This window comes from Paenibacillus sp. Paensp38, from assembly GCF_059491915.1.
The window spans coordinates 3,915,001-4,030,343 of record NZ_CP168516.1; the positions used below are offsets into that span (position 1 = coordinate 3,915,001).

Consider the following 115,343-nt stretch of genomic DNA (forward strand, 5'->3'; position numbering starts at 1 on the left):
TTGCCTCAAGAATATCTTCACCATATTCGATTCTCCCTGACGGGAAGTTCCATGTATTCTTAACAGATGCTTTGTTTTCTCTGATCATAAGCAGCTTATCTTCATGTAGTATCGAGACACTCACAACCAACACAATCCCGTTTTGCGTCACGCTAAAAACCCTACACAGTTAGAAAATTAACACCACTATCATTAGAACATATTTTCCATTTGTTGTAAATGACTAAAACAGCGCTCGTTAAACTAAACTACCCGTTAGCTTAATGAGCCATCAGTAAGTCTGATACTTTATTTTCAAATATTTTTCCGTTCTCTACCGTCTGTAAAGGTATACCTTTAAAAACATCTTCTAGTGGATCAAACCGCCAGGAGTGTCCACAAGGCGCGAACGCTATCCTGTCTGAGGTGCGGTTCATGACATCGTTCCTAAAAGTATACTTTATAGGAACGATAATGAAGTATAAATTTTCACATTATTTGGGTATCGCCAGCAAAATGCGGATTTACAACGTTAAGGAGCCTTATATTAAATTTCGTGAATCCGCCTCTAATAATGGATACTAACCCACATCATTTAAGGCAGATTTATTGAACTAATATATCTAGTAACGTTTTAGTGCGCATTTTAAAATTATTTAAAGCATTCGAATAAAGGGTTATCCATAGCTTTTTCATCAACCAAACGCTGAATCAATTGGATGTTCGTACATACTCAAAAGGCCTTTTCGCTCTTAAATAATTATTCTAAGGTATCTGCTCCATCATAAACACTTTTTCGTAATACATCCGCGTTGACGACCCGATTGTGTTAGTAAGCCAATAAACCATGATATGTAATGAGTTCATCTTCGCTAAATCTTTGACGGAGGTCACCTCCACAATCACTCCAAGCTGAGTTTTCCAATTGATCCGGCCAGCGGTCTTCTCTTTAAATCAGCAAGGACTTCATCTACTATGTGAATATGAAAACGTTCAGCGGACATTATATTTCTCCTCCTTTTTTGTGTACATCTTAATCAATTCAAATTTTGCCCCCACCAGACTTACCCTGGCTTATCACTAAGGGAGGCCTGTTTTGGGTTAATGAATGGACAATTCGGAAATAATCCACTCATACCGTCTAAAGGAGGGAACAAATTCATGAATTCTAATGATAATCTATCAGAGCAGAACGCATATCTAAAAGAGCTGAATGCCTTATTTATCCCATTGGACGGAATGGAGAATCTGGACAGCATGGTTAAGGCCATCGGAGATGCAGATATTGTGCTGCTTGGCGAGGCGAGCCATGGGACGTCTGATTTTTACCAAGTTCGGGCCGAACTTTCGAAGAAGCTAATTACAAGCAAGGGATTTAACATTATCGGCGTGGAAGGAGACTGGCCCTCTGCTTATCGGTTAAACCGGTATGTTAAAGGGATGGAGGGGTCCGATTCTTCGGCAGCCGATGCACTGGGTGATTTTACCCGCTGGCCGACCTGGATGTGGGCGAATACGGATATTCGTGATTTCGCGGAGTGGCTGAAGGAGTACAATGAGATGAATCAAGGGGGCGGAAGTGATTGTCCCAAGGTTGGATTTTATGGCATCGATATGTACTCGTTATGGGAATCGATGGAGGCAATCATCGCTTATTTGGAGGAGACCAAGTCTCCCCACCTGGAACAGGCCCGCAGGACATATGCTTGTTTTGATCCATATAGCAGGGACCATCAAAATTATGGCATTGCGGCAGGATTGCTCTCGGAGAGCTGTGAGAAAGAAGTGGTTGAGCTACTAAAGCAGATTCAGAGCAGGCGCATGGCGTATCCGGGAAGTGAGGAAGAACTGAATGCGGAGGTGAACATGCTCGTCACTTCCAGTTCGGAGGCCTATTATCGTACGATGGTCCGGGGCGGTCCGCAGTCCTGGAATATACGGGACAGACATATGGTTGAATCGCTGAAGCGAATCATGTCCTATTACGGCGCCTCGGCAAAAGCCATTGTCTGGGAGCATAATACGCATATCGGTGATGCGCGGGCAACGGATATGATGGCTGACGGCATGGTCAATGTGGGTCAGCTACTGCGGGAAGATCCGGAACATCGTGTGTTTGCCGTTGGCTTCGGAACCTATCAGGGCGAGGTACTGGCGGGAAGAGCTTGGGGAGCTCCGGTTGAGAAAATGACCGTGCCGCCCGGACAGCTAGGAAGCTGGGAGTATTGCATGCACCGGGCGGGAGACGGCCGGAATGGCATGGTAATGCTCTCCGATGCATCTTCCATACTGCATACGGTCATTGGCCACCGAGCCATCGGTGTGGTATATGAGCCTGCTCATGAAAGATTCGGCAATTACGTGCCTTCCAGCATGGCGGATCGTTATGATGCGTTTGTTCATCTCGACCGGACCACCGCCCTTCAGCCACTGCCTATCCTTCAACCGGTTGCAACGGATGCTTTATTTTCAGAATAACAGCTCGTAAGAATCGTCTGTGGAATGCAGGGTAGCTGGTATAGTTTACCGTCAGGGCTCCGGATTATAATTATAAAACTGGCTCCAATATAAAGCAGCGGCAGGGTCGGACTTTGTTTTTATCAGTCTATTGAGCCTGCCGCTGTTTTATTGAGCTAACGTATCCCGTTAGTTCAATAAACACTTTCTGATTTTTGGTGGAAAGCGTTAATCTTCTTTTGATGGGCGGTACGTCAATTCAACTGCTCCGAATGTAAGGTCTTGGTATAGACATGCTTAAGAGACATCGTGTTGACGTTATCTGTAAACAAACGCTTTCCACTCACCCATCGCTTCCAAGCACCAAGATGTTTCTTCCGGGTTGCTCTTTAAGTTTCAAAACTTCTTATCACCCATTATAATAATTGAATCAAGAGATACCCAATCTATTCACGTATGGTTCTCACCTGTGACAAAACTGTCGGATGCTATTAGCTAGTTCCTCCGCATGAGTAAGGACAAGCATATGATCGGCCCCTTTGATTTCGGCAAACCTAATTGCAGGTACACGCTTGAAGTGCTCTGCGATATTGTACATATCCGGCCATTCTATGGTTCCTTGTATAAATAACGTACTCGCTGCAATTTTTTCTAAACGTTCAATCGAAGGTGGCTCTGGCCAAAGGACCTCAAAGCTTCTCCACTCGGTGAATACCCTTGTCATGTAGTGATTATGCATTTCAGTCAAAAAACTCCGATGGGGGCTAGCCATCGTAGCCCGATAGATCGGTGCGGCTAAGGACAACTCTACAAGTTTTGAAATATCGGGAGCGGCCGCATTCACCGATGCCATATAATTGGTAAATTCTTGCGAATATGCAAATCCCGTTAATGAAGGGGCAATCACCACTAGTCGCTCAACCATAGAAGGATATGATAACGCAAAATCAGTCGCGACTTGCCCACCGATGGAATGACCAACAAGTGTGACAAGATCCAGTCCGAGATGTTCGAGAAGTTTGCGCAAATCCTCCACAAGTGAAGTCGGCTCTTGCATAGCAGGCGAGCGGCCGGTTCCTCGACCATCGAAGGTAATGATCTTGAATGATTTTGCCAGTTCAGGCACCATATATCTCCATACCCTTGAGTCAACACCTCCCGAGTGAATCATGACTATAGGGGCTCCATTCCCTTCGATTTCGTAAAAAAGTTCCACCTTGTCACCCTCCCCAATGTGGTAATATTTTCTTGATTACCATTTTAGTCATGACTGAATATACAGTCTATATTAAAAAAGATATCTACTATGAAGTCACTTTGAATAACTGCCCGTCAGCTTAATTAATGCCTCATCATCTTGTGTATAGAGAACGAGAGTTGCTGAACGTCCTACCAACTCACCATTTCTACCGGCAAATTGTCGCCAATGAATACCGAGGGATTACTTCCCATGACTTCAACCCACTCTTTTTGAACTACTTCATATTTGTTGATATAAAAGTTCGATAGGGCCACGCTTTTTCCAGAGTTGTTGTACTTGTTGTTCTGAAAAGTCCCACCTTCCACGAATACAAGGTTATCCCTTTTCTCAGGCTTATCTTGCGAACAAGCGCTGATCACAACCATTGGTGCTATTAAAAGGAAAATTAATAGCTTTCTCATTGATATATCCCCTTTAAGCTGATAGGGAAAATGATAGGCCATGACGGCCCGCAATTCGCCTCCAGCAGCGTCGAAGGCCGTTCGTCTAGCAGGTAACGGCCTGCAACGCATCCGCACTGACGGATAGACTGGAGGAGAACGGCCATCGGCCTGTCTACAATGCTTAGAGATCAGTGTTTCCTCCATGGACCAATTCGTGTAAATCCTATCAGACAGCTTTCGGAACCCGTTTATCCCGTGAGACAGCCCCAACCGCGCCTGTTCGTTGAACAGCTTGCAGTTAAGTGGTTACCACACCGTTACGTTAGAGCTCCCGCTACTCTGATACCCCTCTGTCGCCAACACCTGGTAAGACCAGTTACTTCCCAGATTCATTCCTTTGCTCGCCCATGCTTTCACGTGGTTGCTGAAAGTGATCGTGGAGTTGCCCCCGGTCGGTCTCTTCGACTGTCGAACACTCCAGTACTGAATAAACGTCGTTTTTTGGCCTTCAATGGAAGGTGCGTCGTATCGCATTGTTGTGTAGATGTCATATGTGCCCCCATCACTGGTCACCGTACCTTTATACGTTCCGGTAGGTCGATAAGTCCCCCAGCTATCAACGACGTAATATTCAATGAGTGAGTTTCTCGTCCACCCGTAGAGAGCCAAATATCCATTACCGGACGGCGCCCAGACACCGGCATTGTAGTTAATCGTTCTGTTTGGCGATCCAGTAGTCCAGCCTTTGCCGACAACAAAATTCCCGGTATCCTTCCATGTTACGCTGTAATTACCGCCTGATCCATTTACAGCATTGACCGTCCCGCCGCCATCGGTCCAATTTTGCCAATAGTCTGTCGCTGCACTTGAGGTTGTTGCAAACAACCCAAAACTCATGGAAGCTGCAAGAACTACCGTCATCATTTTCTTACTAAACTTAAACATACTCTACCTCCTAAAATTTTGTGTTTGTCCCATACACTTGCTTGTTGGTTGATTCTCTTTGCAGTATATCACCTATCCGTGCCATATTCCGTATTTTTTTACTTTAACCTCCTTTCTGAGTGAAATTATAGAATAATAGCGTTTGCATATAAACCTAGCAAATTAAAGCTTTAACTCTATTATGTTTAGAATACTTTGAAATTTTAGAACCCGTCGAGGGCAACAATAGATACCGAGTCCCGTAACGTTGAAAGAAGGGCTTGGCTGCTTTTAATTAATTCGAGCAATATGCGAATCCATTTTTTATGTTTTCCTTTTTAGCTATTCACCTAATCAGCAACGATACCAAGTTCTTGTCCCTTTCGGCAATGGAATCAAGTCTTGTACTCCGACACCTTTGTAGTCTTTTGTTGTTGAGGATTTTCCATTGGTTCAAAATCGGGTCAGTCCCATCACCGCGGGAGCTTTATTTCTGGAATTATTCATTTTACCTTTAAAGTTTAGGATTACCTGTCTGAACAAGAATAAATTCAATGCTCACCTTATATGTAGCTTCCACATGTAGTGAACTTTGGCTTGGGTGATGGATTTACGTGAGGATAAAGACTTAGCAAAACAGAATTTATAGAGAGGCATGATGAACATGGTTTTGGAGGATATGCATTATAGGAAATGGCGTCCCAGTGAACGAATAAAGTCAACCGACCCTGAGTCTCAAAAAGTGAATTAAAAATTTAGTGATCTTATGGAGATGCTAAAAAAATAAACTACCAGCAGTCGATTTTGAACAAATTGAAGTCATGCTTGATTTACTAAGCGAATCAACTTCCCTACACTCGGCAGCAGCGTTCAACCACGGCTATCGAACGGGGCATTAACGATGATTGAAGTGTTTAGCGGGAACACGAGTTTATACCAAAACGAGTGTGAAGGAACCAGTAATAGATAGGAAGATTTAACGAATGAGTTCAGAAAAGAGCAGCGAGGTTAGACCACCTGCTCTTTCAAAATAAAAGCGGGCAAACCACTCCGATCTAGTATTTATAGTACCTGAGTTATAATTCGTGAATACTCCGCTAAATTGACGGGAAGCTTGGCATTTTCGTAATAAAGAGAGTTTCCTTTTAATATAATATCTTTTTTCATCACATCATTATAGAGGACTGTTTGACAAGTCTTGCAGCTCTTATTGCATAATGATGACGTTTTCCACTCAGACATAGATGACTTGCTATACAGGATGCTGGAAAAACATCTTCGGGCAGTTGTAATGTGTACGTAAGGGTATACTAATTCCCTGCTAAAAGGGAGCACATCAGTATCAGTATCAGCATCATCAATATCATTATTATTTACCAGATCATGATTGTCTTTGATATCCAGCTTATTACCTTGTATTCTATTATCATATTGAATAGCAGAAATTTTATATTTACGCATGAACCTAATATTGGGGACAAACCCTCCCGCAGTATTCTGTAAGGCACTTTTCGAATCATCATCAAGCTTGGGAAAATAGTTTGCAATAGAAGGACTTTTTTTAGCTTTATTCAGTAGTCTACCTAAAATAAGTTTAAAGCGGCCGGGATAATGATTTTCAATAAAATACAACATTCCGAAATCATTAACCACCAACTCATCAAAAATAGATGCTTCACTTACTTCCTTTAAGATGTTCACAATCGTGTTCATACTTTCATCCGTCATATAAGGAGTAATCAAGGTTAGCTTCATGTCGTGCTGCTCACAAAAGCTGATAACTGATTTTAGCTCCCTTACTGTTAAGAAAGTACGCGGGCAAAACTCCTGTCCATAATACAGACGCTGATACTGGTTCTCCACATTCGTTAATTTACGCAGGTCGTCAACCATCATCGCTTTTTCCATATTATACACTCCCCTGAACATTATGAATGCCATTTACATGGTCCAGAATTTCCGGGTAGTAGCAATGTGTAATCAATTGATCGTTTTTCCAGCTATTCTGACATATTTGCGAAGAAATCATGTGATGGTACTCTTCGAAGTTTGCCACCTCGCCGCATAAATCTATCGCTGATTTTATCATCCTGATATCACTTAAAACCTGACTTCTGTCTGAAGCTCTCCCGACCAATTTCAAGCTATCAACCGATAATTGGTTCAGATAATATAAGCTGCAAACACCACAGTCACCCTTATTGTCTAAAATCCAGTTTAGCTTTTTCTCCAGCAGTGGTACATCATACGGTATGGGCGTAATACTCTCAATAACCTGATATCTCAAAACACATGGAGGATTAAAAATGACCCCATCATTGTTATTCATAAATCGAGTCCCATGCACAAAATTACAAAAGCCATCTATATAAGTACAGCCTTCATTTTTGATAAAAACCTCAAACTCTGTATTTGGTGAGCTTTCAATTATGATTTTCATTTCTGCCATGGACAAGGAACGGGGCAAAATAAGCCGATCCGCATGAAATTCTTTGGTGTACATTTCTGCTGTGTAACAGTTAAAAATCGTGCCGCCTGTACTGATATGCACATCCACATTCGTTTTCTTATCCGCAAAATAACCGGCCAAGCCCAAATCAGCAAAAATAATAGCATCCACTTCACAACGAACAGCTTGCTCCAAATAGTAATCCAGGATACCAAGCTGCTGGTTGTTATAGCAGTGTTCGTTCATCGTAAAAAATACCTGGCACCCATGAGCATGCGCTATATTCACGACCTCCGCAAGTTCAGCAAAACTGGAAAAGTTCGCATCAGGCCAAGGTCTGCGATTCAAGGCAACGATATAGTTATACCGATCCAACCATTGTTCATCAATGACGCCACAATAAAATTCTTCGGCTCCGGCCTGAATAAAAGGCACTAAATCATCAATGGTCACTAATCCTGTACAAATTCGCATATGTCTACTCCTTTACCAGAATTCCAGCCGATTTTTCAGCCAGATGATGACTAATGATCGCTTTCAACAAAACAATTGTAAACTCCCGAAACAGGACACATGCATTGCTCTGAAGCTGATTAATCAATAAATTGCAACGTCCTCCGCACATATATCTTGAAAAACAACTTTTACAAGGTGCCAAATCGTCCACAGAATCGATACATCCTATCTCGTCGCTTGATTTCTCCAAGCCCGCCTTAGCATATCTATTGCAGCGAAAAAGCGCTCCATCACCATTTACTTGAAAAGAATGTACCCCAGCTTCGCAGGGAAACAATTGGGTTTGATTCGAGTCCAACATACTCAGCATTTTTGCAATATACTCATACTCATTTAATTCACCATAAGAAGGATGGGTATGACGCAAGTTTTTAATGTGGTTTTCTCCCTCTTGCAATTCCTCCTCCGAATACAAGGGACTACAGCCCCTGTGCCATTTTTGTAGAAAAAAATCCAGGTAAGCTGTTGGGCTACTAGGTCTGTAGTCTGCAACGAATTCAGGACGTTCCAGCGGTCCTTCAATTACACTGAAATCAGTCAGATGTAACCTGCGCGCAAGCTGGGCAATTTCGGCCTGAGCCTTGTCCGTGTTTTCCAGTTGATAAACACGCTCTATTTTCACAAAATTAGAAAGGTCATTTGCTCTTTTATGATGTTTAAATTCCGAGCTATAACTGTAATCCGTGACTTCTGAGTAGGGGTTCTCCCTATGAAAATGACCATTTTCGATATCATAGCTAAAAACAGCTTTTGGGGAAACGCGAATTAAGATGACCTCGGTATTCATCCACTACATCTCCTTCGAATCCATCATTAAAGTGCTTTTGGAGGGTACCTCTGTGTTGTTGTAGCTTCTACGGAAAATGAAGACATACAAGCAAAATAAAAGGCTAAACAAGGAATAGATAATCAGGAGTACAGCAATACTGTAGCTTTCAATAAGATGCCCACTGATGATAAGCATCATAGATAGGAGAAGATTATGTACACTGTACACAGTAGATACGGTTGTCGCCCTGCTAGTTTCGCTCGTGATGCTGGTATCAATGTGACTTTGTATTTTTGGAATAATGATCCCCCAGTTAAACCGAAACAAACAAATCAATACGATCCCAAGCCAAATGGACTTGGTTAACGCCATCCCTAAAAAAACAACAGCAAGGATCAAAGGATTAAGTATATATATATACTTCCCTTTGATTAAATGTGATAACTGAGCAGAGATGAGTGGAATAATGCCGAAAAGAGCATAAATAACTCCAAAAAAAGTCGGTGAAATTTTTAAATGCTGTAGATAGGGTTGATATTGAAAGAATACTGAGGTTAGAATGATAGCTGTGAATATATAGTAAATAGAAAATAATAGTAGTTGCCTGTTGACTCTGATTTCCTGAAAGGATTCCTTCATTATTTGTAGAGGACGAACTCGTTGAAACGCTTTTTTACCTGTTTTGTCTTCATAAACTCTCTCCTCATGAACCAGACACACAAAAAACACCGCTAAAAAATTAGAGAATGCCGAAATGTAAAAAGTAACCGAATAGCTATATTGAATAACTACTGAGCTTAGAAGAGCAGCAGCAATCGTAGACAAAATACTTGCTGAAAAAATTTTTCCGTAGCTACGGTTCAAGACATCAAGCTTGTCATGCTTTTCATGAAGCTTATAAATCAAGCCTTGTTCCGAACCTGATATGAAGGATGAGCCCAATGCAAAAATGATATGAGCTATAATAAGTAGCATATAAGTTTGTAATGATCCCATAAGAAAGATACCAATACATTGAAAAACCGCTCCGATAAGGATAGCCTTTTTCTTCCCAATCAGGTCTCCGATCATTCCCGTGGGTATGTCAAATAGTATGGATGCCGTATAGTAACTGGCCATTACAATCCCAATTTGGGTATAGTTAAGCTTAATCATATTACTAAAATAGAAAACCAAAATGGAATTATATACATAGAATGTGTTCAGAAACCTCAATAAACCAAATAATCTGACCTGACTTTCAAACTTTTTAACCACCTACGCTTCCCCTTCCTCATCAAACAGGCTTACTTCCATTTCAAGTTCCCATAAATGCTCAATCTCATTACGAATAAGCTCATTTTCCTCAAAAGAATCAACTGACCAAGTCACAACTCCAGCCACATCACCGGAACTGCCGCTAAAAGACAAGCAGTCACCCACTTGTGGTAAAATATCAGCCCGCTTCACACCTTGTATCTGAAGAAAGTCAGAGCTTGGGGTGACGTGTTTAACCCTTCCTTTCTTCTTATAGAGCAGCAGATACCCGCCATTCGTCTGTGGATAATATTGATTGAAAAGCGGCTGTTCGCCGACAAAAGCGCGAGCCCCCTCCAGTAGCGGGTTTACTCCACATGTATCCTCTATACCAAAAATAATTCCTCCGCCTGCAATTCGTGCCGCTGTTTCGCAAAATAAGATCTCCTGCTGCTTAGTGACTAATAGTTCAGTATGAGCTACTCCACTTGTGATCGGCATTGCACTCAATACTTTGTTATTTGCCGCGATAAGCTGTTGGACCAAGGGCATCTCATGGTCAGGGTAAAAATACCCGCACAGTGGCTTCCCCTCCCTGCATTCCAAAGTGCTATGCGTATAGCAGGCAACTGAAGTGAATGCAACTTGGTTATTATATACAATGCTATCCATATGGAACATTTTTCCATCAATATATTGTTCAATCTCAAATTTTCCGGCATGGTCGTTAAGCAATTGTTCATATTCGTGGATGTTATCCAAATGAACCCGAAACGTATGAAGGGACCCCGCTCCGTCAATTGGTTTAATAATGGCCTCGGGAGCATGTTTAGATAAAAAGTCGATTGCATCAGCAAAGTGGTGAACGGTTCGATATTCAGGAATAAGAATAACTTTCTCTTGAGCAAGATGATTTTTCATTTTTACCTTATCTCTAAAAAAATCACCATCTCTCCCGATGACTCCACACGTAAGACCCAATCGCTCTCTAAGCAAAGCGGTAAACTGCACCAAATCCTCACTCTCGGAAAAAATACCGTTCACGGGCTTTTCATCATGCAGTGTTAGTATAAACTCAACAACTTGAGGTGATGTTAAATCTTCGACACACAAGAAATGGTGATAATGATCACTACAACGCTCAATCAAACGTTGATTATTAGTAATCAACGTTTTTTCATACCTTAAAGAGCTCAAGCCTTCATTCACAATACGAGAAAAGTTTTCGAATTTCGCGAAAATTACATAATGTTTATCCATCCCTAATCCTTTCGTTTTATTGATAGAGAGACCTGGCATTTACAAGATTCATACAAAAAGAAAGTCCCCATTTTTTCAAATATAAAAGCAAATGTTCTTCTGACAGAAAAAAAGCATAAGTTTGTTTAATTTCCTGTTCAAACTCAGCAGCCTGTATATCTGCTTGCACCTGTGTCATCCCACTTTCCCTGCTAAACTCACTATAAAATCGTAAATGCTGGCGATTGTTAAAAGGTATTTTTTGAATGGAATACATAGCAGGATCGGCAGCAATAGGAGAATTTTCAAATAGAATAAAACGGTTATATCGGATATCTATACAATAGGGAAACAGTTCCCGTAGCCGTGCTTGATTAGCAAGAGCTTCTTCACTGGTTTCACCTGGAAACCCGATCATCGCTGTTAATTTCACCGCAATCCCAGCCTCATAGCAACTCTTAATCAGCACAGGCGCATATTCAAGATCTATTCCTTTGTTCATCAGTCTGGATACCCTTGTTTCAAAGGTCTCTACTCCAAAAGAGATCATGATGCATCCTGCACGGTTTAACAGTTCAAACAATCGGGAATTAAAACCCTTTTCCAGTCTGGCACGACAGGCCCAGGATAATATAAGCTTCCTTTCTACAATTTGAGTTGCTATTTTCTCTAAATCTGTGGGTGAAATACAGCAGTCTCTGAATCGTAATACCGAAAATGTCTGTTGTTTTGAAAAATTCTCCATTAATTGCAGGATACTCTCAATACTCTCTTTCTGATAAGTACCATGCTCTTTAATAGAGCAATAAGTACATCCCTTCCAGTAACAACTTACAGACGCAGCTACATTTAAAACCTCTTCCGGCATTAGAGCACTTGCAGGAAGAGAAGATAAAACGGGTAATGTTATTTTATTGGTGTAATAGTGTTTATTAGTTTCTTCAATATAAGGTTGAAGTTCTTTTTGAGTAAGTAACCAAGATAGTTCTTCCAACTTAGATGAATCCTCAACAGCTCTAACCAGTTCGCTCAATCGATAATGCTCATTTCCCAAGCCAAACGAATCCACATGAGAAAACAACAAATGATACTCCTTATCTGGAAGATTTCGCACTAATATTTTTGTATTAATCTGATCCTCCAGATTGCCGAACAGATGAATGTGTAGATTAGAGTTATATTCTTTTAACAATGAAGTCAACGAAAATAAGGGAATAACCTGATCTGGATGAAAAATTGAAATAGCAACCACCTTGACGCCTTCAGGGACAAGATCCGGTAAAATTTCTTTGAAAAAATCAAAATATGGATTGTGTTCCTTCTGTTCGGCAATCCTTAGTACCTCATCAATATTACGTAGATCCACTCCCGGATCATATAAATTCCATCGCAGCACCGCGGGTGAAATCTGTTCACTAATACGATCATAAATCTCAGCGATTTTTTGGCAGGTTTCTTCTAAATGTTCAAAATTATAAAACAGTTCAGTGTCCGTAAGATGAGTGATGATGTCCGAACGTCCCCGAAAAAAGTAATGAAATGATTCCAAATTTAAATCACGGATTTTGGTACCCACTCCTTGGTGATGTAATAAAGCAGCCGCAGCCGTAATATCGGGTGGCACAGACTGGTAGTACCATAAGGGTGGATTAATCAGCAAAATTTCGAATTGATTTTCATCCTTTTTGCTTTTCATAAGTAGTCTCTCTTTCCATCACAAATTGGATCGTATCTTCAACTTGGTGGCTCACTTTCTCTAATTCATCATAAGTATCAGCTTTAAGAACAAAAAAACCATATCTGTCCATACTGCTAGTCATCTCATCCGGTACTGTATCTCCCTCCTTCTTTTCTATAACAATCTCTATGACACCCGGCAAACGTCTGGCTTCTTCCACCCCTGATATTTGTTTGATTTTTCCACTCTTTTGATGGAAATAACGGATTCTTGAAATATCGTTTCGGGTTTCATGCAGGTACTCATCCGGTCTTTCTCCCAAAGCGCACAAAATCGAAGCCTTATGCAGATTTACTCCGTAACTCAAGCTATACAAATCAGTTATACGGTCCCCTGCAAGACGAGTAGAATATTCGATAATATAAATATGTCCCCCGGACAGCACAAATTCCAAATGACAGGGTCCTTCTGTAATTCCAAGCTCAGCCATAAGATTTATGAAGCTGTTTAATAATTGAGTGTATTTTGAAGATTCCATAGATGCTGGAAGGGTATGCTGTAGCTCAACAAAATAAGGAAGGGGAGTTTTCATTTTTTCAGTAATATGGGCAAATTTACAAGCACCTTTAAACATAAAAGCCTCGAAGCTATATTCCTGGCCTCTGATATATTCTTCTACTAGAAATGAAAGATTCGATGGATAACCGAAGTTATCCTCATTCTGAATAATCTTTTCGGCCTGCCTAATTAATTGTTCAGATGTTTGCACACATTTGACTAACATACTACTTGTCATATCAACGGGTTTAACAATAGCGGGGAATTGGATCTGGTCCAACTGCTCCTTTAGTTCGGATACGCTGTGATACAAATGGTAATCTGGATTGGATACATACTGAGAACCTTTTAGCCCGTTTCTCATACACTCTTTGCTGCGGGCATTATGGGCTACATCTGGGCGAATGGAATTCCAGCCAAACTTTTGGGAGATAATCGCGGCGACCGGTACTGCATAGTCGTGACCAGGTACAATACCCGAGTTGCGGGATATATCCGGATGCTGACTGAAAAAATACTCCATTTTCAAGTAAGTAGACTCGGCATCTGTAATGTCACTGATGATTTCAAAATGTACCAGATGCGCCTTCTCCACCTTGGGGCCGCCTTCTCTTCGAATGACAATTACAATCAACTCAAGTTCAGCGGCAAATTCAATATATTTTTCTCCAAAAAAACAAGGCTCCAGTAAAAATATAGCCCTTGAACTATTAGCAGACATACCAAAGTCCTCCTTACGATCCCTCATTGACAGGAATACAATTTTGCGACACTATTCGCTTTATTTCTTGCGTTCCAAGAAGTGTATTTTTCGAGTTCCCCCTGATATTGTTTATTAGTGATAAGGCTGGAGGGCCTACTCTAAGTCGCTTGCTTAGTACCTCCTCCACAAGTGTTGCAGTTGAAGAAGATTTTCTTTTCCAATAATCACAAATACGCTCGCCAGCTCTATTTATTAATTCCGTGGCCGCATACTCAGTGATTCTTTTACCGTCGGATGTAAAATAGTAAAGCTCACAGTCAATTCCGTAGCATGAAGCCCTCCTGAAGTTTTCCTTCACAAAAGTAACGGGAAGAAGTCTTTCTCCGCCTTTGCTTAAGCTTAAATCCAAAAGCGCATAGACTCCGAGATGCAGTGCAATATCTTCCCGAAGTGTTGGCTGGATCGGTATAAATCGCGTTTCAAGCAAGCATGCTGTGGGCTTACCGCTGCCACCTACCAGTTTTAATCTCGCAATTTTCCAATTCATTTTTTGATTGAGGCTAAATGCATACCGTGGATCGGATTTCATATGTTTTTGTTGATACAAAGTAGCCCAATAATTATGGAAATTCGCATAATATTGATGAGGAAATGAAACGCGAGTAGACAGAGCTGCCAAAAATTCAGAATAGGTCCGCAAATCATAACCAATCTCCCAAATCAGGTTACGAGTTTCGAGCAATCCGGTTAATCGCCTGTCCAAAATCGGAGAATTGGCCCCAATGGCAATAAAGAGAGGTGAGATCTCAATCGTCTTGTTCAAAAGATCAATAGCAGCCTGATTATAGTTAACCTGTACATTCATTTGTGTCGACTGACACCCGCTAATTAGCTCATGAACACGACTTGATAGATCAACTTCTCCCAAATGAAGCTCAAGGTGATGTTTTCTTGAACTTTTAAACTGGTCGAGTATCATTTGATAATTTTCCCGGTCATCTGTAATTTCCAAGTCAGTAAATGAACCAGGATAGGTACCAAGACGCGCCAGTCTATTATTTTGGGCATGTGCTATGGCTGCCGCCTCTTGCTCCATTTCCTGCATTTCATTTATAAGATTTTCAAGTCCCTCTGCAAGTGTGAAAGGACGGGATACCAATTCAATTTGGCTGGCACCTATTTCCCGTTTTATAAATGTTGCATTTTCAATTACACGATTCCGGACCTTTTCATCTACCAAATTAAACTCAAAATCAAAAAGAAGGTATTCGGTTTCAAAACCCATAATTCCGGATAAATTATTTTTAGTAACCAAAATATTTTTTTCAAGCTGTCTAAGTTGTCGTAAAAAAGCCCTGTTCATTAACGCCGTTGGATTCAATGAAACGGTTTTGGACATACCCTTATTCTCCCATTTGCTCTATTGATTGAGTTGCAATAGGTAATAGTAAGAATCGTTTCCCCGTTTAAGTTTCTGTTGTTTAACTTGCACTATTTTTAGTCCAGCAGCCTTTGCCATCTCCTCTATTTCATGTTTCAATAACATCCGACATCGACAGGTACAACGGCTGGTTTCATTTTCATTTTTATAAACTGTGAAATACATCATTAAGATCTGATTAAAAACATCGATTTTGACTTCTCCATATACTTCAAATGCTTCCCCGTCGATAGTCAGTGATTTAATCACTTTAGGTGCCCCGCCATATTCCATGATTTGATGTTCCGTCACTGGCGTAACATTAACCATTCCAACCCCTTCGGCTGATAAACTTGAAGCAATTACTCTAAAAATATCAAATTGGTTTTTATACGCAGGGAACATTTGGATAGAATTATCCCCAATGTGTACGATGTCAAATTTTTGAGGGCAAGACCAATCATTTAAGTCAGAGCATACCGTATTAATCATATTTCCATGATCGTTATGCTTGTTGAGCAACAATTGCAACGATTCCGGCGAACGATCAACTACAGTTACAGATTCAATAGACTTGTTTATAAAACCAAATAAGTGTTCACCACTCCCTGAAGCCAGGTCCAAAACCCTTGCATGTATCTTCTCAGGCCAGACATCACCAATAAACTTTTGCATTTCAATCGTATCCGGACCTAGAAAATCAAAAATCAGTTCGTCTGTCTCCATGAGTCACATGCCTATCCGGTCCGTCTGCTTCCAATCTACAGGAGAGTATTGATGATCTTCCTCGCCCATAAATCTTACTGCATGGGGTGTGACTTGAAACAATACAAACTGATTTCTTTTCTCATTGCTAAAGGTTTCTTTTATCATAGGGTTGTTTTCCAAAAATAGATCTTCTTCCTTCTTTTCACTCACCCGTTTGGCCTTACCTGCCATTCTGAGCTGAGCCCCGTCTCCAAAATAAGTAAGCTCCACATTCTCACACGTCCGGATTTGTTCAACCTTATCTGTATTGCTGAAGGTAGAGAAATATATATATCCGTTGTGAACAGTCCCCGCATCTACAGGTCTTACATGAGGTTGATTATTGAATGAATCATACGTTGCCAGATAGGCAATAGAAACGTTTTTAATCCATTTTGAATATTCTTCTTGATTCATTGTATTCACCTTCACTTTACTCTTAGTTTTTAATTTCATCCGGGGCAGTCATGAGCTTGTATCCCCAGCCATCCCTTATATAATGCATTAGTACAATCGCGCGATTTAGACTTTCTGGTTTTAATATGTAAGCCGAGTCTTGTTGTTCCACCAGATTTTCTTGAATTAAAACGGACAAAAGAATATTAACATCTTTCTCCATTTCCATTACTTTTTCAAAATTAACTCCTAGATACTGCTCTAACGTTCGTTCCTCGATTTTTCCATAGGCATTCAAATGCCCCCATACAATCGTAAACGCATAATTATCGACTGTAATTTCTTCTTCGACTGAATGTGGAAGTTCTATATAATTTTTAATATAAGGAGGTGTGAAGCGTACACGATTATTATCCCAATATCCCGCAGATCCGGGTCCAAAAGCCAACACCGGCTCTGTTTCACTTATAGCATCTTTTTCATAAGGAAATATATAATCTGGTAAAGAAAAAACAGTATTATCTACTCTTATATATCCGTTTTGTTGTAAAAATCCGCACACTTCTTCATAAACTGAGATTTTATCGGACAATGCTAAAATATGTTTTCCTCTTTTCTCGCATCGCTCGACAAATTCCTTTCCCCCTGGATAAGAGGAGTAGAAAAGACTAACCGAAATATGTTCCGGTCGTATATTCACTGTATCCCTTATGCTTTCCATGACCGTGCTCTGCGTCTGCCCCGGGATTCCGATTAGCAGATCAATATTTAACATGTCGTAATCAATTTCTCGGATCAGGCTTGCAGCCTTTATAATTTTTTCTCGTGAATAGGGCCGTCCCAGCAATTTGAGCTCTTCATTATTAAAAGACTGGGCACCGATACTTACACGATTAAATCCTTTTCTCCTGAAAATAGACAAGGTTTCTTTGGATGCGGTATCTGGGGAAACTTCATACGCCATAAATTTCATGTGGGTAAATTGTTCTGGGGTAATCCTATTTCGAATGGAATTTATAATAGTGTCTAGCTGACTTTCATTTAGGAGGGATGGGGTTCCTCCACCAAAAACTATCGAGGTGATTGCTGATTTTGGAAATTCAGTGCATTCAATGTCCACTTTCAAGGCTTTAACATACTCATCCATTACATCGAGGTTAATCATCTCCTCTTCCGAAAATTTGGCTGTAAAGTAGCAGTATGGACAGCGCTTCTTGCAAAACGGAATGTGACAATAAATGTGAAAACGATCAATCATTCAAATCCCAACCTTCCACTTTTAAATTGTGGAGCTAGTAACAGAATTTGTTTAAATCGTGGTAGCATGTTTTACATGTTAAACCCCATTTCTTACACAATCATATGAAATAGATCACATTTACTGGAATAAGAACCATTTCAAAAAAAAAAAAAAGCATTCTTCGTTCGCTTAAAAGAGCTCAAATAGCCTGCTTCAGCTTACATCAGAATACTTCTTTAAAGTCGCTTTTGGGAGATATAAAACACATATACACAAGTATGCAAAGATGATATGCATCTTGGGCTAAGCTTCCACCCGATTCAAAAACACCTTCGTCCGCTCCAACTGCGGATTGCCGAATATCTGCTCTGGTGTACCGGATTCCGCAATTTCTCCATTATCCATAAAAATGACACGATCTGCCACATCTCTCGCAAAGTTCATCTCGTGGGTCACAATGACCATCGTCATATGTTCCTCAGCCAGCTTTTTGATAACTCGCAGCACCTCACCCGTCAGCTCGGGATCAAGGGCCGAGGTCGGCTCGTCAAACAGTAAAATATCAGGGTTCATCATCATTGCCCGGGCAATCGCCACACGCTGCTTCTGTCCCCCCGACAGTCGGGATGGATACGCATCTGCTTTATCTGCCAATCCGACTTTAGCCAGCAACTCAGCACTTTGGCGACGTAGCTCAGCCTTGCTCACCTTCTTCACCAGCTTCGGAGCCAGTTCCAGATTATCCTGCACCGTCAAGTGAGGGAACAGATTAAAATGCTGGAACACCATGCCCATCCCGGTGGTAATGCCCTTAATGTCACCTGCCGGAGCGTACTGACCGTTCTCCACCAGTGCTTTGTCATGAATGCGGATCGTCCCGCCCGTCACATCTTCCAGATGTACCAAACTACGGAGCATGGTACTTTTCCCTGAACCTGAAGGGCCGATGACAGCTACAACCTCGCCCGCTTTAACGTTAAAGCTCACTCTTTTCAGAACGTCGAGCTTGCCGAACGATTTTTTCAAATCGGTTACTTCTATTGCGTTAGTATTCATATCTCGACATTCCTTTTACTCGAATTTAAAACGTTTTTCCAGCGCCCTGAAGAATAGCGTCAGCACCAAAGCTAACAACAAATAAATAACCGCCGCTACAACATAAGGTACAATCGAGAAATCACGGTTTACAGCCGTATTGGCAAAATGCAGCAGTTCCGGTACCGCTACTGCATACAGTAGTGCCGTATCTTTTACCAGTGTTGTCGCCTCATTGGTTACCGCAGGCAAAGCAATCCGTACCATTTGCGGCACAATGACTCTAATCAGCGTCTGCGACTTGCTCAAGCCCAGCACTTGCGAAGCCTCGTATTGTCCTTTATCAATCGACAACATCCCGCCTCTGAAAATTTCTGCGAAATAAGCCGCATAATTCAGTACAAATGCCAGTACCGCAGCCGTTGTCCGGTCCAATACCAAATACTCCCCAATGACAGGCAACATCGGCAGACCAAAACAAAAGAACAATAATTGCAGCAAAAGCGGCGTGCCGCGTATAACATAAATGTACGTGTGCATCAGCCAAGCGATTGGCTTAATCCGGCTTTTGGCCAGCAACGTAACGATAAACCCCAATGGAATAGACAAGATGAGCGTGATGAAAAATAAAATAACCGTCATCTGTGCCCCTTCAAGCATAGGCTTCATAATTCGTAAAATATATTCCATACTCATGACCTTCGACTCCTAAACCCTTAGTTCAATACACTACTTTTTAATTTAATACTTTATCTTCACCAAACCACTTTTTCGAAATTTCAGCAGCTTTTCCGTTCTTATGCAGCTCATCCAAAGCGGATTGCAGTTGCGTCAACAGCTCTTCATTTCCTTTTTTCACACCGATGCCGTATTCTTCAGGGGCCAGTGATTCATCAAGCAGCTTATATGCCCCTTGTTCCTTCGACATATAATACTTGGCAACCACTTCATCAATGACAACCGCATCCAGACGACCGGTTTTCAAGTCCGTTAAAGCGAGAACATTATCCGGGAACTCGGAAACCTGCTTCAATTTGCTTTTGATCGGATTTGCATCCAATGCATCGGCTGCTGAAGACAGCGTCTGGAGTCCGACCGTTTTGCCCGCCAGATCAGCGAGCTTGGAAAGACTGGAATTAGCCGGAATGACAATCACCTGACTGTTCTTCAGATATGGCTTCGTGAACAGCACCTTTTCCTTACGCTCATCCGTAATGGTGTATCCATTCCAAATGAGATCAATACGTCCGCTGTTCAGCTCGGATTCTTTGGCAGACCAGTCAATCGGCTGAAATTCCACCTGTTTACCCATTTGTTCCCCGGCTGCTTTTGCATAATCAATATCAAAGCCGGTCAGCTCGTTATTTTCATCTCTAAAGCCCATCGGGGCGAATTTATCATCAATTCCAATAATCAATTTACTGTCATCCTTACCACCGGAGCATCCGGCCAACACGATCATCATCAATCCAATTAACATCGTAAACATGGCTGCTTTTCTCATCTTATTCCCCTCCAACAATGGTGACCCCCGTATCCAAAAACAGGTGGCAAACGCTTTAGTTCGTTAACACGTTATCAGAGTATCATCATAACATACCGCAGGATACTCGTCGAGAGGAATGAGCGGAATCTTAGCCTTATATAAATGGAAAACCTGTGACAAAAATTTGACCTGTGTTCTATAATGTAAAACCTTACCTTGACATGTCACCTAAACCGTCTTATTATTTCCTAGTATTCTTATATACTTTTACTTATATTAAATTTTTAGCAGCAATAGTATGTAAATCAGCTTGATAGACAGGAGAAATTAAGCCCCATGTACATTTTAAAGCGTCTTTTTACGATGTTCATTACACTGTGGATTATCGTCACTTTAACGTTTATCATCATGCACATCATTCCGGGTGACCCATTCTCGAACGATTCCAAAACCATTCCGGAAGCGGTATTGCAAAACATGCGTGCCAGGTACAATCTGGACAAGCCGCTCGCTGTGCAGTATGTGCTGTATCTCAAAAATCTGCTAGTGCTGGATATGGGCCCGTCTATTCAATCGAAAACGACGGACGTCAATATGCTCATCGCCCGAGGTTTTCCACCTTCTGCATTGCTCGGTATTCAATCCATCGTGGTCGCGATTATTGCCGGAATTTCGCTTGGAACACTGGCTGCTCTACACCATAATCGACCACTGGATTATATCTCGATGTTTATCGCCATTGTTGGTATTTCCGTACCCAGCTTCATATTGGCACCGTTGCTAATCAAGTATGTTGCCGTTCAATGGCACCTTCTTCCGGTCGCCTCATGGGGAACCTGGCAGCATACGGTGCTCCCATCGCTGGCTCTCGCTGTTTCACCTCTTGCCGTTATCGCCCGCTTTATGCGGACGAGTATGCTGGAAGTCATGCATGAGGAGTACATACGCACTGCCAAAGCGAAAGGGTTGTCTTCTTGGGCAGTAGTTCTGCGTCACGGATTACGCAACGCGTTGGTTCCGGTGCTTTCTTTTATCGGACCGCTATTCGCTTCCGTCATTACAGGTACCTTTGTCGTTGAAAAAATATTCGCCATTCCCGGCATCGGTAAATACTTCGTAGATAGTATCTTTAACCGGGATTATCCAGTGATTATGGGGACGACCATTTTCTACAGTTCCATTCTAGTCGTTACTTTATTTTTAATTGATATTTCCTATCGCCTTGTCGATCCACGAATCAAATTAGTCAGTAAAGGAGATTAACATGAAAGCAGCACCTACTGTCGAAAAGGACAGTCTGTTCAGTCTTGTAGACCGCAGCCAGATCCCCACCGCCACGTTGACCAGACCCAAAGAATCACTCTGGCGGGATCGGCTACGCAGACTTTTCAACAACAAGCTTGCTCTTTTGGGGCTTTCCCTACTAATCATGATTATTGTGCTGGCGATTGTTGGACCTTCCATGGTTTCTTATGCACCGAGTGATCAATCTCTTTTGAAGACGAATCTCTCTCCTTCCAAAGAGCATTGGTTTGGCACGGATGATCTGGGGAGGGACGTATGGGCACGGACATGGGCCGGGGCTAGAATTTCACTCATGATCGGCTTTGCCGCTGCCGCCATTGATTTGGTACTTGGCATTCTCGTCGGCTGTGTTGCTGGCTATTGTGCTGGGCAGGGTAAAACGGGCGACCGGATCGACAGCATTCTCATGCGTATTATTGAAATTTTGTATAGTATTCCTTATCTGCTAGTCATCATTCTGCTGCTCGTCATTATGAAGCCCGGTCTGCTCACGATGATTATTGCATTATCTATTACTGGCTGGGTCGGTATGGCACGTGTAGTACGTGGGCAAATCTTACAGCTGAAGCAGCAGGAATATGTGTTGGCAGCCCGTAGCTTGGGGACATCTCATTCGCGTATTATCTTCAGACATTTGCTACCAAACGCAGCGGCAATCATTATCGTGAATTTAACGTTCACTATTCCGTCGGCTATTTTTGCCGAATCGTTCCTGAGCTTTCTCGGTTTGGGGATTCAGTCTCCTTCGGCCAGCTGGGGGACGATGGCTAACGATTCACTTGGCGTTATTTTAAGCGGTCAATGGTGGCGCCTATTTTTCCCCGGGCTGATGATATCGCTCACCATGCTAGCGTTCAATACGCTTGGAGATGGGCTTCAGGATGCACTTGACCCGCGTTCACAACATTAACAACAGAGAGATCCCAATTGGACAAGGAGGGGTGTCACCATGATCCGCAGCTTCTCGCCTAACCGCAGGAAGAACGGCAGTTCCTTTATCGAAGTGCGCACACGCGGCATACCTGCAGGAAAGGAAGATGAGTAACTCCCGGTAAGGTGTACCTTATTTTTGGCATAACTAATTACAGTAATGGAGGAAAACCACAATGAAAAAAATGCATTGGATGACGATCATCTTACTTTTGGCCGTAACGGCTTTGGCAGGATGCTCTGGTAATACGGACAAAACAGCAAGCAACGACCCGTCCGCTGCTCCTCAAGCAGATGTCCCGCAAGAAATTACTGCCAATCTGGCAGGTGGAGAACCTTATACGCTAGACCCTGCTTTCGCATCAGATACAACGTCCTATTTTGTAATTGATAACTTGTATGAAGGGCTGTATACATACGATAAGGCTGGTAAAATCGTAGAAGGTGCTGCCAGCAAAGTAGACGTATCTCCTGACGGCAAAACCTACACTTTTACTATCCGTGACGGTGCAAAATGGTCGAATGGTGACCCACTGACAGCTAAGGATTTTGAATACTCCTGGAAACGGGTACTAAATCCAAAAACAGCTGCCTACGATCCTTCTGCCCTCTACTACATCAAAGGTGCCGAAGCGTACAACACAGGCAAAGGTAAAATTGAAAACGTGGGTGTTACAGCCAAAGATGATAAAACTCTTGTTGTTGAGCTGAAATCACCGCTAAGCTTCTTCCCCACGATCGCCGTGGGTCATGCTTATCTGCCAGTAAACCAATCGGTTGTTGAGAAAAATGACAAATGGGCAGCAGAAGCAGGCACAATTGTCGGCAACGGTGCGTATGTAGCCAAGGAATGGAAACATAACGAACAAATTACGCTGACGAAAAACGATCAATTCTGGAACAAAGATGCCATTACGATGGCAACGATTAATTTTAAAATGGTGCAAGACTCCACAACGTATTATCAAATGTACAAAACGGGCGATCTGGATCTGATTTTGAGCCTTCCCGTGGATACACTGGATCAGGAAAAGAGCAACAAGGAATTCCTGTCGCATCCGTCTTTTAGTGTGTACACCTATTCTTTTAACGTAAAACAAAAGCCGTTTGACAATAAAAAAATCAGACAGGCCATTGCCTACGCGATTAACCGCGAAGCACTGGCTACCAGCGTAACCAAAGGTGGCGAAACTCCGGCTTACGGTTATGTTCCATACGGAACAACAACGCCATCCGGCAAGGACTTCCGTGATGAAGCACCGAAAAAATACTATGAGTTTGACGCTGCAAAAGCGAAACAATTGCTGGCCGAAGGTCTGAAAGAAGAAGGTTTGACCAAGCTGCCACCAGTCACCTTCAAATACAACACTTCGGACAAGCATAAAAAAGTAGCTGAAGCGATTCAGGAAATGCTGAAAACAAACCTGGGTGTTGAAGTGACGCTGGAGAATCAGGAATGGAAAACGTACATTGATACCTTTAAACAGAAGAACTTCCAGATCGCCCGTATGGGCTGGGAAGGAAACTTCCTGGATCCGCTCGGCGTATTGGGGCATTATACTTCCAAAAACTCGAACAACTTTACCAACTGGAGCAACCCGGAGTATGACAAACTGATTGAATCCTCAACCTTTGAGCTTGATCCGGCAAAACGCTTTGAACAGCTCCATCAGGCAGAAGACGTATTGATGGAAGATCTGCCGATTATTCCGATCCAGTTCTCTGCGGACACTGCATTAATCAGCCCTAAGATTCAAGGTATCGTATTTGATGCTCGTTCGAACCCAGACCTGCGCTTTGCGAAACGGGTCGAAAAATAATGATTTTACGTTTTGGGATCATCGCCCTGATTGTCAGTACCTTAGGGTTTCTGTACGCCACCCCCCATCTCTTGAATGGTCGTGAACACATGGCTACTGCAAATCTGTTATTCCTGTTGGGGTTGCTGGGCTTGGTGATCGGTGCAATCTTCCACGTTCTGCAAAGCGGTTTTCTAACCCTCTTCCTGCGGGGATTTGCCGACATCGGACAGTTATTCATTCGTCAATCCAAGGCATTACGAGAGGAAAATGAGCGTTTGCGTTCCGATGAATCTTTGTCAGCCTGGAAAACATCCATGTTCCACCACCTCAAGGTATATACTTCGGGGTGCGGAGCAGGGCTTATCCTTTGCTCGATGATATTAATGGGGATGAGTTAGGTTAAAACGATTAGAAGCCTTTGGTCGGTTGGTGGGCGCTGCGCGTGCAGATTGTTCTTCCGATCGCTGTTATCCCCGGATTTCTATTGAATAGAACCTGTAAGGGTAAAATCCGGGGATAAAGGCGAACGCTTCGCTTCTTCAGAACAATTCTGCCCGCTCCGCTGGCAACCGCCGTAGAGCTTCTATACGTTTTAGAGGTGTGTAAAGAAAGAGAGAGTTTCGCATTGCTAGCGGAACTCTCTCTTTTTGTATTTTTTATATGAAGCTTTGTAGGATCGCATATTACAACACTTAGTATCCTTAATAAATATGCTTTTCTTTCGCTTCTTGCAACCATGACGGGAACTCGTTAAGCAATAGTTCGTACAATTCATTATCTTCCATAGATTCGATATCTTGTATTTGAAAAAAATTAGCGTTATCTACCACACGGCCTTGTATGTTGTCGAGCTTCTTTAATACACCAAAATCGGACTCACCCACACCTATAAATTGCCAGAAAATCGGCTCTCCTGACGAATCAATGACCGCGTTGTCGATGTTGTCTCCTTTTCCACGCTTCACACCGCCATCATTAATAAAAATAACAAAGGCCGGATCAGAAGAGAGTTCTTCCTTGGTGTATTTGGCGATGACATCGCGCATCACAGGCGGCTCATCATTACGACCGAACTTGGGCAAATAATCATTGGACAGAATATGTCTTTCAACATAGTTGTCAACATCATTTTCGGTAACGGAAGGCAACCGTGAAAAACGGTGATCATACACCCATACGTCCAGTACACCATCATCATCCAAAGCACTCGCTACTGCAACAATTCGTTCCAACACCTTTTGAACGGTACCATTTTTGTACAAACTTCTCATAGATCCTGAAATATCGAGCACCAATCCAACTCTCGCAGTCACATTCGTTAGATTCTTTTTAGTCAGTACCAGTTGCGCATTCTTTTTAAGTAAAGAAATACTGCTCATGTTCCCCACGCTCCTCTATGATGTTTGCGTTTGTACGTCTAGTACGTCTACTCTACCATCTGCGTCGTTCGTCGCCTCTCAGGGGAAAGTCGCTTAATTCTCCGAGTTGGTCATGTGCAGCCTTATAGATTCGAAGAATAGCTTGTACCTTGTTAAAATCATTGTCTTCGGGGCCGAATCCTTCCATATACATTTTTTGAATGATGTTTTGGAAAAAGTCCATACGTTCGCGGACGGAATCCTGCTCGATTTGCAGTACCTCTTCAAAGCTGTGTGTCTCGGCAAAATCAGACAGTTCATCAAATTCCTGTTCCTGATATCGATCTCCCCGAGTTTCGGGATTGAGATCAATAGAGGTACGCAGGGTTGATAATAAAATATTTTCGCGTGCCAGCATGACATGAAAATCTTTGTTCTTAAACAGATCCGTAACGATCAGACGGCACATTTCCTTGTTCTGCAGTAGAATCCCGTCAAAAGGATGCAGCGTCCACACACCGTAGTTAAAAAATAAATTAAAATTGAAGCTGCTGCTTCCATACTGATATACAATGTTAATTTTCGATTCGTCGATGATTTCAAATGAAAATTCCAGCATGCATTCTCCTTTTGGATTCCAATATTTAACTCTATCCTATCAGAAAATGCATGATTTTCAATAAAAAATTTTATTTCACAGAATCATTTAACTCCACAATTGAATCTGCTTTTTCGCTACTGGCAGCCACAAGTAAATAGACAATGACACAGCCCAAAATAAAAGACATCATACGCTCGCTCTCTCCTTTTGTCATTCGCTTTTTAAGAGTTTATGCACGAGAATGCTATGTATGTTCATCATGTCCTTTATTAGCTGCTGGCAAACCAAAAAAAGACGCCCTTCGGAGTCATCCCGGCGTCTTTTTCATAGATTGGTCTATTATTCTACATTGTCATCAGTTCAAAAACGAGCTAAGACCCTCAGAAGAATTACTATCCTTCAGCGGTTTGGAAGGTTCTTTCCCTTCGATCCCCAAACGTTGGCTAAGGTTGGCATTGATTGCTGTCATTTTACTTGTATAATCATGGCAGCTTTCAATAATCCGACGGTTTGATTTTTCAGACAGATCCAAAGCAGATACCAAATCACCAATCGCCTGATTCACAGCCTCCAGTGACATAGAAGGCTTGCTAAGCAGATCTGTCGTTCTCTCGGTCGTCGTTTTGAGAAGCTTCGCATTTTCCTTGAATTGATCTTCAATGGTACGGTTGGTCGCATCGACGGCTGAAATGATTTTGTCCTGATCCGCCAGCGCCATCGCGATCATAGCCGATACAGTGATCAGATTCGATGTTTTATCAATCGCATTATTTACAGAATCAATCAGTTTATCATTGTTATCATTAATAATATCCGTTGCCGCAATCGCCTGATTGTATAACAAAATCATTTCGGTCATAGACTGCGTACGAGTAACCACCTTGCGCAATCCCCGCTCCAGATGAGGCTTGCGGTTTTCATTTTCCGGCTTGGCAATCTCGGTCTCAAACAGTTCTTTCAGGCGATTACCAAAGGCGATCTTCGTCTGTAAATTGTAGATTTCTTCAATGGAGGCTTTCTTCAACTGTCTCATGCTGACGATGTTTTCTTCCAGATTATCCTTACCATCTCTCAAGGCAGTAATGATTTTCTCGATGTTCGTCTTCACCGACTGATACTTGTAAATGTAGTTTTTTAACGGGCTTTTACGCAGAAGCTTGCCAAAAAAACTCACATTTTTGCTCTGCTGGAGCGTTTCACATTCATCACGCAGCTTTAAGATCATATTGGATACCTCAGCCCGATCACCGGACATGAGGTCGTTTACCGGACGATCCAGCATTTTAAGGGTCTGCCCCGCACGTTCCTGCGTTTTAACCCCCAACTTACCGATATCATCCATTAAGGTATCCAAGCTCATGACATCGCTTTGTGATACCTTCTGAATCAGCTGTGAAGCCTCCTCAGTCACCTTCTGTTCATCTTCTTTTTTCAACTCAGCCCATGGGGTCGCCATACGCTACCTCCTATTCTAAAAAACAACTGTTCCCAAGTATAATCGTTGTTTTTCAGAGCAGCTAATTTGCTACTTTTTTATTTTCTTACAAATCGCCTACAATTCGGAACTGCTATAACGCTGGTGAATAAGCTCCGCTTTGCTCTGTAATTCCATCAGATCCTTATGCTCCACCGTGGATACAATTACTGATATTTTACTATCCACATCCCGTAATCCGTTTAACAACGTCCTCCGGTTGGTACGCTTCGCATCGCCGCTGAGCCGAAGAAACGGATTAATTAGCCCATTCAAATCCTTCAAAATCAATCTCCGAACCGTATGATTCACTTCGCTGTTGTTCAGTTCATGCAAAAGCGGAATGACCCGCTGCAAACGTGCAAATAGAGCCAGCGCCTTCTCGACAATCTCGTTATCAAGCGCATCCTTCTGTCCCTCGGAGATCACCATATCCTCCAGTACCTCCAAATACTCCATCACCTGAGCAAATTCACTGCTCACCTGATCTGGTTGACGTACTTGTCCTGTCATAGACTGCGGTCGAACGGCAGCTTCCTTTTCATGCTGCTGTGTCTCACCGACCTGCTCCTGCACCACCGGAATCACGGAACCGGTCAGATTGGGGCGAGGATGGCGAACAGCCATGATGGCGCTGTATCCTCCCAAACCAAGGATCGGAATCGCCAAACACACAAACAGTGGCAACCAAAAACTTAGTAAAAGCGCAATCAGGTAGCTAACCACAGCAATCGTGGCACCCCACATTTTTGACGTCATAGCTTGTACCTCCTGACGTAAACCCTTACCATATTGTAGAAAACAATATTTGTGTGTGTCAATGTACGGATTTACGTATGGTGATTGGCTGCTCGATATGACTGGCTAAAATGTCGTATTGCGGATGAAGTGAACCGATCTCATGACCCAAAGCCGATTTCACCGCTAGATAAGGAAAGTTGATACCTGACAAACATGATACATGAAGTCCTCCGGACATCCGCGGATTGATCTCTAGCAGCTTGGCATGCTCGCCGTTATATTTTACCTGAATGTTATAATTGTACGGAATATGATACGCCTCAGCGACCTTCTGTGCCACCTCCAACAGCTCGGGATGCTGCTCCAGCAGCCGTAATCGTCCTCCTGCCTTCCTACGCGGAACTGCTGCTAGCAGCTTTCCGTTCCGGTCAGCCAGGCAGTCAATACTGTATTCGTATCCCTCCAGCAACTCCATCACCATCAGATTGGGAAATGATTCTGTGGATGACAATACGCGGTGTGCTTCCTCGAATGAAATATGATTCAGCGCATGGCCGAACAGTTCCTCCAGCGGATTACGTTCATTGTCGATGATACGAAAGCCCATTCCGCCTTCCGCATTACATGGCTTGAAGCATACCTTATGCCCAAGTGCTATTAACGACTCATAAGCCTGTTTAAACTGCTCAGCATTGCTGGCAATGGCATAATCGGGAATCGTGACAATGTCCTTTTGACGGATGGATTCATAATACAGATCCTTTTCCATCAGTTGCTCCAGCAGTTCGGTATCTTGGCATACCATCACTTTTGTCCCAATATCATCGAACAAATAAAGATGCTTGCTAATATCGAGCATATTCCACCGTGGGATAAAGACATCAATTCCGTGCCGCCTGCAAAAATCAGCGCAAAACCGTGCGTACTCCACACCACTGGTGCGAGGCTCTACTTCAGCTACATCACTGGCCTGTAACGCCATATGCTGCGGATCAGAGTGCGTCGCATAGATCTCGAACGGAATACCGTCCTCATTGTTACGAATAGCATTCATATAATGATACGCCACTGAAAACCAGCGGTTAAAATACACTTTAACCTTCTTCACAGAGCCACGTCCCCTATCTATTCTGAAAATGAAGTTTGAGCTGCGAACACACTCCGGTGTATTTCATGAACATACGCCATGATTTCGTTCGCTGCATAAACCCCCGACTCTTCTGTAAAACGATAATTGACCTCCAGCTTATCCCGCAGTTGTTCCCGATACAATTCACCATGACGCGGAGCAATCGCATAATCGGCATAGTCCAGCAGACAACGGTCTAGCAAAGAGTCACCGGACGCAACCACGGTCCCTCCATTCGTGAGGTTACGGATATGCTCCACGGCTGCCTGTTTATTCACGGCTGCAGGTACCAAATACACCTTACGACCTTGAATGGATACCTCCCAGCCCATTTCACGCATGATTCGCGCCTTCTCCAGCACCTGTTCCAGCGGCATACGATCCCGTTCAATCATGAAAGCATAGAATAACTCGTCGCAAAAGCGTTCGTTTACCACCCAATCTTCATGCAGCACCTGCCCGAACACCTGACGTGCTTCTTCCGCGTGAGCACCATCACGGCGCACTTGTTCATGAATACGTCGATTCCACTCTCGATCCACCTCGCCTCCAACGATGATGTTTCCACCATTACTCGTCACGGCATATGCGGGAACCAACTCCGTCTGAAACACGGTGATTCGTCGATACTGTTCCATCGTCCGAGTCGTCACGGGCATAAACATCACATCTTCAGGCAGTGTCTTTAGCCATTGCAGGGCTTGTTCAGAAATAAAAGCCGATGTCGCCCCGTTTATCTGTTCCGCAGGCAACAGACCAGGGGACTCCAGCGGTACGCCAAGCGAACGTTTGGAGTAAATCAGTGTCTGATCCAGATCACTTGCGTAGATCATTCTTGTCCCCCCTTGAGCGGCTTGATAATTCCGCAGCAGGAATAAGTCAATCCTTCAAATACCTCTACGGGCACTCCACGATCCTTTGCCAGCAGCATAATATGCTGGAGATTCGGATTATCTTCGCGATCAATCAGAATTTTCCACGGCACTCTGCGCAGCAGTACACGAGTCGTCTCCCCCACTCCGGGCTTGACCAGATTGATATCCCGAATGCCAAATGCCTGCTGAATCGCCTCAATATCCCGTAAGCCCTGCCATGTCACCGCAGGCGGATTCAATGTCATTAGTTCAGCATATGCAACGGCCGCTTCAGCCACGTCTTGAAAATACCCGGATACCGTATCCACAAACGTATTGGACTGATCCACTGACCGCCAGGATTCATAAAATTTGGCCCCATGGAAATCGTCAGGGCCTATGAGATCGTCGCGTAATACCGTCCGACTCATTAAACCTGATACAGTCGAATTCAGACAAGCACTTGGAATCAAATAATCTTCTCGTGTACCAAAGGTTTCTGAACATCTGCCCGGATCGGCCAGCACCGCCAGATCATCATTTAGGCGCAACCCGTAATCCGCATTCATCTCACGGCAGGCCTCAATCAATACCTGGCGAATTGCCCCTTTCCCCGTCCAGCCATCGACAAACTGAAGTTCAATCCCCAGCCCATGCTGCTGTAAAATGTATAATATCGCATTCCGGTCAATGCCTTTGCCACGAATAATAGAAATGCTGTAATGCGGCAAGGATACGCTATACTTCCAGTCAATATAACGCTTGATCAGGATACCAATGGGCGTCCCTGCTCTAGCCAGAGAAACAATCGCCGTATTTAAGCCTCTTTTTCTCACAATCATCTCAGCCACAGAAGCTGCCGCTAATGCAACCTTTTGGGCAGATTGGGCAAGCGTTTCGTGAAACAATGCAATATACTCTGCGGTGGGCTCGTATTCCACTGGCAGCATTTCTGAATAATGGACGCCCGACTGAATCGCCTCTTCACGATCCTCCGTCCCTTTTTCCAACGTAACCCTACTCAAATCCTTCAATAAAAATGTGACATCCGAGGCAGGATAACTGCCTAGAGGTTTGGGCGGATGAATGTTCTTCTGTTGTATTTGCTCCATGAGTGCTTGCTTCATATCCGCGCTCCTTTACTCTCCTGTCTAGTTAAACCGTTAAAATAAACGACATGCACTTTATCGCAGCCCAGACGGTTCAAAGCCTCCAGCATGGGGTTCATCCGCTCTAGGTCCGACTCCCTTTCCATCAAAACGAATATTTCGTCATACTGACCAGGGTCTACATTATAAATAAAATTGCGTATCGTACTGTCCTCAGGCGATGGATATGTCACACCACAAGCGACTCCATACCCTTCTTCTCGGTGGGGATATACCGGGCTGCGTGTCGTCGATTGAAAATACACATCCGGGCCTAACTCTGCTGCAATCCGCATTGGAATGTACATGAATTCTCCCGTGCCCATAACCAGCGTGCGTTGCCCAGAACGAAGTTGCTTCAGTCGTTCGGCTGTACGCGTGATTTCTGCATCCAACGCTGAATTGTCAATGGATTGTAGACCAAAACGGCCTGTATATTTTAGATAAGGAGCTGTATTGGTGTACCCGTCCGTTGACATGGAGCTGTGTACTACCCGCTCAAAACCGGAAGCCTCCTGTTCAAAACGGTGGTCAATTATTCCAGAAGCATCTTTATTAACCTCTGCCATGCTAGTGGCTGCATGTTCTGGGTTCCCAGCCTGTCCAGCATATTCTGCGTGATCCAGTATTGGTACTCCCTGTACCTCAATCTTTCCTTTGAGCAAGCTTAAAGGCGTAATCGTAATGCCTAGCTCTACCTCCAGATCAGCGAAAGCCTGCTCGTCGCTGTCTGTCCGCCAATCCAATAACGAAGCAATCACATACTGTTTACGCGGAAAATGCTCCTGAATATCCCGTATGATATTAAGCGTTGTTTTCCCCGTCGTAATTTCATCATCTACCAGCACAATCGGGCCATCACCCGCAAAAGCACCTTCATCCAGTGCATAGCAACGATGATCAACAGCGTGCGAATGCTCTTCTTCAAACCGAATAATAGGCCGAAGGCCCGGGATATCCTCGCGCGTCGTATGAATATACGAGGCCCCGTCGTCAAACAACCGATACATACTGTGTCCCAGTGCTGTAGCCGTCTCGGCAAAACCAACAAACTTGATCGGCTCCGTAAAAGCAAAAGCTAAACGCTCATCCATCAGCTTTCGATAGGCCTCTTTCGCATAGTCTGGGTTAAGTAGTCCTCTCACGGCCTCTCCAATCAGTTCATCCATCTGTTGTCCCGCTTGTGGGACAAGCTCCTTATATAGCAGGATCGCCAGCGCCGCACCACTGAGCAGAGAGGTGTATGGGTTTACCGGAATATGCTTGCCCAGCACCTTGCTGACAAATAAAAACGAACGCTTTTTATTGACCCGTGCCGCCATCGCAAACAGCTTGTCCACAGGAAGACGGAATGGATTATGAGTCTCCGTAATTTTAACGCTGAACTGCTCCAGGATTGGCAGCAGATGTGTTTTCGTGGTTGGGTAAGAGACTGACAAAATGTTGTTGTTCATGTAACACCCCGTATACTTTTGATCTATTGATAATTCGATGAGCCCAATTCAAATGCGGCTTAATTTCATTCATTTTGTTGGCATAGGTACTTTTGAATACCCCCAGACTACCATCGTTACGCTCAACAATTTCAAGTGCATCCATATACTCTTCATGTGTCACCGCATACATGGCCTGTACCGGCTTAATATGGGAGGGATGAATAATCGTTTTGCCGATAATCCCATTCTCTTTGTCCATCATGACTTCTCGGATCAGTCCGTCTACGGCATCTGAGATGAAGTCCATCCGCAAGTGTCGGCCCGGCTTCCCAAGTGCATCTTCGAAAGGAGATACTCTTAATTGAGGTTTAAAGACACGTTCTCGGTGAGAGAAATATTCCCATACAGGACCGGAAATGACGTAATTTGAGCCCACGCGTCCAAACAAGTTAATAATATCTGCGATGCAATCCCGAATGACGGCAATTTCATAAATCGTAATATCCGGGCTGCGTCTCAAGCCATATAGACTGGAAAAATCGGTTGCTCCAATGCGTACATTCAACACATATTCCTGGTACTCGTCTAAGATTTCTTTAATCGACAACAGCTCTTTCCAGCGGGATTCCCGATAAATGATTTTGGAGCTTTCAAGAATCGGTAGCCCGTACAGCACAGGCATGTTGTTTTCGTTTCCTGCCCCTGTATGCATACTCCGGTTATATTCTGCAATGAGTGCAAAATACGCTCGTCCATTATCAGAAGAGAACTTGGGTAAGACAAAGCCCGTGAGCAGCGACAAAGATTCACCCAAACCGTTCAGTAGTCGTTCCAACTGCTCCACAGAGCGCACACGCACAAATAACAAAGGTAATTGCTGTTCACTCATCATCCCCGTCCGTACATAAGACAATAGTTGAAACAGCTGCTGCGCCAGCGATTGTTCCGCCTGCCCGACCTGCTGATCCCCTATCGCATCCTCCAAATCCAAAATGACCGTTGTTAACCCTTCATGTTTTCCATTTTTGATCTCTTCCGCTACTTCCGAGCGGGTCGCTGGCATGTACAAAGCCGCTCCTATCGCATAAGCCAATATACTTTTGGGAGAACGGTTATGAAACTCCAACGGTGGAGTATAAAAGATCGCTTCTACTTCCTCAGAGGTTAAATCATTAAAATATTTCAGGGCTCTTCCCCTCCTCTTGCTCTTTCTTGCCTGACTGAAGCCCTGTGCTCCGGGTATAAAAGAAATCCCCCCTTAGTTTCAGGAGGGATTTCGCTATACTTTGTACATTAAGCCTCTTTGTCGGCCTTTTTCTTTCTTTTCGCCGAGCTGATAACCATTGTGCCTACAAAGACAGCAATCAAAATGCCGAAGAATAAAATCTGCGACATATGAAAGCCAAAAGCAGCAGCCAGCATTTTACCCCCGATAATGGCGATCATAATAAAGGCTGTCTGTTCCAGTTCTGGAAATTTATCAATGAGCTTGAGGAACACTTGAGCAACGCCACGCATCATCAGAACGCCGAGAATACCACCCAGGAACAGAACCCATACTTTCTCGCTCACACCGAAAGCTGCAATGACGCTGTCAATACTGAAGGCAATATCCATCAGTTCGACCATTAATACCGTTTTCCAAAAAGAAGTAGGTTTGTTTTTCACTTCTCCATCACCTTCGGACTTGAATAAGCCCTTATAAGCGATATAGAGCAGATAAGCTGCACCCAGTACCTTAATCAGGGTGAACTTAATCAGGAATGTACCCAAGCCGATAGCCAGGAACCTGAATATATACGCACCCAAAATCCCGTAAAATAAGGCTCTCTTCTGTTGTTCCTTAGGTAAGTGTTTAACCATAACTGCGAGAACCAAGGCGTTATCCGCCGATAAAAGTCCTTCCAGCAAAATGAGAGTTCCTATAATCCCCCAACTCACTGGATCAGTAAGCGTACCTACAACATCACTCCATGAAAAGAAATGGCCGTAGTTTTCGCTGATATTTTTAAACAAATCATTCAACATGAAAAGAGTGCCTCCGATAATTCAATTTATTTGCTACCCTGCGACCAGCGCATGCCCCAGTTATAGGCCCGATCCAACTCACGATGACCGCCATAGAACTGCACGAGTCTTTCAATGCTAAACGTTTCATCGTTTACATTTTGGATCATGGCAATTGCACACATCCCTTTGCGATTGTCATGTTCATTCATGTGAACGATAATGTCCGGCCCATCCTTCTGGTACAGCGTGACTACCCCGTCCGCTTGTGACCAGTTCGTGACTCCTTCATAGATGAAGGTAAACACCAAAATTCGCTTAATTTCAGAAATTTTAGCACCGTTGATGCGAAGATTTTCCCCTGTTTTCACAGAGCCTGTTCGGTCGTCGCCATCCAGAGCAATGTACGGAAAGCGATTTAGAGAACCGAAAACTTCCCCGAGCGCCTGTACAACGCCTTTATCTCCATTCTTCATCTCATATAAGCAGCCCAGATCCAGATCGACACCCTTGGAGCCGCGATTGAAAAATCCCTTGCTTTGCTGCACCTGATTCCAGTTCAGATTGATCAGGATTTCACCCAATCCGCCTGAGCCCTTTTTCAGATTAATGGTGTCGCCCTTCTTCTTCAGCTCAATTTTCCGCAGATTCAGATTCACCGGTGTTGCAGATGGCTCTGGCTTCGGAGCAGGTGGTACTGGTGGCGGCGTTGGTGCTGGTCGAGGCGCTGGTGCTGGTCGAGGCGCTGGAGACGGAGGTGTAGGCACTGGCGTGGGAGGAGCCGGATTATTTTCCACTTCAATCCCAAAATTAACGCACAACGCATCCAATCCACCGGAAAAACCTGCGCCAATCGCGTTGAATTTCCATTCCCCGTTATGACGATACAGTTCACCAATGACAATCGCCGTTTCCACTGTAAATCCACTGTCCAAATTAAACCGCAAAACCTCTCCGCTAACCGGATGAGCAAAACGAATGAACCCACCTTGAACCTGTCCAAAATTTTGCCGTTTCTGATCCGCATCATAAATCGTCAGCGTAAACGCAATCTTCTCGATGTTTGCAGGAATTCGCGTCAGATCAAGGGCAAATTGCTTTTTGTCACCGGACTGTTGTCCGTCTGAATAGGTGATAAAGGGCGTGGTCGGATTGTTATAAAAAATTAAATCCTCATCACCCGATACTTTTCCTCCAGGACCTAGCAAAAATGCCGAAGTATCCAGCTCCAGAGACGCTGGGGACTCCCAGCCAATCCCTACGTTGACATGGGTCAGGCCCGGATTTGTTTTCGTCAAATCCGCCTTCTGTCCCTTTACTACGATAACAGCCATGATTGTGTCACCTTTCTGTCGGTTTGTCATGTGTCAGCGTACGCTAATGTAGCATTTTGGATCATTCGATTCCCAACGCACATAAGAACAATATATAGACAAACTAAAGCGTTTCGATCTATATATTGCTGATTTGAAAATGCTCTTGGGATTTATGCAAAATGCTCAATGTAATAGCTTAAAAAGAAAGGGTAGCGCCCTATGGACACCACCCCAAGTGGATATTATTGAGCGTCCAAGCCATAGTTTTTAGCAAGCGCACCCAATCCACCAGCAAAGCCACTACCGATAGCCTGGAATTTCCAGTCTGCATTCTGACGGTAAAATTCACAGAATACGACGGCCGTTTCGGTGGAAAAATCTTCTCCCAAATCGTAGCGCAGCACTTCACGATCCGTTGCTGCATCTACCACACGCACAAAAGCATTGGACACTTGACCAAAGTTTTGCGCGCGTGCCTCGTAATCATAAATGGTAACCGTGATCCCGATACGGTGGATGTTCGCAGGAATCTTCGAGAAATCAACGATGATTTGCTCGTCATCCCCATCGCCCTCACCTGTACGGTTATCGCCTGTATGGGTAATCGATCCTGCTCCACCTGTCGGGTTGTTGTAAAATACAAAATCATCCGCAGCTTTGGCTTTGCCGTCTTCATAAAGTAGGAAAGCTGAAGCATCCAGGTCAAAGTCCGCGCCACCACTGTATTTATTCGTATCCCATCCAAGACCTACAACGACACGAGTCAAGCCAGGATTCGTTTTGGTCAGATCAATACGTTGTCCTTTGGAAAGGCTAATGGTCATTCCGCATACCTGCTTTCTTTGTATAGATTTTTTATGCCAAACCGTAATCGCGCGTCAATCCTGCAAGACCATCTTGATAGCCGCTACCAATGGCATTGAACTTCCATTCACCGCTATGACGATACAGTTCGCCTACAACAACGCCTGTTTCGATTGAGAAATCTTCTCCCAGATCAAAGCGGACCAATTCTTCATTGTTTGCTTCGTTTACGATACGAGCGTAAGCACGGGACACTTGTCCAAAGTTTTGGCTGCGTTCTTGTGCTTCATAGATTGTAATCGTAAAAGCGATCTTTTCAACGTTAGCTGGCACGCTACCCAGATCAATTTTAATTTGCTCGTCATCTCCGTCGCCATCACCTGTGCGGTTATCCCCTGTATGAACGACAGAGCCGTTCTCATTTTGTGGGTTATTAAAAAAGACAAAGTTCTTATCGGATTCTACTTTACCTTCCGCATTAGCCAAAAATACGGATACGTCCAGATCAAAATCTTTACCGCCATCGTATTTATTTGTGTCCCAACCGAGACCCACTGTGATTTTGGACAAACCTGGATTTGTTTTCGTCAAATCGATTTTTTGACCTTTGGATAAGTTAATTGCCATGAGTAAGAACCCCTTTTCACATTAAGTTTTGTATGAGCAACCTAAAATTACATATAACGCTGAGCCAGCACATCAATATGTACGGCATGGGTTCCTTCACCGATTGCAGCAAACTTCCATTCGTTGTTATGACGATAGAGTTCTCCACAGACCAGTGCGGTCAGCCCTTCATAATTATCAGATAAATTAAACGTCACCAGTTCCTTGGAATTAGCACCGTCCAGAATGCGGATATACGCTTTCTCGATCATGCCGAAGTCCTGTTTCCGGTTAACGCAATCATATATATTCACAACAACAAGCACTTTGTCGACATTGGCAGGAATACGTGCCAGGTCAATTTCAATTTGTTCATCATCGCCGTCACCTTGTCCGGTCAGGTTATCACCGGAATGCACGACAGAGCCACATGGACTTTTTTTATTGTGGAAACACACTACGTTATCTGACTGAGTCAGTTTTCCGTTGGCATCCAGCAAAATGGCAGAAGCGTCACAATCAATATTGGGTTGCTTCTTGAAGCCAAAAAATCCTTTGGACTGTACAGGGTCCCATCCCAATCCTGCTATAACCTTGGTCAGTCCTGTGTTTCCCTTGGTCAAATCAATTTTCTGGCCCTTGACCAGATTAATTACAGCCACTGATTAACACACCTCCCTTCCGTAAAATTTACAGACTAAATTCAGACGGATTCAAACCAAGCGCGCCGCAAATCTCAGCCACAATTCGCTGCTCATTGGCATCAAAGTCACCATCAGCTGCGCCAATAGCGCTACATACGCCAACGACGAGTCGGCCTACTTCTGGCTTACCTTTCAATTTACCAATCGCCTTCAGTGCTTCCTGTTTACCGATTTCAGGTGAAAACTCAAAGTTCGCTACATAGTGATTGAAACGGTTGATGACCTCACCCATATCAAACACTTTCAATTCTTCACTGATATTTATGTATCCGGCCATTTTTGTTTTCTCTTCCGGACTAATCGTACCGTCAGCAAATGCTACTAATGCACAGCCTGCAACAACAGCTTCCATAAAATCTTTATTCTTAAACTTCTTAACTTGGTCTCCAAGTCCTTTTTTAGTTGTATTCAACCAATTTTTAAATGTACTCATGTTTCCCTCCACAATTACGTATTTGGGTAAAGGTATCCTAGTTAATTTCTTCCTTTACTATAACCTGAATTACGATCTTTTTCTACAATAATATACAAAAATACGGTAAATCCGATCTATTTATTATTAGTATCCTCTCTATCTTTAGCCCTATTTTCTACATAAAAGGCCCTCTTCTATCATCCATCATTTGCTACCCCAATTGCAAGTCTGTGAAATGTCAAAATTGATAGAAAGGCACAGCCTTCCAATTCAACAGAAGCACTGTGCCTTTTACCATAATCCACGGTTCACCACCACTTTTTTTAAATTTGTATAGAACGCTTCAAGATCCGTGTTCTCAGGCAGTCCCGAAACTTGCCCATCTCCCAATTCTATAATAATCCATTGTCCTGCTTGTGTACGAGCAATATCCATTGTGAAAAATGGACTTTGGATTTGACGTGCAATCTGAATAAATTCATCCAGATCTGTAGGAACGGTCTCATATGCAGCCTCATCCCAGTAATTAACTGTAAAAACAGGCTCTCCGAACATGAAGAATAGACGATATTCTTTAGACAAGGGCATGCCACTTTTGGGGTGAAGGGTAAGAAATTCTAAAGGTACGAACTCCCTTAACACAACTCCTCCATTCAATTCTGTCCCCTGAAGTTCAACAAAACGACGAATCACCCGTTCCACATGCACCTGATCTGACGCATCCGGGATATAACAGGCGTCCAGCCAATCATGTTTCCGTGATTTAACGAAGTCCTTGACCATTATTGCTGTCGTTCCAAAAGGTATGACCGCCTCTAGAATATGCTCCGCATCCAATTGGTCCCGCTCCAGCCATACACTCCGAGGCGTAAAATTTTGAATTAACGAGTATGAATCGGGAAAATAGTGACAGTTCCTATAACTCTTAGCACTTGTCAGCATCCTGATTTGATCGGCCTCCAAGGCTGCAGTCCAAGCACCATATACTTTGGGCCTTAACATCCATCCACGGTATAGCGCGTTCACGTACTCGCTTCCCTGTTTAGCAACATACTCTCGCATATTCTTAGAAACAATATATGGGTTAGACTCTGATCCTTCCCGTTCATCCTCGATCAGATTATCAAAATTGACCAACCCTATATCAAAACCAAGACTCTGTGCAACCTCGCACTCTTCACGGTAATCCATATCTACACTTTTAGAATTTAGAGGATCACTACAAAATAGAAGATACATATGAGTTCCTCCTTTTAACAAATGTATTAGCCTTTAATTTTATTTACCATAAATATAATTATTTTCTATTTAATTTGCTCATTTTGTCTATAAATTTATAATCCCATCTCTCTGATCCGATCTGGGTTATCAACAGTTCTTTGAATTGTCGGCGCTCCAGCCTACTAGAAAAAATCCGCTTGGGGACCAATATAAATTTATGATTAGGCAGCAATATATAAAAGGCAGTCAGCGTATTAATGACCCCCTTTACTTCATCCCAGTTGTAACCCGCAGAGTACGTAAAATGAAGACCCTCCTTTGAAAACTCATAATCTTTTTCAATAGGCCATTGTGGGTGATTTAGGTAGTTAGCTTTCACTTCTTTAATAGTAAAGAAAGGAATAATTACAAAAACTAAGAATGGAAAGAAGAACATCGCTATCGTATTAGGATCTACTTCATTATCTACTATAAGCTTGTATGTAGCCATAATGACCAACAGAAACTGGATTGATGCCATCAACTTAAGCCCAGTAGACTTCTGATACTTCAAACAAAAATTAAATAACATGATATCTTTCAATGTTAGCCTGTACGTGTACAGTAATGTCTCTGATTGTTGCATATCGTAACTCCTCTCCCTACCCTCTCAAAACAACACAACTACTAATACTAATGGATGGTTTTTTCATTTACTATTTCTCCCTCTAAAACTAGTACTTTAATCTTTTTCGAATATTCAATTAAATTACCTTGGATATGTATTCTATCTATTTAATATATCGGAATTCAGAAAAAAATGGTAAACAAAAAAATCCACAGACCTCTCCAGCTAGTGAGTTTACAGTTTCCACCTGCCGCTCACCTGTTCTAGAAAAAAAGACTGTAGATTTTATGGGTACTCCTAAACACGTTATTATCGTTCACTGCTCAAGATCTAGTTATAATCCTCCCAATAGCGATACTCCATTTCATTCTCACCTTTGGTGACGATGATCATGTTCTCAATATGTCCGGTTTCTTTATTCGTTCGGTAGATCATGGTACGGGTTTCGCCCTCATCGGGTACAGAGAAAAGTACTTTGTCACTGAGCATGCCGCCACCAATGCCGACGACGTGTTCCCCCCAGCCGGAGGCTGCGCCAGTACCGATGCCCGAACCTCCCCCACTAACACCAGCCCCGCGCGACAAAATAAGACCTATTCCATATCCGGTGACGGTCTGGGCCGTTTTACCTAGAGCATGCTCTCCGGCTGATTGGGTATGCTTTTGGACCCAGTAATCGTATTTATCCGTATTTTGCTCATAACTCACAACATTCCCTTTTTTATCTATAGATATATCCGTTTTGCTTCCGTCTTTACCTGTCAGTTCAGTGACGGCGACAAGGGAATCGGATGTGATCTTGGAGGTCTCTCCTGTATTGTAATCTGTACGGGTAACGGAGTCCTCATATTGCAGCTGCAGGACATTCATCTGGTCGTGAATTTTCTGCATAACCTGCTTGTCGCCGATGGCCTCGGCGTTTTTCAGTAGTTCCTCATATTGATGATATTTAACCGCGTCTGCCTGCTCCCATTCGTCTATGTTTTTGGGGTGCTTCGCAATTTCACCACCATGATCTCCAGCCTCTCCACTGCCTGCCAGCGCTGCGCTAGCGCTCATTGCCGCTGCTAGGGCTGTCCAGAAGCCACGTGTGCTTTCACCATCCGCATTTCTAAATTTCGAAGCGATGCTTTTCAGCTCAATTTCAATGGATTGAACCTTATTTAATATAGAAGATAGTGTATATTTAGCCGTTCGATAGTCATTATAAAAACGATTCCTCTCCATACCATCCCACTGGCTGTGAAGGTGGTTCATTGTGCTATCCAGGCCATTTAACTGGTTATACAGTGTGCCGTGGGCATTGGCAAATTGGGAGGCCACGCTGTCCAGCTGCTCCGGTGTGACTTGGATTTTTGTCATGGTGATCACATCCCATCTATGAAAATAGGAGATAGAAATTATATTTTACAGTAAGCCTTATTTCATATTGTAAGCTATAGAGGTCGGACATTCATGAGGATTTATACGTATTTGTGTATTCAGAAGCAGTTCCTTTGATATAATGAATCCATATGAGTTCATTTCGACAAATACATTATTGAAAGTCAGGTGTAAGGACATGTCAGACAAAAAAATTATCTTTTTCGATATCGACGGTACATTGCTGGACGATGACAAGAAAATGCCGTTAACGGCAGAAAAGGCCGTCTTTGCTTTGAAAGAGCTGGGACATGAGGTGGCCATTGCAACAGGCCGTGCACCTTTTATGTTCAAAGATATCCGCGAGCAGTTGGAAATTGACTCCTACGTCAGCTTTAATGGGCAATATGTCGTGCTCCGCGGGGAAGTGGTCGCTACCAATCCGTTGAACAGAGAAGCCTTGCAAACGATGACCGATCTGGCCCTCACACATAATCATGCCCTTGTATATATGGATCATATGGACATGAAGGCCAATATTCCTAACGATGAGCTTGTAGAGAAATCGGTCCAAACGCTTAAGGCCAAGATTTCAGTTGGATACGATCCGCTCTATTTCCAAGGAAGAGATATTTATCAGACGCTGTTGATGTGTACAGCAGAAGAAGAGCCTTTCTATGAAACGGTATTCAAGGCGTTTGACTTTGTGCGCTGGCATCCGAGTTCTGTGGACGTTGTTCCTCATGCTGGCTCCAAAGCGAAGGGTATTCGCGAAATTACGTCCAGACTGGGCATTGCCGCTGAAAATCAATACGCCTTTGGCGATGGCTTAAATGATGTGGAGATGCTGACAGCTATACATAACAGCGTCGCGATGGGCAACGGCTGTGATGAAGCCAAAGCCGCAGCTAAAATGGTCACAAAACGCGCAGATGAAGACGGTATTTTGTACGGACTGCAAAAGCTTGGTTTGTTAAGCTAACAGAATTGCTGATAGACTGGACATGTTTCGGGAAAAATAAAGTCTGTTTAAAGACTTACATATGAGAAAATAGGAGGTTGTCCTTAAATATGGAGACGGAAGGCTTACGCAATGTCGAACAGCTAGCCATGAAGAAGTACAAAATTTACAAGCAGAGCCTACTCCGGTATTTGGCACGTTCCATGCTGGCGAGTATGTTCATCGGGTTCGGCGTTATTGTAGCCTTCAAGACGGGCAACTTTTTTTACATGGAGCATTCTCCATTCACTTATCCCATGGCGGCGCTCACATTCGGAGCGGCTATCATTCTGATCGCTTACGGCGGCGGGGATTTGTTTACAGGTAACACCTTCTATTACACTTATGCTGCGCTCCGTAAAAAGCTACGCTGGGGGCAGGTGCTTCGATTATGGGCTACCAGCTATGGCGGTAATTTGCTGGGTGCGGGGGTATTTGCACTCCTTATTTACTTGACCGGTCTGTTTGACTCCTCCAGCGTGAACAGCTTTCTACTGAGCGTGGTTGAGCATAAAATGGAAGCGCCTGCAATGCAGCTATTCTTCCGAGCTATTTTGTGTAATTGGCTGGTCTGTCTTGCCTTTTTTGTTCCCATGTTTATGAAGGAAAATGGTGCAAAGATGTTTGCCATGATGCTGTTTGTGTTCTGCTTTTTCATTTCGGGATATGAACATAGTGTGGCTAATATGTGTACTTTCGCCATTGCGCTCGTGCTGGACCATCCGGGTACAGTTTCTGTCGCTGGCGTGATCCATAATCTCATTCCGGTTACGCTCGGAAATCTGGTTGGCGGCGTGCTACTTATGGGGGTTATGTACTATTCGGTGAATCTCCCGTTTTTGGATGAGAAAGAACACTAAAAAAAGAAGCCGTGGGACTTAGGTTCCACGGCTTCTTTGCGTTATTTTAGTAATAGATCATCCAGTGTTTACAAGTGCCTGCTTGCCTTTTATCCTTCTTGAGCAGGAAAATGGATAAACTCCTCCAACTCCTTGAACAGCTTCTTGGGATTAACATTGTCAGGTACAACCAGAGTTAGCGGCTCATCCAGCTTCAACACGTACATGCCTAAAATGGATTTGGCATCTGCCATGCCGCTTTTGCCATGAATCCAGATGTCATACGTATAATTGGATACGATTTGATTGATTTTTTCAATATCCTTAACGTCTTTTACCTTGATGGGTGTCATCATTGCACAGCACTCCCCTGCATTGAATTGAGGCTTACGAAACAAGCCTTAACATCACTTTACCCCATATGAAGCCTGTTGCAAAATCTTAATTTAGAAAATGACATGCGGCGCAGAGCTGATTTTCCAGTAGCTGCCGACCTTTTCAAAATTCACGGTGATTTTCTCATTCGCCTGCTTGGTTTCTGCCGGATAAGGCACGGTCAGCAGGTAGCTGCGCTTCACCGGAGTCATGGTTACCATTTTCGCCGTAGCCCGGTTGAACTCTAACAAATTGCCACCATCTGCGTTCAACTGAGCTAATCTGCCATTAACTTCGACGAAAAATTTACCGACAAATTGCTCACTCGCCTGCTTTGTGTAGGCCTGCGTCAGATAGCTGATCAATTTGGTCTTTGTACCGATGTCCTCGGACAGATAGCGGTAGCTTTTACCGTTCAACTGGAACGACTTACCCACCGGGCTGCCACCACTGATTGCATATTGATAACGAGACTGCGCCTCCAGCACAAGCGGAACCGCACTCTCGTGGTTCAGCTTGTCCAGTTGCGTCGGTTTCACGTTGGTAGCCGCTGCTGCTGGCGCTGAAGTGGACGGCTGTTGCGGCTTAGACGGCTTCACAGTCGAAGGTACGATCGGAGCAGCCGCGGGTGCTACCGATGTAGATGGACGCTGTGCTGGTGCAGACGGAGCTACTGGTGTAGCGGCTTTGGCAGAACCTGCGGCTGCAGCCGGGGGCGAGCTTGCTGGAGCCGACGGCGCTTGCGCCGGGGCTGGAGTCGTAGCCGGTGCAGACGCTGCTGGTGCTGGCACCTGAGCCGGGGCGGATGCGGCCGGACTGGCAACGCTCGGTTGCGTCGCTTCCGCTGGAGCGGTCACAGCGGGCGCGGCAGCGGCGGCCTGTGCCACGCTCATAAGTGTGGCCGCAATGCATAGTGCTGATAGCTTCGTATTTAATTTCATACTTATATACACCTCCATAATCATATGTCTGCATAAACTGCAGACATTTCTATTATAAGAATTTCGCTTCTCGATTGGGTTGCTAAATTGTTTCTATTTGCCTTTTTTTGTTCATTCTGCACGAAGTTTGTCCGTATTTGCCGGGGACGGTTGTTCTGACTGTTTCACTTGCTTTGCCTCCATCTCTTCCAAAGATAGCGATAATTGCTTAACAGATCGGTCCAGCTCTTCTAATCTGCGACTCAAAGTGACGAGGATGTATTTTAACAGAATCAGACTTAATGCAGCAGGGAATCCAACATTAGTTACGAGCTCAATTATGCCTTCAGTCGTTAAAGAACTCACAGATTCCGCCTCCTTTTTCATACATATATTCCACCAATAAGAACTAATGTTCCCGTTTTTATAGAAAGCATACGTTATCTCTTGGGCTCTCATGACAAAAAGAGCTCCAATTCGCTTGGAGCCCTCTCTGTTTTTGTTCATTCTATTTGCTTTCAAACCACTGTCTAACGACATATCAAGGAGTATATATATTCGGCTGCTGGAGCTTGGGCATCCCTTCTCCCAGATAAAACCCGGTGTGCGGCGGCTGATTATAAGCTACGTTCTGCCAGGCAACACTCAAGCGATACACTGGATCATGCATAAGCGTGTAAAATCGATGTTCTGACTCGTATGGTGTTGTGTAGATACGCAGCGCTGAATTATCACTTTTACGCCAAATGACTTCCTCACGCCAGTCACCGAACAGATCGGCCTGCAAGGACGGCGTTCCTTTGGTTCCGTTATTGGAACTCGTTCCTGTTGCCGTAAGCAAGTTGGAAGTAGTCGAGTTCGTGTAGTTCCACTTGTCTATCTTTCCAGCGCTTGATGAGGTATGATCCAGCAGTTCACGGAGGAGATCCCCATCCCACCAGATGCCAAAATTAATGGAAGACGGTAGCGTGTTGGTGATGAGCTGTCCCTTGGCTGAACGCAACCCAATACCCGGTGCCCACTGCTCGTTCCCTTTGGTCCGCGGGTCAATGTCTGCTGACATGCCTCTTCCGGTATCCTTGCCTGTATTTACGCCCCATAAAATATTTCCATTACGCGGATCGTACATGGCAGCTCCGTAGGTGGCATTTTTGTCCTCGTTCACCTTGAACACTTCATAGCCCGAACGGTCGGGGTCCAGATCGCCAACATGAAGTGCATCTCCATGTCCCATCCCCGTGTTAGCCAGCTTCGCTCCATTATCGTCTACAACCAGCGAGCCATACACGATCTCATCCTTATCATCTCCATCCACATCTGCCACGCTCAAACTGTGGTTCCCCTGTCCAGCAGTTCCAGCATTGGTGGAGCTGTTGCTGTCAAAGGTCCAGCGTCGGCTCAGGTTACCATTCCGCCAATCATATGCGACCAGAACGGTGCGAGTGTAATACCCACGTGCCATCACTATGCTGGGTCTCACGCCATCCAGATAAGCAACCCCGGCGAGAAAACGATCTACACGGTTACCATAATTATCTCCCCAGCTCGATACCGTTCCGCGTGGTGGCACATAGTCAATGGTACTAAGAGCCTTGCCTGTATTTCCTGAGAACACGGTCAGAAACTCGGGTCCGTTCAAAATATATCCACTCGTGTTTCGATGATCAGCCGAAGCGTCCCCAATCTTTACACCTGTACCATCTACCGTGCCGTCTGCTGTTTTACATACGATCTCTGCTTTGCCGTCTCCGTCAAAATCATAGACGAGAAATTGCGTATAGTGGGCTCCAGCCCGTATGTTCCGTCCCAGGTCGATCCGCCATTTGCGCGTTCCATCCAGTTCGTAGCCATCCAAAAATACATTTCCCGTATAACCGGATTGCGAATTATCCTTGGCATTGGAAGGGTCCCATTTTAACACAATCTCATACTCGCCATCCCCATCGAGATCCCCTACGCTGGCATCATTGGCATGGTACGTGTAGCTCACATTATCCGGAGTTGTGCCTCCCGCGGGCTGCTGGATCGGAACATCCAGATAGTTGTTGTTCCATACCTTCACCGCAGGAGAAGCGGCCTGCTCTGCTCCATTGACCACGGCACGAACGGTATACGAAGATGAGGTCGAACCTGCCTTGTCCAAAAAGTTGGTTCTCGATGGTATCGGCGCATCATTCACCTTGCTTGTCCCTCTGTACAAATTAAAGCCGACCGAATCCGCTTCCGTGCCCAGCAAGCGCCAGCTCACCAGTACACCCTCAGGCACCTTAACAGCGACGGCTCCCCGGTTCAGCTTTTCCATTTGTCTCGTAGAGGCAGCAGAGACCTGGCTATCCATCGGGGTAACCACTCCACACAACATGACACCGAGACAGAGCAACGCAGTATACCGAAACCTTTTGTTCATCTGAATCATTAGCTCCTTTCATAGTTTGTATTTTCAATAAATTTATTTTATGTGACTGATAAGTTATTGTTGTTTAAATTCTATGACAGCGCTTACATCAATGTAAAGGGACGAATACGTCCTTTTTGTTCAAAAATCCGGGCTAATGCTTTAAAAATCAGAGGTCCATGAATAATCGTTCTTCATCCGCAATGCTCTGGATATCCTCCGAGCTGATGCTACTATACTGATAGCCCTCTGCCTGTTGTTTTTTCAATGCAAGTTCCTTCATAAAACGTGGGCTGCCCTCTCCGGCATCCTCATCGTAAACAAGCAATAAACCGTCTGTTTTGCGGAAAAGAAGTTCATCCCGTGCCCTAAGTTGCCATATCCCCTGATAAGGCTGGCGGCTGACTACTCCTACATAGTCAACTTCGGCACAAATCTGCTGAAAATATTCCTTTTTGTCCTCCTTCCATTTTTCGTCCATATTTTGATAAGCCATCATAATAGAGCATTTGAGGTGGGGATATTGCTGTTTTAGTGCAGTAACGACCTCACAGGCCCACAAGTCCACCCCATATTGGCCTGGGGTAATCACCCATTCCAGCCCTTCTTCAATCAGGGGAATAAGCCTGCCTGCAATCGCCTTTTTAATATATGGAATGCCTTCGTGCTTCTGACTGAAAATATTCAGCTCATGGGCACGATAGCCCGAAACGAGCAAGTTTTTCATCTTCTCAACGTCCTTCTCCGATTATCATAAAGGTTATTGTACCACTTCAGAGCAGGCCACTAAACACTTCATTTTTTGGAGGAACGAATGGAATATAACACAAAAAAAACGAACCTCTGCCATATAGGCTAAACAAGGTTCGTCTTTTGGAAACTTGGTGTAAATCAGAATTGCTTTTTTGGTGCTTAATGAATTCCTATTACCTCCGCACATCACTCCTCGGACGAGTTCGCGCGCCGATCTTGAATTCTAACATTGCTACTAAATATACCGGCATCACTACTTAGCTTGAACGACGGGTAACTAGGGTCTGCCTCAAGCCGCATTCTGCTATCGAACTGCTGTTCCTGCTGCTGATCTACCCAAAAAGAATAAGGCTCAGACTGTACTGCTTTATCAGTTGCATTGGGCGCGGTGACAACCAAAATGACGAGTACGCCATTGCATCCACAATCCTCGGTGTCATAAAACAGCTTGAACATTCCCGGTCGTCCTGAAAGGGCCATTTCTAGCCTTTCAACGGATAAGGAATCCAATTCCAAATGTATGCTCATGAGATGAATCCTCTCCTTTGTGAGTAAAGTGTGTGGAACCGTCAGCCCCAAAAAGACTAAATTTAAACTATATGTACATTATAGTCATGTTTTTGTATATGTCTATGTGACTGCACTCACTGCTATAAATGATCTCTTTTATCATTACCTCTTTGTACATAAAAAGGTGTAACCCTCCATAGTTGATGGGTTACACCTTTTTAAGAATTCATGACCTGTCTTCAAAAAACAGGCGATCGCAGACAAACATACCGTTTATGGTGTATGAATGCCGACAAATTGAAAGGTCCCTTTCGGGAACGCATTCCACTCATCTGGCTGATTATAGGCAGACGATCCATAGGATATTCCTGACTTGCGGACGAACGTTCCTCCTTGTGGAGTAAACTGTTCATGTGAATTTGGATTTCCTAATACATCCACCACTTGTCCTTGGTATTTTAAAACGTATGCAACAGTGTTAAATTCGTTCGGGTTGTAGAAATCGCCCTCATCATTGAAATACCAAGCATTCGTAATATCCATGAAATCATAGAAAATAGTGTCGATGATTATATAGGGCATGGCAGGATAAACCGGATTAATCGGTAGAGTGGTAACTTTCATTTGGTTTGTTTTCTTCATCCATTGATGAAACTCCAGTGAGTAACCGTCTGCCCGATGGGAAGGATCTCCATTCCCGTTATAATACAATTGCAAAACAATTCTTCCATCCCCGCCATCCACATATTGCGAGAAATATACAGCAGGCGCTTGCTGTGGTTCCTGTTGGACCTGAAATACGACAGCTCTTCCATCCGCTCCTACCACCCATACCAGTAAAGGTTCGGGGGAAAGGGGAATGGAGGTGCCCATGAGTTCTACAGGACCGATGAATGTCGATGATGGCGTTCCTCTATATACCAGGAATTTAGATTGTCCTGGGAAATAACTGGACAGATCCACGGTTCTGTGCGGCAAGCCGTATTTAACCCCTATCGGAGTGATCCCGCCGGAAACCAGTTCGGCATTGCGTGTATTCAACGTGTATTGCACAGAACCTCCCCGACCATCCGTGGCTGTAACGGTAACAGCGGCAAGACCGCTACCTGTTCCAGAAGCCACCGTTAAGATACTGCCATTAATTGATGCACTCACCAATGTCGGATCACTGGAGCTGACCGTAAACTGAAGCACATCTCCATCCTCATCGCTGAACAGCTGTTGCAAATCATAATCTCTTTGCTGTGTAACTCCGGGAGTCAATACCTGCTCGTTTATAGCCGCTACGACTTGAGGAGCTTGATTTAGCTGAGGCATGCTGACGGTAACCGGGAACGTCGCTCCCTCTGCACGTCCGTACTGATCATACACACTGAGTGTTACACTCGTGGTCCCTACACTTACTGGGTTTAACTGTAGTTTCTGACCATTCATATGGGCCGTAGCAATTCCTGGATCATACGTGTCTGCTGTCACTGACAGGGATGCTAGATCCCAGTTCAATAAGAACGGTGAGAGATCCAGTTCTGATGCAGCATCTCCCAATTGAAGCAACTGCTCAGGGATCGCTGTAATAACCGCATTTTCCAATAGATGAACCTGTAGGTCTGCGCTAATCTCTCCGCCTCTATCGTCTTTAGCCGTGATGGTAATCACGGTATTGCCGCTAGTCAACCCATGAATAACAAGCTGATCATTTTGAACTGTAGCATCTGCCACGGCTGGATCAGACGCACTGATCTCATAACGAATCGGGTCATGGTCCGGGTCAGCAAAGATGGTGGACAGATCCACAGTTCCGTCAGCCTTGCCTAAAATCAGATGTACAGCGTCTGGTGCACGGGTTACTACCGGGCTACTGTTAGGTATGGGCAAAACCGTTACAATCAAGGTAACTGTATCTGTTCCACCCTTGCTGTCGTCTGCCGTCAAGGTAATACTTACACTCCCCGCTTGCAGCGACTGCAAAGAAAGCTGAGCTCTCATTATGGTAGTCTGCACGATGGAAGCATCCGAACTGATCGCTGTGAACACCAGTGGGTCGCCATCTGCATCCGTAAATATTGTTGAAAGATCCAGTGTCATATCCGGCTGGCCCAATGTGACGGTTAACGGCTGAGGGGCTTGTCCATGTGGAGCATGGTTAGGAGCGCCCTGAACCGTTAGCTTGAAATCAATCTGCTTTTGGCCTGTGCTGCCATCCTCTCCTTGCTGTCCGTCATTGGCAGTGACATGAACGCTCGTACTGCCCGCTCGAAGCGGACTCAGACGCAATTCATCCTCCGCAAGCACCACCGACGCTACAGCAGGATCATCAACTGTAACCTGATACGTTAAGCTTGCATTTTCCGGGTCCTGAACATAATCATTCAAATGCAGTACCGAGTCCGATTGTCCCACAGTAAGCGCCTGATCTGGTATACCTGCAGATACTGGCTGGCCATTCACGGTGATTTTGAAGGTAGACGACACCCTTTTTCCCCGTCCATCATTAGCTGATACACTGATGGATGCTTTTCCGACACTGACTGGCGTAAACTTTAATATATTGCCCGATACGGACGCCCGTACGATGCCGGATTGAAGAGAAGCTGCCGAAAAGGTCAAGGTATCCCCATCAGGATCGGTAAAGAATTGGCGTAAATCGTACAACTGTTCACCAGCGCCTTCTGTGATTACACGCTCTACTGAAGCATTTACGACTTCCGGTGAACGGTTAGCGCTGCTGGATGAACCAGATGAGCTTCCAGAAGATGAGGACGTACCTGTTACACTTGCCGCAGCTAGACCCGTAACAGCGTTGGAAGCTACTCCGGTACCCAGTGTGACCGCAGAAACCTGTACATTTCCACTCACATTTACCTTAGCTGCCGGGTTGCTGACTTGAATATTTTCAATACTGCCTGTCGTTTTCAATTCCAAAGCCCCCGTCCCTGTGACGGTCAGCTGTTGGATTGTACTATTACCTGTCATCTCGACGGACTGGCTGCCATTTACCTGAACGGTCTGAACCGTTCCCTGAAGATTGACTTTGTTCGCCCCTTCATTAACATTCAGCTGCGGCAAGGAAGCATTCGCGCTAACCTCAATGCTTGCGCTGGATTGGACGTTCATGATCGTCGCGCTTGCGGTACCACTAAGTACAACGTGAACTTCTGGCTTTGTGACATCCATTTGCGTCAACGTTGAGCTATCAAATACAACTGTATTGTTATCTCCGCCATTAATATGGGTCTGTCCCTGCACCTGTACATCCTGTGCATAAAAATCCTGCTGTACCCGGGCATCCACCGTTAACTGCTGTTCCACATTCAAGTGCAGTACGGATGTAAAATCACCAGCGATCACCAAATCTCCGTTTAGCGTGGAGCCGTGTCCGTTCAGCACAATGTTGCCACTGAACTCCGCTTCGCCGTCACGAGCCGAAGTCCCGCTGCTGCGAAGCTCCAACCAAGTCACCTTGTCCACCGTCCGGCCTGTGGCATGGAAACGAATGCCCGCGTTGCGCAGCGCGGTCTGATTATCCGCGTGAAAAATGCCGCGCAGCGGCTCTGCCACGTCATACGCGATGCCATTGATCCGTATCTGCTTGCCGTCCATTTCCTCGAGCTGCGAAGCACGCTCCTGTGGAAACAAAGCGGATACGAGTAGGCTGGCCGCATCTACGCGGCTTACCGAGTCTTTGGCGTGTAGATTTCCGCCAAATTCACTCATCAGCCCGTTATTCAGCGCCGCCCGAATCATCGGGGCCGCCCACGGGCTGGCGTCCTTCCACGCCGTCGGCAGCGTCTGTGCCGACGGCGAGTCGGTTGTGCTAGCGGGCGTGCCCGCAGACGTCCCCGTCCCAGCGGACCTGACCAACAGCGCGACCAGTTCCTGGGCGCTGATCAGGTCATTCGGACGGAAGCGTCCGTTGGCGTCGCCCTGCATCAGCCCGGCCTTACGGGCTGCCTCTATAGCCGGGCGCCCCCAACTATCGGCGGGCACGTCCGTGAAGGAGGCAGCGCCGTCCAGGGTGCCCGTCGGAAGCTGCAATGCTTTGACCAGCAGTGCGGCTAGCTCCTGACGTGTGAGCTTCTGCCCAGGTCGGAGCGTTCCGGCGGGGTCGCCTTGGATAATCCCGAGTTCACGGGCTTTTTGCAGTTGTTCCAATTGCTGTGTTGTAAGCTGCTGTACGTCCGTCCAGGTGGCAGTATTGTTCCCTGTCGGCCCATTGGCTACGGAAGCCGCATCTATCACGGTAGCTTGCTCTGCTCCGGCAGGAAGCGAGGGGCTCAGCAGCAGCAATGCAGCTGCCAGCTGAGCGGTTAACTTCTTATTTTTCATGGTGTCATTCTCTCCCTACCGATAAAGTCACCTAAATTAACAGGGGAGTTCGTCCCCTCAACATTCCATTCGCCAGCTTGATATGGATCTGTATTACCAATGACCGTACCACTGTTCCGTCCCAAGGCCTGCCCTTGACCAATAACTGTCATATCAATGAGCACGTTGTTGTAGTACAGCTTAAGCGTAACGGGTTCCGAATTGTTATGTTGTAACTGCAAGAAGGTATAATACCAATCTTCCGATCCGAACGAACTCAAATCATTCGCAATTACAAAGGTTTGCCCAGGCATAATGACATCTCCGTCATTGGCATTTATGATAATCGGGTCTGGTTGGTCGGATCGCTCAATCCAGATTTTATTTTTCTCCAACGGTCTGTTGGTCGGATTGTACAATTCAATCGCCTGGTCCAGATAATCCGGTTCGCCTTGCCACACGACTTCGGAAATGAACAAATCTCTTTTCTCAACAATCACTGGAATCGTAAAAGATGTCGTTTCACCACGATTATCATTTGCTGTCATCGTAAGGAACGTCACACCATTACGCAACGGTTGTATGAAAAGTGTATTCCCTTCTACCTGCCCCCCTGCCACCAATGGATCAGAAGACACCACAGTATAGGTCAACGTGTCGCCATCCTCATCAGAGAACATATCATTCAGCTGCAATATTTGCTGACCATCTCCCGGGTCCAAATATTGAGGTTCAGGCACACGGGTCACTACCGGACGATGATTTACGGGTTGAGGAGCTTCAACTTGGAGCATAAATGAAGTGAAAGAAACGCCCCCACGGCCATCATTCGCCGAAATCTCAATCATCGTAATACCAGCGTTATGCAGTGCTACAAATGAATCTTCTCCATTCTCCACCACACTGCCTACTTGGGGATTGGAGGAAGTGAGGGTATACGTCAAGGTGTCGCCATCCTGGTCCATAAATAACGAACCTGGATACAGCATCAGCTTGTCCTGTAACACATTAGTAACTACGATAGGTAAATGAGGCAAAGCCACAGGTATGTGATTCTCAGGCTGCGGATCAGGCAAAGGCGCATTCACCATAGCAGCTAACTGAAGCGAGGCTGTGCCTCCCTTGCCGTCATGGGCTGTTATCGTCATTAGACTAGTGCCGGCTTGAAGCGGCGTAAGTATAAGCTGATCGCCTGTAACTTCTCCTGTGGCCACTTCTGGCGAAGCCGATTCCACCGTGTAGGTCAGTGCATCGCCATCCTCGTCATTAAACAAGTCAGACAGACTAATCTGCTTGCCACCTTCATTTAAGAGCAAAGGAATGTCATTTAGGCTGTTGCTCGCGACAGGACTGTGATTAATGTCCTCCTCATAAGTAGAGCTGGTCACTGTATAGTTGAAAAACACGCTCGCTTTGCCGCCTTTTCCATCCTCTGCCGTAACAAATACCTGTGTGCTTCCTACTGATTTAGGTTTTAAAGTAAGCTGTTTATTTGCCACTTCTGCTTCTGCTACATATACATCCGAAGTGACCGCATGATACGACAACTCATCCTGATCGGCATCGTAAAACACATTTTTCAAATCCACTAGCGTATCTCCGGAACCCATAATGGCATATTGATCGGAAGGAACTATAGCTGAGACAGGTACATGATTAGGTGTTGGTATTGGTGTTGGCGTTGGATTCGTTGTAGAACTGCCACCGCCACCACCGGATGAACTTTTTTTAGTGCTTGTTGAGGATGTATCCGAAGATGCATCCAACGTGGTATCACGTATAATTTGAGTCTCTGTTCCCCGCTCCGCAAGACGGGTCTGTACAGTCTGTATCCCATTGGCGAGACGTACCTGTGTATCGGCAAAATTCAGTTTAAGCTGCTGCCATACACCACTTCCCTGGATCTGAATAGGCTCATGCGTATCTACGATCATTTCGTTTACGTCTGCATGAATCTCTACATTTTTGGCGCCCTGCATCAAGGTTACCTGAGGTAACGTAGCTCCTTGAATTCGCACAAAATCCGCTGCAATAGCTAACTTGCCTTTAAATTCTGACCCTTTGCTATATAAAGTCACCGGATGTTGGGCCGTACCACTTTGCACAATTTGAAGCGCCGACAGATCAGCTACGCTTCGGTTCGATGCCTGATAGGTCAGGGTAGCCCCTTGAAGCGCCGGCACATTGTCCGCTCCGAACAGTTGCTTCAATTGCTGGCCGATCAAATAGGGCTTTCCATCCATATAAGCGATATCCCCGTCGATACGAGAAAGGATTCCCGTCCGTTCACCCGATTGGAACACATTCACCAGAAAGGCTGCGATATCTTGACGTTTTACCTGTACTTTAGAGTCAAACCGATTATCCGGCGTATCCATTAACCCCAGTTTGAGAGCTGCTTCTACGTTGTTTTTGGCCCATGAACTCACCTGATCCCCATCAGAAATGTCTTGAACATCTCCGCCTTGAACATGGGTTCCTCCAATCGCTCTCACCAGAATTGCTGCCAATTCCTCACGGCTCACCGCAGCATTCGGGCGGAAAGCACCTGATTCATCTCCGGTCATTAGACCTGCCGCACGCACAGCTTCTATATAAGAAGCGGCCCAACTCCCCTGCGTATCCTTAAAAGTTACTGCTTGCTCCGTAGCGTCAAGCTTAAGTGCATTAGCCAGCAAAGCTGCCATTTCCTTGCGCGTTAACGGTTGATCTGGGCGGAAGGAACCATCTGGATAACCCGTGATTAGTCCTTGCTTCACAGCCTCCTGCACCGCCTGTAATGCCTGGGATGACATAGTGGATTGATCTGTAAAAGAGACTGTACTGGTTTTAGTCACAATCGCAGACGTCTCCCCTTTCGTTTCCGCATGAACAAGCTGGGGCCCCCATGCCATACCTGCCAGCAACGTCACCATCAGCACTTTTTGCCATTCTTTATTTGTTTCTTGATTCATCAGACTCTCCCCCGTAAACGGTTCATTCTTGTTATTAGTGAAAAGATCTTATCATCCGCCTCTGAACCAATTCTGAACAATATTAAAATTTTATTTTTTTCGCAGTCTGGATTTTGTAGCAAATGAAAAAAGAGCGCTCAGCCAGATGGGCTAAGCGCTCTAAAACTTCTATAAAACGTTGATGTACAGACCGTGTCAGAAAGCCGTAGGATTCCATTGAAAGGTAGCCGCGGACTTGGATGGAAGGGTAGATTTGAAAACCTTATTTCCCTGCCGAACCTTAAATGTCTTTGTGTTCTCTCCTGTATTGGCGGCAATCAGGACAAGCGTACCGTCCGGATTGCAGTAGGCGACCGTTTCGATACTTCCACTATAATGTGTAGAATCAATACGTACCGCACCTGGACGGACAAATTTGCTGGCGTGCCCAATCGCATAGTACTCCACATTTTTCGTAACTGCACCGCTTAACGGGTCGATGGTCACTACACCTCTACAGTTGGTGCACCCCCCATTGGTCGGCCCCCCGGACGGGTCAAGTGCGATATTCCAAAAGAGGACATTTTGCGACCAGTTTCGGGGTGCACCAATGATCAGCTTGGACATATCCCAGCTCAAATCATCTCCAAAGCCCGGACTCCACGCTCCCCCACTACATTCTGTCATATATACAGGCTTATCTGGAAAAGCATGATGCACATCTTTCATCGCCGTAGGTTCTCCTTTGTAGCAATGAAAGGCTGTTCCATGCGTATAGTTTCGAGCTTGTTCATCTCCTAACACGGTCTTGGCATATTCACTCCCTGTATCCCAGTTATGGTCAAAGGCAATAATCTGAGTAGATAAATGGTTTCGATTTAGGGTTGGGCCCAGATATTGTTTAATAAAATTCGCCTGTTCTGCTGCCCCCATACTCATGCTGGGATACTTGGACGTCGTGAATTCTGGCTCATTTTGAATGGAAATCGCCTGAATCGGAATCCCTTCGTTCGCATAAGCCTGTAGGTAACGAACAAAATAGTTAGCATAAGCCTGGTAGATGCGCGGATCGGTATAGTCCAAATACCAGCCGTTATAAATCTGCTCCCCATATTTCATCCAGGGTGGAGCTGTCCACGGGGTCCCCATAATCTTTAAATCCTGGTTTCTTCTCAAGATTTGCTTCAGCACGTCGATTACATCCCGATCCTTAGCGATGGAGAAATGATTCAGCTCATAGTCCTTGCCTGTTGCCACATCGTCATAGGTATAGCTGCCAGGCTGCCCCTGTTCATCTACGGAATAATCCGATGCTCCAATGGTATGGCGAATATAACTGAGTTGAATGCCACTGGCTGTAAACAAATCATTTAGCAGCTGATCACGCTGATTGGCAGACATGCCATGATTCATCAGGTAAGCGGACGAACCGGACACCGCTGCGCCAAACCCTTCCATCGTCTGGTAACGAATATCTGGCTTAATCTCAATCGTCAGTGTATCCGCATTCGCAGCCTTTTCTTTACTGCTATCCTTATCATTCTTATCCCAACGGATCGGGGCTTGTTGGGTTAGACGATTCGCCGGATCGGGTGTTGTTAGCCACATGTTGACATTATTTTCTGCTTTCGGCCCCGAAACATTCCGTATAGCCATACTGGCCAGGACCGCACAGATCAAAATGGCTACTACAGCTATAAGCAGCCAGATGTCAGTACGTCGTTGCTTTTGGAGTTTCTTCATCTAATATCCTCCTCTCCCCATCACTAGCCTGTCCCCACTCTCTCTACTATTTCAGCTTTCACTTGGGTTTCCCTTTGCATACCTGTTAGACGTTTACATACCGATAGCAAAAAGAGAGCCGGTGCTTGTGCCCGTGCTCTCTTGAATATAACCATTTTAAAACAAATGTAACGGGATTTACTTTTTTGCCTTTGCTGTAGAGGTAGCCGGAATCGTAACACTTCCTGTCAGTCGTAAATCCTGTGAGGAGCTACCCACATACATGGGCACTTCACCCGCCGGCATAACCCATGCTTTGGACTTTTCATCCCAATAAGAGAAAGCTTTCGGGTCGAGCTCAATGCGAACCTTCTTCTCTTGACCCGGCTTTAATTCTACCTTGGACCAGCCTGCCAGTTGACGGGATGGAGTCTCTACGTTTGTCGGAAGCTTACCGCTGTACACCTGTACAACCTCAGCTCCGGCTGTTTTGCCGGTGTTCTTCAATTTGAGCGAAACTTCGACGGAACTCATGCGATCGGATTCTTTTCCACTCGCATGCTGTTTGGTTTTCAGATCGCTATATCCGAATGTTGTATAGGATAAACCGTGTCCAAAGGAGAACGCCGGTTGAATACCCGATTTCTCATACCCACGATAGCCTACAAAAATACCATCTGAATAGTCACCTATACCGTTCACACCCGGAAACTTCTCTGGTGAGGATACAGGTGTAGACTGCTCGTTAACCGGGAAGGTTACCGGCAACTTGCCCGAAGGATTTACATCTCCAAATAAGACGCGCGCTATAGCATTCCCTTGCTCTTGTCCAGCAAACCATGCTTGTACGATGGAAGGGACTTTGTCCTGCCATGTATCCATTTGCACGGCTCTGCCGCTCATTTGTACGACAATGGTTTTCGGATTTACAGCCGCAACCGCACGGATCAGCCGATCCTGATTATTCGGGAGCTCCATATCGGAACGCTCAACATATCCCTCACTCTCATACGTGCGCGTAACAACAATCGCAACATCCGATTTTTTCGCCAATTTCACAGCGTTGTCAATCAGCTTATCTGACGTATCTGCCGGAGGTTCCCAGCCCAGACGAACCATACCACCGGAATCACGACCATTGGTCGGATAATCAGCGCGGTATTCAATACGTATCTTGTGCTTTTCACCCGCTTTAAGGGAGATGTTTTTCTTCGTAGTGCCCAGCTTTTCACCTTGATTGTCCACGAAAAGCTTATCGTCGAGATACAGCTTGCTTGATCCCAAACTGGTTAATGACAATGCATAGTCACCATCCTTGGGAGCTGCAATTGCCCCTGTCCAGCGTGCAGATATCAAGCCGTTCAGTGTCGTTGGTGTATTTGGAACTTTAGGGGACTTCGCATTGAAGCCCTGATAATTATAAAATCCAAGGTTCATATTGACTTGGTCATCATTGCGTACAAGAATCGGATTGCCTTCCATCTTGTTATTCTTCCAGTATTCGCCTCGAAGTCCCTGTTCGCCATCTCCATAAGTCGCATATCCAACACTGATATCCTCTTTCTCATCAGATGTAGTCAACAGTGAAGACGGAACAGCAGATGGCCCTGGCATAATGTCTCCTGCAGAGATCGGGTCTGTGCCCGGTGCATATTGGACGGTAACTCCTTTGCCGACACGATTGCGGATGCCCTCTAACGGACTCACGGTATACGTCGGATTCACCAGCGAACTGCCTCCGCCTGCCACAGTGCCGTTATCTGCATCGGGGCCAATCACAGCAATAGACTTGAGTTTATCTTTAGACAATGGCAATGCATTGTTTTTATTTTGAAGCAGTACCATACTTTCCTCAGCCAATTGACGGGCTGTCTTGCCATGGTCATGGGCATCAATTTGGTTATTTTGAGCCGGGTGATCAAATAAACCTTTGCTGAACATTTGCACCAGAATGCGCCCAGCCTTATCATCAATCGTTTTTTCACTTACCTTACCATTCTTGACAGCAGCCAGCAGCTGATCTCCCCATTTTCCATAAGGAGTCCCCGGTGTTTCCAGATCCAAGCCACTATTTGCCGATTCGACTGTACTCAGGTTCGCGCCGTAATCACTCATCACGAAGCCCTTGAATTGCATTTCCTTTTTCAAGAGATCTGTCATGATGGTCTTGTTCTCACATGCCGATTCGCCATTGACCTTGTTAAAGGAGCACATAGCTCCGCCCAAGTCTGCCTTGGCAATAGCCTCCTGAAACGGACGTATGTAAATTTCATGCAGCGCACGGTCACTGACTTTGACATTTGTTGTGAAACGCTCTGTCTCCTGATTATTCATAAGGTAATGTTTGGCAGTCGCCAGAACAGGATGACTTTGTATACCTTTGACATAAGCGGTCGCCATTTGAGATTGCAGTAGCGGGTCCTCGCCCATAGATTCAAAGTTTCGCGATCCCCATGGAATACGGGCAATATCCATCCCGGGTCCAAGCACCACATTATGAGTTGTATTAAAAGCCTCGTCTCCGAGCAAATCCCCATACTGTTTGGCAGCTTGGGTATCCCACGTTGCAGCCAGCGCAATTGGAGCAGGCAACGCAGTCGATTGCTTGTCCTGCACATCCGGATTAGCGATACGTACACCTGCAGGTCCATCTGCCATCGTCAGCGCCGGAATGCCCAACCGCTCCATCGAATTATTATAGAATCCGTAGTAATTGTTGACCTTGCCAGTCACCAAATCTATTTTTTCTTCCAGCGTCATTTCCTGTAACAGCAACGCTGTCCGTTTCTCAGCCGACAGGGCAGTGTTCATCCAAGGTCGATCTGTCCGACTTCCTGCTGCTCCTGCAATATTCATAGGTCCGATCACAACAGCCGCGATCACTGTCATCATCACCATACGGAACAACCATGTTGATTTCACTTTCACGTTTGTAATTCCTCCTTGATGTTAGGTCATGAGGTGAATGCCTATTCAACGCTCACAGGCTTGCAAAGGCTCTCGATCCTGCGAGCTCCGACAAGAATCCAGAGCCACGGGATAAGCAAGCAAGTCAGCAAAAGCCGCAATGGCTCAAGTGACACGTTAACCACCCTACCGCACATTTTCGGAAATTTCATTGAAAGTTTTTGGAAATTCAATACTAGGACCTTCATTCTTTTTCATAAAAAGAGAGCGTTCACAATTCAGTTAACCGATGAATAAATTACACTTTTGTAACTTTTTGATGACGGTTTTTCAACTAATTTAAATCACAAAAAATGATTCATATGTCCCACTCTTGACTTACTCATATGGCGTTACCTAGCGTGCGACCAAAGTCGCTATTTGGGAATTGGAAAGACTTATGTATACAAAAATAACGCTCACAAACAAAAAAATTCCAGAGAACTTGAAAGGTCCCTGGAATGAATATGATTATTCAAACGGATACCGAAGTCCCCACTGTGAACGAATCTGATCCATCAGTTTCATAATTCCTAATGATTCATCTAAAGAAATAGTAGAACTTTCGAGCAAACCTTCGTTCAAGCAACGCCCGACTTCTTCTGCTTCAAAGGCATAGCCTGTAGAGGATCGGTCATCCTGAAAGTGTTGTGCCTCTTCACCGTCCACAACTAAAGTAGCCGATGTGCTGTTTAGGAATGACGGAATGTGAATATAGCCCTTGGTTCCATGGATGTATGCCTCATTCGTCAATCCGAGACGGACTGCCCCGTTAAGCATAGCCGTGCGTCCTTGCCCATAATCCAGCAAGATCGAAAATGTCTCGTCAACGCCTGTCTCCCCGATATGAGCAGTGCTCCATACATGCTCAGGTTCAGGACCGAAGACCATTGAAGCAAAAGAAACCGGATAAATTCCTGCATCTAACAGAGCACCTCCGCCCAGCTCAAGGTTCAAAAGCCGGCCCTCCGGGTTCCAATCTACCCGAAAACCAAATTCTGCCTTAACCAGCTTTACCTCGCCAATGTGTCCCGCATGTATCCACTCCTGCACTTGGCGAATCGGAGGCAAAAAACGTGTCCACATTGCTTCCATCAGGAATAGCTTACGCTCACGTGCAAAGCCGATTAGTTCCTCCAATTCTTTACTATTGACGGTGAAGGGTTTCTCACACAAGACCGCTTTGCCCGCCCGAAGAGCCGTCAGAACATTTTCTTTATGAAAAGGATGAGGAGTCCCTACGTAAATAGCATCTACCTCGGGATCTTGTGCTAATTCCTCATAGCTCCCGTAAGCTCGTGATATTTGATGCTTAGCTGCAAATTCGGTAGCGCTTTCAATAGTACGTGATCCAACGGCATACCCTTCTCCATTCGTAACATGCGCCAAATCCGCCACAAATTGATCTGAGATCCAGCCTGTGCCGACAATTCCCCATTTAATCTTTTTGCTCATACTTGTGTCCCTCCCAGCAATTTGGTTAACGTTGACTTACAACATACCCTTTTATTCTAGCAAACGCCTGTCCTAAACAAAAGAAATTCCTGCTCAGCGATAGTTTATATTGCGGCTTGGCAGCAAGACGACACGGCGGCCACTAAGTCACACATTTTGAACTGGAATTTCCCTCAGCATTGTTTTGGTTCAGGATCATTTTATTGAATAATGTATCTGTAAAACTTTTTATCCACTTTCATGACTGGAAAACTAATCGGCAATTCTCCTGGATCTACACTAACAAATCCATTCTTCTCATAAAATCGATGAGCTGCTACGAATTGTGGTGTTGTTCCAAGATAGATTTCTTCAATAGACCTTTCCTTAGCCCATCCTATGGCATGATGCAATAATTGATTCGAAACATTGAATGTTTTACCTCTATAGTTTTGTTTTACAAACATCTTTCTAAGTGCTGTCTTACGGTTCCCAATATCTAACAAAGCTATAGTCCCTATTACGGTTCCTTCACGAAGAGCCACCCAGAAGTTGCCGTTGCCACGCTGATAAAAGTTTTCAATATCAAGCAAATCTGGCTGATCTTCTTTGGTTATGGCGATATTATATTCATCTTTTTGAATATGTAAAATTAAATCGACAACTTGTGATTGATACTCGGTTGAGTACTCTTTTAGAAAGATACTTTTAAACATCGTTATGTTCTCCTATGATCGTCAATTGTTATACTGTTAGATTTCCATCAAACCACAGAACCTAAAATATTACCCATATCTCCTTATTCGTGCTTGATAAACGCTCAATATTAAATAACTCAACCTCCGCAACTAAACTAAGTTTCCACCTACACAGTCGAGGATTTGAAACCATTGTCTAGATGCGAACGTTGAGTTCATTATAAATCTATATACATCAGAATTCTATTCTACGCTTGAAGCTGTGTAAGAATTTGCGGGTCCTTGATCTTCTGATCCTCGGCCAACAACACTATTTTAGATAAAATCTCGGCTGTTCTTGGGTCTTCGTCCAGAAACGGCAGGAAGATGCGTCCACGATGCTGCGAATGCACCGGAATAATATGCAGCGCTCCCTTCGCTTGCTTATAGACACCCCCGCTTCCCAAATGCACAGCATATTCGCCAAGAGTCCCATCTACACGTGCATAATCCCCATCCACGCGTACATTGCTAATTTTCAGCAGGCGAAGTGATTCCTGCACAATGACCCTACGCATTTCAATCGTCGTCAGACTGGCCTCTGGATCAACGCCGCCTACATGGGCAACACTGACGACCAGATCCACGTCCCGCATAACTTCGGAGAACAGAACAGGAGGAACTTCGTCCAACGGTACGCTCTTATACGTTGTCCGATCAAAGAACTGCACGGTCTCCAGCGTAGGAGCCTCGGTATCTGCTGGTGAGAACCAGTCCGCCATGGCATACAGGTTGGCAATCAGATTCTCAGCATAGTACACCTTCTGGAGTCCATCCTCATAGCTGACCGTCCATTGGCGACCTTTCAATAGGGATACCGTCTTATTCGGCTGTACCTGGTGTCCCGCATATCGACGGGAAACGGTCGCGTTGGCACGTTCATCAGCATTCAGCAGGTACAGCTCACGGAACACCTGCTTAAATGGCTGGCGTATCTGACGGTCGAATAAGTCCTTCTGGAAGTCGCTCCAACGACCACTTTCGAACAAGTGAAGGGGGTGAGCGATAATCAGCTTATCCTCTTCTCCTATAGAATGCTGTTCAGCAGAAGGATCAGTCAACACCAACGTATCCCCATTAAAATATCCGAGGTGCTCGCCAGCCTTGAAAACCAGTGTCCGCACCAACGGAGCAAGCACAGGATTACCCAGCAATCCTCTCAATTCCTTCACCATAAAGGTCGTGCCAGACTCCATAGAGCGCTCCAATTCCTTCCGAGCTCTGCGATACTGATCCACCAGATCTCCTTTAAGCTCCTTCAATGCCGTAATATACTCATCCTTCTTGAAACGAGCCGGAATGGATTTCAGCGTCTTGCCTTTGCTTACAATTTCAATATCTGCAGCTCCTTCATCATCAATGACGAGCTGCACCGTTGTAGCCTCGTCCAAAGCATGTGGCTCAAAATAAGACCGGAGATCATCCAGCTTGCGAGCCTCCATGTCCCAGACGAGACGGGTTACGTCATCATAACCTGCGTTACGCGCCAAATTCCCGAGCGCAATCCGCGAAACCAGTGCCTCACTGGCCTTACGCTGTGCCCCAAATTTTTTGCTTTGTTCCAGAAACCTTTGGATAAAATCATAACGTTCGCGTACATCTGGTTCAGGTGGCTGAGCAAGTGGAATCAAACTGTAGGTCAGCAAATGGTCTTTGTTTCGCTTGTCTTCCACTGATTTTTCCATTTCACTCCGTTTGAGCTTACCCAGCGTCGCATCCGCAAACAACTGGGATCGACGATGATTGGCTCCAGCCGAAATATACTTGGCACAATCGTACAGCAGATCAAAACGTTCCTCGCCCAACGTCTCATAAGCATCATGAAACCAGTGAATATCGAAGGCACCATCATTAAAATCTTGCGGAGCAATCGGCGAGTAATGAGCTACAATCGTTTCCTTCTCGGCCGAAAAACCTTCATTGATATGCGCATGGAAATACCATGCCGCACTGCGAAGTCCTTCCCATCCGAGATAACCCGCTACAATCTCAATCCACTGCGGGGCATACATTGCCGCCTCCAGCAGACGTTTATCTGTAATTTTAGTGTCCTTTAACTTTTCCTTGAGCAACGTGGCATCCTCGCCATCATTCGGATAACATGCCTTGAGCAAGTGACTGAACGATTCCTTTTTGGTAATACGATCACCGTAACCGTACACATAACCACGCACGAATGTTTCCTTGTCGAGACCCTCCAGAATACGGATAAAATAATCCATGCCTTCAATCCGGTTCAAGCCCATAACCTTTGGCGTAGCCTCGGTAGGCAAATCGCCTCGAACCAATTCAACCTCTAACAGTCGATCAATAACCGTACGGCGTATCTCCAAAAATTCTGGGTTGCTAGAAATCCATGTATTGCGGACATTGGTTAAGGTACTCATATGTCTTCTGCTTTCACTACCGGCCAGCAGTTCCCGATATACTTCCCCTACACCGATCAACCCTTTTTCATAGGCTTTGAAATAATCCTCCAGATCCAGCGGAGAATAAAAACGATTTTCCGCTCCTGGCAGTTCTGCGTAGTTCACAAAAGTATGGAAAAAGCGCTTAAAGGACTCATTATCATGAACCTGCCCCTTCTCCAGCGCCACCCACGGGCCGGACAATAGATGGAGCATTCCCAAATCCTCTGCTGGTCTGTCCTTAGGCACGCACTGCATTAGTGAATTTAAAGCAAGGTCAATTACGTCAAATGTTTGGTCACCGGATGTGTCCATAAAATAAGCATTGATTAATGTGCTTACCTGATCGGAGTAGGTCAGCTCTGCCATCCATCTTTGAACCTCGTTAATCCGATCCACAGGATACATTTGCTCAGCGAAGTCTTTACGCCATCCTTCCAGCAGCTTGTGCTTGCTTAGCTCTGAATAGTCCATTTTAAAAGAAAAGTAGCGATAGTAGCGATCCAGCGTTCGGTCCATAGGCTCCAATCGGTCATAAAAAACAAGCTCCAGCAGTTCACGTGCTTCTATGCCGCTTTCCTGCAAATAACGGTCCCACTCCTCGTAAAGAGGATATAAAGACAGCCTGGAATCTACTTCTTCATCGACCTGAACCAGCCGTAGAGGACGAAGGTTCGTCCCAATAAGCAATGTATCTTTGTAGCCTGAATAATATTCCGCTGTATATTCCACATCACGATGATGATGAACAAGCTCATCCAGTCCAGTCAAAAACTGCTTGAGCTTCTCCAATGGACTAACAAAAACATCGGCCAATCTAAAATCACCCAGATCCACTTTCTCTTCCAACCAAGCTTCCTTGACATTCGGATCGTACAGGCCAAAACCGTTAGCCCCTGTATAAGCATCCTCCTGTCCCAGCTTGGACAACAGTTGCTCCTCTTTGGCGGTAGGTTGCTGAATGATATCCGCCAAAGCCCGCAGGCTTTCATACTGTTCGGCACGATCCGGGTCTGCATATATCTTCGTCAATACCTCAAGTCCACCCAATCGTTGCAGCTCCGCCTTAGCACGCAGCAAGCGTTCCAATGAGCCAGCGAGCGGCTCTTCCGATTGTGAGAGCAACACACCAATGACACTTTGTCGCAATGAGCCCGTCTTGAGCTTTAGTAAGGCTTCCATTTGTTGCATTTCTGGTTCCGACAGCGTCAGCTTACGCGCCTTGGCCACAGCGAACTCACGGATACTCATACTTTTGTCCGACAAACTGGAAAAAATAAAATCACGCTGTACCGTATCCTCAGGATTTTGCACAAAATGGTTCAACAGTTCGCCACGCAGATTAGGGCTAATCTGTTCCTTTAAGGCTATGATTTCCCCAATCCAAGAAGCGTCCATATCATAGCCAGCGAGATATAGCATTTTTTGAATAGGTGCATCTGAGCGGTGATACAGATTTACAAAATCTAGCACCTTGGAGGGCTCGGTGGACTCACCCTTTTTTATATGTACAAACAGGTTATGAAGTCGTTCAAAATCCTTACGCCGCTCCTCTTTGCTCTCCAGCAAAGGAGTGCGCACCACTTTAACGATCCGATCCGCGACGGTCCCGCCTTCTATCCATTCATAAAAATAATTGCTTGTATAGTTCGTCAGAATCCAATATTGAAGCTCCGGATCTGTTTCATCCAGATATTCTCTCGCAATTCCGAGGCGCACATCCTTGTTGTCACTGTTAGACAGTACATACAGTGCTACGATCTTCTGGTAAGTTGCTCCCTGCTCCATGAGTTTCCGAACCTGTCCATACAGATCACGTTCCTCATGTACTGCGGTAGCCCACAAACTCATATACACTTCATTAGCATTTGAGCTGGTCAGCCATTCCTGGCGCAGTTCACTACGAGTCAATGCTTCATATGCCTGCTCGATCAGTTGGCGAACGACCCGTTGATTGGCGGATTCCAAGCCCATTCCCGTCCATACTGCAAGCGCCCGCACTACCGAGCTGTAACGAATGAAGCCTTGGTCGATGATCAACTTTAACAGATATATTAGAGCCTCCGGGGTTCCTTCATCCATTTGTTCCACAATACTTTGGCGCAATCCCTCTTGGAGTTTGGCAGCTGCCAGGAGCTCTCCGATCATGCGATAATTCTCCTCCTGATGACTCAGGAGCATGCCTTTAATCATATTGCGTGTAAGTAACGCCGCCTGATTATCCCCATAAATAATAGCTTTTAGCGCCTCAAGCACCTGTGAATTGCCGTTGTCTAGCTCGTAAGCAATCCAATCACCAATCGTTTCCTGAATCCGGTAATCCCTACCTGATTCATAATCTTTTTTCGTTAAATAATCCATTATAGAGAATCCGATACAGTCCATTCGGATCAACTGCACCATTCTTTTATAAATCCGGGAAGTATGGGCCGTAATATCCGAAGTACGAAACGGCTTTCGCGCATACCCGGTGCTGTATGGATATTCAGTAACATGCTCTGTTAGATGTGTGAATACATCGCCCGCTGTTTGTCCAATTAGAGCACGCAATACCTCTGTCAGTGGCTTAAACAGCGGTTCTCCGCTTTCTGTCGCCCGTTCTTTTAATATTCGCTGACATTCGTTAAATGGCTCCTCGTTCTCCTGTATGTAATGAAGCTTACTCAGTTCCACAACATACTGAGCCAACTCCTGTTGTTGTCCCTCCAGTTGCGCCGCGCGCTCCTTCAGTGTGGTGAAATATTCTTGCTCATTGTTCTCTCGATGCATATTTCATTTCCCCCTCTACCATAGGCCTCCAGCCAGCATTGTGAAGCGTATAAATACAATTTCATTCCCATCCTTAAGTGCCAAAGGAGCATCCAGTTCAATAGTTTCCTCGTCACACACAAAAACTCTGTATAAACCATCTTCAAAAGCCTGCATCGCTGTGTTCACAGCATCCTTAATATCCGGGACACCATCATTATATACGGAACCGAATCCTACTTTGCCTATCTCGCCTTGTGCCTCAACTTCCTCTCCCGTGAGGAATGGAATCAGCGCGACACTCTCCTGCTTATCCCGCAGCTTTTGAACATTCAAAGCAACGGTTGCAGTAATCAAATCTCGCAATGTTTTTGGAGCAGGACTCAGTTCTATTTCCTGTCGTGCGAGTGCGGGCTTGCGTTTTCCCAGACTTTTTACAGTTACAAGCAGCTTCATGTCGTTCCCCTTCCTTTTTATTCACGCTTTTGACCCGTTGTCAGCTGAATTTTTTGACCCATTTAAAACACCGTTAACGAAATCGAAAACGAATGTTTGTTCGTATATTTATTTTAATAGGTTCCTTATCATTACTCCATCACCCTTTATGACCAAAATTCATAATGCTGTAATACACTAAAATCTTAAAAAATAAGACTTTGTACCCTGATTTCGATGAAATTTATCCATATTAAGGATGAAAAAGAAAAAAACCTGCACAAGGGAGACCATCTGCTCTTCACAGACTTCACTCCATTATACAGGTCAAATATCATCATAAATAATGTTTCAATACTTATTTAATTAAAATGCTGGAACAACGCTATCCTTGTAATTGTCCTCAAAAAATTTACGCACTTCCGGTCCGGTCATTCGCTTTGCCAGCTTTTGAATGGCATCGGAATCTGCATTATCCTTACGCGCTACCAGATTAATGGCAAAGTGCGTATCGTCTTTTTCGGTAATCAGCGCGTCCTTCTTCGGTGTCAGACCGAGCGGCTTGGCATATGCGGGATACATGGCAGCCATGTCCACATCATCCAGTGAGCGCGCCAGCATCAACAAATCCACTTCTTTAAACACAAACTTTTTCTTATTCTCAATAATATCAGCCTGTGTAGCATTATAGCCTACGCCTTCTTTAAGCTTGATCAAACCGTTTTGCTCCATCATTACCAAAGAACGTCCTGTATTGGCCGGGTCATTGGCAATGGCAATAGTCGCACCTTCGGGCAGGTCTTTAACGTTCTTGTATTTTTTGGAGTACGCACCATAAATGGCGTTGTAAATTGGTTTTATCGCTACCAAATCAGACTTGTTGCTTTCATTATATTGTTGCATAAAAGGAGCATGCTGAAAGAAGTTAGCATCCACTTCATGGCTTGCCAATGCGTTGTTCGGTTGGATATTGTCTGAAAGCACGACGATTTCCAGATTGACTCCGTCCTGTTTAAGCAGCGGCTTCACGATATCCAGCACATCTGTCATCGGTGGGATGAGCGTCGCTATTTTCAGGGTCACTTCTTTTTGGGAAGTCGCTTCTTTAGACTGTGTTTCTTGTGTAGCCTGCTTTTGACCACCGCATCCGGCAACCAGTAGCATAACGACAGCAAATAGTGTAAGTAATTTCAAGTTCGTTTTCATGTTGTTTTTCCGACTCATTCGATGTGGAACCTCCAAAATTAGTTGTGATCGGGAAGATAAAAATGAGTTACAGCATAGCCGCTTCGCGTGCAGATTGTTCTTCCGATCGCTGACGCTTCTCCAGAACAATTCTGCCCGCTCCGCTTTGGAGGCACTGTAAAGTCATTTTTATTTCCCATAGTGGGCGGTGCAAGTGTTAATGAAGAGATTCATAAACCATTTACCGCTTGTCGATCCGGCGGGATATGGTGCTTCCAGTGAACTGGATCGTTTGTACGAAAATAATCATGACGACGATGGTGAACGCCATCAAGCCTGTTTCAAAACGCTGGTAACCGTAGCGGATGGCAAAATCGCCTACCCCGCCACCGCCCACAATGCCCATCACCGTGGAGTAGGAGATGAAGCTAATGGTGGACGTGGTCAAACCCAGTACAAGCCCAGAACGAGCTTCCACGTACAGAAATTTGAAGATAAGCTGAAGAGTGGATGCCCCCATAGAAGTAGCGGCTTCAATTACACCCTTCGGCACCTCAAGCAATGATTGCTCCACCAGCCTCGAATAATAGGCGATGGCCACCACTGACAAGGGAACCGTAGCAGCCATCGTACCCAGCGCCGTCCCTACGACCAGACGTGTAAATGGAATCATAAACACGACGAGCAGCAAAAACGGGAACGAGCGAATGACATTGACCACACTGTTCAATAGGGTGAACAGCAGTCGATTTTCATATTTTTGCCCTTTGCCGCACAAATACAAAATCGTTCCTGCCGGAAGCCCTAACAGTACAGCTGCTGCGATAGAAATCCCCACCATAATAAACGTCTCTCCGATGGCTTTCCATATCTCAGACTGATATTGCGCAATGATGTTCAGCATTTCATTCATCAGCTTCACCTGCTTTCGCTGTTGAACCTACCGCAGCGTCAGCTACACGTTGCGTGGAAAGCAGCTGTCCATCCCGCATTTCTGATACGTGGGTACAAATGTTGCGTACCACGTCCATATCGTGCGTTACAATTACAATGGTAACTCCCAGTTCACGGTTGATCTCCCGTAACACGCCCAGAATATCCGCGGTCGTCTGCGGATCAAGCGCCGAGGTCGGCTCATCACACAGCAGCACCGCAGGTCGATTCGCCAGCGCTCTGGCTATCGCTACACGTTGCTTTTGGCCTCCGCTCAATTGTGCCGGATACTGTTCTGCTTTATCAGCTAAACCGACGAATTGCAGGCATTCGCGCACACGTTCTGCTCTCTCTTTTTTCGCGACACCTGCCAGCTCCAACGGCATTGCTACATTTCCACTGACCGTCCGATTGTGAACAAGATGATAATGCTGAAAAATCATCCCTATGGATCGCCGCGCTTCACGGAGACGTTTTTCCGGCATGCGAGTCAGATCTTCCCCGTTCACAACCACGTTTCCCTCATCCGGCCTTTCCAATACATTCATCAACCGGAGCAAGGTAGACTTACCGGCACCGCTGGCACCTATAATACCGTGGATTTCCCCCTTCTCCACTTGAAGGGACACGGATTGAACCGCATGAAATTGGCCGCTTGAGGTGGTATAATGCTTGTTTACCTGATGCAGCGTAATCATGAAACCTGGCCTCCTGATGATCCATTTCTCAGGGAAAATGTAATAAGCCCGCCAGCCCAGGCGGGTCTGTACGAGCCGTCAATTCCCATTGCATTAATATACCACAGAGCAGAAAACGGGCAAAGCCTTTTGACAACAATTAACGTACATCCCACACCCCTACATAAGGAAAGCAAATCCCAAGTCCCCAAGCCAGCGTAAGCATGACGACAAAATAGAATATGAATACAATATCTATAGCCGAATAGCCGATCGCATAATAATACGTTCGCTTGGTTTCATTGGTAAAACCCTTGGCTTCCATAGCAATAGCAATGCGCTGGGCACGCCGAATACTTTGAGCGAGTAGCGGAATCGCATACCTGCGAAGCGTGGCATACATATTCCATTTGGACACATGCTGATGTAAACCTCGAATACGGTGGGCTTGTCTCAATGCCTGGAATTCCTCCACCATCATAGGCATCAACCGCATGGCTGCCAAAAAGCTGTATGCATACTTCGGAGGGAGCTTCCATTGCTGCATCAGTGAATAAAAAAGGTCCACTGGACGAGTCGTTAAACCAAACAACAAACCTACCGCAGCCATACTCAGCGCACGAAAGCCCAGATGCATGCCTCGGTAAAAGCTTTCCTGCGTCACATGGATCAAGCCCCATGTCCACCAGGTCGTCACCCCTTTGCCGAACATCATCATGCCCGTTGAAGTTGAAATAAACACCAATATAAAGGGAGACCCGTATAGCAGCAGCCTCTTCCATGGATGGCCTGACCAGACAAGCAGCAACAGCATAGCACACGCAACATTAAACATGACATTCGGATCATGAATGACTATAACGACCACAAACAGGATGGAAAACATCACGAGCTTTAGGCCCGGATTCACGCGATGCAGCCATGTTTTATGATGGGGAAAGGACAGGTTCATACTGTAGTTCCCCTTTCTGAATCCGCCATGTATCGGTACAATATCGACGGACAATTTCCGGGTCATGGGTGACCATCACAATGGCCGTGCCTGCCGCTCTCAGCTGCTCCAACATATCCAGCATGACAAAGGTATTACGCGCATCCTGCCCAAAGGTCGGTTCATCGAGCAGCAGCACTTCCGGCTCACGAATCATAGCCGTAGCAATACTCAACCGCCTTTTTTGGCCTAACGAAAGCTGATACGGATGCCGCTCGTCCAGCCGCTCCAGTCCGAACTGTACGAGCATCCGATCGACCCGTTCCCGGCACTGTTCAACGGTATACAAGCTCTTGGGTAACGAATACTCTAGTTCCTTTCGTACGGTATGCGCTACAAATTGCAGCTCGGGATTTTGAAACGCGAACCCGATACGCTCTGCCAGTTGTTCTGTACTGCCTGCCTCAATTCCGCGCACGCTATAACGTCCCTGTGTGCGAAGTAAGCGCATCATGGAGAGCAGTAGCGAGCTTTTGCCAGCCCCGTTTTCACCAACCACGCCAATCCAGTCGCCAGGCTTCACCTGCGCATGCTCCACATAAATCACTGAACTTAAACCGCGGAGGCCGCTAAAATGTTCCAGCTCCAGCACATCAGTCCCCGCACCATTCTGTTGCGTCACTGCTTCACTCCAACGTGGCGAAGACGCTTCATTCCATACTCCCGGATACCACACGCCGTACTCGGACAATGCCTGCCGGTGCACATGAAATACTTCTTGGGCCCTTCCATCTGCAATGATCTCCCCTTGAGCAGAAAGCACCACAATCCGATCCACATCATGGACAATTTCATTAATTTTATGCTCCACAATCACCAGTGTCTGGTCTACCGAAATGTTGCGAATGGTATCCCACACCTGTGTAGTGCCTTCCTCGTCCAACAAAGCCGTGGGCTCATCCAGAAAAAGCACTTCTGGCTCCATAGCCAGCACAGACGCAATCGCCAGCCGCTGCTTCATTCCCTGTGACATGCTGCCAATGGGCATATGTATATCATCCGTCGATAGACCCACCTGTATCAGCAGCTCGCGAATACGGGATCGCATCTGCTCCCGGGGAACCTGATTATTTTCCAACACAAAAGCCAGTTCCTCATCTGCATATGACATACAGAACTGCGTATCAGGATCTTGAAATACAATACCTGAGACACTTGGGATTACAGCAGCATCGCATTTCATAGGCACTTCTATCGTGCGTGGAATCAGACCGCTTAACACTTGGAGCAGTGTTGATTTACCGCATCCACTCGGTCCCAGTAGCAGCAGCTTTTCCCCCTTGCGGACAGACAAAGACATATTGTGAAAAAGCAGCTCTTGCTCACCGGGGAATTTCAACCGTAGCCGGGTGATCGAAGCCACCACATCTTCGGTTGCCCGGCTCATCAATCCAGCCCCTTATAATCTTGTTCCGTTGCAGGCCTCAAACTTCGCGTGACTCCGGTTACCTCCAATGCCTTAGCCAGATAGAACGCGAATACCCCGGCAATCACAATACTGCCAATCATCCGAAATCCAATATACAATACATAGTTCCAAGTCGATAGCTGATCAATATACCCGTAGCTGAAGTCTAAAATCAGAGAAGTGACAGCCGCCCCAGCCGCAGCTAGCGAAGCAACCCACAGGTTTGCGTTCCGATACAGAAAAGCCGCAAAAAACAGCTCCGCTCCCAAGCCTTGCAGCAGGCCATAGTACAAGGTGGACATACCCCATTCGCTTCCCAAAAAAGCACTGACCGTTGCCGCTGCCACCTCTGCCAAAATCGCAACACCCGGCTTGCGAATGATGAGATAAGCAAACGTACCTGCCATAAACCACATGCCATACATCAGTTGCTCGGCGTGTAGACCCAATGGTTTCATCAAATCATAGGCAGGTCCCCATATTTTGTAGATCAACCCGAACACAACAGCGATCACAATCGTGACCAAAATATCCGTCAGTTTCAACCCTTTGGACGCTCTTACAGCAGTATTCATTATTGCCTGCTCCCCTTTTTCCTTATAGTTGGCCTCTTGGCCATGAAAAAAAGCTTGTCTGGAGCTGAATCTCCAGGCAAGCTTTATGCGCAGTAAAAGGTGAAGCACCATACAAAACATCATTCGTCGATATGCCTTATATAACCAGTAGTCTAAACTACTACACTGATACCCAGCCAAGTCAGGATCAAGGTAAAATGCTAGGACATACATTGAATCTATCGACAACCGCAAAAAAAAGCGGCATTCCTGTATAGTGTTCTTGGTTTCTCTACGCTGGCATTACCCAGATCAGATTTCACGGTCAGTGGCAAGGGCCACCCTCTCAGCCTGACTTTCTCAAGCTCCCGACAATGCTTTTTAATTCACTATAATATATACCACATCTATGGCTTTGACAATCCTATAATCCGAAGAAACGTTTAGCCGTTTCCGTCGTCGCGATTTCGATCTCCATCATGCTTCGACCTGTACATTCGGCTATCGTAGCAGCAATGTGAGCGAGATACATGGGCTCATTACGCCCTTCTTTAGGCTTCACAGGCAAATTACGCGGGGTCAAAAATGGAGCATCCGTTTCAATCATCAGACGGTCCAAGGGAATATCTCTGACCAGTTCACGCAGATGCTTCCCCCGCCGTTCGTCGCAAATCCAGCCGGTGATTCCGATATACAGTCCCATTTCTACATACGTACGCAATTCCTGTTCCGTGCCGGTAAAACAATGCACTACCGCTTTATCGACAAGCCCTTGATACTCCCGAAGCATAGCGACAAAGTCCTCATGTGCATCTCGTTCATGCAGAAATAACGGCATTTTCAGCTCACCCGCCAGTTGGATTTGCTCGACAAACCATCGGCGCTGCACATCACGTGGCGAAAAATCACGGTTATAGTCCAATCCGCATTCCCCTATGGATACGACCTGCGGCTGACCCGCCAACTGGCGGAGCTGCTGAATCGTGTCTGCACTGCAGTCTTTGGCATCATGGGGATGCACGCCAGCTGTCGCATACAGCTTGCCCGGATAACGCGCTGCATACTGAGAAGCTTCCCGACTGCTGCGGACACTGGTCCCGGTAATAATCAGCGGTGAAATCCCTACAGCCGCGGCTCTCTCTACCACCTGTTCCCGATCTGCATGAAACGAACGATGCATCAAGTTCACACCAATATCAATTAACGGTGTACCCCTTTCCATCTCAATCCCTCCCTCGCAAACTACAATCTTGGATCAATCGGCTCTGATTCCAGAGATAGTGCGGCAAGGACGCATTCATGAATACGATCTACCGTATCCTTGCGGACAAAACGTTCCACGCCTTCCATACCAAGCGCTCCTTCCATCAGGGCATGACGCTCCTTTTTGTTCGTTCGACGCTGCTTCAGACGCTTTAAATTCTCAGGGGCAAGATAATCCATACCGTAAATGATGTGCAAATACTTCCGGCCTCTCACCTTGATTGCAGGCTGAATCATCTTGTCCCGATTTTTCATCAAAAAGCGTTCCGGCTTGATCACAATCCCCTCATGACCATCCTCTGTCATCTCGTTCCACCAACGAATGACCTCTTCCTCGCTTGCTTCGTCCGTGATCACGCGATACTCTGTCTCCATAAACAGGGAAGACAGCCCAGCCAGCTCCCGGTTTTGCTCCATATGCCAAATATGAGAATGGTCGAAAAAAGTCTTTCCGCTGTGTGCCAGCGTATGAAACGGTGCGATACGAATCTCATCCAGACCGTCCACATCCCAGCAATATTTTTGAAAAGCCTCTTGAAACGTCACGGCATTCGCGTACTTCTGTTCCATTTCCTCCAACCAGTCTCCAACCTCTCGGCCCGCAACCTTCGCCTGCTTCAGCTTGTCTACCAGCTTACTGCGATCCAGCAGAGCTGCTTCACCCACATGCGCATACTGTGCAGCAATCAATTCCCGAGCCTTGAGATTCCACGGTACAATTTCCGCATCCAGCAACACAAAATCCGTCTGGTTCCGTTCAAAATATCCGGCAGTCCGTAGATCCACATTCAGCTTTTCCAGCACTTGCTTCCCAAGGCTTTGTTCAAAGAAAGCTCTCCCGCTCCGACTGTAGATCGTGCCCAATGTCGGGTAGCCTACATACTCGACAGCGGCCTGTTCGTTTTTGAATAATAGCAAAATAGCCCGGCTACCCATATGTTTTTTCTCGGCCACCATCGTTTGTACCCCTTGCCCGCGATAATAAGCCAGCGCTTCACGCGGATGCTCCAGATAACCTTCCTCTGCAGACACCGCTGGAGCAGGACTCATGGTCGGTGGAATATACACCAGTTCCTCTATCGGTACTGTCACATGTGACACGGCATCTATAGCGGTTTTGACCGATTCTCCTTGAACGCGCACTTCGCCATACGATTCCGTCAGTACACTGTAACCAGCGATGAGCTTGCGTAAATTCGGCGGGGAAAACCGTTTTCTCTGCCACCGGACAAGTGGGCTATCGGGATCATTCGCATAATTCTCATGTGCCGGAACGCTGACAAATTCCTTTTCCGGAAAACGATAAGCGGTTAGCATACCGCCAAATACCACACCCTGATCAATATTCACCGTCTGATTCACAAGGGTAGGCTGCGGTCTAGGATCATGTCCCCATACTACTATTTCTCCCGATTCATGGTCTACGAACCAATCTTTGCGGATTGGTTTTCCGTCTGCATCCTGTCCTTCCGTATCTCCATAACGGCAATAATCAGAAATACGTGCCGACTGTTTGCCGATAAAATGATCCTTAATCCCCGCATGAGCCACGACCACGTGTCGCAATCCATTCCTGCCAAAAATAAGATGTGAGGGTGCATGTAGCAGAAAATCCCTTAACTCGCTTCTAAGCTGTTCCGCCGCTGCCTTGCCCGCTTTTTGTTCATACTGGGCCAGTTCCTCTGCAAATCGTTCATCCCCATGACTGAGAGTCACCTTTCTTCCATCAAGGTAACGGCCGATTTTCCAGCCATGATTGCTGTCAATCATATACGCTAGTCCAGCATCCACGTGCTTTTTCCAGAACTGCACCGCTTGTAACGATTTGGGGCCACGGCTCATCACATCCCCGACAGATACCAGTCTTCTGCCATCTGGATGATGGTATAGTCCTTCCGTATCTTCCGTATATCCTAGCCGCTCTATCACTTCCAGCATCTCACGGTAGCACCCATGGATATCACCAATGATGTCAATACCTGAGCCAATCTCATGAAACAGTGGCTGCGCACGGCGAACAAAATTCATTTCTTCTATATCCTTAAGGATATAGCAAGCGTTAAAGCCTTCCTCACGGATCCCACGCAGGTTCCGCTTTAACAGCTGTGCCTGCTGCTTGACCCGTTGGCGGCTACGCGGATGCTCCCTGCCTAAATCACGTTCCAGCAGCACAGCTTCGGATACATCCAGTACCAAAGCCATTACAGGAACATGCGCCTTGGCTGCCAACTGTACATATTTTTGACGGTCCTCAGCATACAAATGGGTGGCATCCACAACCGTCAGCTTATTCAAGCGACAGCGCATAGCCAGAATCGTATCCATCGCCTCAAACGCCTTGGCTGACATTTGCTGATACTCATAGAACAGTACGTCCGATTCCAGTCTTGGAAGTCCACTCCAGTCTATAAATTCCGTATCTCCGACCAGCTTGCGAAAATGATCCGAGGATACCACTTCTGTCTCCAGCAGAATCCCTTCGCTCACCAGCTTGTCTAATAATGTGGTTTTCCCACTGTTGGAGGCCCCCACCAACACAACCAGTCCAGCATGCGGTAAATGAATCGTACGTTTGGATGAATTGCTCATGCTTCCTTCTGCTCCTTTCTGCGCGTAAATATAGCCATTTGGGTCGGTTGTCCAAAGCCTTCGACCTCTTCTCCGATCCCCTTCAGCGCTACCGAATAAGGAGCTTCCACAATCCACTGCTCACATCGTTCCTGAAACTCGCTTCTACTCCATTCAAAACGGTGATCGCCATGCCGCATCTCTTGCTGATTCATACGATACACTTCATTATATTCACGATTGGGAGTCGTCACGATCAGCACGCCCGGCTGATACTCCGTTACAATCGTCTTCATCACCCGGTTCAGACGATGCTCATCCACATGCTCAATGACCTCACATAGGATCATCACATCTTTTCCCCGCAATTGTTCATCATAATAAAAGAGAGAGCCCATCATGGGTGTAGGACTGATCGCATCGGCATGCCTTTCCAGCTTGTTAAAACGCTCCACGGCTCTCAACTGTGCATACGCAGACGGCTCCACCGCCCAAATCTCTTCAACGCCCGTCATTCGGGCCATCCGAGCCGATAGCTTCCCTTCCCCTGAACCCAAATCTACGATTTTCTGTCTGCGAGGCAGCTTGCGAATTACGTCCATAATAGCTTGATACCGCAGCTCATTTAGCCGTACTGTAGGCTGTTGCTTCCCTTCCTCATGTGGCTGTTCTGGCTGTTGAATCTGTTCGTGCTTATCCTTTTGAGCTTGGACAGTATCCTTTTCAATATGTTTTTTAATACCTATTTCATCACAATCAGATTGCTCAAATTGCTCAATCAGATTGGTAAAACGAAGCGTGCGTCGAATGATAAGCTCGCGTAGCGGATGCGCTGACAGCCAGCCTTCACCGTAACGTCTCAGCTTGTCAAACTCTTCTTCACTGATATAGTAGTGCTTATAGTTATCCAACACCGGAATCAACAGCAATAACTGACGTAGCGCATACTGCACCGTCTGATGGCCACTTAACGTGACATATCTGACAGTGCTTCGATTTTTCAGCTGAAAAGAATAGTCTGCTTCCCCTCGTTCTATGTCCACTTGATAGCCCAGCGGAGCAAATAGTCCCTCCACCACAGAATCCGGTAAATCCGAAGCAACAGGCCCAAACGATAACTCCAGCGCGAAAGGATGCGTCACCCATTCTGCATACTCTTCTTTGGGTTTGCCGTTCAGTGCCGTACCAAGCGAGCCACGAATATAGGTGCAAAATAAGCTGCTGGTTACAAACTCCCGGTCATTAATATATTGTGTAATATCATAGCTATCTGGACTGTTTTTGACCAAATCTATCGAATCTGGCGAAGCCTGAATGACGATTTCTGCCTCTTCCTCGGTAAACACGGTGTACACCATGCGTACACGCGCACCCTTTTCCGTGCGATCATACGTATTGTAAGGATTTTTGGCAAGCAAGTGCGAAATCATCCCAGCATTGTTTCCGGTTGCTTTTAGCGTGATGTGCATACTCTACTTCTCCTTCCCAGCTTATACTTTCCATACTTCATTCACCGCAGCGCGGAACATATCATCCAACTGCTGATCACGTCCACTCTCCATATGCTGAAGCAAGGGCGCCTTTTGTTCAAAATAAGCAATTTGCTGCTGGATAAAATCATTCACCACCGAAAGCTGTGGCTCCACATCCAGCTCCTCGCCCGCTTTTTTACGATCAAGCAAATGTTCGATCACCTGATAAAGTTCGGTATGTGCCGGAATGAGTTCCTCTAGCAATTCTACGAATTCCATTGGAGGCATGCTGTTGTGACGTTCAATCCAGCTACAGGCCAGCAACGGGCGCAGCACGTAAAAATACTTTTTAATCTTCACCTGTTCTCCCTGCAAATAATCCCGATAATTTCCCCGCGCCATATTCAGATAATGGTACATGCAGGACTTCGGAGAGAAGGTTAACGGCGAGATCGCACGAATCTGATCAGCCACTGCATATTGCTCCAGATAGGAAATCGGAGATTGCAGCCATTCCAGCAAAGGCGGATTGGATTTGCGAAACAATTGGAGCGCCTTTTTTAAATCCCAGCCGTTTATATCCAGCAAATCGCTGATTGGCCGTTCAATCACATCCCGCTTATCAAAAATAGATAAATACCATTCTATGGGTCTTACATAGATAAATCGTACATCATAGTCACTGTCCTGTGAAGGAAACCCCCACGCCCGACTACCTGATTCACAGGCGTATACAATGCGCACCTGCTCCGCTTGCTCCAACGCGCGCAGCTCACGCAAAATCGTCTCACGCATTTCCGGTTGAATGAAACCCTGCCCATGCTTCACATCCGTCATGTTGTTCCCTCCCTTATCATTAAAGTATTTCCCGAATCTGTTCTCTAATCGACTCCTCCGTTTCATCTATCGATAAGCGGCGAAGACGCTCTGTCGTTTCCTCTCCCCACATCTCAGAAGGCCATTCCTTGAGTACATGAAGCGCTGCATGACGATTGGAGGTCACCGGACTCCAAAGTCCGGCAGCAACTAGCTCTTGTCCCATTCCTTCGTAAGAAGACAATAGCTGAAGCAAAATACCCAGACATTGATGCGCTTCATACTCCGGTCCAAAGCCCGGCACATCAGCAGGACCAGAAGAAATTTCTTCCAGAGGCAAGTGCTTTTCTGCAAAAGCCACCAGCTTACGAGCCCGCTGTTCATCCTCTGTCTTGATGAGTTCAAAGTATAGATTAGGCTTGACTGGATATTTACTTAATTGATCAAATAGCACGGGCCATACATCTAGTGCTAGCATTCGAGCTACGCGAATGGCGCAGTGGAGATGCGGTGAATCTGCATACTGCAGTTCCTGCTCTACCGGCTTCACCCACTGCGGATCGTCCATCATCTGCTGGCATATTGACGCGTAACGTTTACGTAATTCCGGCGTCCATTCATGCTCATAACGTGCCTCCCATGAATCGTCTTCTTCATCGAGAAAATCCGCAATATCCATGATGATCGTAAAATGCTTCACAGTCGTACACATGGTCTTAGCATGGCGAAGGTAGTTGCCTATGACCATAGTGGCATGCTCATAATCGTCTATACTTTCCGCAGGTCCGCCTGCTGCCAGCAAAGCCGATAGAATATCACCCGCCCCGTCAAACAACTCCTGATCAATGTGCGGTACAGCGATGGCTGTATGCAGTTCGCCTTTATGAGCACACTCATAAGCAAGATACTCATACATGACATTGTTGCGGAATCCTTCCCTTAATAACCAGTCACGTATTTCCTGCCGCGCAGGCTCCAGCCGTTCTACTACGTGAATACGTCCCCAGCCATGTACCTGTGAGGCTAAATTATACAATTGTTCGTTGGCCTGCTCCGAAATATTACGGATAGCTACAGCTGCATATAGCGTGAATTCATCATGCTTGGCTAGTGTTAAAATAAGTTCGTGGTGCTGATCCGTCTCCAGTAATCCAAGCAGCGCAATACCGACCTTCACCACATTGCGATGTGCTCCGTGTTCAGCCAGCCAACGTGCTTCCTCATACAATCGATCCGGCTGAATTGCTGGATGCTCGCGCACCGCATCTAGCAGCGGATCAATCAGGCTGAGCGCATTTTCCTCCATCAAGCGTACATACGTCTCACGTCTCGTCTTCATCCCTGGCTTGCGGCATTGTCTGGACAACAACTGCGCCAGATCCTTAATTTTGTCAGTCTCTCCATCTCCGACAGCGCCATGATGCCCAAATGCTCCATCCAATCCTCCTGCCACCCAACGCATCGTGTGACCTGCCCAATATTCTTCATCATCTGGTAAATGATCATCCGTAAGCCTGCCCTGAGGGTCCAGTCCCTGCTTAATCGTTTCATAAATCGAAAGCTTACCTACCCATGGATATAACACTTCATTTTTGCGTCGTCCAAACATGTTGCATCACCCTTCTGTTATGTATTGCTTCTTATTTCATCGTGCTATCTTATACTCCTATGATGCTTTATTTTGGAAGTCGTGAACATGGTGAAAGTATTACAAAGATGAATAATTTCCCTTTTTCCTGCATCCCTTCCCTGTTAGAATAAAGGGATACTTGCTTTCGGAGAACGGCAACAGAAACGGGGAATGCATCATGGCGAGAGAAAGTTTTGATAAAGAAATTCAATTCCTGCGTATGCTCACATTAACAAGCGGCGCCTATAATCGGCAGCAATTCGCAGATAGACTGGGCATTTCGGTACATACCTTTGATAAAACAATCCGGCGTCTCAAGGAAATTGTCCAATCGGTACAACAGCAGTTGCCTGCGGAACACGGACATGATTTTAATGAGATGCTGCGCTTTAATTATTACGAATCGGCTGATCCATTATTGTTATTTCTGTTTCGGGCCAAATCGCTCAAGGAATCGGAAAGCGTCCGCTTATCCCTTCTGCTGACAGCGCTACAGTCACAGCCTATGACCACCATGGAACTATTGGATGCTTGCTGCAACGGGCTGCCTTCCGACAGTTCACTACCGGATGAGAAAACGATTCGTTCCGATCTGAAATATCTGGTTGAAGTCGGCGTCGTTCGCAAGGAACCCGGCGGCAGACCTTACCGCTATGCTGTCCGCAACGATCTGGTGACAGAACTGACGGACGAGGAGCTGCTGGACTTATATGATTTTGTAGACATTATGGCCAACACCCAGCTCCCCTCTGTACAGGGATATCTGCTGCGAGATCATCTTAAAAAAGCCATGCGCCGTCAGCTCGGAGATCGGGAGATGGCCGAACCTTTTTTATATAAATACCACTATTATTCACGCATTCTGGACGAAGCCCATATTCATCCGCTTCTACACGCCATTCGGCAACGCCGCTGTGTAACTTTTTTATATTTTTCGACGTCCAAACGAAGCATGTACGGGTCACAAAACACAAACCCGCTGTTTGAAAAAGAGACCGACGGCCGTGAACACACCATTCTGCCCCTACAAGTCATCTATGATCATCAATATGGACGTTGGTATATTCTGGGTCATGTAGGCGGTAAAGGAATCATGAAGTTTCGTATGGAGGGCATGACTCAATTGGTGGAGGGCAAGCCTGTACCAGAGCAGTTTCATGCCGATCTGCTAGCGGTGTTGGAAGAAAAAATGCGGTACAGCTGGCTTGTTGATACGGGTCGTCCTGTGAAGGTGCGGGTACGTTTTTTCAATCCTGAGGGCGCGAAGCGCAACTTTATTCGGGAACGTGTGCTGTCACAGGGACAATGGGGTACGATCGCGGAGGAGGAAAGTGAATCCTTTATCTATGAAATCACAGTGAATGGAATCACTGAGATTAAACCGTGGATTCGCAGCTTCGGATCAAGCTGTGAGGTATTGGAGCCTCAGCGGCTACGGAAGGAATTCAGACAGGAATGGAAGGAGCTGCAAGCCTATTATGAGCCTGTTCGAGAAAATATTTAACTACCAGATCGTCTCACGGCTGGATGAATCGGGCGCTTTTGCTACCACATCACAGGAAAGAATTTGGCTCAAATCTATGCTTGCAGACTCGGCAGCGACAGAGGGTTTTACCCCGGCTACACTTGATAAGCTTCGGCAATTACTTGCAGACGACGAGCCGCTGGAGGCCGATGGAAGTTTGCGGGAAAAGGCAGGTATCCCTGCTGTCTCGGTATACCATCCACTCTTGCGTGAATTGCGTTCCATTCTGCGATCCCGTTCTGGCATCTGTGTGACCTACAAACTGCGCAACGGACGCTTGCATGAGCGAATGTCCGGTTTTCCATATAAGCTGGAGTTTTCCATGGTCAAAAAAGAATGGAGCCTGCTGTGGTATAATCGCAGACACCGCGCGCTCATGTCTACCAAGCTATCTAATATCGTGAACATCACGGAAGATGAGCTTCTACCCGAAGAGGCCGATAAATTCACCCAACGTATACTCGGTATACTGGAGTCGCGCAAGGAACAGGGCATCATCGAAATTGTTCCTGTATATAACGGTGAAATGTCTCGTATTTTATATGCTTTTTCCTGCTTTGAAAAAGAGGTCGAATATGTTCAGGAAGCAGATACCTATCGTATTACACTCACTTTCCAGGCAGACGAATGTGAATATGTGTTATCCAAAATCCGTTTCCTGGGCAAACGTGTCAAGGTCGTCCAAGGCTCCCGGCTGATCTCACGAATGAAGGAGACAACAGCCAAGGCCCTTGCACGCTACGAAGAGGAATAGCTACTGAGGCAAATATGAGATACATCCATGTAAATAGCCCCTCCCTCCGTCTGTTAATGAGACGAGGGAAAGGGCTTTTAAACGAGTTATGGCAAGGCTTGTCCGCGCGCACTGACGTACAATTCATACCATTCCTCACGGGTCATCAGCTCGCTCTGGCGTTCCGCATCCTGACATGCTTTGATTCGTTCAGGATTGGCGCTGCCAATGACAGGCTGAATCCGTGCTGGATGCTTCATAAGCCAGCCAAGGACGATCGCTTCACGTGTCGTTTCCTTTTCAGAAGCCAGCTTCTGCACCAGCTCTGCCGTCTTAACGACATGCTCAGGCGCCCCTTCCAAAGAACCTCCGCTAAAACGTCCCTGCGCCAGCGGTCCCCAGGCTTGGAGCTGAATATCCTCGGTTTGGCAATATTCTAGCAACCCTTCACCAAAATGTACATTCGTCCCCGCCTGCTGGTTCACATGTACGGTCTGATCTACAAAATGCAGATGTGCCAGGCTCATCTCCAGTTGATTAGCGATCAGCGGCTCCGTCAGGCTCCGCTCCAGAAAACGAATTTGGCTTACATTCATATTAGAGACGCCAAAATGCCTTACTTTGCCGGATGCCTTGAGCTCACTGAACGCTTTCGCTACTTCTTCCGGCTCTACCAGCGGATCGGGGCGATGCAGCAGCAAGATGTCCAAATATTCCGTACCCAGACGCTTCAGGATCCCATCCACGGACTCCATAATATGAGCATATGAGAAATCAAAACGGCCCGGGAGCGTACCATCTGGCAGAAAAATACCACATTTGGACTGAATTACGATTTGCTCACGCAAGCCCGGCTGTCCCTTTAAAATCTGACCGAAAATCTCTTCCGCTTTCCCCATACGATAAATATCCGCATGATCGAACATCGTAATCCCAATGGATCGTGCAGCTTCTACAGCTCTCTCCGCTTCAACGACATGCTCCTGCGTAAACGGTGCATGGCTCCATTCTCCACCAAAAGGCATACAACCAAGCGCCAGCCGACTATCGGAGATTCCACGTTTCTGTAAAGGCATAATCTTCATGCTGCTCCTCCTTCAACCTTCAAAATATTCCCTGCTTCATCCACATATGAAGAGTCCGTGGGACCGCTATCACACACCTATTTTACCACTTACTTACGGTCGTGTTCGACAATGCTTGTATTGAGTTCAGTCCTTCCACAGCATACTGAAGAAAGAACTGATTCACCTTAATCGTTATGAAATCCGGGACGAGGCCAAGCAAGGTATTTTTGCGTATATTGGCGGACTTTCACCGCCAAGTTATCATTCATACCGATCGCACTATATAAAAAAATAGACGGAAAACATGTCGTTTCCCGTCCAATTTTTTTATTTTAGTTACTTATTAGACAGCCCTTCTTATATGTAATAATCAATAGCCAACTTCAGCAGATAAAGCGCGAGCAAATGCAGCGGATAAAACAAATAGAAAAAGGTTCGTGGGCCTTTTCCCCTCTCTCCATTATATCGGGATAGCAGAGGGAGTGCAAAAATACAGGCCCCGCCGATCGCAAACGGATAAAGATATTCGTTCATTGTGCTGGCGTTGATGCCCATGATGCTGAGCGAATCGGGAACAGCCCATATAATGATGACTCCGAAAATGAACATAAGCGCAATTATTGCAATAATCCATCCGTTGTAAATCTTCTGTTGTTTGCGAGCGACATAGAAAGCTAGAACCAGTAACACTCCAATTACACTCCAGTCTCCCAAAAAAGAGACTACGCAAAGAGCCGAAATCGCCAAGTATTTAAGTACAGGATTGGTCGTGTTGTCATAGAACCATATTGCCAGTAGGCCCATCAACAACGTTAGCATGATGTTTCCCGAAGTATACCAATCTTTAAATACCAATCCGTAAGGCACCACACTGGCTAGCCCGGTTAGAGCAAGGCGTATTGTATATTTTTTGAAGCTTCTGGTATGGATATATCCTTCGGCTACAAAAAAAGCCATGATAGGCAATGTAATTCTGCCTACCACCTGAAAGCCCAAAAAATCGGCAAAAAATAGCCCTCCAATATGATCAATTAGCATTGCTAATACTGCAATTAATTTTAAACTGGTGGCATCAATGCCCTTCACCTCTGCTTGAACGGATAATCTTTGTTCCATATTCCTCCCCTTTTCTTCCCGAAGGACTATGCCCTCCATATCTATTCTATTCGTAAACAGGTCTGTTCAGGAGGCTCCGGTCTCCCATCTTATCTAAGAGGTGCTTCAACAATTGGCGGGAAACGGGAATAATGCGCCTTGCTTCTCCGGAATTCTGATTGGTTTGAAAAATGATCTCCTTCTTGCTCTTATCTATAGATTCCACCTTCATCAGGTTTACGATAAATGCCCGATGACACCGGAACAACCTGGGGTCCTTAGCCTCAATATCTTTCAGATCGCCGTAAAACTCAAGAGTTCTGTTTTCGGAAACCAGACGGATTTTGTGGGGAACACCGGTTGTTTCAAAGTAATAAATGCTGGAGAAGGAAATTTGAAATTTCGTAAATTTATTGTCGAGTATAAACCAATCATCGACATCCAACACAGGCTTTCTTTGATGGGCAACAGCAAGAACGTCTCTTACCTTTTTTTCCATTTCATCCTGAGTAGCATCCTTGATAATGAAATCAAGAGCTGCTACCTTGTATTGGAAGGTAAGCGGAGACAGATGACCGTGGGTAGTTACAAAGACAATATGCCCATACATATCATATTTTCTGATTTCTTGGGCAACTTCCAGTCCCTTCATCTGGCAACCCGAGATTTCAATATCAAGGAAATACAAGTTATTCGCACAAGCTTTAGATTCAAAAAGCAGGAGATCCGGCTTACTGGTGACAATGAGATTGCTGCAGCAGATGCCAAGTTCCTCGCAGCTTTTACGGACCATCTTTTCCATTATGCGCTGCTGGATAAACTGATCTTCCAGGATAAAAATATTCATGATGTCGCTCTCTTTATAATTAATGTTTGCGTGAAAAAATCCGGTTCCTTTTTGGTATCCAAAGTTACATACTTGTTGCTGCGCAGCACCTTTGCTATATTGTACAAGCCAAGACCCCGATTGTCCGCTTTCGTTGAAAAGTTCCGTTTGTAGAGATCATTCACCTTAATCCCGTCAAGTGCAGAATGATTATAAGAGTTTCGTATCGTCACCGTCTGAATATCGTCTTCATGGATCAGTACAATATTTATGGACGGATTGCAGGTCTCTAATGCCGCATCGATTGCATTGTCCAGGAAACAAGAGATTACTCTGCAAAGGTCTATAATATCCATATACATTTCACTGATACCGCTATCAATTTCCAGTTTTACGTCAACTCCACGCTTCTTTGCCACCAGCACCTTGGATGTAATAATACTCTTGAGCTCACTCACGTCCAGATTAATCAGGTTATCCAGACTATAGGAATATCCGTTCAACTGTGAAGCAGTAGGTTGGATAGAACTCTCATATATCCGCTTGATCATCGACAAATCCCCAGTTCTGATCCCCTCGTCCAGCATTAACAGGATATTGGTATAGTCATGTCTGAAGCCGCGGATGTCTTCGTACATTTTTTCAATCTCCATAATATAAGCCTCCAGCTGCAGGTATTGTTCCGTCTTGTTCTTCTCTAGCTCACGTTCACGCAGGAAGCGATACAGCCAATTGATCGTCATCAGGAAGATGGAGGTCAAGCCGATCAGCATCAACACAATCTTTAATCTGCTTGGATACGGATTGTTGCTTTCACACTCCGAATAGATAATGAGTCCGAGTCCGATGATCCCCAAGACTAAGATTAAAGAAGCTCCGACGATAAGCTTAATCCGATATAGCTTCAAAAGCCTGACCGCCGGAGTAGGAAACAAATAAGACACAAGCTTTCGGAGCGCCAAGTAGATCAGCGGAGGTGAACAAGCGGTTAGGAAGGGCGCCGTCCATTTGTTTTTATATTCATAAGGAACCGCATAGCTGATTACCGTTATGAAATAACCCAGCAGTGTCGTAATAAAGATGGTAAGGATGGCGTAGAAGCCTATGACCCACAAGGATTCATATTTGTCGGTCAACCACCCGTATAATGCCAGTAGCACAAATAGAAATAGGTAAACAATCAGTCCGAAGTTATTCAGAGCTGTTATTCCGATAAAATAATACATGACTAAAAACAGCAGCAGCTTATAATTCATACGGAAAACGCTTAGACCATTGCCGCTGACCATATGATATATTACAAGATAGCTGGTGTATTGCAAAAAATAAATGCCGGATGTAATCATTTTTTGTTCAATTTCCAAACTTTTGGGTTGACTGGTTCATAGAACAACCCGAAACAAATCCCTCCTCCTTCACCTCTTTTACTCATATGCTCCAGTAGCTTAGCCTTGAGTCTCTGGGTATGGTTGTTTCTGTGTTCTTTAATATTCTTGATATTGTTCATAATTAGCATAACTCCTTCTCATTATGGAATAGAATACTGGTGTGATGACGACTGCTTCAAGAAACAGCCCGAATATTAACCAAGGATAAAAATCTAGTGCGATGGCCACGAAAACAAACACTATACTTAAAAAGATAGCTTGTAATCTGCATGCTCTTCTTAACTTCGGATCTACCAATGGATTGCACTCCGTATCGGCCGGAGCGTATCTGGCAATCAGAATGATAGAAAGCAGACAGAGCGTCGCCAAAAAAAAGCGGTTCCATTCTACTTCCTTTAAGAGCCAGGGAAGAAACACAAAGGTCAGTAGACTGACCCAGGTGCAATGATGCGACTTGCGAGCATGCCAGCCAAAGGACTTTCGCCGGACCACTGTATAGGAAAGCAGCATCGCAGCCGTTTCGGCTAATACACCGAGCAAACAGGCACTGACCAATACAAGAAGTATTTTTTCTGTGCCAGCCAGTATGTTCTCTAGATAATAAAGCACATAAGCACGCTTCTCCGCTTCCAATTCTTCGTCTTGAAAGTATTTATCAATGATCCACGTTGACAATTGATGATACAACGCCACCGCCCCTCCCTAACTTAATTGTGTAGGAAGCTGGAATTGAACATAATCACGATATTTATCATGCCAACTCATTAATTCGTGATGCGTGCCTACCCCCGTTACTTCTCCTTTATCCAAAAAGATTATCTGGTCCGCTTTGTAGATGGTTGACAAACGATGAGCGATAACAATGGTCATTTTATTCTTGGAGAGAAGCTTGATTACATCATGTACAAGCTGCTCTGACTCGCTATCCAGATTGGCGGTAGCTTCATCAAACAGCAGAATCTCATGGTCTGAAAGCAAGCATCTGGCAATCTGGATTCGCTGCTTCTGTCCCCCCGATAATTTGACTCCCCTTTCTCCAACAAAGGTATCCAAACCATCCGGTAATTGATAAATTACCTCCTTCAAGCCTACTGTATCAAGAGCCGCATAAATCTCATGGTCATCCGCGTCTCTGTTTAGGCCATATACCAGATTGTCTCTCACTGATCCTACCAGTAAGTCACTATCCTGCATAACATAGGATATTTTGCGACGCCATTCTTCCGTCCTAATCTTATCCAAATATACATTATTGTAATAGATTTCTCCATTATATTCTGAGTAAAATTTCTCTATTAAAGAAAATATTGTTGTTTTTCCCGAGCCGGAAGGCCCTACGATCGCTGTAGTGGTACCGCCTCTGAAGGTTAACTCCACGTTGGATAATACCGGTTGGCCCTGGTTGTACGAGAAAGAAACATTGGCAAAATGCAGGATATCCGAATTCTGATCATGACTTTTCATGTCCGGCACACTGCCTAACTTTTCTTGCTTCTCATCCTGCTGGTTATATATAGTATAAATTTCCTTACTTGCTCCCTTGGCCTTCTGATACTGCGAGAAAAAACTGCTGAGCTGGGTCAGAGGCGAAACCATTGTAAACAAATAAAAGATCATGGATACCAAAGTACCTGTAGTGATATGTCCAGCGGCAATGCCGGCGCTTCCATACCAAAACATTCCTACCAAAGCTAGCATGATGATAATTGTTACAATCGGCTCAATGACAGCTGACAATATTCCCTCTTTGATGTTCAAGCGAAAGATACGTCCAAGTATCTCCCGAGTATATTTCATTTCAAGCTTTTCCGACGTCGTCGCTTTAATGAATCTGATGTTATAGAGAATTTTGGATAACTCACCGGAAAAATCTGCGGCTGCATCCTGTGCCTCAATCGCTACTCTATTCATCCTTCTTCCAATGGGATAGATTAGTAGCGCCGTTATAGGAATCAGAGCAACGAGTACACTCATTAATCTCCAATCCAACACAAATAACATGATGATGCAACCAGTGACCATCAGGACATCAGCCAGAATAGAAGGCAGAGTGATAGCCAGAAAATTACTTACAATAGCAAGGTCGTTCGTCATTCTGCTGATGATTTTGCCGTTCTCGTTGTTATCAAAATAATTAACCGGCAAATGGATAATTTTTTCCCAAATTTTCAGTCGCAGTTCCTGAAAAAACTTGCTCCCCACATATCTGAGGAGCAGAGAAGACACGGCGTTTAAAATCCCTCCGGCCAGAAACAGCGAAATAAGCACAGCTGCGGTCTGGATCGTCAGCTCCATAGCTGAGATCTTATCGACAAGCTTGCCTGTAATGATCGGCAATACTAATGAAAAAGCGGCGGAAATCAGTGTAAATACGATGCTCCAAGCAAGCGCAAGCTTGGGCCATCTCGCAATTTTGATTAACTCCAGCAAGGAATGGGCCGTTTGTTTTTCTTCACCAATCTTTTTATATGCCGTGCTCTCCATATTCAATTCCATTATGGCTTAATCACCTATTTCTCTTTGTGATTTTCGTATTCTAGCAAAAACTTCATTGCCATTGTATAGACACCTGCGGCTATCGCTACCATGACAATATAGGAGAGCGACAGCTTGGTTCCTATCCAGTCCGTTTGGTTGCTTAATTGGAACAGTAAGAAGCACACGGCGCTTCCGGCAAGAAACTCCAAAGAGTAGGAGAATTTCCGCCCTCTCTTCAACCTATCTAGTATAATATCCACTATAATTACAGCGGATGTAAGCATAAAAGAAATTTTATACAGCATAATCTTATCTCCAGCAACAATCTGCTGATCCTCAAAACTTGCAAAGTATCTGGCCAAAATTGTACCGATTACTAGGTATAATACGACAACTAGCACATTTATTCCGACACATTCGGCTGTGCTGTAGGTAATAGTCCCTTCGCTTCGTTGAACCAGGGTCGCTGCCAAGCTTGAAATAAACAGGACCAGAAACCAAATATAAAAATATGCATCCAGTTGAAAAGAGAGAAAATCGGTAATCAGTCCCACCATGACTGTAATAATTTCTTTTAATAAAATGAACATTACCGTCTCCTCCTTTTAGCTAAATACCAGCATCTGCTTCCATGTACTCAAGTTCTCATTATCACAGGTCAGCAGTGTCAGCAATACACCTGCACATCCATCGAGCAGCCCTACTTTATCGAGAGATAACGGATCATCAACTCTTCCCTCAAGGTCTGTAAAGGGTACTGCCTCTTGAGTATTCCGGTATGATAACATACGATGCAAAAAATCATTCTTGAACGGTATGGCTGCCGTACGGCTGAAATGGTGCTGAATCAGGAGCAAGCCTGCATAGCCGTGACAGATCGTCGGTGAAATTACCTTTCTTAGCGAATCTGGTCTGGAGTAGACGGTATTGAACAATTGCAGAGCCTGCTGCTGCAGCGCTTTGTCCTCCAGGGCCAATCCCAGCCGGAACATAGCCACAGAAGCTCCCGGTGTGCCGTAACACCATGCATCTCTGTGATAACCTGGATTCCGACTAGTCTCTGCGGATTCATCCGGTGTGAACATATTAGGTATGACAAGGGTGCCGTTCCACTCTCTGATATTTCCGAGTAGAAAAGTCTTGGCAACTTCCAGTACTTCTCTCAATCCTGTTAACGGGTAGCGGCGGAGATGTGCAACAGCCAGCAAATTAATGGCTCCTGTAATTCCGTGCGCCATGCCAAGATTATAGTAAATGGTCTGTTCGGGAAGTTCCCCGAAATGTCTCAGCTTGCCTACAGCATCCGTAATCAGTTGAAGGATCTTAAGGAGCACCGCATCCAGCTTCCCAGCGTATCTGTCTTGGCGTTCCTTAACCTCCATTAATGCAGCTGCAATCCCCGTCCATCCTGAAATCAAATCCAAGTCGCTATCCTCAATCAAGGAGTCTTCCAATTTCCCCCTTGTCTCCTCATAGAATTCCCCATAGCTGCTAAGAAACATATCCAGCGTCTGTGAGAGCACATTCGTATATCTTGTTGAACCTCTTGAACACTCGTTGAACAGATAAATAACACCTGCCAATCCGGTATACAGTGACAATGAATGGAACGGTATATTGCCGATTAAGCGCACAATCTCCTGATTGTACTTGAAAGCAAGCGCATCCCACCCTTCCCCCGGGTAGACTTCATCTAGTTTATCCAGAAGAAGGCTGATCCCGGGATATCCTGAAGCCAATGATATCAGCTCCATTTCAGGGTAATCATGCATGGCGTGCTTCTTGATTAGCAGGGTTACAGTATCTATATCTTTGTAAATTTCTGCGCTTTGCCTGACTATTTCAGATAAATTTCCCGGGACTTGTTTGACCGCCATAAGCTCCTCCTCAATAAGCAACATGGTATTTGCTTACCTGTAAATAATCTTCCAAACTGTAGTAGCACAGGTGTAGGGCAAGCTCTTCCTTTTCCCGGTCCAGGCCGAACACTCTGTTGCAGAACATGTGCATGATGCTGAACATAATATCATCGTAATAATTGGTTCTGTCGTCAGCTTCCCGGATAGCCGTGAAATATGCAGCGTATTGCCGCAACCTGTCGCCTGTATCGCTTGCTGGCAAGGATATGGAACGGGTCTGTTGAATTCTTTGGAATAGCGCTTCTTTGTGTTCCCGATACTCCTGTCTGAATTTCTTTGGATCAATAATCGCAGCCATAGCCTTCAATTGATCTTCTGCCAGCGGATACGCGCAGTTCACAACCTCAAAAAGTCCGGTACAGCAAAATAACATCTGATCGGTTGCATTAATTGACCTCTTGCCTGCATAATAGCCTGAAACTAGATAAGAATCGATAGCAAATAACCTCTCCGCTTGTTCAATGAAGGCTGCGCCGCCATACCGCAAAATTTCAGGCCGGTAAGGAACAACCGAATAGGAACTAACCAATCCGGACGAGGTTACAGTATTCAGGAAATCAAAAACATAGTTCAAGGCCGTGAAACGCTGATGCTCTACGCTTCCCGACATTTTGCACCTTAGCCTGATATGCGGCTCCTTATCTGCATACTGGACAAAAAAAACCTGGTCAATGAAGTACTCGGCGCTATTGTCCATGAATGTCTTAAACGCACTGCCCAGCAAATCGGTTAGCATTTCCTGATTGTAATATACCTGCAGGGATATCCAATCCGAACCTGGATAATAAACGGCATTCACCGAAGAACTCAGCACTTTATTTAAGCTTTTATCGGTAGCCTGTGCAGACAATCTGTCTATCGGCAAGTACTGAAACATCGGGCTTTTGCAAAAAAATACGCACTCCTCCATATATCGGTTAGCGGAAGCGAACAATTCTTTCTCCGTTTCCATAATAACGGCCGCCTTGCCTTCCGGATTCCGGGTATATTCTTTGTGCAAAAGCTTTCGATGATGATGGCGATCCAAATCCAGCAACAGCTTATTGTCCAGCTCCACCAAATATACATATCGCGGAATGTTATACTTTATGATCCAATCCTCCAGAAAGGACAGAAACTGTTCTTCGCTCTGGAGCTGTTTATCCGCATATAATGTCCATTTTTTGGGGCAGATGATGATATTTTTATAGGTTACTCTCGGTGTAAAAGAAGAATCATAGAGATACTCCTCCAGATGGGACCATCCGGTCTGATACTGCAGATTAATATCATTCAGAAACCGGATCAGATAAGGCGCCAGCTCTGTATTGTACATGCTGCTGAGTTTGGGAAATACCAGTTCGCCTGTTTCCCTGTGCTTCAGATAAAAGTATCCCGAATCCTCCACCCCTACCAGCAGCTGGGAAACATCTAATTTCCGATTCTCGGGAAACGTGGCCATATCCATAGATTGGTCTGGTGTCGGGCCTGCCGTCATAATATTAGTTATTTTGGGACTGAATGGGTAAAATGAGATTTCAGCGGCGCTCTCCCCTGCTTTCTGATCCTTCGGGTTCCTGACAAAATTGAAGATTTCATCACGGCTATCCTTGTCAAACATGTAGGCAAATCTTCCGAAGCTCTGACACGCTTCCAATGATCCGGCTCTGTTGTTTAAATAAAACGTAACTTCACCTTGCTCATTCTCCATGCAGGAATAATACAAATCGAACGAGACATGGACATTCTCCAGACTCAATTCAGACAGCTGTTGGATTTTGACCTCGTCAAGCACGATATCCGAATGATTGACAAGCGCTTCGGTCTGCCACTCCGCAATTAGCGCCTTAAGCTGTCGGAACCTGCCTTCATCCTTGTGCCTGTACTTATCTCCGTTCTGGTAGTGGCTCTTGTACTCTTCAGGTTTGCCGAGCCCCAAGGTTTTACTGAACAACTGCAATAAGGGCACTTCTTCATATACTCCGTACTTCTCAGTAAATTGCTGACGATAGTCGGAAAGTGTATCCTCTTTCCTGTACGTAGAAAGCATGCTCAATATTGAAGCTATTTGGGCCAACGATTGCCTATCGCTGTCCGACAATAGAATTTCATTTACCTGATTCAGTCTTACGTCTATTTTGACCAAGTCGCCCTGATAATCGGGAAGGATAAGCTGGACTAGTTTTCGGACAGCCTCAATGCCTTCGCGTTTGACCGCAGCAACTGTAATGTCCTGAATGGCTTGTCCAACTCTCTCCAAAATATCTGAGTAATATGCTGCCTTGGGAGTAGCAAGCAGCTTTAGTGTACGTATCAGATGCGCCAGAGGAGCGCTATCCCGAGGATTGGGAATCATCTCACTTACCAAAAAGCCTTGTTCTATCAATTGCTGCAAAAAATCTGTGCTGATCGTGTCATCCACGCCGAAGGCGTCTTTTATAGCTTGCATAAGCTGCAGAAAAGTCTGCTGCTCTTTATCAAGGATCTTCATGATGAAATCTATGACCGGGGTTTTGAGAATAGATATATTTTCAGTGCTTCGTTCCTCCTGATCTGCTGCAAACAGAGTCTGATAAGAGATGACGAGCCTGTGATGGTCAATGTAAGAGGTGTTATTTACACTCAGTCTCAATTCATTGCGGACATCCGTATCCCCATGGAAAAGCCCTATTAAGCGGTAAATTAGGCTATAATCCGGAGTTGCCCAGACGACATGTTCCCCGGCGCCTCCCGTTTTTCCAAATCGGGAAATGCCTACTCCCGCGAACAGTCCAAACGGTGTTGGTCTACAAATTGCCCGCGAAATGAACTTGCTTAGACTTAGGATAAGATTCCGCTTTTTTTTGGACTTCAATGTTCTGCCTTGTTCCAGGCTTTGCAGTGCAGCGTAGGTCGAGGGGCTGGAGACATAAATGGAATCTATCAACCCCTGCTGCTGAACGAACCGTACAAGTCTGTCAAGGTATTCATCATCATCTAGTTGTTCATGATCAAATATCTGCGTATAATACTCCATGCCAAGCAACGTTTTCCGGTACATGTAATTTTCCGAGATTTCAAAGTTCTCCAACATGCAATCAACCTCTCATCTGTCTTAAAGCACGAATTGAACCGGCAAGGCTTACTTCATAATAATTCCGCTGAACATCAATCAGTCTCGCGCCTTGACGGAGCAGACACTCCATTTCTGTGCGTCCGGCATTCATCCCCTGCGCGATAAGCTCTCCGCTAAGAGAGGCAACAACTCCGCTGAATAAGGCGCTGGCAATACTCGTACCGATACCCACTGTGTATGCTTTGTCAAATCCCAGCACTTCATATAAGTAATCCTCTGTGTCGAAGCTCGATTTGGCAACCATTACCCAATCATTGTTGTAATTGATTTCATACTCATCACCACTCGGCGCAAAAAATTGATCGTTGAGCGTATTGCTGAACCCGGAGATATCCCCGTTCTTATTAGTTGATCCAATTGGGTATACTCCCTTTAAATTCGCAGGTACTCTGTACTCCTGCGTAATATCGCGTCCATCGTTTCCTGCGGAACAGACTACCCATATGCCTTGCGCATTGGCGCAGTCAACCAAAGCCTGAAACCTATTGAACTCGAATAAGTCGACCTCATATTCTGTACGATAGCTGACGTTGATAATTGGATATCCTTTAGCAATACCCTCTTCCAGCGCTCTATACAACCATTCAAGCTTGCTTATTCCTTTTTTGTCCGTAATTTTGTAGACAACAACCCGAGCGAAAGGGCATATCCCCTTCAATATATATTTGCCGGTAACAGAGCTAACCATTTGTGTACCATGCCCGACGTAATCGCTTAGACAAGGCTCATAAGGTACAAATGACTTGCATTCTGCCTCAACTAGATTACCTTGGATCTCTGAGTGGGATTTATCGACGCCTGTATCAATAAACAGGATAGTAAGCGGCTGACCAACAGTTGCACCACAACTAAAATGATCGGTCAGCCGGGCTACATGCCAATTGTATATATTAGGTTTTATCATGCAATCTCCATAATGTAAGTAGGGGTAGCCTATTTCACTACCCCTGACTTACGAATCGCTTATGAATTATTTACAATTGGAACAAGAACCGGTACAGATACAGGTAAGAGTTTTACATACTGCTTTGGATACCTTAATGGTTGTTTTGATGATTGAAGCTTGTGGGCTAAGCTCACTGGCCTCATAGCTCTTTCTTAAATCAAGGTCAAACATTTGATCTACTTTCATTTTCCTCTTCCTCTCTGAATTAGATTATAATAAACATGATTTCAGTGGTACCCCTAAATCACGTTTATTGTGAGTGACCGTATGTCATATCTTGCTGTCGATGAATAAAGAATATATCTAATTCTCCCGTTTTTTATACTTTATTCCTGAAAGGTATTCCAAACCTCCTAAATTGCAGTCATTTTGCTGCCCATGCGGCATGGCATAAAAAAATACCGACACAGAGCGAAACGATTGACGCTTAGAGCATGGCGTATGCTTGCAAGAATCCGATATGTTCTTATACAGGTGTCTCGTATAAATCGGCTGAAGAAGAGATGCTTAGCATGAAGCGCTCGTCCTATGGCTACGATGTGCTGGCTCTTGTGGACGAACTGCGATTCAAACAGGACATGACTGTAAAGGAACTGACTGACGCACTACAGGCATCCCAACAAGTACCCAAAATCTGTTGAGCGATATCAAGCTCTTTTTGCTGCATCTCGATGACCATATTCGTACGATACTGGCCGAAACGACGGAACAAAACGGTGACGTTCTCTTGTCTATGGGTGGAGTCCAGCCGGAAAAAGGCAATGAAAAATTGTACGTCTTGCGCGAAGTCTTTAGTGGAAACGTACTAGCCGCCAAAAATATGAAAAGTGAGGCAGCGAGCGATCGTTTGCTGTTCAGTCCATTTAACCTCTATAGGTGCGTTCGGAAGAGTTGTGGCCTGATGGTGTGCGAGTGGTCACAATCGATACGTGGACAACCGATCAACCCACTTGCGTAGCCGCTGCATATTTTTGATAAATAGCTTGAATTGGGTATAATCGCTGCACGAATATTAGAGAAGCCAAAAAATGTCAGCGTACATTATACTATTTTCCACAACCATTTAAGCAGTCAACTAATAAGTTGACCCGTTTGAGGCAGCTCTTGCTGAAATGGATAATAGGCTCGGTGTTTCCTTCTCTGATTATTTGGGTTTTTCAAGAGGATCCTGAAGAGACAAATAAGATCGAAGAACGGAGCATGAACCGTGAGACTTTTAAAATTCTCACGAATATAAGCTATAATCGACAATTAATAAGCCACAACCTTATGGATTGTGGCTTATTAATTGTCAGGAGTGAAATTAACCTATGAATTATGAAAAGGATGTATTCAATGTCTATGTTCCTCCATTGAAAAAGAATCTACTATATCGCTCCCATCATCCTTTATTCTTTCAAAGATAATATTTCAAGGTCGAGCTATAATAGGCTAGTGAAGAAGTAGGCGCTCCAGGAGTCATCTTGTTATACTTGTGTATTCTTGATTGCCATATCGCCAATTCACTTTTGTTACTTCACTTAATGAGGCTGGATCATACTACATATAAATGAGTCGAATCACTTTGGTCCCAATCCACATCTTTTTATCCGAATATCCCCATGCTCAGATATCGCTCTCCGGTATCCGGGGCAATGCAAAGTACCCGTTTGCCTGCTCCCAAACGCCGAGCTTCCTGAATCGCCGTCCATATCGTAGCTCCGCTAGAGGGGCCCACCAGAATCCCTTCCTGGGCAGCAATCGCCCGTGTCGTAGCAATCGCATCCTCATCCGAAACCTGCACGATTTCGTCATACACTTCCGTATTCAGCACGGTGGGAACAAAGCCTGGACTGGTGCCAACCAGCTTATGTGGACCGGGTTTTCCCCCAGATAGTACTGGCGAGCCCTTCGGCTCAACTACAACAATCCGCAGATCTGGCAAATGCTGACGCAGCACTTCACCCGTTCCCGTAATGGTACCGCCCGTTCCCGAAGAAGCGACGAACACATCCAGTTTCCCTTCCGTCTGTTCCAAAATTTCAAGTGCTGTGGTCGTACGGTGGATATCGGGGTTTGCCTCATTTTCAAATTGATGCGGGATAAAGCTCCCTTCAATTTCAGCCCCCAGTTCAAGTGCCTTGCGAATTGCTCCTGGCATCCGTTCTTCTGCTGGTGTCAGTACGACCTCAGCCCCGTAGGCTTTTAAAATGTTGACCCGTTCCTTCGTCATATTCGAGGGCATCACCAAAATCGCACGGTAACCTCGGGCTGCCGCATTCATCGCAAGGCCAATTCCCGTGTTGCCACTCGTCGGTTCAATAATGGTGCCTCCCGGCTTTAGATGTCCTGCCTTTTCCGCTTCGGCAATCAGGTTGCCCGCCGCCCGGTCTTTAACACTGCCGCTTGGATTAAAATACTCCAGCTTCACATACACTTCCGCATCCTGCGGCCCTGTGAGCCGTTGGAGCCTTACACAAGGTGTATCTCCTATTAAATCTGTAATACTATATACCACTTTAGGTGCCATCGTTGTATCCTCCTTGGATCGTTCCTTACAACGTTATTTACGATCTTCATATCATACTACCAAAATAACACACTTGGCTCCTTCCTACCTGTCGCTTTTGTAAATTACATAAAACTTATCAACTTAGTATGTAAAATTCTTGCAAAATGGGTCGCCAGATATCGCCTGTAGTGATATACTCGCATTACTATTTTTTCAGGAGGATACAAGACACTTATGAGTACTCAAGAAAATATGACAGCAAACCGCTTCCCTCCCTCCTTGCTATGGTTGACCCTTGGTGCCTTCGCCATTGGCATGACCGAATTCGTCATTATGGGACTACTGCCCAATGTAGCCCATGATCTTCATGTTACAATTCCGCAAGCCGGGCAGTTAATTACCAGTTACGCACTTGGTGTGGCTATTGGTGCACCTGTGCTTACCGTATTAACCCATAAGGTACCACAGAAAAAGCTGCTATGTCTGCTAATGATCATATTCATTTTAGGCAATCTTTTTTCCGTCATTGCTCCCAATTACGAGTTTCTGATTGCGGCCCGTATGGCTACTGCACTATCGCACGGAACCTTTTTGGGAGCTGGTTCCCTGATCGCTGCCCGACTGGTTCGTCCTGACAAGCGTGCGGGTGCTATTTCTATGGTGCTGACCGGTTTGACCGTGGCGAACATTATAGGCGTACCCTTTGGTACCTTTATCGGACAACAACTCGGCTGGCGTGCTTCCTTTGGAGCCATTGTGGTCATCGGCTTGATTTCTCTGTTTGGTATCATTCGTTATATTCCGGTGATTCATCAGGACAAGCCTTCCAGTCTCAAACAAGAAGTCCGAAGCCTGTTTAATCCAAAAGTGCTGCTGATGTTGCTCACAGGTGCAGTCGGTTGTGGCAGTCTGTTCACTGTCTTTACGTACATTACGCCTTTGCTTACGGATATTAGTGGCTTTGCCGAGCATAGCATTACCTGGATTCTCGTCCTGTTTGGCCTAGGGGTAACGATCGGCAACATCGTTGGCGGCAAGCTTGCGGATTGGAAACTGCTGCCATCCCTGATCGCAAACTATGCTGTACTGGCTATTATTTTGGCCATTCTGACGTTTACGCTTCAAAACAAGGTACTGGCGGTTATTACTGTCTTTATCTGGGGCATTGCTGCGTTCGGCATCATGCCGGGTATTCAGGTTCGCATCATGAATCTGGCCTATGAGGCTCCTTTGCTTGCCTCTACCTCCAGCCATTCCGCATTGAATCTGGGCAACGCAGGCGGCGCTTTTATCGGGGGAGTTGTTATTAATCAAATGGGGCTAGCCGCTATTCCATGGGTTGCATCGCTAATTACTGTCGGCGGTCTGCTACTCATGGTAGTTAGCTACATTGTGGATCGCAAGACAGCTCATACTGAAGCGATAGCGGAGATACAATCATAGAATCGTTTAGCAAGTTGGACGTAAACGAATGGTTCATTTTTCATAGATTGAGAGATATTGTCCACTCTCTTCCTCCAAATTCCTCATAGTATAACATTGTAATACCAATTTATGAGGAAAGAAGTGTGTATGATGAGCCTTTTTTTTACAAACAACACGAGTAACACGATCTATGCTGCCTATGCTTATCCTGATTCCGACTGTCACCCCACCAATTATTCTAAAATGGGCTGGTATCGGATAGAGCCAGGTAGTACGAGGGAAGTATGGAGCGGTTCTGTAGGGGGAACCACATTCTACTATTATGCTGAAGATCACTCTAATTCGTGGCGTGGTACGTACCGCACACGGCTTCCGAGAAGTACTGACCATGATTTTCATTGGTGTTGGAACGATAGCAGTGGATCATCCAGACGAGTGGGGATGCGCCGACTTGCCATTGATTCATCTGTAGACAATTACACTGTTGAGTTCAGCAGAACCAATCAAAGCTTACTGTCAACAAAGAAAACTCGTAGAGCATTACCTTCCAAATCGGAGGACTCCGGCATTAACAGAATTCCGAGAAGACCGGTTCGCTTTAAAAAAGGAACCCCGGTTCCAGTAAAGTCCAAACGATAAGTCAATGATGAACCGTAACCCACAAGATGGACATTTTGAAAAAAGTGACCCCCTTGCGGGTTATTTTTGTTTTCATATGGACGCGCAGATGCGTGTTACAACCACAGTATTTTGCCTCGCTGCTCAGCTTAACCAATGATCAAAAAAGTCTCGGTATCCCCGCTTCATCACCTGACTTGAAAACTGTTCCATGGCGTATGCCTGATTTTCTGTAGAAACCCGACGGGGTGAGGCGGCAGCCATATTGACCAGCTCAAACCAGTTTTTCTCATTCCCTGAAAAAGAATGCGTAGAGCTGATATGTCCATAGCAAGGATGCTCTGGCTTAACCACGATTTTACCCATAGCGAGCGCTTCGGTCAGCGGCATGGCGAACGTATCAAATTTGGAGCAGCTCCAGTACACCTTCGCCGTGTTCATCAGCGCAAACACCTCATCTTGCGTCAACGCAAATTGAAGTTTAACATTGTCCGGGATATCATATTTCTTCATACTTTCCTTGTAGCGTTCACCGCCAAATACCATATAGACATCCTTGTCAGGATTATGCCTCGCATACTCCAGTACCAAATCCGGACGTCGGTTCTCCTCATCTCTACCAATCCACATCACCCGGTTCTCTACCACTTGCGAGGGATCAAAATGCTTTTCCACCAGCCGCTCATTAAATCCGATCGGGATGACTGTCACATCGGTTACGCCAAACTTCGAAGCCATCTCCTGCTTGAGAAAGGCAGTCTGTACGATAGCCTTGTCCACGATCTGATAAAAAGGCTTCATCATTTCATAGCCTGTCAGTGCCGGATCAGGAAAACTATGCGGAAAAAGCACGCTGTTTTTAAAAAACATGTTCAAATAGGTAAAGCCAGATACCGTATAAATAACGTGCTCAATCTGCTGCTCATGGAGTTGGTCCAGTACGACGTCATAATTGACCAGGTCGCCTTTTTCGTGTTCATAACCCGGAAGCCAGTCATGACTGCTCACATGGCGCTCCGGTGATACAAATACGATGTTCACCCCCAATTCCAACCCGATTTGCTTCAGACGTTCTGCGAAAATACGCGGACCCTGTGCTTCAGCAAATTGTATTTTTCTCATGACCAAACCAACTTTTTTCATGGATATATTCCCTACCTTCTTTGGCTAACTAAATACAGTCTATGTCTTAAGCTACTATCTACATCGCTGGGCTTGTCCCCAATCCATCATCGCAGCACACTGGTTCAAACAGGCTAACGTTTCGTCCAACTGGGACTCTAATTGCTCTTTTGACCATTTGTCGCCGTTTCTATGCAGGTGCGTTCCAATCCTTTGCAAATCACTTGTGATTAACAACAGCATCCAGAGCGAAAATACCACAGCAAACATGCCATATTCCAGCATAAAAGCCGTTCGATCCACTCTTATCCCCAACAGCTCCAGCTGCTCCACGTAGGTGTCCAGTATACGAATACGCAATTCGGACGTCATGCGTCGGGGAAACAACGGATGGGACATGTCGATCAGGTGATATACATCCCACAGCGGTGTGTTCAGATGAGTATGCTCCCAATCCAGCACCATAAGCCGTTCCCCGCTCAGCGCATAGTTCCCCGGATGAAGATCACCATGAGACAGTACAAGCTGCTGTGAAAAAGATACATGCTCCAGCTGTACATACATACGCTGCATCTGTTGCTTAGATAATCCTAGTGAGCTGCAAAGCTGTAACACATCCGGCTTGCGCGTGTATAGCTCGGAAACCATCTCCTGAATGAGTGGCTTTGGTCCCCGCAGCGGTATCCCAGCAAAACGATCCGTCGGCAAAGCATGCCACCATGCAACAAGTCTAACAGCTCGCAATAAAGTTTCGTCTGCGTGTAGATGATGTAACGGACCAAGATCCTCAAAAACCATCCATTCTTCTCCGCCATCCACACCTGCATCAGACCAGGCTAGCAATCGGGGATAGATCGGTGATAACGCAGGAAGCACATGCTCATACACCCATCTCTCCCGCCCCTTCTGATCATCGTTGGTTAGCGGTTTAAATATATAACTTTCAGAGGATGACACGTAAAAACGTTCCACATGCCGGCCATTCGTACCTGTATATAAAACCTCACGATTCCGCACCAGCGTATCATTTAAGGTACCGTCAACATTCACATATTTATGAAAAGGATTCATAGCCACCCAACTTTTTTGTATAAAATGTAATAGCACGATCATATCACAGTCCTCGTTCCGAACGAAGCCCAGATCATTTTGGGGTAACTCGCTGCACCCAAAAAGGGGCTTGCCCAAGCAGATCATACGACCTGTTGGGCAGCCCCTTATCACATCCGTACTCCTATCCTTACTCTCTTCTATACCAATTAATATTGAGTATTGCCGGATTCACTCGTATTACTGGATTTAAAACCTTTGAACAATTGTTTTACATTATGATAACGAGTATTCGTAATTTTAGCTTTGCTGTTAGGACCGTCCGATCTCAGGATCGAGTCCTTTACATTGGAAATATCCGAGTTATCCAAAGTCATATTCACTCTGAATGTAGAGCCCCCAAGTTGGCGAACCAGCTTACCGATATCATCGGCTCTAAAGTTTTTAATGTTAATCGTACCTTCGGCATTAATTTGGAATACTTTATCATATGCGTGGAACGCTCCACCACCCGTAATGTTTACCGTGCCTGGTTCTTTAAGCGTCAAGGCATCTTCACCGACATCCTCCCACGTTACGTTGGAGATTGTGCCGTTGCCATATACATGCACCCCATCCGCAGCAGGGGCAGCGATGATCACATTTTTCAGTGTTGCATTATTTTCAAGCTTGAAAATAGGCTTTTGGGCCTCTTTCTGGCTTCCATCTCCCAAGGTATCGGGATCAGCCACTACAGTCTTGCCTTTACCATCGTAAACTTCTCCAGCTTTAACAAGTATGGTCTTATGAACGACTTCTGGAGCTGCATGTGCAGAATAATTGCCGACAAATAAGGCGACCAACATTCCTGATAAAGCGATACTGATTCCCTTTTTCAATACGTTAGCTGTGTTTGTTTTCATGTCAATTCATCCCTCTCGTAGATATTTTTCATTGTTCCAACTCTTCGTTGACTAGAACGTGTAGACCGTATCACCACCTTCGCACAATGAACCCAATGACCGATACACGTCTATAAAGCATCATTCAACTATTTGCATATGTATACTTGGTTTTTGGTTCAAAGTAATTTTGTCTCATAAATTATATAAAGCACAAATTGTAAATAGAGCGATTACATTTACAATTTGTATAATTCTATTATAATCACACTTCCAGTAATTTCAATATATTTCTCGGCAAAATATGTCCTTTTTTTCAATTTAGTACATAAAATTGCCTCTTTTATACTTTCACAAGTTTGTTTTTCTTCAATTTACACATTAAACAATACTTGAATACCTTGTTTCGTTTGCCTGCTGTTTATCACTTAATTGGTATTCAGAGTCCCTTTTATCGTATACCTCATTGCTGATGTGATCTATACTATTGAATGACACGTTTGATGAACGTATAATGTATTTAGTGCTTTGAAGCGTTACATCTCAACATTACTGGTGAGAAAAGAGTGGTTATCGTGCAAAACAATAGTGAGATTCCATTAAAAGAACAAAATATTGTGCTCATCGGCTTTATGGGTGTAGGTAAAACAACGATCGGTTCCCATCTAGCGCGCAAGCTGTATCGCGATTTCGTGGACATTGACCAGGAGATTGAACAAGAGTACAACATGCCAACAACAGAGATTTTCAAGACTTATGGAGAGAAGCGTTTCCGTGAGATTGAAAAAGAGCATATTTTGAAGCTGTGCAGCAACACACGCCTTAAAATCATTTCCGTTGGCGGTGGTGCATTTTTACAGGAAGAGGTGAAGCAAGCTTGTTTGGCTTCATCGATTGTTTTCTTCTTGGATTTAAATTGGGATTCCTGGAAAGATCGGCTCAAGATGCTGATTGACACCCGTCCTAATCTACAAAACAAGACTTTAGGGGAAATTGAGGATTTATTCCGTTCCAGACAGGACATCTACGCGGTGAATCACTCCAAGATCGATACAGATCAGTTGGATGCGGAAGAAGTCGCAGACTATATTATTCAAACGCTGAATCTAGGTTGGGAGTTATATGAACCTACTCGGGGATTGAATTAAGAGTTACACCAAAAAGGAGGGCTCCAGCATGCTTATCGCATGGGGGCCCTCCTTTTTAATTCATTGTGGATATATTACTAATTACTAACTGGCGAGTATGCCATCCATCTTTTAAGAATGGCTATGCAGCACCGTCAATATCTCTCTCAGTTCAGTGACAGGAATCTGCCCCGGTGCGGAAGCTTTCTTAGCGGCACCAAAGGTCAAAGCCGAACCAAACAGTTCTCCGGTCAGGCGGCTCACGACACCTTTCCCCGCCATCGACATCGTAATAATCGGCCGATCTGCATGCTCTTCTGCCATAGTACGCGTGGCATCCAGCAAAGTGAGCACATCGGCTGTATTGGTCGGCATCACTGCTATCTTAGGCAGATCGCCTCCCAATTCCTGCGCCTTACATAACCGGGAAACAATCTCCTCCTTCGACGGTGTCTTATGAAAGTCATGATTAGATATAATCACATACACGTTATGCTTGTGTGCTGCTTCTACCAGCGTCTTCACATCGCCTTCCTCATTAAAAAGCTCTATATCAATAAGTTCGACTTGCCCCGTTGCGGCTATTGTACGATTCAATTCCACATAACTCGCCGCACTGATTTCCTTTTCTCCGCCTTCCCGAGCGCTACGGAACGTAAATACGAGCGGAACATTGGCTAAAATAGACCGAATTTCATGTAAGGCAGATTTTACCTTTTCCAAATCCTCCACATGCTCGAAAAAATCGACTCTCCACTCCACGATATCCAGGTCGAGCGTACGTAAATAAGTAGCTTCTTCCTTCAACTGCTCCAACGTTTCTCCCACCATGGGCACACAAATTTTTGGCGCTCCTTCACCAATCAGGACATCTTTCACCTTTACGATTTTAGCCATCTCTATCTCACTCCCAAATTACAGTTTCAAGTCGAACATGTACAATAATTCATAGTATAACGCATTCTGAATAAGCATGCAGATGATATGATCCAGTCGTCGTTATTTGGGTTCAAGTGCGATTTTAGGCGACAATTTGCGACTTGCTGGAAAAACTAAACTGTACCGAAAATTAACAAACCCCGCCAGTACGATCCCTAGCACATTCACAATAATAGCTAGCACAAAAACACTGGATATCTGAGAATGTTTCAACAGAAAGCCTGTAAACACAGGAATGATCGTGTATGAAAGCGAGGTTGCTGTATAAACAAACCCGGTAATCTGTCCTTTTCGTTGACTAAAAAATTCACTCATTACGGTTAATGTTAACTGAAGTACACCTGATATTGAAAACCCGATAACACTCGCACAAATAATGGACGCAGCCCCTGACTTGAAAAGGAGAAGCGCTCCAAAAGCCAACAGGGAAATACATGGATAAATAAGAATAATGTGAACTGGTTTAACCCATTTTCTTAACACAATGACCAATACAAACACGGAAACCAGCGAACCCATATTGTAATAAACTAATAATCTGAGAGACTCTGATTCGGTCATACCGATAAACTGTTGTCCAAAAGTAGGCAACCATAACTGCACAATATAAAGCAAGGTAGGTCCCGTAAATCCGAGCAAGATAAGGCATAGCCCTTCCTGCCAAAACCGCGGCTTACTCCGGTCATTTGCCTCCAATTTTCCCGCTAGGCTTGATACAGAATTACCGCCACTTTGCCCCTTGGCGGGCTGCACGCGCATGTCTGGGAACTTCATTTTGAACAAGTACATTGCATTCAAAGCAAATATGAGGGCAGGTAAAAAGAAAGAGAACCCGTAGAAAATATCGTGATTCATAAAAAAGATAATCATTAGCGGTAAAAATGCCGCCCCAACGGATATAAAACCTCTCACCAATACTGTAGCCGAACCAGAGGATTGGGGGAAAGCTTCGATCAGCGCTGGATAAGTACCTGCATCAAGAAAAGAATTCGCTACGCCTGCCAGCACAGCCAGTACGATCGCCATCTCAAAGCTGGAACTCAGCGGTATACCGACCAAGAATACAGCCATCAGTAGCCCGGCTGCCACAATAAACGGTTTGCGACCATAACGGTCGGAGAGCACCCCGGATATGTACAGGGTAAACAACCTGCCAAATCCCATCGCAGAAACCAAGAGACTGATGCCCGCCTGATCTGTATGCAAATGCTCTGTTAAAAAGGACATGTGCGATGCCAGCATAATATTAAACATGCCGAACAAAAGATAGTTTACATAAAGTCCTGTCGCCACTGGAAAAGAAGTACGTTTCATCATGAATTCACCTGCTTTTGTAAGTAAGTCTTGTAGTATCAAAACGTGAATCATTTCACATTGCTTGCGTCGATGATGAAGTATAGAACACAATTTAAAATTTATCAAGTTTAAATATTGCGAGACTCCGGCTTAGACACGCTGATGCGTTTTCAGATAAAACTCCTTGCCATAACTTAGGGCAAAGTTCCGAAACTCTACTACTGCCGGGGATAAATATCTATTTTTAATGCTGGCTAGGTAGATAAAACGCTCGTATTCTGGATTAATAATAGGCAATGTTTTGACGTTAAAATAATCTAACGATGAAATGCGGGGCATAACTCCGATCCCGTAATTGATAGACACCAGTCCTGCCATTGCCGTATCTTCTTCAATCTCGCAAATAATCTGTGGCGTAACGCCCGCCTTGGCAAACAAATTCTCAATAATGGGCCGAACCCCACTCTTTTTGTTGAAGAAGATCACCGGGTAATCTGCTGTATCCTTGAGATCAATTTGGTCCAGAGAAGCCAGCGGATGATCAGGTGAAACAATGACCACCAGTTCCTGCTGAGCCAGCGGAATAAACTCCACATCCGGTTCATTTTCTACGTGAGAGCAGAACGCCACATCATAGTGTTCCTGCTTCAGGCCTTGAATAATATCGTTCGTATTCCCTTGGTGAAACGAAAAGGAAATGTCTTTACGGGCATCCAGAGCTGAAAAGGCTTGGATTATTGCTGGAATGAAGTGTGAACCTAGTGTGTAAATGAACGCCAAATCTATATTACCATGACTTGGACTCACTAATTCCCGTAAGTTATGCTCCCCCTTTTCCAATTCATCCATCGCGTGCTCCACATACTTCAGAAAAAATCGTCCGTATTTGTTTAACCGAATATTTCTCCCCTGCTTCTCAAACAGATGAACGCCCAAATCCTTTTCTAATTCTGAAATCGCATGACTTAAACTGGGTTGAGTGATACATAGCCGCATAGCTGCCTGAGTAAAATGCTCCATCTCCGCAAGTACACGAAAATATTGTAAGTGCTTCAGGTTCATAATTATGTAATTCCCTTCTTTAATTCATATTTTAAATTATAGAACCAAACTATGAAAAACGATAAAAATATGCATTGGATTTATAATAACACCCCTTATATAATTAAGACATAGACATTATGTGAATATTTTCACTTGTTTGTGGGCGTACTTTAATACACCTGGACGATGCCTACCTAGGCCATTGATCTAAAATTTATGTTGGGAGTTACACTTATGAAAAATCCTTATATCAGAATGGCAACAGGGCTTTATATCAACTATTTTCTTCTGGGTATGATTAATGTTATTCTCTCGTCGAATATGAGCTTTCTGACCGTGCAATTGAACACGGATAAAGCAGCCATCGGCTATCTGGTGTCAGCGATTGGAATCGGTAAACTGCTCGCTCTCGGAGTAGCCGGAAAAATGTCAGATAAATACGGAAGGAAACCACTGATTGTTATTGCATCATTTGCTTATTTAATCTTCCTAATCGGTATTCCGCTTGCACCTAACTACACCTTGGCATTCGTGTTTGCCATTATCGCAGGGCTCTGCAACTCGATGATGGATGCGGGGACTTATCCCGCACTCATTGAAGGGTTCGGAAAAAAAGCCGGGTCTGCAACCGTCCTAGTCAAAGCATCCATCTCGATCGGTGCCATTGTTATTCCTTTCATGATTGCATTTTTTATTAATCACGATATGTTCTATGGATATTCCTTCTTTATTCCAGCAGGAATTTATCTGCTGAACGGGATTTTCTTGTCAATGACCGCTTTCCCCAACCACAAAGCCGAGGAACAAAAGGCTCCAGCCGAGACTGGTCAATCAACGGATTCGTTCCACAGCGAGCCTAAGTTTTGGCAAGAAGGTTTGTCTCTGATTATTATCGGTTTTACTTCAACTGTATTGTTCATGATCGTGCAGCTATGGCTTCCTACCTTTGGACAAGAGGCTCTTGGCATGGACAAAGCCAGCGCTATTAAGCTGCTGAGCTACTATAGTATAGGTTCATTAGTTTCCGTTATTTTGTTGGCTATGGTACTTGGTAGATTCATTAAGCCCATTACCGTCATGATTGTGTATCCGCTTATTGCCCTACTTTCTTTGCTGGCTTTAATTGTATGGCACAATCCTGTCGCTACCTTGATCAGTTCATTCTTAATCGGCTTGTCTACCGCAGGCATATTCCAAATTGCCCTTACGGTAATGACGGAATTTTTCCGCAAGAACAAAGGAACTACGACTTCTCTCGTAAACATAGCAGCCAGCCTATCGTTCATCCTGATGCCTTTGGCTACCGGGAGCATGTCCAAAAGTCTGGGAATTACCTCCGTATTCATTCTGGATATTGCGATTGCTGTAGTCAGTATTTTGCTGGCCGTGTTTGTTGCTTATCGATATAAAAAAGTGTTTCATTAAACTACACACGTTACTTGGAGGCTTATATCATGAAAAATGCTGGACGTATTGACGGAAGAACACAATTAATCGGACTGCTAGCTACACCGATCGGACACTCTTTGTCCCCGGCTATGCATAATCTTGCGTTTGAAAAGCTGGGCCTAAATAACGCGTATATGGCCTTTGAAGTAGGCAATGAACAGCTTGAAGAGGTCGTACGAGGGATGCGCGCTCTGAACATACGCGGTTATAACGTGTCCATGCCTAACAAAACAGCTATACTCCAGTATCTTGACGAGCTAGACGACAGCGCTAAATTTACAGGTGCCGTCAACACTGTCGTGAATACGGATGGTAAGCTGAAAGGCTACAGTACAGATGGATCAGGTTATGTTCGTAACTTGCAGGAGAACGGCATTGATCTGAAAGGTAAGAAAATGACACTCATCGGCTCAGGCGGTGCTGCAACGCCGATTGCTATTGAAGCCGCTCGAGCTGGTCTCGCTGAAATTTCAATTTTCGCTCGTAATGACCAGTTCTTTGCCCGGGCGGAAGAAAATGTCCGTATGATTAATGAAGAGATGAAACATGCCCAAGTCAAGGCGAATATCTATGCATTAGAGAATCAGGAGAAGCTGCGTGAAGAGATTCTTACAAGTCATATTTTCGCTAATGGTACAGGTGTGGGTATGAAACCGCTGGAAGGCAAAAGTGTAATTGAGGATGTGTCCATGCTTCGTTCCGATCTGATTGTAACCGATGTAGTATACAGCCCAGCTAAATCCAAGCTGATGGAACAAGCTGAATCCGTAGGTGCAACCGCCATTAACGGTCTGGGCATGATGCTGTGGCAGGGCGCATTAGCCTTCGAACTGTGGACAGGCCAAGAGATGCCAGTCGCTTATATTAAAGAACAGCTTTTTGCTGATCAACTGTAAGATTTAGAGCTGCTCAACAAGCACATCAAGCCATGAGTTCCTTCTATTATATACGCATATATGTACTTTAAATACGATGCTCGGCGAATGAACACTTCTGCCGGGCATCGTCTTTTTTATGGGTACAGCCCCGTTCTTCCTTCTCTTTTCATTAATCCTTATACGGGTCAAACTCATTGGCCCCAGCCATGCATACCCCGATTGGCTTCAGCACATGCATAACTTCCACGGTCTCGGAATGAGCGTCCAGTACCTCGCGCAGTTTGCGGTAGACGAACGGACTTTCGTCTGTACCTGCTCCGCGCAGCTCGACACCGTAGTTCCGAACAGCCTCCTTCATCTGTACATCCGTGATTTGTCCACCACTCCGTGTGCGGGTTTTCCAATTCATTTTACCGGCTGCCTGGGTACGACTCATAATACGACCTGCGCCATGGACTGTACTATAGTAGGAATCCCGATTTTCTACCGAATCTTTCCCACGCACAATCACCGAGATATCGCCCATGCTTCCTCCAATAAAGCCCATTTGGCCAGGGGCCGAGGGGGTTGCGCCTTTGCGGACTACAATGGTGTCGCGTCCATCATGCTGTTCCTTCCACGCGTAATTATGGTGGTTATGCACCGTAAAATCCGCTTCGGTCCCCATAATACCAAGCACTTGTTCTATCACATAGTCACGTCCCGCATACGCATAGCGTCCGGCAAGGCGCATCGCACGGTAGTACATGTCTCCCAGCTCACTGTTCATATCCAGCAGTACAGGCGGCTGATCCATATGTTCTCCCGGCGCCTTTCCGAGAAACTCCCGTCCTGCAGCCAAATTTAGAAACCCGCTTGCTGTTTTGTGCCCAAAGCCTCGGCTGCCAAAATGATTGGCAATCCAGACCTGTCCTGTCGCTTCCTCCACAAATACATCAACAAAGTGATTACCACTCCCTACTGTACCCAGCTGTTCTCTTGCCAAGGACTTCAGTTTGTCATGTTCTTGTTTCCCAATCGCCGCATATACTGCCCAATCTGGGTCATCGAACAGCTCATGGTCTACCTGAATTGCATTCACACGGCCTACGCCAAACGAAATATGACGTGCAATCTCATCCATCACGGCTGAAATACGTGGCATAATATCTGCGGCAAACAGCTTGGATCTTACCGCCTTATTCCCGCAGCCGATATCATACCCTACACCTGAAGGTGAAATTTGTCCGTCATACACCATCACACCGCCAATCGGCTGACTGTAGCCTTTATGATGATCTGCCATCAGTAGCGCCTGAATCACATTACCATTTTCGGCACATGTGCGGGCTTGAGATAGTGCTCCCGGGTCAGGTGATCCCCATACGCGTACTCCATTGATTTCTTGATAAGCCATCGCTTTATCCCTCCATATTTTGCAAGAAAATTTCTATATGTAAAATTGACTACTTTTAAACTTTGGATCTCTTAATAGCATTATGTACGGTTTACCCGCTTCCGAACAGGGCGTAAGTATTACAAGCACAACATCAGACGTCTCTATAAGAAAGTCCCTATAAGAAAATAAAAAAGGATATCCATGCAGCCGACCAGACTGTAGGATATCCTTTTATGATTATTTAGAAACCATTAATCAATTTTACTAATATTTTTTGATGATTCCGAATTGATCCACAATAAAAGGTTTGGCATCATTTTTGTTTTGATCAATTTCGTACGTTACGGCTGTAAGTTTATTTTCGTCTACGGTGATGCCAACAAAATTCTGTACCTGTCCTCGTACAGGTCTACGATTGTCACTCGGATCCGGGCCATATACTGCCGCATGATTCTCTTCAGCTAGCTCAAAGAGATTATAGTACTTATCTCCAAGTTTTTCGCTTGGATTCTTGTAGTAGACTTTGGGGCCAGCGGTTGCTGGGATGACATAGATACTTCCATCTGGATTCACACTATATTCAATCGTCTTATCATTTAATGTATCTTTTAATTTTGTTGGCGTTGTTGCTTTACCCTCTTGGTTGATTGGTTTCGTCCGAGCATAAATATGATCGTGCCCCTGCACGACAAAGTCGATATCAAGTTTGTCCATGAGTGGAGCGATTTGGTTACGAACTCCATTGTTATCCATGATGTCAGAATCTGTTGCATGGTTAGAGGTAGTGTAGGGACCTTTGTGAATGTTAACAATGATCCACTTTGCACCTGCCCTTTTGGCTGCCGCAGCATCTTTCTTTAACCATTCAACTTGATCTTCAGAAAAATTGGCATATTTCTCTGAGTCCTCATTGGAGTTCAGTACGATAAAGTGAGCATTGCTGTAATCAAAGGAGTAGTACGCTCCTGTTTTAGTAGCAGAACCAGCTGGTTGATTAATATTAAAGTGATCATAAAAAGCGTAGTTCTCATCCTCGTGATTACCTGCTGAAGGAACAATGGTTGTATTCAAAAGACTTTTTTGTGAATGTCCCAACAACCAGTCCCACTGCTCTTCTTTGGTACCGGTGTCTACGATATCTCCGTTGTGGACTACAAACTGAGCATTACCTACAGTTTGAAGTGCTTTTTCGAGCGTCTGTGAAGACAATATGGCTTCATCTTCACTTTTTGCTTGTGTATCAGCTAAATCAATGAAGGTAAATTCGCCGCTCTTAGGAGCCGTTTGAAACGTACCTGTTTCGCTCCATATCCCGCGCGCTGCATCACCCACACGATAATAATAAGCTGTGTCCGCTTGAAGACCTGTAGCTACAGCTTTATGGACAAGCTCTTCTGGAGAATTGGTCGATGGAGAAGAAGTCCCTTCAAATGTAAGAGCACTCGTAAAATCAGCTTCAGAAGCCGTTTTCTTGATTACTTGAACAGTGCTCTTCGTGGAAAGTTTTGAAGTATACCAGGTAAATCCTTTGGAACCTTTTGTGTCTCCATAAAATGTAGCTGTAACTTTACTAATACCATGATCTGTATTCCCTGATGACTCAGCATGGACAGGCAAGGCTGACATGCCCGTAATCAAACCTAGTGCAAGAGCAACAGACATAGATGTTGCTGACCATTTTTGAAACTTCTTAAACATGTGTACACTCCTCTGTGTAGTTAATATGTAAAAGTTATAAATATGATCATATCAATCAAATGTTAATACGTTGTTTTAGGAAATATAGTAATTTGTAAAAACGAGGTGTTAAGTGACCTAGCGATTGAGGAGAAGGATAACTGCTTTACCCTTTTAGGGCTACAAAGCCAAATAAGGCTAACCGTATATTTGCAAAGTTTGCAAAATCGGCAGCCCTTTGTGCATTGCAATTTCGATCATTCCACTGACTAATGTGCAGAAGTATTTTTCAAATCTGCTTCATAACGAAGGCCGAATTGTTGTCTTGCCTCCTCCATCACTTCAGCGACTGTAAGTGAACACTCCAAAGAGTTAATGGAACTGTTGCGTTCACCAATCTTGATCAGATCTATAAATTCCTGAATTTCATAATACATGGGCTCACGCGTCTGAGCTTTGGTCAGATCCTCAATCGTGCCGTCCCGATAATGAATTTTCACCTCATAGGGCTGACTGATTTTGTCGATCACCATCGTTCCATTCTCACCCTGAATTTCAGCAGGCAGATAGGAATCTGTAATTTTGGAATACATGACGATAGCATCCATATCAGGATACTTCATCACGATACTGCCCTCGCCATC

96 protein-coding genes, 1 pseudogene and 1 riboswitch (2 of these 98 only partly in view) are annotated in these 115,343 nt (G+C 45.1%); of the genes and pseudogenes, 15 read left to right on the plus strand and 82 right to left on the minus strand.

Annotation, left to right across the window (positions count from 1 at the left end; translation table 11 throughout):
• Positions 1 to 151: the 5' portion of an NUDIX hydrolase gene (locus tag ACEN8J_RS17315; protein ID WP_029517535.1), read on the minus strand. It extends 317 nt beyond the left edge of the window; the window shows 151 of its 468 coding nt (coding positions 1–151); its start codon is at positions 149 to 151; the stop codon falls past the left edge of the window.
• 989 nt (positions 152 to 1,140) lie between these two features.
• On the opposite strand from ACEN8J_RS17315, the gene ACEN8J_RS17320 reads away from it, so the two are divergent.
• Positions 1,141 to 2,457: an erythromycin esterase family protein gene (locus ACEN8J_RS17320; protein ID WP_449292536.1), complete on the plus strand. Its 1,317-nt coding sequence runs from the start codon at positions 1,141 to 1,143 to the stop codon at positions 2,455 to 2,457.
• A gap of 442 nt (positions 2,458 to 2,899) precedes the next feature.
• Here the strand turns inward: ACEN8J_RS17320 and ACEN8J_RS17325 are convergent, their stop codons facing one another.
• The 17 genes and pseudogenes from ACEN8J_RS17325 to ACEN8J_RS17405 all read right to left on the minus strand — a co-directional run bounded on the left by ACEN8J_RS17325 (position 2,900) and on the right by ACEN8J_RS17405 (position 20,494).
• A complete protein-coding gene (locus ACEN8J_RS17325) occupies positions 2,900 to 3,652 on the minus strand; it encodes an alpha/beta fold hydrolase (protein ID WP_449292537.1) in 753 nt (250 codons plus the stop codon).
• A 176-nt stretch (positions 3,653 to 3,828) separates the two neighbouring features.
• Positions 3,829 to 4,098: pseudogene (locus tag ACEN8J_RS17330) on the minus strand (SUMF1/EgtB/PvdO family nonheme iron enzyme); the annotation flags it as partial.
• 288 nt (positions 4,099 to 4,386) lie between these two features.
• Positions 4,387 to 5,025, minus strand: coding sequence for an endo-1,4-beta-xylanase XynA (locus ACEN8J_RS17335; protein WP_025720875.1), 639 nt, complete (start codon positions 5,023 to 5,025; stop codon positions 4,387 to 4,389).
• 1,041 nt (positions 5,026 to 6,066) lie between these two features.
• The gene (locus ACEN8J_RS17340) at positions 6,067 to 6,912 is read right to left on the minus strand and encodes a hypothetical protein (RefSeq protein ID WP_495593781.1); all 846 of its coding nucleotides are present in this window, start codon (positions 6,910 to 6,912) and stop codon (positions 6,067 to 6,069) included.
• Between the two features lies 1 nt (position 6,913).
• On the minus strand, positions 6,914 to 7,927 hold the full coding sequence (locus ACEN8J_RS17345) for a peptidase U32 family protein (protein WP_029517539.1): 1,014 nt from the start codon (positions 7,925 to 7,927) through the stop codon (positions 6,914 to 6,916).
• A 4-nt stretch (positions 7,928 to 7,931) separates the two neighbouring features.
• Complete coding sequence (locus ACEN8J_RS17350; RefSeq protein WP_029517540.1) at positions 7,932 to 8,756, minus strand: hypothetical protein; 825 nt, start codon at positions 8,754 to 8,756, stop codon at positions 7,932 to 7,934.
• 3 nt (positions 8,757 to 8,759) lie between these two features.
• The gene (locus tag ACEN8J_RS17355) at positions 8,760 to 9,995 is read right to left on the minus strand and encodes an MFS transporter (protein WP_495593782.1); all 1,236 of its coding nucleotides are present in this window, start codon (positions 9,993 to 9,995) and stop codon (positions 8,760 to 8,762) included.
• Positions 9,996 to 11,234 carry an ATP-grasp domain-containing protein gene (locus ACEN8J_RS17360; protein ID WP_495593783.1) on the minus strand — a complete coding sequence of 413 codons (1,239 nt, stop codon included), beginning with the start codon at positions 11,232 to 11,234 and terminating at the stop codon, positions 9,996 to 9,998.
• A gap of 16 nt (positions 11,235 to 11,250) precedes the next feature.
• Positions 11,251 to 12,909: a B12-binding domain-containing radical SAM protein gene (locus ACEN8J_RS17365; protein ID WP_029517543.1), complete on the minus strand. Its 1,659-nt coding sequence runs from the start codon at positions 12,907 to 12,909 to the stop codon at positions 11,251 to 11,253.
• Positions 12,890 to 14,170, minus strand: a complete 1,281-nt coding sequence (locus ACEN8J_RS17370; protein ID WP_340931449.1) for an ATP-grasp domain-containing protein — start codon at positions 14,168 to 14,170, stop codon at positions 12,890 to 12,892. Before ACEN8J_RS17370 ends, ACEN8J_RS17365 begins: the two co-directional genes overlap by 20 nt.
• A gap of 13 nt (positions 14,171 to 14,183) precedes the next feature.
• Entirely contained in the window at positions 14,184 to 15,551 is a 1,368-nt protein-coding gene (locus tag ACEN8J_RS17375) for a glutamate-cysteine ligase family protein (RefSeq protein WP_069012388.1), read from the minus strand.
• A 21-nt stretch (positions 15,552 to 15,572) separates the two neighbouring features.
• A complete protein-coding gene (locus tag ACEN8J_RS17380) occupies positions 15,573 to 16,298 on the minus strand; it encodes a class I SAM-dependent methyltransferase (protein WP_029517546.1) in 726 nt (241 codons plus the stop codon).
• Positions 16,299 to 16,301: 3 nt separating this feature from the next.
• A complete protein-coding gene (locus tag ACEN8J_RS17385) occupies positions 16,302 to 16,736 on the minus strand; it encodes a pyridoxamine 5'-phosphate oxidase family protein (RefSeq protein ID WP_029517547.1) in 435 nt (144 codons plus the stop codon).
• 22 nt (positions 16,737 to 16,758) lie between these two features.
• Positions 16,759 to 17,973, minus strand: a complete 1,215-nt coding sequence (locus ACEN8J_RS17390) for a radical SAM protein (protein ID WP_029517548.1) — start codon at positions 17,971 to 17,973, stop codon at positions 16,759 to 16,761.
• A gap of 285 nt (positions 17,974 to 18,258) precedes the next feature.
• Complete coding sequence (locus ACEN8J_RS17395) at positions 18,259 to 19,011, minus strand: amino acid ABC transporter ATP-binding protein (protein ID WP_025683111.1); 753 nt, start codon at positions 19,009 to 19,011, stop codon at positions 18,259 to 18,261.
• 15 nt (positions 19,012 to 19,026) lie between these two features.
• On the minus strand, positions 19,027 to 19,686 hold the full coding sequence (locus tag ACEN8J_RS17400) for an amino acid ABC transporter permease (protein ID WP_023987212.1): 660 nt from the start codon (positions 19,684 to 19,686) through the stop codon (positions 19,027 to 19,029).
• 40 nt (positions 19,687 to 19,726) lie between these two features.
• Complete coding sequence (locus tag ACEN8J_RS17405) at positions 19,727 to 20,494, minus strand: amino acid ABC transporter substrate-binding protein (RefSeq protein WP_483594563.1); 768 nt, start codon at positions 20,492 to 20,494, stop codon at positions 19,727 to 19,729.
• A gap of 318 nt (positions 20,495 to 20,812) precedes the next feature.
• On the opposite strand from ACEN8J_RS17405, the gene ACEN8J_RS17410 reads away from it, so the two are divergent.
• The 4 genes from ACEN8J_RS17410 to ACEN8J_RS17425 all read left to right on the plus strand — a co-directional run bounded on the left by ACEN8J_RS17410 (position 20,813) and on the right by ACEN8J_RS17425 (position 24,911).
• Entirely contained in the window at positions 20,813 to 21,739 is a 927-nt protein-coding gene (locus ACEN8J_RS17410; protein ID WP_029517552.1) for an ABC transporter permease, read from the plus strand.
• Position 21,740: 1 nt separating this feature from the next.
• Complete coding sequence (locus tag ACEN8J_RS17415) at positions 21,741 to 22,691, plus strand: ABC transporter permease (RefSeq protein WP_029517553.1); 951 nt, start codon at positions 21,741 to 21,743, stop codon at positions 22,689 to 22,691.
• A 196-nt stretch (positions 22,692 to 22,887) separates the two neighbouring features.
• Entirely contained in the window at positions 22,888 to 24,531 is a 1,644-nt protein-coding gene (locus ACEN8J_RS17420) for a peptide ABC transporter substrate-binding protein (protein WP_340954419.1), read from the plus strand.
• Entirely contained in the window at positions 24,531 to 24,911 is a 381-nt protein-coding gene (locus ACEN8J_RS17425) for a DUF3899 domain-containing protein (protein WP_495593784.1), read from the plus strand. The genes ACEN8J_RS17420 and ACEN8J_RS17425 overlap by 1 nt, the downstream gene beginning before the upstream one ends.
• A gap of 303 nt (positions 24,912 to 25,214) precedes the next feature.
• Here ACEN8J_RS17425 and ACEN8J_RS17430 read toward each other — a convergent pair whose 3' ends face one another.
• From ACEN8J_RS17430 to ACEN8J_RS17515, 18 genes are all read right to left on the minus strand, one after another.
• Positions 25,215 to 25,892 (minus strand): vWA domain-containing protein, encoded by a 678-nt coding sequence (locus ACEN8J_RS17430; protein WP_495593785.1) that lies wholly within the window; start codon positions 25,890 to 25,892, stop codon positions 25,215 to 25,217.
• Between the two features lie 52 nt (positions 25,893 to 25,944).
• Positions 25,945 to 26,490 (minus strand): hypothetical protein, encoded by a 546-nt coding sequence (locus tag ACEN8J_RS17435; protein ID WP_029517557.1) that lies wholly within the window; start codon positions 26,488 to 26,490, stop codon positions 25,945 to 25,947.
• A 337-nt stretch (positions 26,491 to 26,827) separates the two neighbouring features.
• Positions 26,828 to 27,928, minus strand: a complete 1,101-nt coding sequence (locus ACEN8J_RS17440) for a toxic anion resistance protein (RefSeq protein ID WP_039272510.1) — start codon at positions 27,926 to 27,928, stop codon at positions 26,828 to 26,830.
• A gap of 96 nt (positions 27,929 to 28,024) precedes the next feature.
• The gene (locus ACEN8J_RS17445) at positions 28,025 to 28,705 is read right to left on the minus strand and encodes a hypothetical protein (protein WP_039272509.1); all 681 of its coding nucleotides are present in this window, start codon (positions 28,703 to 28,705) and stop codon (positions 28,025 to 28,027) included.
• Positions 28,706 to 28,763: 58 nt separating this feature from the next.
• Positions 28,764 to 29,795 (minus strand): ATP-grasp domain-containing protein, encoded by a 1,032-nt coding sequence (locus tag ACEN8J_RS17450; RefSeq protein WP_165150029.1) that lies wholly within the window; start codon positions 29,793 to 29,795, stop codon positions 28,764 to 28,766.
• Positions 29,796 to 29,812: 17 nt separating this feature from the next.
• Complete coding sequence (locus ACEN8J_RS17455; RefSeq protein WP_495593786.1) at positions 29,813 to 30,649, minus strand: HAD family hydrolase; 837 nt, start codon at positions 30,647 to 30,649, stop codon at positions 29,813 to 29,815.
• Positions 30,646 to 31,797, minus strand: coding sequence for a cysteine protease StiP family protein (locus tag ACEN8J_RS17460; protein WP_029517562.1), 1,152 nt, complete (start codon positions 31,795 to 31,797; stop codon positions 30,646 to 30,648). Before ACEN8J_RS17460 ends, ACEN8J_RS17455 begins: the two co-directional genes overlap by 4 nt.
• The gene (locus ACEN8J_RS17465; protein WP_081317631.1) at positions 31,794 to 33,272 is read right to left on the minus strand and encodes a phosphoribosyltransferase family protein; all 1,479 of its coding nucleotides are present in this window, start codon (positions 33,270 to 33,272) and stop codon (positions 31,794 to 31,796) included. Before ACEN8J_RS17465 ends, ACEN8J_RS17460 begins: the two co-directional genes overlap by 4 nt.
• Positions 33,193 to 34,380, minus strand: a complete 1,188-nt coding sequence (locus ACEN8J_RS17470) for an HpcH/HpaI aldolase/citrate lyase family protein (RefSeq protein ID WP_340884493.1) — start codon at positions 34,378 to 34,380, stop codon at positions 33,193 to 33,195. The genes ACEN8J_RS17465 and ACEN8J_RS17470 overlap by 80 nt, the downstream gene beginning before the upstream one ends.
• Positions 34,381 to 34,547: 167 nt before the next feature.
• Positions 34,548 to 35,282: a TerC family protein gene (locus ACEN8J_RS17475; RefSeq protein WP_029517565.1), complete on the minus strand. Its 735-nt coding sequence runs from the start codon at positions 35,280 to 35,282 to the stop codon at positions 34,548 to 34,550.
• Positions 35,283 to 35,308: 26 nt separating this feature from the next.
• Positions 35,309 to 36,595 (minus strand): TerD family protein, encoded by a 1,287-nt coding sequence (locus ACEN8J_RS17480; protein WP_208332449.1) that lies wholly within the window; start codon positions 36,593 to 36,595, stop codon positions 35,309 to 35,311.
• Positions 36,596 to 36,819: 224 nt separating this feature from the next.
• Positions 36,820 to 37,401: a TerD family protein gene (locus ACEN8J_RS17485; protein WP_069012934.1), complete on the minus strand. Its 582-nt coding sequence runs from the start codon at positions 37,399 to 37,401 to the stop codon at positions 36,820 to 36,822.
• 31 nt (positions 37,402 to 37,432) lie between these two features.
• Positions 37,433 to 38,008 (minus strand): TerD family protein, encoded by a 576-nt coding sequence (locus ACEN8J_RS17490; protein ID WP_013308970.1) that lies wholly within the window; start codon positions 38,006 to 38,008, stop codon positions 37,433 to 37,435.
• 47 nt (positions 38,009 to 38,055) lie between these two features.
• Entirely contained in the window at positions 38,056 to 38,649 is a 594-nt protein-coding gene (locus ACEN8J_RS17495; RefSeq protein WP_069012933.1) for a TerD family protein, read from the minus strand.
• A 28-nt stretch (positions 38,650 to 38,677) separates the two neighbouring features.
• Positions 38,678 to 39,124, minus strand: a complete 447-nt coding sequence (locus ACEN8J_RS17500) for a tellurite resistance TerB family protein (protein WP_013369616.1) — start codon at positions 39,122 to 39,124, stop codon at positions 38,678 to 38,680.
• 273 nt (positions 39,125 to 39,397) lie between these two features.
• Positions 39,398 to 40,345, minus strand: a complete 948-nt coding sequence (locus ACEN8J_RS17505; RefSeq protein ID WP_495593787.1) for an ATP-grasp domain-containing protein — start codon at positions 40,343 to 40,345, stop codon at positions 39,398 to 39,400.
• A 58-nt stretch (positions 40,346 to 40,403) separates the two neighbouring features.
• On the minus strand, positions 40,404 to 40,952 hold the full coding sequence (locus ACEN8J_RS17510) for a YcxB family protein (protein WP_069012931.1): 549 nt from the start codon (positions 40,950 to 40,952) through the stop codon (positions 40,404 to 40,406).
• Positions 40,953 to 41,264: 312 nt separating this feature from the next.
• The gene (locus tag ACEN8J_RS17515; protein WP_495593789.1) at positions 41,265 to 42,296 is read right to left on the minus strand and encodes a WXG100 family type VII secretion target; all 1,032 of its coding nucleotides are present in this window, start codon (positions 42,294 to 42,296) and stop codon (positions 41,265 to 41,267) included.
• Positions 42,297 to 42,495: 199 nt separating this feature from the next.
• On the opposite strand from ACEN8J_RS17515, the gene ACEN8J_RS17520 reads away from it, so the two are divergent.
• Both ACEN8J_RS17520 and ACEN8J_RS17525 read left to right on the plus strand, forming a co-directional pair.
• A complete protein-coding gene (locus ACEN8J_RS17520; protein ID WP_029517570.1) occupies positions 42,496 to 43,278 on the plus strand; it encodes a Cof-type HAD-IIB family hydrolase in 783 nt (260 codons plus the stop codon).
• 89 nt (positions 43,279 to 43,367) lie between these two features.
• Positions 43,368 to 44,156, plus strand: a complete 789-nt coding sequence (locus tag ACEN8J_RS17525) for a formate/nitrite transporter family protein (protein ID WP_341038826.1) — start codon at positions 43,368 to 43,370, stop codon at positions 44,154 to 44,156.
• Between the two features lie 89 nt (positions 44,157 to 44,245).
• On the opposite strand, the gene ACEN8J_RS17530 is transcribed toward ACEN8J_RS17525, so the two are convergent.
• From ACEN8J_RS17530 to ACEN8J_RS17650, 25 genes are all read right to left on the minus strand, one after another.
• Entirely contained in the window at positions 44,246 to 44,491 is a 246-nt protein-coding gene (locus tag ACEN8J_RS17530) for an HPr family phosphocarrier protein (RefSeq protein ID WP_023987189.1), read from the minus strand.
• 90 nt (positions 44,492 to 44,581) lie between these two features.
• Entirely contained in the window at positions 44,582 to 45,451 is an 870-nt protein-coding gene (locus ACEN8J_RS17535; RefSeq protein ID WP_340931438.1) for a DL-endopeptidase inhibitor IseA family protein, read from the minus strand.
• A gap of 111 nt (positions 45,452 to 45,562) precedes the next feature.
• A complete protein-coding gene (locus tag ACEN8J_RS17540) occupies positions 45,563 to 45,796 on the minus strand; it encodes a hypothetical protein (RefSeq protein ID WP_029517573.1) in 234 nt (77 codons plus the stop codon).
• A 175-nt stretch (positions 45,797 to 45,971) separates the two neighbouring features.
• Positions 45,972 to 47,837: a rhamnogalacturonan lyase gene (locus ACEN8J_RS17545; RefSeq protein WP_428838731.1), complete on the minus strand. Its 1,866-nt coding sequence runs from the start codon at positions 47,835 to 47,837 to the stop codon at positions 45,972 to 45,974.
• 157 nt (positions 47,838 to 47,994) lie between these two features.
• Positions 47,995 to 48,552, minus strand: coding sequence for an SLOG family protein (locus ACEN8J_RS17550; RefSeq protein WP_029517575.1), 558 nt, complete (start codon positions 48,550 to 48,552; stop codon positions 47,995 to 47,997).
• Between the two features lie 212 nt (positions 48,553 to 48,764).
• Entirely contained in the window at positions 48,765 to 49,106 is a 342-nt protein-coding gene (locus ACEN8J_RS17555) for an iron-sulfur cluster biosynthesis family protein (RefSeq protein WP_029517576.1), read from the minus strand.
• Between the two features lie 255 nt (positions 49,107 to 49,361).
• Complete coding sequence (locus tag ACEN8J_RS17560; protein ID WP_495593791.1) at positions 49,362 to 53,414, minus strand: S-layer homology domain-containing protein; 4,053 nt, start codon at positions 53,412 to 53,414, stop codon at positions 49,362 to 49,364.
• Positions 53,411 to 56,347 carry an S-layer homology domain-containing protein gene (locus ACEN8J_RS17565; protein WP_495593792.1) on the minus strand — a complete coding sequence of 979 codons (2,937 nt, stop codon included), beginning with the start codon at positions 56,345 to 56,347 and terminating at the stop codon, positions 53,411 to 53,413. The genes ACEN8J_RS17560 and ACEN8J_RS17565 overlap by 4 nt, the downstream gene beginning before the upstream one ends.
• A gap of 195 nt (positions 56,348 to 56,542) precedes the next feature.
• Positions 56,543 to 58,069, minus strand: coding sequence for a glycoside hydrolase family 30 protein (locus ACEN8J_RS17570; protein WP_209949999.1), 1,527 nt, complete (start codon positions 58,067 to 58,069; stop codon positions 56,543 to 56,545).
• A gap of 177 nt (positions 58,070 to 58,246) precedes the next feature.
• Positions 58,247 to 60,976, minus strand: coding sequence for a glycoside hydrolase family 3 C-terminal domain-containing protein (locus ACEN8J_RS17575; protein ID WP_340931429.1), 2,730 nt, complete (start codon positions 60,974 to 60,976; stop codon positions 58,247 to 58,249).
• A gap of 489 nt (positions 60,977 to 61,465) precedes the next feature.
• Complete coding sequence (locus tag ACEN8J_RS17580; RefSeq protein WP_029517581.1) at positions 61,466 to 62,449, minus strand: Gfo/Idh/MocA family protein; 984 nt, start codon at positions 62,447 to 62,449, stop codon at positions 61,466 to 61,468.
• Positions 62,450 to 62,649: 200 nt separating this feature from the next.
• Positions 62,650 to 63,144, minus strand: a complete 495-nt coding sequence (locus tag ACEN8J_RS17585; protein ID WP_495593793.1) for a GNAT family N-acetyltransferase — start codon at positions 63,142 to 63,144, stop codon at positions 62,650 to 62,652.
• A 230-nt stretch (positions 63,145 to 63,374) separates the two neighbouring features.
• Positions 63,375 to 68,342, minus strand: coding sequence for a DUF4132 domain-containing protein (locus ACEN8J_RS17590; protein ID WP_495593794.1), 4,968 nt, complete (start codon positions 68,340 to 68,342; stop codon positions 63,375 to 63,377).
• 15 nt (positions 68,343 to 68,357) lie between these two features.
• Complete coding sequence (locus ACEN8J_RS17595) at positions 68,358 to 68,777, minus strand: hypothetical protein (RefSeq protein ID WP_165150009.1); 420 nt, start codon at positions 68,775 to 68,777, stop codon at positions 68,358 to 68,360.
• A 345-nt stretch (positions 68,778 to 69,122) separates the two neighbouring features.
• Positions 69,123 to 69,980, minus strand: coding sequence for a MetQ/NlpA family ABC transporter substrate-binding protein (locus ACEN8J_RS17600; protein WP_039272474.1), 858 nt, complete (start codon positions 69,978 to 69,980; stop codon positions 69,123 to 69,125).
• A 202-nt stretch (positions 69,981 to 70,182) separates the two neighbouring features.
• Positions 70,183 to 70,854 (minus strand): methionine ABC transporter permease, encoded by a 672-nt coding sequence (locus ACEN8J_RS17605; protein WP_039272472.1) that lies wholly within the window; start codon positions 70,852 to 70,854, stop codon positions 70,183 to 70,185.
• Positions 70,847 to 71,572: a methionine ABC transporter ATP-binding protein gene (locus ACEN8J_RS17610; protein ID WP_449292555.1), complete on the minus strand. Its 726-nt coding sequence runs from the start codon at positions 71,570 to 71,572 to the stop codon at positions 70,847 to 70,849. The genes ACEN8J_RS17605 and ACEN8J_RS17610 overlap by 8 nt, the downstream gene beginning before the upstream one ends.
• Positions 71,573 to 71,711: 139 nt before the next feature.
• Complete coding sequence (locus ACEN8J_RS17615; protein WP_039272469.1) at positions 71,712 to 72,503, minus strand: energy-coupling factor transporter transmembrane component T family protein; 792 nt, start codon at positions 72,501 to 72,503, stop codon at positions 71,712 to 71,714.
• Positions 72,478 to 73,929 carry an ABC transporter ATP-binding protein gene (locus tag ACEN8J_RS17620; protein ID WP_165150005.1) on the minus strand — a complete coding sequence of 484 codons (1,452 nt, stop codon included), beginning with the start codon at positions 73,927 to 73,929 and terminating at the stop codon, positions 72,478 to 72,480. The genes ACEN8J_RS17615 and ACEN8J_RS17620 overlap by 26 nt, the downstream gene beginning before the upstream one ends.
• Complete coding sequence (locus ACEN8J_RS17625) at positions 73,929 to 74,525, minus strand: ECF transporter S component (RefSeq protein WP_029517589.1); 597 nt, start codon at positions 74,523 to 74,525, stop codon at positions 73,929 to 73,931. The genes ACEN8J_RS17620 and ACEN8J_RS17625 overlap by 1 nt, the downstream gene beginning before the upstream one ends.
• A 250-nt stretch (positions 74,526 to 74,775) precedes the next feature.
• A riboswitch (TPP riboswitch) is annotated at positions 74,776 to 74,885 on the minus strand.
• Between the two features lie 43 nt (positions 74,886 to 74,928).
• Positions 74,929 to 75,726 (minus strand): TatD family hydrolase, encoded by a 798-nt coding sequence (locus ACEN8J_RS17630; protein WP_449292556.1) that lies wholly within the window; start codon positions 75,724 to 75,726, stop codon positions 74,929 to 74,931.
• A 20-nt stretch (positions 75,727 to 75,746) separates the two neighbouring features.
• A complete protein-coding gene (locus ACEN8J_RS17635; RefSeq protein WP_495593795.1) occupies positions 75,747 to 78,356 on the minus strand; it encodes a polynucleotide kinase-phosphatase in 2,610 nt (869 codons plus the stop codon).
• Positions 78,353 to 79,804: a 3' terminal RNA ribose 2'-O-methyltransferase Hen1 gene (locus tag ACEN8J_RS17640; protein WP_165150001.1), complete on the minus strand. Its 1,452-nt coding sequence runs from the start codon at positions 79,802 to 79,804 to the stop codon at positions 78,353 to 78,355. The genes ACEN8J_RS17635 and ACEN8J_RS17640 overlap by 4 nt, the downstream gene beginning before the upstream one ends.
• Before the next feature lie 21 nt (positions 79,805 to 79,825).
• Complete coding sequence (locus tag ACEN8J_RS17645) at positions 79,826 to 80,644, minus strand: nucleotidyltransferase domain-containing protein (protein WP_318628253.1); 819 nt, start codon at positions 80,642 to 80,644, stop codon at positions 79,826 to 79,828.
• Positions 80,645 to 80,663: 19 nt separating this feature from the next.
• The gene (locus ACEN8J_RS17650) at positions 80,664 to 82,232 is read right to left on the minus strand and encodes a limonene hydroxylase (RefSeq protein WP_495593796.1); all 1,569 of its coding nucleotides are present in this window, start codon (positions 82,230 to 82,232) and stop codon (positions 80,664 to 80,666) included.
• Positions 82,233 to 82,431: 199 nt separating this feature from the next.
• Here ACEN8J_RS17650 and ACEN8J_RS17655 point away from each other — a divergent pair, with 199 nt between their 5' ends.
• Together ACEN8J_RS17655 and ACEN8J_RS17660 are read left to right on the plus strand one after the other, a co-directional pair.
• Positions 82,432 to 83,757 carry a helix-turn-helix transcriptional regulator gene (locus ACEN8J_RS17655; protein WP_029517595.1) on the plus strand — a complete coding sequence of 442 codons (1,326 nt, stop codon included), beginning with the start codon at positions 82,432 to 82,434 and terminating at the stop codon, positions 83,755 to 83,757.
• Positions 83,732 to 84,532 carry a WYL domain-containing protein gene (locus ACEN8J_RS17660; protein WP_029517596.1) on the plus strand — a complete coding sequence of 267 codons (801 nt, stop codon included), beginning with the start codon at positions 83,732 to 83,734 and terminating at the stop codon, positions 84,530 to 84,532. The genes ACEN8J_RS17655 and ACEN8J_RS17660 overlap by 26 nt, the downstream gene beginning before the upstream one ends.
• 86 nt (positions 84,533 to 84,618) lie before the next feature.
• Here the strand turns inward: ACEN8J_RS17660 and ACEN8J_RS17665 are convergent, their stop codons facing one another.
• The 11 genes from ACEN8J_RS17665 to ACEN8J_RS17715 all read right to left on the minus strand — a co-directional run bounded on the left by ACEN8J_RS17665 (position 84,619) and on the right by ACEN8J_RS17715 (position 97,510).
• On the minus strand, positions 84,619 to 85,596 hold the full coding sequence (locus ACEN8J_RS17665) for an aldo/keto reductase (protein WP_039272461.1): 978 nt from the start codon (positions 85,594 to 85,596) through the stop codon (positions 84,619 to 84,621).
• Positions 85,597 to 85,935: 339 nt separating this feature from the next.
• On the minus strand, positions 85,936 to 86,694 hold the full coding sequence (locus tag ACEN8J_RS17670) for a TraX family protein (protein WP_029517598.1): 759 nt from the start codon (positions 86,692 to 86,694) through the stop codon (positions 85,936 to 85,938).
• 46 nt (positions 86,695 to 86,740) lie between these two features.
• Positions 86,741 to 87,520, minus strand: coding sequence for a LytR/AlgR family response regulator transcription factor (locus ACEN8J_RS17675; RefSeq protein WP_029517599.1), 780 nt, complete (start codon positions 87,518 to 87,520; stop codon positions 86,741 to 86,743).
• Positions 87,517 to 88,755: a sensor histidine kinase gene (locus tag ACEN8J_RS17680; protein WP_230585094.1), complete on the minus strand. Its 1,239-nt coding sequence runs from the start codon at positions 88,753 to 88,755 to the stop codon at positions 87,517 to 87,519. Before ACEN8J_RS17680 ends, ACEN8J_RS17675 begins: the two co-directional genes overlap by 4 nt.
• 228 nt (positions 88,756 to 88,983) lie before the next feature.
• The gene (locus tag ACEN8J_RS17685; protein WP_069012913.1) at positions 88,984 to 89,574 is read right to left on the minus strand and encodes an accessory gene regulator AgrB; all 591 of its coding nucleotides are present in this window, start codon (positions 89,572 to 89,574) and stop codon (positions 88,984 to 88,986) included.
• Positions 89,575 to 89,589: 15 nt separating this feature from the next.
• Complete coding sequence (locus ACEN8J_RS17690; protein ID WP_081317629.1) at positions 89,590 to 91,383, minus strand: ABC transporter ATP-binding protein; 1,794 nt, start codon at positions 91,381 to 91,383, stop codon at positions 89,590 to 89,592.
• A 14-nt stretch (positions 91,384 to 91,397) separates the two neighbouring features.
• Positions 91,398 to 91,955 carry a DUF5823 family protein gene (locus tag ACEN8J_RS17695; RefSeq protein ID WP_016819877.1) on the minus strand — a complete coding sequence of 186 codons (558 nt, stop codon included), beginning with the start codon at positions 91,953 to 91,955 and terminating at the stop codon, positions 91,398 to 91,400.
• A gap of 15 nt (positions 91,956 to 91,970) precedes the next feature.
• A complete protein-coding gene (locus ACEN8J_RS17700) occupies positions 91,971 to 93,242 on the minus strand; it encodes a lanthionine synthetase C family protein (protein ID WP_069012940.1) in 1,272 nt (423 codons plus the stop codon).
• Positions 93,243 to 93,252: 10 nt separating this feature from the next.
• A complete protein-coding gene (locus ACEN8J_RS17705; RefSeq protein WP_069012912.1) occupies positions 93,253 to 96,336 on the minus strand; it encodes a lantibiotic dehydratase in 3,084 nt (1,027 codons plus the stop codon).
• A 4-nt stretch (positions 96,337 to 96,340) separates the two neighbouring features.
• Positions 96,341 to 97,282 (minus strand): S8 family serine peptidase, encoded by a 942-nt coding sequence (locus ACEN8J_RS17710; RefSeq protein WP_209018268.1) that lies wholly within the window; start codon positions 97,280 to 97,282, stop codon positions 96,341 to 96,343.
• Between the two features lie 66 nt (positions 97,283 to 97,348).
• On the minus strand, positions 97,349 to 97,510 hold the full coding sequence (locus tag ACEN8J_RS17715) for an epilancin family lantibiotic (RefSeq protein ID WP_080561132.1): 162 nt from the start codon (positions 97,508 to 97,510) through the stop codon (positions 97,349 to 97,351).
• A gap of 326 nt (positions 97,511 to 97,836) precedes the next feature.
• On the opposite strand from ACEN8J_RS17715, the gene ACEN8J_RS17720 reads away from it, so the two are divergent.
• Entirely contained in the window at positions 97,837 to 97,965 is a 129-nt protein-coding gene (locus ACEN8J_RS17720) for a hypothetical protein (RefSeq protein WP_256026159.1), read from the plus strand.
• A 944-nt stretch (positions 97,966 to 98,909) separates the two neighbouring features.
• Here ACEN8J_RS17720 and cysK read toward each other — a convergent pair.
• On the minus strand, positions 98,910 to 99,833 hold the full coding sequence (gene cysK / locus ACEN8J_RS17725) for a cysteine synthase A (RefSeq protein ID WP_029517608.1): 924 nt from the start codon (positions 99,831 to 99,833) through the stop codon (positions 98,910 to 98,912).
• A gap of 216 nt (positions 99,834 to 100,049) precedes the next feature.
• Here cysK and ACEN8J_RS17730 point away from each other — a divergent pair, with 216 nt between their 5' ends.
• A complete protein-coding gene (locus ACEN8J_RS17730) occupies positions 100,050 to 101,258 on the plus strand; it encodes an MFS transporter (protein ID WP_029517609.1) in 1,209 nt (402 codons plus the stop codon).
• Positions 101,259 to 101,387: 129 nt separating this feature from the next.
• Positions 101,388 to 101,879 (plus strand): DUF1036 domain-containing protein, encoded by a 492-nt coding sequence (locus ACEN8J_RS17735; protein WP_495593798.1) that lies wholly within the window; start codon positions 101,388 to 101,390, stop codon positions 101,877 to 101,879.
• Between the two features lie 123 nt (positions 101,880 to 102,002).
• On the opposite strand, the gene ACEN8J_RS17740 is transcribed toward ACEN8J_RS17735, so the two are convergent.
• The 3 genes from ACEN8J_RS17740 to ACEN8J_RS17750 all read right to left on the minus strand — a co-directional run bounded on the left by ACEN8J_RS17740 (position 102,003) and on the right by ACEN8J_RS17750 (position 104,932).
• Entirely contained in the window at positions 102,003 to 103,001 is a 999-nt protein-coding gene (locus ACEN8J_RS17740) for a glycosyltransferase (RefSeq protein ID WP_495593799.1), read from the minus strand.
• 54 nt (positions 103,002 to 103,055) lie between these two features.
• Positions 103,056 to 104,093: an aminoglycoside phosphotransferase family protein gene (locus tag ACEN8J_RS17745; protein ID WP_495593800.1), complete on the minus strand. Its 1,038-nt coding sequence runs from the start codon at positions 104,091 to 104,093 to the stop codon at positions 103,056 to 103,058.
• Between the two features lie 146 nt (positions 104,094 to 104,239).
• Positions 104,240 to 104,932, minus strand: a complete 693-nt coding sequence (locus tag ACEN8J_RS17750) for a pectate lyase (RefSeq protein WP_029517613.1) — start codon at positions 104,930 to 104,932, stop codon at positions 104,240 to 104,242.
• 554 nt (positions 104,933 to 105,486) lie between these two features.
• Between ACEN8J_RS17750 and ACEN8J_RS17755 the strand changes: the two genes are divergently transcribed.
• Positions 105,487 to 106,059, plus strand: coding sequence for a shikimate kinase (locus tag ACEN8J_RS17755; protein WP_029517614.1), 573 nt, complete (start codon positions 105,487 to 105,489; stop codon positions 106,057 to 106,059).
• A 111-nt stretch (positions 106,060 to 106,170) separates the two neighbouring features.
• Here ACEN8J_RS17755 and aroD read toward each other — a convergent pair whose 3' ends face one another.
• The 3 genes from aroD to ACEN8J_RS17770 form a co-directional block, all read right to left on the minus strand.
• Positions 106,171 to 106,935, minus strand: a complete 765-nt coding sequence (gene aroD, locus ACEN8J_RS17760) for a type I 3-dehydroquinate dehydratase (protein WP_341038806.1) — start codon at positions 106,933 to 106,935, stop codon at positions 106,171 to 106,173.
• A 102-nt stretch (positions 106,936 to 107,037) separates the two neighbouring features.
• A complete protein-coding gene (locus ACEN8J_RS17765) occupies positions 107,038 to 108,294 on the minus strand; it encodes an MFS transporter (protein ID WP_495593802.1) in 1,257 nt (418 codons plus the stop codon).
• Between the two features lie 129 nt (positions 108,295 to 108,423).
• Positions 108,424 to 109,335, minus strand: a complete 912-nt coding sequence (locus ACEN8J_RS17770; RefSeq protein WP_069012907.1) for a LysR family transcriptional regulator — start codon at positions 109,333 to 109,335, stop codon at positions 108,424 to 108,426.
• 216 nt (positions 109,336 to 109,551) lie between these two features.
• Between ACEN8J_RS17770 and ACEN8J_RS17775 the strand changes: the two genes are divergently transcribed.
• Positions 109,552 to 110,742, plus strand: coding sequence for an MFS transporter (locus ACEN8J_RS17775; RefSeq protein ID WP_029517617.1), 1,191 nt, complete (start codon positions 109,552 to 109,554; stop codon positions 110,740 to 110,742).
• Positions 110,743 to 110,771: 29 nt separating this feature from the next.
• Complete coding sequence (locus ACEN8J_RS17780; RefSeq protein ID WP_165149981.1) at positions 110,772 to 111,662, plus strand: shikimate dehydrogenase; 891 nt, start codon at positions 110,772 to 110,774, stop codon at positions 111,660 to 111,662.
• 151 nt (positions 111,663 to 111,813) lie between these two features.
• On the opposite strand, the gene ACEN8J_RS17785 is transcribed toward ACEN8J_RS17780, so the two are convergent.
• The 3 genes from ACEN8J_RS17785 to ACEN8J_RS17795 all read right to left on the minus strand — a co-directional run.
• Positions 111,814 to 113,040, minus strand: a complete 1,227-nt coding sequence (locus ACEN8J_RS17785; protein ID WP_165149979.1) for an RtcB family protein — start codon at positions 113,038 to 113,040, stop codon at positions 111,814 to 111,816.
• 246 nt (positions 113,041 to 113,286) lie between these two features.
• Positions 113,287 to 114,720 carry a purple acid phosphatase family protein gene (locus tag ACEN8J_RS17790; protein ID WP_495593804.1) on the minus strand — a complete coding sequence of 478 codons (1,434 nt, stop codon included), beginning with the start codon at positions 114,718 to 114,720 and terminating at the stop codon, positions 113,287 to 113,289.
• Between the two features lie 248 nt (positions 114,721 to 114,968).
• Positions 114,969 to 115,343 carry the 3' portion of a Gfo/Idh/MocA family protein gene (locus ACEN8J_RS17795; protein WP_029517621.1) on the minus strand. Its footprint extends 627 nt past the window's final position, so the window shows 375 of its 1,002 coding nt (coding positions 628–1,002); its start codon lies beyond the right edge, outside the window; the stop codon is at positions 114,969 to 114,971.

Excerpts from the sequence above, each read along its gene's own strand:
- ACEN8J_RS17595 (WP_165150009.1), bottom strand. The coding sequence starts at position 68,777 with ATGAAGCTGCTTGTAACTGTAAAAAGTCTGGGAAAACGCAAGCCCGCA.
- ACEN8J_RS17555 (WP_029517576.1), bottom strand. The coding sequence starts at position 49,106 with ATGAGCATACATTTGGAATTGGATTCCTTATCCGTTGAAAGGCTAGAA.
- ACEN8J_RS17515 (WP_495593789.1), bottom strand. The coding sequence starts at position 42,296 with ATGACAAAAATCCAAGTCACACCGGAGCAGCTGGACAGCGTGGCCTCC.
- ACEN8J_RS17705 (WP_069012912.1), bottom strand. The coding sequence starts at position 96,336 with ATGTTGGAGAACTTTGAAATCTCGGAAAATTACATGTACCGGAAAACG.
- ACEN8J_RS17465 (WP_081317631.1), bottom strand. The coding sequence starts at position 33,272 with ATGAACAACAACATTTTGTCAGTCTCTTACCCAACCACGAAAACACAT.
- ACEN8J_RS17535 (WP_340931438.1), bottom strand. The coding sequence starts at position 45,451 with ATGAAATTAAATACGAAGCTATCAGCACTATGCATTGCGGCCACACTT.
- ACEN8J_RS17560 (WP_495593791.1), bottom strand. The coding sequence starts at position 53,414 with ATGAAAAATAAGAAGTTAACCGCTCAGCTGGCAGCTGCATTGCTGCTG.
- ACEN8J_RS17775 (WP_029517617.1), top strand. The coding sequence starts at position 109,552 with ATGAAAAATCCTTATATCAGAATGGCAACAGGGCTTTATATCAACTAT.
- ACEN8J_RS17365 (WP_029517543.1), bottom strand. The coding sequence starts at position 12,909 with ATGAAAAGCAAAAAGGATGAAAATCAATTCGAAATTTTGCTGATTAAT.
- ACEN8J_RS17505 (WP_495593787.1), bottom strand. The coding sequence starts at position 40,345 with ATGTATCTTCTATTTTGTAGTGATCCTCTAAATTCTAAAAGTGTAGAT.
- aroD (WP_341038806.1), bottom strand. The coding sequence starts at position 106,935 with ATGGCTAAAATCGTAAAGGTGAAAGATGTCCTGATTGGTGAAGGAGCG.
- ACEN8J_RS17350 (WP_029517540.1), bottom strand. The coding sequence starts at position 8,756 with ATGAATACCGAGGTCATCTTAATTCGCGTTTCCCCAAAAGCTGTTTTT.
- ACEN8J_RS17485 (WP_069012934.1), bottom strand. The coding sequence starts at position 37,401 with ATGACCATTAGCCTTTCCAAAGGACAACGTATTGATCTGACCAAAACG.
- ACEN8J_RS17590 (WP_495593794.1), bottom strand. The coding sequence starts at position 68,342 with ATGCATCGAGAGAACAATGAGCAAGAATATTTCACCACACTGAAGGAG.
- ACEN8J_RS17730 (WP_029517609.1), top strand. The coding sequence starts at position 100,050 with ATGAGTACTCAAGAAAATATGACAGCAAACCGCTTCCCTCCCTCCTTG.
- ACEN8J_RS17435 (WP_029517557.1), bottom strand. The coding sequence starts at position 26,490 with ATGCTGGAATTTTCATTTGAAATCATCGACGAATCGAAAATTAACATT.
- ACEN8J_RS17425 (WP_495593784.1), top strand. The coding sequence starts at position 24,531 with ATGATTTTACGTTTTGGGATCATCGCCCTGATTGTCAGTACCTTAGGG.
- ACEN8J_RS17670 (WP_029517598.1), bottom strand. The coding sequence starts at position 86,694 with ATGGAACAAAGATTATCCGTTCAAGCAGAGGTGAAGGGCATTGATGCC.
- ACEN8J_RS17645 (WP_318628253.1), bottom strand. The coding sequence starts at position 80,644 with ATGACGGATGTGAAGCATGGGCAGGGTTTCATTCAACCGGAAATGCGT.
- ACEN8J_RS17605 (WP_039272472.1), bottom strand. The coding sequence starts at position 70,854 with ATGAATGAAATGCTGAACATCATTGCGCAATATCAGTCTGAGATATGG.
- ACEN8J_RS17385 (WP_029517547.1), bottom strand. The coding sequence starts at position 16,736 with ATGAATCAAGAAGAATATTCAAAATGGATTAAAAACGTTTCTATTGCC.
- ACEN8J_RS17650 (WP_495593796.1), bottom strand. The coding sequence starts at position 82,232 with ATGTTTGGACGACGCAAAAATGAAGTGTTATATCCATGGGTAGGTAAG.
- ACEN8J_RS17460 (WP_029517562.1), bottom strand. The coding sequence starts at position 31,797 with ATGAAGCAAGCACTCATGGAGCAAATACAACAGAAGAACATTCATCCG.
- ACEN8J_RS17545 (WP_428838731.1), bottom strand. The coding sequence starts at position 47,837 with ATGAACAAAAGGTTTCGGTATACTGCGTTGCTCTGTCTCGGTGTCATG.
- ACEN8J_RS17390 (WP_029517548.1), bottom strand. The coding sequence starts at position 17,973 with ATGATTGATCGTTTTCACATTTATTGTCACATTCCGTTTTGCAAGAAG.
- ACEN8J_RS17525 (WP_341038826.1), top strand. The coding sequence starts at position 43,368 with ATGGAGACGGAAGGCTTACGCAATGTCGAACAGCTAGCCATGAAGAAG.
- ACEN8J_RS17765 (WP_495593802.1), bottom strand. The coding sequence starts at position 108,294 with ATGATGAAACGTACTTCTTTTCCAGTGGCGACAGGACTTTATGTAAAC.
- ACEN8J_RS17430 (WP_495593785.1), bottom strand. The coding sequence starts at position 25,892 with ATGAGCAGTATTTCTTTACTTAAAAAGAATGCGCAACTGGTACTGACT.
- ACEN8J_RS17400 (WP_023987212.1), bottom strand. The coding sequence starts at position 19,686 with ATGAGTATGGAATATATTTTACGAATTATGAAGCCTATGCTTGAAGGG.
- ACEN8J_RS17610 (WP_449292555.1), bottom strand. The coding sequence starts at position 71,572 with ATGATTACGCTGCATCAGGTAAACAAGCATTATACCACCTCAAGCGGC.
- ACEN8J_RS17790 (WP_495593804.1), bottom strand. The coding sequence starts at position 114,720 with ATGTTTAAGAAGTTTCAAAAATGGTCAGCAACATCTATGTCTGTTGCT.
- ACEN8J_RS17665 (WP_039272461.1), bottom strand. The coding sequence starts at position 85,596 with ATGAAGATTATGCCTTTACAGAAACGTGGAATCTCCGATAGTCGGCTG.
- ACEN8J_RS17630 (WP_449292556.1), bottom strand. The coding sequence starts at position 75,726 with ATGGAAAGGGGTACACCGTTAATTGATATTGGTGTGAACTTGATGCAT.
- ACEN8J_RS17455 (WP_495593786.1), bottom strand. The coding sequence starts at position 30,649 with ATGATCTACGCAAGTGATCTGGATCAGACACTGATTTACTCCAAACGT.
- ACEN8J_RS17335 (WP_025720875.1), bottom strand. The coding sequence starts at position 5,025 with ATGTTTAAGTTTAGTAAGAAAATGATGACGGTAGTTCTTGCAGCTTCC.
- ACEN8J_RS17375 (WP_069012388.1), bottom strand. The coding sequence starts at position 15,551 with ATGTCCAAAACCGTTTCATTGAATCCAACGGCGTTAATGAACAGGGCT.
- ACEN8J_RS17530 (WP_023987189.1), bottom strand. The coding sequence starts at position 44,491 with ATGATGACACCCATCAAGGTAAAAGACGTTAAGGATATTGAAAAAATC.
- ACEN8J_RS17380 (WP_029517546.1), bottom strand. The coding sequence starts at position 16,298 with ATGGAGACAGACGAACTGATTTTTGATTTTCTAGGTCCGGATACGATT.
- ACEN8J_RS17550 (WP_029517575.1), bottom strand. The coding sequence starts at position 48,552 with ATGAAAAACTTGCTCGTTTCGGGCTATCGTGCCCATGAGCTGAATATT.
- ACEN8J_RS17490 (WP_013308970.1), bottom strand. The coding sequence starts at position 38,008 with ATGGCAATTAACTTATCCAAAGGTCAAAAAATCGATTTGACGAAAACA.
- ACEN8J_RS17735 (WP_495593798.1), top strand. The coding sequence starts at position 101,388 with ATGATGAGCCTTTTTTTTACAAACAACACGAGTAACACGATCTATGCT.
- ACEN8J_RS17510 (WP_069012931.1), bottom strand. The coding sequence starts at position 40,952 with ATGCAACAATCAGAGACATTACTGTACACGTACAGGCTAACATTGAAA.
- ACEN8J_RS17320 (WP_449292536.1), top strand. The coding sequence starts at position 1,141 with ATGAATTCTAATGATAATCTATCAGAGCAGAACGCATATCTAAAAGAG.
- ACEN8J_RS17715 (WP_080561132.1), bottom strand. The coding sequence starts at position 97,510 with ATGAAAGTAGATCAAATGTTTGACCTTGATTTAAGAAAGAGCTATGAG.
- ACEN8J_RS17710 (WP_209018268.1), bottom strand. The coding sequence starts at position 97,282 with ATGATAAAACCTAATATATACAATTGGCATGTAGCCCGGCTGACCGAT.
- ACEN8J_RS17440 (WP_039272510.1), bottom strand. The coding sequence starts at position 27,928 with ATGGCGACCCCATGGGCTGAGTTGAAAAAAGAAGATGAACAGAAGGTG.
- ACEN8J_RS17445 (WP_039272509.1), bottom strand. The coding sequence starts at position 28,705 with ATGACGTCAAAAATGTGGGGTGCCACGATTGCTGTGGTTAGCTACCTG.
- ACEN8J_RS17395 (WP_025683111.1), bottom strand. The coding sequence starts at position 19,011 with ATGAATACTAACGCAATAGAAGTAACCGATTTGAAAAAATCGTTCGGC.
- ACEN8J_RS17580 (WP_029517581.1), bottom strand. The coding sequence starts at position 62,449 with ATGAGCAAAAAGATTAAATGGGGAATTGTCGGCACAGGCTGGATCTCA.
- ACEN8J_RS17720 (WP_256026159.1), top strand. The coding sequence starts at position 97,837 with ATGAAGCGCTCGTCCTATGGCTACGATGTGCTGGCTCTTGTGGACGAA.
- ACEN8J_RS17770 (WP_069012907.1), bottom strand. The coding sequence starts at position 109,335 with ATGAACCTGAAGCACTTACAATATTTTCGTGTACTTGCGGAGATGGAG.
- ACEN8J_RS17565 (WP_495593792.1), bottom strand. The coding sequence starts at position 56,347 with ATGAATCAAGAAACAAATAAAGAATGGCAAAAAGTGCTGATGGTGACG.
- ACEN8J_RS17620 (WP_165150005.1), bottom strand. The coding sequence starts at position 73,929 with ATGAGCCGGGCAACCGAAGATGTGGTGGCTTCGATCACCCGGCTACGG.
- ACEN8J_RS17785 (WP_165149979.1), bottom strand. The coding sequence starts at position 113,040 with ATGGCTTATCAAGAAATCAATGGAGTACGCGTATGGGGATCACCTGAC.
- ACEN8J_RS17420 (WP_340954419.1), top strand. The coding sequence starts at position 22,888 with ATGAAAAAAATGCATTGGATGACGATCATCTTACTTTTGGCCGTAACG.
- ACEN8J_RS17520 (WP_029517570.1), top strand. The coding sequence starts at position 42,496 with ATGTCAGACAAAAAAATTATCTTTTTCGATATCGACGGTACATTGCTG.
- ACEN8J_RS17655 (WP_029517595.1), top strand. The coding sequence starts at position 82,432 with ATGGCGAGAGAAAGTTTTGATAAAGAAATTCAATTCCTGCGTATGCTC.
- ACEN8J_RS17780 (WP_165149981.1), top strand. The coding sequence starts at position 110,772 with ATGAAAAATGCTGGACGTATTGACGGAAGAACACAATTAATCGGACTG.
- ACEN8J_RS17345 (WP_029517539.1), bottom strand. The coding sequence starts at position 7,927 with ATGCGAATTTGTACAGGATTAGTGACCATTGATGATTTAGTGCCTTTT.
- ACEN8J_RS17640 (WP_165150001.1), bottom strand. The coding sequence starts at position 79,804 with ATGCACATCACGCTAAAAGCAACCGGAAACAATGCTGGGATGATTTCG.
- ACEN8J_RS17585 (WP_495593793.1), bottom strand. The coding sequence starts at position 63,144 with ATGTTTAAAAGTATCTTTCTAAAAGAGTACTCAACCGAGTATCAATCA.
- ACEN8J_RS17405 (WP_483594563.1), bottom strand. The coding sequence starts at position 20,494 with ATGAGAAAAGCAGCCATGTTTACGATGTTAATTGGATTGATGATGATC.
- ACEN8J_RS17660 (WP_029517596.1), top strand. The coding sequence starts at position 83,732 with ATGAGCCTGTTCGAGAAAATATTTAACTACCAGATCGTCTCACGGCTG.
- cysK (WP_029517608.1), bottom strand. The coding sequence starts at position 99,833 with ATGGCACCTAAAGTGGTATATAGTATTACAGATTTAATAGGAGATACA.
- ACEN8J_RS17615 (WP_039272469.1), bottom strand. The coding sequence starts at position 72,503 with ATGAACCTGTCCTTTCCCCATCATAAAACATGGCTGCATCGCGTGAAT.
- ACEN8J_RS17745 (WP_495593800.1), bottom strand. The coding sequence starts at position 104,093 with ATGATCGTGCTATTACATTTTATACAAAAAAGTTGGGTGGCTATGAAT.
- ACEN8J_RS17370 (WP_340931449.1), bottom strand. The coding sequence starts at position 14,170 with ATGTCTGCTAATAGTTCAAGGGCTATATTTTTACTGGAGCCTTGTTTT.
- ACEN8J_RS17475 (WP_029517565.1), bottom strand. The coding sequence starts at position 35,282 with ATGTTGAATGATTTGTTTAAAAATATCAGCGAAAACTACGGCCATTTC.
- ACEN8J_RS17360 (WP_495593783.1), bottom strand. The coding sequence starts at position 11,234 with ATGGATAAACATTATGTAATTTTCGCGAAATTCGAAAACTTTTCTCGT.
- ACEN8J_RS17750 (WP_029517613.1), bottom strand. The coding sequence starts at position 104,932 with ATGAAAACAAACACAGCTAACGTATTGAAAAAGGGAATCAGTATCGCT.
- ACEN8J_RS17700 (WP_069012940.1), bottom strand. The coding sequence starts at position 93,242 with ATGGCGGTCAAACAAGTCCCGGGAAATTTATCTGAAATAGTCAGGCAA.
- ACEN8J_RS17410 (WP_029517552.1), top strand. The coding sequence starts at position 20,813 with ATGTACATTTTAAAGCGTCTTTTTACGATGTTCATTACACTGTGGATT.
- ACEN8J_RS17570 (WP_209949999.1), bottom strand. The coding sequence starts at position 58,069 with ATGAAGAAACTCCAAAAGCAACGACGTACTGACATCTGGCTGCTTATA.
- ACEN8J_RS17340 (WP_495593781.1), bottom strand. The coding sequence starts at position 6,912 with ATGGAAAAAGCGATGATGGTTGACGACCTGCGTAAATTAACGAATGTG.
- ACEN8J_RS17740 (WP_495593799.1), bottom strand. The coding sequence starts at position 103,001 with ATGAAAAAAGTTGGTTTGGTCATGAGAAAAATACAATTTGCTGAAGCA.
- ACEN8J_RS17680 (WP_230585094.1), bottom strand. The coding sequence starts at position 88,755 with ATGAATTATAAGCTGCTGCTGTTTTTAGTCATGTATTATTTTATCGGA.
- ACEN8J_RS17690 (WP_081317629.1), bottom strand. The coding sequence starts at position 91,383 with ATGGAATTGAATATGGAGAGCACGGCATATAAAAAGATTGGTGAAGAA.
- ACEN8J_RS17600 (WP_039272474.1), bottom strand. The coding sequence starts at position 69,980 with ATGAGTCGGAAAAACAACATGAAAACGAACTTGAAATTACTTACACTA.
- ACEN8J_RS17675 (WP_029517599.1), bottom strand. The coding sequence starts at position 87,520 with ATGAATATTTTTATCCTGGAAGATCAGTTTATCCAGCAGCGCATAATG.
- ACEN8J_RS17625 (WP_029517589.1), bottom strand. The coding sequence starts at position 74,525 with ATGAATACTGCTGTAAGAGCGTCCAAAGGGTTGAAACTGACGGATATT.
- ACEN8J_RS17635 (WP_495593795.1), bottom strand. The coding sequence starts at position 78,356 with ATGAGCAATTCATCCAAACGTACGATTCATTTACCGCATGCTGGACTG.
- ACEN8J_RS17480 (WP_208332449.1), bottom strand. The coding sequence starts at position 36,595 with ATGGCTGTTATCGTAGTAAAGGGACAGAAGGCGGATTTGACGAAAACA.
- ACEN8J_RS17415 (WP_029517553.1), top strand. The coding sequence starts at position 21,741 with ATGAAAGCAGCACCTACTGTCGAAAAGGACAGTCTGTTCAGTCTTGTA.
- ACEN8J_RS17500 (WP_013369616.1), bottom strand. The coding sequence starts at position 39,124 with ATGAGTACATTTAAAAATTGGTTGAATACAACTAAAAAAGGACTTGGA.
- ACEN8J_RS17695 (WP_016819877.1), bottom strand. The coding sequence starts at position 91,955 with ATGTTCATTTTATTAAAAGAAATTATTACAGTCATGGTGGGACTGATT.